Raw genomic sequence first — 114,571 nt, forward strand, 5'->3', positions numbered from 1 at the left:
GAAGCACCGTAAGGTGTGGAGGTGACTGGTACTAATAGGCCGAGGGCTTGTCCTCAGTTGCTCGCGTCCACTGTGTTGGTTCTGAAACCACGAACAATCAGACCTGTGTTGGTCACCGGGTTGGTTGTCTGTTTCATAGTGTTTCGGTGGTCATAGCGTAGGGGAAACGCCCGGTTACATTTCGAACCCGGAAGCTAAGCCTTACAGCGCCGATGGTACTGCAGGGGGGACCCTGTGGGAGAGTAGGACGCCGCCGAACTCCTTTTGGAGCTCTGGCTCTTGGGTATGCAGCCCAGGAGCCAGAGCTTTTTTGCGTTGAGGTAGGGTCGGGGAGCATCATTGGCTCGTTTCCCTCCAGGAGGCTCCCGCGTGGAGGTCCAGGAGACCCGCGTGCAGACCGACCGGGTCCTCACCATCCCGAACATCCTCAGCATGGCGCGCCTGCTCGGCGTGCCTCTCTTCCTGTGGCTCATCCTGCGGCCCGAGTTCGGCGGGCCGCAGAGCGACGGGTGGGCGCTGTTGGTGCTGGCCCTGAGCGGGGTCAGTGACTATCTGGACGGTAAGCTCGCGCGGCGCTGGAATCAGATCAGCAGCCTCGGCCGGCTCCTGGACCCTGCGGCTGACCGGCTTTATATCCTGTCCACGCTGGTGGGGCTGACCTGGCGCGAGATTCTCCCGCTCTGGTTGACTCTTGTACTTCTTGCGCGCGAAGCGGTCCTGCTGGTGATGGTGGGCGTCCTCCGCCGGCACGGCTATCCGCCGCCGCAGGTGAACTTCCTGGGCAAGGCCGCCACCTTCAACCTCATGTACGCCTTCCCCCTGCTTCTGCTGAGCGACGGAAGCGGGTGGATCGCGTCACTCGCCGCAGTTTTCGGATGGGCGTTCGCCGGATGGGGTACAACCCTGTATTGGTGGGCAGGTGTTCTCTACGTGGTGCAGGTCCGCCGCCTGGTCCGAGCGGACACCGCGGCCGATTGAACTCGCTGATGGTCCGGCCCCGGTGGCCGGATGGCCCGCGCTGGAAAAGTGCGGGACCCTGGACGGGTGAAGTCGGCTACACCGTCGTCTCTTAGAGGAGGACGCTTCCGACATGAAGGCCGTCGTGATGGCTGGAGGCGAAGGCACGCGCCTTCGTCCCATGACCTCGAGCATGCCCAAGCCGCTCCTGCCGGTGGCCAACCGGCCGATCATGGAGCACGTTCTGCGGCTGCTCAAAAGGCATGGGCTCAACGAGACCGTCGTCACCGTCCAGTTCCTGGCCTCGCTGGTCAAGAACTACTTCGGTGACGGCGAGGAACTCGGCATGGAGCTCACCTATGCCAACGAGGAGAAGCCACTCGGTACCGCCGGAAGCGTCAAGAACGCCGAGGAGGCATTGAAGGACGATGCCTTCCTCGTCATTTCCGGCGATGCCCTGACCGACTTCGACCTCACCGACCTGATCAATTTCCACAAGGAAAAGGGTTCGCTCGTCACCGTGTGTCTGACGCGGGTGCCCAATCCGCTGGAATTCGGCATCACCATCGTCGACGAAGAGGGCAAGGTCGAACGCTTCCTGGAGAAGCCGACCTGGGGGCAGGTCTTCTCGGACACCGTGAACACCGGCATCTACGTGATGGAGCCCGAGGTCTTCGACTACGTGGAACCCGATGTGCCCGTGGACTGGTCCGGTGACGTCTTCCCGCAGCTGATGAAGGAAGGCAAGCCCGTCTACGGCTATGTCGCGGAGGGCTACTGGGAGGACGTCGGCACCCACGAAAGCTATGTCAAGGCGCAGGCCGACGTTCTCGAGCGCAAGGTGGACGTCGACATCGACGGCTTCGAGATCTCTCCCGGCGTCTGGGTGGCCGAGGGCGCGGAGGTGCACCCCGACGCGGTCCTGCGGGGGCCCCTCTACATCGGCGACTACGCGAAGGTGGAGACCGGCGCCGAGATTCGTGAACACTCGGTCGTCGGATCCAACGTCGTCGTGAAGAGCGGTGCCTTCCTGCACAAGGCCGTCGTGGCCGACAACGTGTACGTCGGGCCGCACAGCAATCTGCGGGGCTGCGTGGTCGGCAAGAACACCGACATCATGCGCGCCGCGCGGATCGAGGACGGCGCGGTCATCGGAGACGAGTGCCTGGTCGGTGAAGAATCGATCATTCAGGGGAATGTCCGGGTCTATCCGTTCAAGACCATCGAGGCCGGTGCCTTCGTCAACACGTCGGTCATCTGGGAGTCCAGGGGACAGGCGCACCTCTTCGGCGCCCGCGGGGTCTCCGGCATCCTGAACGTGGAGATCACCCCGGAGCTGGCCGTGCGGCTGGCCGGCGCCTACGCGACCACGCTCAAGAAGGGCTCCACCGTCACCACGGCCCGCGACCACTCCCGAGGTGCCAGGGCGCTCAAGCGGGCGGTGATCTCCGCGCTGCAGGCCAGCGCCATCGACGTACGAGACCTGGAGAACGTACCGCTGCCCGTGGCGCGGCAGCAGACCGCGCGGGGCAGTGCCGGCGGGATCATGATCCGCACCACCCTCGGTGTGCCTGACTCCGTGGACATCATGTTCTTCGACGGACAGGGCGCGGACCTGTCGCAGGGCAGCCAGCGCAAGCTGGACCGGGTGTTCGCGCGGCAGGAGTACCGGCGGGCGTTCCCCGGCGAGATCGGTGACCTGCACTTCCCGTCCAGCGTGTACGACTCTTACACCGGGTCGCTGCTGCGCAACGTCGACATCACCGGGATCGCGGACTCCGGTCTCAAGGTGGTCGTCGACGCTTCCAACGGCAGCGCCGGGCTGGTGCTGCCCAGCCTGCTCGGAAAGCTGGGGGTCGACTCGCTGACCATCAACCCGGGGCTCGACGAGGCCAGGCCGACCGAGACCGCCGACATGCGCCGGTCGGGCCTGGTGCGCCTCGGGGAGATAGTGGCCTCCTCGCGGGCGGCGTTCGGTGTGCGGTTCGACCCGGTCGGTGAGCGGCTGTCGCTCGTCGACGAGAAGGGCCGGATCATCGAGGACGACCGGGCGCTGCTGGTGATGCTGGACCTGATCGCGGCCGAGCGGCGCAGCGGGCGGGTCGCCCTGCCGGTGACGACCACCAGGATCGCCGAGCAGGTCGCCGCCTACCACGGCACGCAGGTCGAGTGGACGACGACCTCTCCCGACGACCTGACGAGGGTCGGCGGGGAGGAGGGCGCGATCTTCGGCGGTGACGGAAAGGGCGGCTTCATCGTCCCGGAGTTCAGCAGCGTCTACGACGGCACGGCGGCCTTCGTGCGGCTGATCGGGCTGGTCGCGCGGACCCAGCTCACACTGAGCCAGATCGACGCGCGGATTCCGCGGGCGCACGTCCTCAAACGCGACCTGGCCACTCCGTGGGCGGTCAAGGGTCTGGTGATGCGGCGCGTGGTCGAGGCGGCCGGGGACCGGTCCGTGGACACCACGGACGGGGTGCGCGTCGTCGAGACCGACGGCCGCTGGGTGATGGTCCTGCCGGACCCCGCGGAAGCCGTCACCCACCTGTGGGCGGAGGGCCCGGACGACGCCTCCGCGCAGGCGCTGCTCGACGAGTGGTCCGCGGTGGTTGACAGCGCGGGCCGGTAGGAGGCGCGCACGCGCGCGTGCCGGACAAGTGTCCCCAAGGGGGCCTGTCCGGCACGCCGGTGGGGCCGTTCGGAGGTAGTGGCGGCGGCGTGCGACGATGTGCGGCATGCCGCAGCAACCCCCCGTTCGGAGCACATTCACGCGGCCTGCCCGTCCGGACGCGTCCATGTCATTGCTGACCAACGTCATGGACCACAGCCTCGACGAGGGATACGCCGAGGCGGCCGCCAGGAAGAAGGCCGACGGCGGCGGCGGTCTGCCCAAGACCCTCAGGGCCAAGCTCGGACTCGCGGCGGGCCTCGTGCTGGCCGCCCTGGTCGTGACGGTCGGCGCCGCCCAGGCACGGGTCGCCGCTCCCGTCGTCGCCAAGGAGCGCGAGGAACTGGTCGACCGCATAGAAGAGGAGACCTCGGCGGCCGACGAACTGGAGAAGAACGTCGACGCACTGCGGGACGACGTCGGCGCGCGTCAGCGTGAGGCGCTGGAGAAGAGCGGCGACACCGACCGGTCCGACCTGGTGGGCATCCTGTCGGGCGCGGCCGAGGTACACGGGCCCGGTGTGAAGCTCGTGGTGGACGACGCGAAGGACGCCGGCTCGGGCGGCGACGGGCAGGCGCGCGGCACCTCGGACTTCTCCGACACGGGCCGGGTGCGGGACCGGGACATGCAGCGCGTGGTCAACGGGCTGTGGGAGTCGGGTGCCGAGGCGGTCTCCGTCAACGGGCAGCGGCTGACGGCACTGTCGGCGATCAGGGCCGCAGGAGACGCGATACTGGTCGACAACAGGCCGCTGGTGCCGCCGTACACGGTGCTCGCGGTGGGGGACGGCGAGCGGCTGAGCCGCACCTTCCAGGACAGTGCCGACGGGCTGTACCTGCACGCCCTCCAGGAGAACTACGGCATCCGGACCGCCCTCTCCGTCGCTGAGGACCTCGAGCTGCCGGCCGCACCGAGTGTGATCGTACGCACAGCACAACCGATAACCGAGAAGGGCACATCGTGATCGCCGTACTGGGCCTCGTCGTGGGAGTCGTGGCCGGACTGTTGGTCCGGCCCGAGGTGCCGGCGGCCGTCGAGCCGTATCTGCCGATCGCCGTCGTGGCGGCGCTGGACGCCGTCTTCGGTGGTCTGCGGGCCATGCTCGACGGCATCTTCGACGACAAGGTCTTCGTGGTGTCGTTCCTGTCGAACGTGGTCGTGGCCGCCCTGATCGTGTTCCTCGGCGACAAGCTGGGCGTCGGTGCCCAGTTGTCCACGGGTGTCGTGGTCGTCCTCGGTATCCGCATCTTCTCCAACGCGGCGGCGATCCGGCGCCACGTGTTCCGGGCGTGAGACCGATGAGCGAGCGCGAGGAGCAGCCCGCGAACCGGCTGCGCAAGGAACTGCCCGAAGAGCAGCCGCCCGGCCGGCCCCCGGTCACGGACGCCCCGGCCGGCGAGGCCCCGCAGGGTGACCAGCCGGAGCCGGTCGCGCCGACCGGCCGGGAGCGGCTCCGCAAGGGGCTGTGGCCGCCGCGTCTGACCCGGGCGCAACTCATCGTCGCCCTGCTTCTGTTCGGGCTCGGGTTCGGCCTCGCGGTCCAGGTGGCGTCGAACAGTGAGAGCGACGGCGCGCTGCGCGGTGCCCGGCAGGAGGATCTGGTGCGCATCCTCGATGAACTGGACGACCGTACCCAGCGTCTTGAAGACGAGAAGCAGGGTCTCGAGAAGCAGCGGGACGAGCTGGAGAACAGCTCCGACCAGGCCGAGGAGGCCCGGAAGCAGACACAGGAGAAGGAGCGGCAACTGGGCATCCTCGCGGGCACCGTGGCCGCGCAGGGGCCCGGGATCACGGTGACGGTCGAGGACACGAAGGGAGCGGTCGAGGCGGACATGCTGCTCGACGCGATCCAGGAACTGCGCGCGGCGGGAGCGGAGGCGATCCAGGTGAACGGTGTGCGGGTCGTCGCCGGCACCTACCTGGCGGACACCGACAAGTCCGTGAGCGTGGACGGGAACAAGATCAACGCGCCCTATCGTTTCCAGGTCATCGGCAAGCCGCAGGACCTCGAACCGGCTCTCAACATTCCTGGAGGTGTGGTGCAGACTCTGGAAAAGGAACAGGCCACCGTTACTGTTGAGCAGTCGAGCAAGATCGTCGTGGACGCCTTGCGAGCGGCGGAGCGGCCTGACTACGCTCGGTCGTCCTCCCAGTGAAGCGGCGGTGCATGAGGGGTGTCCGGCGAGGGCATGAGGTTGCGGGGGGTCGGCGCACCGATTGGGCGGTGCGTGGTGGAAACTGTCTGGCGGAGACGGACGTTGTGAAGATGTCCGGGTCGGCCAGTACGGTCAGTCAGGGTTCGTCCTGCCCCACGGGCGGGTCTGTTTCGGTCAAGGGGAATCGCCCGTGAAGTTGTTTGCGAAGTTGTTCGGCAAGAGCGCGCGAGAGGGCAGCGACAACGCGACCGCCCGCCATCGCGCCCAGCCCGACGCAGAGGGCGCGCGCCCGATGTTCCGGGACCAGGTGGCTGGTCGCGGCGGTGACATTCCCGGTGGTCAGGGCGCGCCGTCTGTTGACCCTGCGCAGTCCGGCGGCATAGGTTTCGGCCAGCCCTCAGCCGCAGGTCCGGGCGGAGGGTTCCACCCCGATCCGTACGCGTCGAACGCCCCGGCGGGGCAGCCGCGGCAGGAGGATCCGTCCATGTCGGCCCTGGTCTGTACGAGGTGCGGCAACCGCAACGCGGAGAACAGCCGTTTCTGCTCCAACTGCGGCGCTCCGCTGCGTGCCGGTGCCGTCCCGGAGCGCGCGTCCGAGACGACCTCCACGATCTCCATCTCAGGCCTGGAGGCGTACGACGCGGAGACCACCGGTCAGACGGCGGTGCCGGCGCTCTCTCCCGAGGCGCAGGCGGCCGTCGACGCGCTGCCGCTCGGCTCCGCCCTCCTGGTCGTGCGCCGGGGCCCGAACTCGGGCAGCCGTTTCCTCCTGGACGGTGAGCTGACCACGGCCGGGCGTCATCCCCAGAGCGACATCTTCCTCGACGACGTGACGGTCTCGCGTCGCCACGTGGAGTTCCGCCGAGGTCAGGACGGTTCCTTCACGGTCGCCGACGTCGGCAGCCTCAACGGTACGTACGTCAACCGGGAGCGCATCGACCAGGTCGCCCTGTCGAACGGCGACGAGGTGCAGATCGGCAAATACCGGCTGGTGTTCTACGCGAGCCAGCGGGGCTACTGACCCGTCCCCGGGCCCGGCCCGGGGAACCACCAGGGAAGGTCCATGCTTCATACACCGAGCGGCGGTGCCGGGCATCACGGCACCGCCGCCACGGACAGTGGGCTGATGAGCATCGGCGCGGTGCTGAACGCGCTGCGTGACGAGTTCCCCGACATCACCGTCTCCAAGATCCGCTTCCTGGAGTCGGAGGGCCTCGTCGAACCGCGGCGGACCCCGGCCGGGTATCGCAAGTTCAGCGCGCACGACGTCGAGCGGCTCGGCCGGGTGCTGCGCATGCAGCGGGACCACTACCTGCCGCTCAAGGTCATCCGGGACCATCTGGACGCCATGGAGCGAGGCGAGGCCGTCTCCCTGCCGACCGTGGGCCGGCAGCAGGACGGGGAGACCGCACCGGAGCCGGCCGAGGGCCCGACGGTGACCCGGATCGGCCGGGACCAGCTGCTCGCCGCCGCCGGGATCGGAGACCGGGAGCTGGCGGAGTGGGAGTCGTACGGACTGCTCGCCCCGCTGCCCGACGGGGCCTACGACGCCGAGGCCGTGACCGTGGCGTCGCTGGTGGTCCAGCTGGGGCGGTTCGGTATCGAGCCGCGTCACCTGCGGGTGATGAAGGCGGCCGCCGACCGGGAGGCGGGTCTGGTGGACCAGGTGGTCGCCCCGCTGAAACGACACCGCAACCCCCAGACCAGGGCACACGCCGAAGCCCGTACCAAGGAGCTGGCCGGGCTGGCGGTGAAGCTGCACGCGGCGCTGGTGCAGACCGCGCTCGGCGTGCGGCTGCCCTGATCCGGACCGCCCGACGACCCGGATCGCCCACCCGATCCCGGCCCGACTACCCAAACGTCCCGGGCACGGCCTAGGGTTGGTGTGTGAACGAGCTCGATGTCGTAGGTGTCCGGGTCGAGATGCCCTCCAACCAACCGATCGTGCTGCTGCGCGAGGTGGGAGGCGACCGCTACCTTCCCATCTGGATCGGACCGGGGGAGGCGACGGCGATCGCCTTCGCCCAGCAGGGCATGGCTCCGGCGCGTCCGCTGACGCACGACCTGTTCAAGGACGTCCTGGAGGCCGTCGGCCAGGAGCTCACGGAAGTGCGCATCACCGACCTCCGGGACGGGGTCTTCTACGCCGAGCTGGTCTTCGCGAGCGGGGTCGAGGTGAGTGCCAGGCCGTCCGACGCCATAGCGCTGGCGCTGCGCACCGGGACGCCGATCTACGGCAGCGACACGGTTCTCGACGACGCAGGCATCGCCATCCCGGACGAGCAGGAGGACGAGGTGGAGAAGTTCCGCGAGTTCCTCGACCAGATCTCGCCGGAGGACTTCGGAACCAGCAACCAGTGACCGGATCGGGCCGGGACGGTGCAGGCCGGGAAGGTGCGGCGCATCGCGGGATCCGGGCCCGGGCACATTCGGCTAGCCTTTCCCCGTGGCAGGGCACGCGAAACCACTCGTAGGGTGATTATCACTCGGCGTGCCGAGTGTGGCGATCGTTGACGCACCCTTGGTGACTGCCTACCTTCGAGGAGGCAGGTCAAGGACGGAGGTCGGCGTGAGAATTAGCGGCGACGGTACGGCTGGGGGTGGCCCCGGGCACGGTCTCGGGGTGAGTGGTCCGTACCCTCCCCCGGGCTCGCGGCTCCGCACGGACGTCGGGGGGTATCCCCAGCACGGTGGCGCGACTGATCCGGCCCCGCAGCGACCGGCTGCCGTGCCGACGGGCAGAGGGGCGGCGTCCATGGCGTCGGAGCAGATCGGCTATCGCGGGCCGACGGCCTGCGCCGCCGCCGGCATCACCTATCGGCAGCTCGACTACTGGGCCCGCACGGGCCTGGTCGAACCCAGCGTGCGGCCCGCGCACGGCTCAGGTACCCAGCGTCTCTACAGCTTCCGCGACGTGGTCGTGCTGAAGATCGTCAAGCGTTTCCTCGACACCGGGGTGTCGCTGCAGAACATCCGCACCGCCGTGCAGCACCTGCGGGAACGCGGCTTCCGCGACCTGGAGCGGATGACGCTGATGAGCGACGGCGCCACGGTCCACGAGTGCACCTCGCCCGACGAGGTGCACGCCCTGCTCCAGGGCGGCCAGGGGGTCTTCGGGATCGCCGTCGGAGTCGTCTGGCGGGACGTCGAGGGCGCGCTGTCCCAGCTGCACGGAGAGCGGATCGACACGGGGGAGACCCTGATCGGCCACAATCCGGCGGACGAACTGGCGCGGCGGCGCGGCAACAGGGCGGTCTGACGCCGGTGCCCGGGACATCCGCGGGGCTCCGGCCGGACGGTGCCGCCCCGGCATTGTCAGTGGCGTAGGGCAGCATCGGAGATGTGAGAACCTCGCCCACGATCCTGCATCTCGACATGGACGCCTTCTACGCCTCGGTGGAGCAGGCGTCCAAGCCGAGCCTGCGCGGCAAGGCCGTGGTCGTGGGAGGCCTCGGGCCGCGCGGTGTGGTCGCCACCGCCTCGTACGAGGCGCGGATCTTCGGGGTGCACTCGGCGATGCCCATGAGCCAGGCCCGGCGGCTGGCTCCCAACGCGGCGTATCTGGTCCCGCGCTTCGAGCTGTACCGGTCGATCAGCGAGCAGGTGATGCGGCTGTTGCGGGAGCTGTCCCCGCTGGTGGAGCCGCTGAGCCTGGACGAGGCCTTCGTGGACCTGGAGGCGGGCGGCTCGGCCCGGGACGCGGAGTCCGCACGGCTGGCCGGGACGAAACTGCGCGCGGACATCCGCGCCGTCACCGGACTCACCGGGTCCGTGGGCCTGGCCGCCTCCAAGATGCTGGCCAAGATCGCTTCCGAGGAGGCCAAGCCCGACGGACTGGTCCTGATCCCGCCGGGTACCGAGCGGGCCATGCTGGAGCCGATGACCGTGCGGACCCTGCCCGGGGTCGGACCGGCGACGGGGGACCACCTGCGGCGGGCCGGCATCACCACGGTCGGCGAACTCGCGGAGGCGGGCGAGGACGAGCTGGTGCGGCTGCTGGGCAGGGCGCACGGCCACGCCCTCCACGCGATGGCCCTGGCCCGCGACGAGCGGCCGGTGGTGGCCGAGCGGGAGACCAAGTCCGTGTCCGTGGAGGACACCTATGACGTGGACATCCACGACCGGGTGCGCGTCGGCGTCGAGGTGGAGCGGCTGGCGGACCGTTGTGTGCGGCGGCTGCGCGGGTCCGGACTGTCCGGGCGGACCATCGTGCTCAAGGTGCGCAGGTACGACTTCGCGACGCTCACGCGTTCCGAGACCCTGCGCGGCCCCACGGACGACCCGTCGGTGGTGCGGGAGGCCGCCGCACGGCTGCTGGACTCCGTCGACACGACGGGCGGCGTGCGGCTGCTCGGCGTCGGCGTCAGCGGCCTCGCCGACTACACGCAGGAGGACCTGTTCGCGCAGGCGGCCGGCGGCCGGGACGAGGAACCGGCCGAGGAACCGGAGCCCGATCCCGTCGCCGAGCCCCGTCCGGTCCCCGCCGAGCGCCGGTGGCCGTCCGGACACGACGTCCGGCACGCGCGGTACGGGCACGGCTGGGTGCAGGGCAGCGGCCTCGGTCGGGTCACCGTGCGGTTCGAGACGCCGTACTCCGGGACCGGCCGGGTGCGGACCTTCCCGATGGAAGACCCGGACCTGACCCCCGCCGACCCGCTGCCGCTGATCCCGCCCGTGCCACGAAGAGCCGGCGGGGCTGAGGCGGAGCGTCAGCCCTCGTCGTTGCCCTTGCCCGCCAGCTTGCCGAAGTCGCGGTCGGGCGGCGGGGGAGGTGCCGCCACGTCGAGCCCGTAGTGGTGGTAGAGCTGCAGCTCCTGCTCCGGCGAGAGATGCCGGCCGACACCGAAGTCGGGTGCCTCCTTGATCAGGGCCCGGTCGAAGGGCACCCGCAGCGTGCCGTCGACCAGCTCGCTCGGCTCCAGCGGGACGAAGGCGTCCCGGCTGAAGAGGCCGGTGCGTATCGCCGCCCACTCGGGGACGCCGGTGGCATCGTCGAGATACACCTCGTCCACGGTGCCGATCCTGGTGCCGTCGCGGTCGAACGCCTTGCGGCCGATCAGGTTCCGCGGATCGATGTCAGTACGCACGGGGCCCTCCACTTGATCGCACCACTGGGCCGCACTGGGATAGCACACCAGCCGCCGAATCATCCGTAAGAACTACAAAAAACCACATATGGCCGCTCGGCCACTCGAAGGTCCGGGCCGCGGCCTCGCTGGTACGCTGGCAAACGGCCGCTGACCCCGTGCGGGAGAGTCCTCCAGCCACCACCGGAGGCGCCGAAGGAGCAAATCCTCCCCGGAATCTCTCAGGCCCACGTACCGCACGGACGAGGTCACTCTGGAAAGCAGAGCGGATGTCGACGGCTTCCGCTCTCACCGACGGTGAAAGCCGGGAGCCCTCGGGCCGTCCCGGTGAAGCTCTCAGGTCGAGATGACAGAGGGGGAGGCCGTCAGGGTACCCGCGCCGTGGTGCCCCTCGAAGGTCGTCAGACCAGGAGGCCTCCGCAATGACCGCCCATCGCACCCCGCTCACCGAACTCGAACAGGCAGCGCCGTTCGAACAGCGCCACATCGGCCCCGACCACGAGGCCCGGGCCAAGATGCTCGCGCAGGTCGGTTACGGTTCGCTCGACGAGCTGACGGCCGCCGCGGTGCCGGACGTGATCAAGAACGCCGGCGCGCTGGACCTGCCGGGCGCCCGCTCCGAGGCGGAGGTGCTGGCCGAGCTGCGTTCCCTGGCCGACCGCAACCAGGTCCTCGACTCCATGATCGGCCTCGGCTACTACGGCACCTTCACCCCGCCGGTCATCCTGCGCAACGTCATGGAGAACCCCTCCTGGTACACGGCCTACACGCCCTACCAGCCGGAGATCTCCCAGGGCCGCCTGGAGGCGCTGCTCAACTTCCAGACCATGGTCGCCGAGCTGACCGGCCTGCCCACCTCCGGTGCCTCGCTGCTCGACGAGGGCACCGCCGCCGCCGAGGCGATGGCCCTGTCCCGGCGCATGGGCAAGAACAAGAAGGGCCTGTTCCTGGTCGATGCGGACGCCCTTCCGCAGACCGTCGCCGTGATACGGACGCGTGCCGAGCCGACCGGCGTCGAGGTCGTCGTCGCCGACCTGAGCGAGGGCATCCCGGCCGAGGTCGCCGCACGCGAGATCAACGGCGTCCTGATCCAGTACCCGGGCGCCTCCGGTGCCGTCCGCGACATCAGGCCGGTGATCGACCGGGCGCACGAGCTCGGCGCGCTCGTCACCGTCTCCGCCGATCTGCTCGCGCTCACCCTGCTCACCTCGCCCGGCGAACTGGGCGCGGACATCGCCGTCGGCACCACCCAGCGCTTCGGCGTGCCGATGGGCTTCGGCGGGCCGCACGCCGGCTACATGGCCGTGCACGAGAAGTTCGCACGCAGCCTGCCGGGCCGCCTGGTCGGCGTCTCCGTGGACGCCGACGGCAACAAGGCCTACCGCCTCGCGCTGCAGACCCGCGAGCAGCACATCCGCCGCGAGAAGGCCACCAGTAACATCTGCACCGCCCAGGTGCTGCTCGCCGTCATGGCCGGCATGTACGCCGTGTACCACGGCCCCGAGGGGCTGCGGGCCATCGCCCGCCGCACCCACCGGTACGCGTCGGTCATCGCGGCCGGCCTCGCCGCCGGCGGTGTCGAGGTCGTGCACGGCGCCTACTTCGACACCGTCACCGCGCGGGTGCCGGGCCGGGCCGCCGAGGTGGTGCACGCCGCCCGCGAGAACGGGATCAACCTGCGGCTCGTCGACGCCGACCACGTGTCGTTCGCCTGCGACGAGACCACGACGCGCGCCCAGGCGGGCGGCGTGTGGAACGCCTTCGGCGTCGAGGGCGACGTCGAGGCGCTGGACGCCGCCACCGCGGAGACGCTGCCGGAGGCGCTGCTGCGCACCGACGACTTCCTGACCCACCCCGTCTTCCACCAGCACCGCTCCGAGACCGCGATGCTGCGCTACCTGCGCCGGCTCGCCGACCGCGACTACGCGCTGGACCGCGGCATGATCCCGCTGGGCTCCTGCACCATGAAGCTCAACGCGACCACCGAGATGGAACCGGTCACCTGGCCCGAGTTCGGCGCCCTGCACCCCTTCGCGCCCGCCGAGCAGGCGCAGGGCTACCTGACCCTCATCCGCGAGCTGGAGGAGCGGCTCGCCGAGGTCACGGGGTACGACAAGGTCTCGCTCCAGCCCAACGCCGGGTCGCAGGGCGAGTTCGCCGGGCTGCTCGCCGTACGCGGCTACCACCGGGCCAACGGCGACGACCAGCGCACCGTCTGCCTCATCCCGTCCTCCGCGCACGGCACCAACGCCGCCAGCGCCGTGATGGCCGGCATGAAGGTCGTCGTCGTCAAGACCGCCGAGGACGGCGAGATCGACGTCGAGGACCTGCGGGCCAGGATCGAGCAGCACCGCGACGAGCTGGCCGTGCTGATGATCACGTACCCGTCCACGCACGGTGTCTTCGAGGAGCACGTCGCCGACATCTGCGCCCGGGTGCACGACGCGGGCGGCCAGGTCTACGTGGACGGCGCCAATCTCAACGCCCTGGTCGGCCTCGCCAAGCCCGGCCGCTTCGGCGGCGACGTCTCCCACCTGAACCTGCACAAGACCTTCTGCATCCCGCACGGCGGCGGCGGTCCCGGCGTCGGCCCCGTGGGCGTGCGGTCGCACCTGGCGCCCTACCTGCCCAACCACCCGCTGCAGCCCGCCGCGGGCCCGCAGACCGGCGTCGGACCCATCTCGGCGGCTCCCTGGGGCTCGGCCGGCATCCTGCCGATCTCGTGGTCGTACGTCCGGCTGATGGGCGGCGAAGGACTCAAGCGCGCCACGCAGGTGGCGGTGCTGTCCGCCAACTACATCGCCAAGCGCCTGGAGCCGCACTTCCCGGTGCTGTACACCGGGCCGGGCGGTCTGGTCGCGCACGAGTGCATCATCGACCTGCGCCCGCTGACCAAGGCGACCGGCGTCAGCGTCGACGACGTCGCCAAGCGGCTGATCGACTACGGCTTCCACGCGCCGACGATGTCCTTCCCGGTGGCCGGCACGCTGATGATCGAGCCGACCGAGTCGGAGGACCTCGCCGAGCTGGACCGGTTCTGCGAGGCGATGATCGGGATCCGCGCGGAGATCGAGAAGGTCGGCTCCGGTGCCTGGCCCGCCGACGACAACCCGCTGCGCGGCGCCCCGCACACCGCGGGGGCCCTGGCCGGCGACTGGGACCACGCGTACACCCGCGAGGAGGCCGTCTTCCCGGCCGGGGTGTCCGCCGCCGACAAGTACTGGCCGCCGGTGCGCCGCATCGACCAGGCCTACGGCGACCGGAACCTCGTCTGCTCCTGCCCACCGCTGGACGCGTACGAGGACTGACTTCCGCGAGCGCCTCCGCGACGGAGTGGCTCCGCCCTCGCCCGTCCCCCGGGCCGGGGCGGAGCCGCTCGGCGTCTCAGGGGGTGGCCAGCGAGACCTCCGTCGACTTGATCAGGGCGACGACCGGAACGCCGGGGGACAGGCCCAGTTCGTCGGCCGACTGCCGGGTGACGACGGCGGTCAGTTCGGCGTCGTCGACGGCGACCGACACGGAGGCCATCGCGCCGCCCGCGGTCACGGCGGTGACCGAGCCCGGCAGCCGGTTGCGCACGGACAGGCCCTCGACGGGGCCGGTGGCCAGGGCGACCTGGGTCGACTTCACCAGCGCCCGGACGGCGGACCCGGCGGCGAGGGACAGGTCGTCGGCGGCCTCCCGGGTGATCGCCGCGATCAGGTGCCGGCCGCCCGCGAGGCGGACCCCGACCGTCGCCATGGCCTCTCCCGGAGTGACGGCGGTGACGATGCCGGGGAGCTGGTTGCGGATGCTCAGGCTCATGGGGGCACCGTAGTCCGACCAGGGTGCGATGCCCGGTATGCGGATGTGTACGGGGCGGCCGGGTTCGCACGCATCCCCCGAACGAGGCATTGGGTATAACGCGATATAGCGTTAGTCTGGGCGTGGTCGGGGCGCATGCAGAGCGCCTTGGGGAATCGGGGTGGAGCGATGTCGGTACAGCCCGCACACGGTGGTGAGTCGCTCGTGATCCGTGCCTCGCACGCGGACCGGGACCGGGTCGTGGACGTGCTCGGCGCGGCGGCCGGTGACGGACGGCTGACCGCCGGGGAGCTGGACGAGCGGGTCGGGGCCGCGCTCTCGGCGCGCACGCTGGGGGAACTGGTCGCCCTGACCGCCGACCTGCCGGCCGAGGCCGCGGTGCGGACACCCGAGGCCAAGGACGTCGTCCGGATCGAACAGCAGGGGGCGTCCACGCGGCGGGGCGAGGGATGGGTCGTACCGCGGCGGATGGAGATCCGGTCGGCCTGGGGCGAGGTGACGCTCGACCTCGCCCGTGCCGTGATCACCCACGGCACCCTCCATATCGACCTAGACCTGCACGCCGGGTCGCTCAAGCTCCTGACCCGGCCCGGCATCGTGGTGGACACCGACTCGCTGACGGCGAGCTTCGCCGAGGTGAAGGCCCCGCGGACGGTCGACACAGGGGTGCCCGTGACGCTGCGGGTCGAGATAGCGGGCACGATCAGCTACGGGAAGATCGTGGTGCGTGCGCCGCGCCGGAGGTTCGGGCGGAAGGGGTAGGCGCCGACGGCTCCCGCCCAGGAAGTCGCGTGGCCTCGTACCCGCGCGGCCTCGTACCCACCTGGTCCCGTACCGCGTGGCCGTCTCGTACCGCGTGGCCGTCTCGTACCGCGTGGTTTCGTACCCGTGTGGGCTTGTACCGCGGAAGCCGTGAGGACTCGTAAGAGATCCGTCAAAGGCGTACAGACCGCCGTATGAGAGGCGTCAACGGCGGTCCTTTTCGGTCGCACAGGAGCTTTCCTCGAAGCGTCCTAGTTGCAACCGAACTCACTCCAGGAGCTCACGATGGCCGATCTGGCCTTCGTCGTCACCACGGTCGCGGTCTTCGCGCTGGTGGCTCTCGTCGCCAAGGGGGTGACGAAGCTGTGACCGCCGAGAACATCGTCGGCCTGATCGTGGCCGTCGCCCTGCTGGGCTACCTCGTACTCGCCCTGATCTTCCCGGAGAGGTTCTGAGCGCCGACATGGGTCCCACAACCGCCGGCGTGCTCCAGGCGCTGGCCCTCATCGGTGCCCTTGCGGTCGCGCACGTCCCGCTGGGCAACCACATGGCCCGGGTCTACTCCTCCGACCGGCACTGGCGTGTGGAGAAGTGGATCTACAAGGGCATCGGTGCCGACCCCGACACACAGATGCGCTGGACCGCGTACCTGCGCGGTGTGCTCGCCTTCTCCGTCGCCGGGGTCCTCTTCCTCTACCTGCTCCAGCGCCTCCAGGGTGTCCTGCCGGGCTCGCTCGGCTTCGACGCGGTGGCGCCCGCGCAGGCCTTCAACACCGCCGCCTCCTTCGTGGCCAACACCAACTGGCAGTCGTACTCCGGCGAACAGACGATGGGCCACGTCGTGCAGACCGCGGGTCTGGCGGTGCAGAACTTCGTCTCCGCGGCGGTCGGCATGGCGGTCGCCGTGGCCCTCGTGCGCGGTTTCGCCCGCACCCGCGGCGGCGAGCTGGGCAACTTCTGGTCGGACCTGGTGCGCGGAGTCACGCGCGTGCTGGTGCCGCTGGCCGTCGTCGGCGCGCTCGTGCTGGTCGCCTGCGGGGTCGTGCAGAACTTCTCCGGCATCCACGAGGTCGGCCAGTTCATGGGCGGCTCGCAGCAGTGGAACGGCGGGGCCGTCGCCTCGCAGGAGGTCATCAAGGAGCTGGGCACCAACGGCGGCGGCTACTTCAACGCCAACAGCGCCCACCCCTTCGAGAACCCGACGGCCTTCACGAACCTCTTCGAGGTCTTCCTGATCCTGCTGATCCCGGTCGCCCTCACCAGGACCTTCGGTGTCATGGCCGGCTCGGTGCGCCAGGGGTACGCGATCCTCGCGGCCATGGCCACGATCTGGGTCGGCTTCGTCGCCCTGATGATGTGGACCGAGCTTGCCCACCACGGCCCGGCGCTGCAGGCGGCCGGCGGGGCGATGGAGGGCAAGGAGCTGCGGTTCGGGATCGGCGGCTCGTCGCTCTTCGCAGTGAGTACGACGCTCACCTCCACCGGCGCCGTCGACTCCTTCCACTCCTCGTACACCGGACTGGGCGGCGGGATCGCCCTGCTGGGCATGATGCTCGGGGAGATCGCACCGGGCGGGGTCGGCTCCGGGCTCTACGGCATGCTGATCATGGCGGTCGTCGCGGTCTTCATCGCGGGGCTCATGGTCGGCCGTACACCGGAGTACCTCGGCAAGAAGATCGGCCCCCGCGAGATCAAGCTCGCGGCCGTCTACATCCTGATCACGCCGGCGCTGGTCCTGGTCTTCACCGCGCTGTCCCTGGCCCTGCCGACTCCGCCGCACTCGATGCTCAACCCCGGCGCGCACGGCTTCTCCGAGGTCCTGTACGCCTTCACCTCCGCCGCGAACAACAACGGCTCCGCCTTCGCCGGGCTGAACGCGAACACCGACTGGTTCAACACCACGACCGGGCTCGCGATGCTGCTCGGACGGTTCCTGCCGATGGTGTTCGTCCTGGCCCTGGCCGGATCGCTGGCCGGGCAGCGGCCGGTGCCGGTCACCGCGGGCACCCTGCGCACCGAGAAGCCGATGTTCACCGGCCTGCTCGTGGGCGCCATCCTGATCATCGTCGGTCTCACCTACTTCCCGGCGCTGGCCCTGGGCCCGCTGGCGGAAGGGCTGGCGTGATGACCGCCCGTACCCGGAAACACGAGGACGACATGTCCGACTCCCTGCCCGACTCCGAGCCCGCCGTCAAGGACCCGGCGTCCCCCGCCGCCGTGGCCACCGCCGACGCCACGGAGCGACGGGCGCCGCACGACGGCTCGCCCACCGGCCGCCCGTCCGGCGGCGGCCGCGTCGGCGGCGGCCTCTTCGAACCCGCGCGGCTGCTCGCCGCGCTGCCCGAGGCGTTCCGCAAACTCGACCCGCGGGTGATGGTCACATCACCGGTGATGTTCGTGGTGTGGGCCGGCTCGGTGCTGACCACCGCCTGCTCCTTCACCGACCCGGGGGACTGGTTCGGCTGGACCATCAGCGCCTGGCTCTGGCTGACCGTCGTCTTCGCCAACCTCGCGGAGGCCGTCGCCGAGGGCCGCGGCAAGGCGCAGGCCGACACCCTGCGCCGGGCGAAGACGGATGCCGTCGCCCGCCGGGCCGACGGCTCCACCGTCCCCGGCGCGGAACTGGCGGTGGGCGACCTGGTGGTGTGCGAGGCCGGCGACGTCGTCCCCGGCGACGGCGACGTCGTCGAGGGCGTCGCCTCGGTCGACGAGTCCGCGATCACCGGCGAGTCGGCGCCCGTCATCCGTGAGTCGGGCGGCGACCGCAGCGCCGTGACCGGCGGGACGAAGGTCCTCTCCGACCGCATCGTCGTCCGGATCACCACGAAGCCGGGCGAGACCTTCATCGACCGGATGATCGGTCTCGTCGAGGGCGCGGCCCGGCAGAAGACGCCGAACGAGGTCGCGCTGAACATCCTGCTGGCCTCGCTGACGATCGTCTTCCTGCTGGCCTGCGCCACGCTGACGCCGTTCGCCGAGCACGCGGGCACCCGGCTGTCCCTGGTCGTGCTGGTCGCGCTGCTGGTCTGCCTCATCCCCACCACGATCGGTGCCCTGCTCTCCGCGATCGGCATCGCCGGCATGGACCGCCTGGTGCAGCGCAACGTGCTGGCCATGTCGGGCCGTGCGGTCGAGGCCTCCGGCGACGTCTCCACCCTGCTCCTCGACAAGACCGGCACCATCACGCTCGGCAACCGGCAGGCGGCGGCGTTCGTGCCGGTGCGCGGCACGACCGAGGCCGAGCTGGCGGACGCCGCACAGCTGTCCTCGCTGGCCGACGAGACGCCCGAGGGCCGCTCGGTCGTCGTGCTCGCCAAGGAGCGGTACGGACTGCGCGAACGGCACCGGGGCGAGCTGACCGGTGCCGAGTGGGTCTCCTTCACCGCCCAGACACGGATGTCCGGCGTGGACGTCCAGGGGCGACGGATCCGCAAGGGCGCGGCCGGCGCGGTGACCGCGTGGGTGCGCGAGCACGGCGGCGAGGTCGCGGAGGACACGGAGCGGCTGGCCGACGGCATCTCCGAGGAGGGCGGCACACCGCTGCTCGTCGCCGTGGAGGACGCGGAGGGGGCGCGGGTCCTCGGGGTCGTCCATCTCAAGGACGTCGTGAAGCAGGGCATGCGGCAGCGGTTCGAGGAACTGCGGCGGATGGGCATCAGGACCGTCATGATCACCGGCGACAACCCGCTGACGGCCAAGGCGATCGCCGACGAGGCGGGCGTCGACGACTTCCTCGCCGAAGCCACGCCCGAGGACAAGATGGCGCTCATCAAGCGGGAGCAGGCCGGCGGCAAGCTCGTCGCGATGACCGGCGACGGCACCAACGACGCCCCGGCGCTCGCGCAGGCCGACGTCGGGGTGGCCATGAACACCGGTACGTCGGCCGCCAAGGAGGCCGGCAACATGGTCGACCTCGACTCCGACCCGACCAAGCTGATCGAGATCGTCGAGATCGGCAAGCAGCTGCTGATCACACGCGGGGCGCTCACGACGTTCTCCATAGCCAACGACGTCGCCAAGTACTTCGCGATCATCCCGGCGCTGTTCGCGGCGGTGTACCCGGGCCTCGACAAGCTCAACATCATGCGCCTGTCCTCGCCGGACTCGGCCATCCTGTCCGCGGTCGTCTTCAACGCGCTGATCATCGTCGTGCTGGTGCCCCTCGCCCTGCGCGGAGTGCGCTACCGGCCGGTGAGTGCGGACCGCATGCTGCGCCGCAATCTCGCGGTCTACGGCCTGGGCGGGCTGATCGTCCCCTTCCTCGGCATCAAGGCCGTCGACCTGCTCCTGTCCCTCGTTCCCGGAATCGGCTGACCGTCATGAAGAACTCGGTATCGAACACGGCGCGGTTGCTCGCCGCCGGTCTGCGGGCCCTCCTGGTGCTCACCCTGGTCACCGGCGTGGCCTACCCCCTGGTGGTGACGGGGGCCGCCCAGGCCCTCTTCCCCGGCAAGGCGGACGGCTCCCAGGTCTCGGCGGACGGCCGGGTAGTGGGCTCCTCGCTGATCGGACAGTCGTACAACCTGCCGCTCAAGGCGGGCCAGGAGACTCCCGAACCGGATCTGAAGTGGTTCCAGGGGCGGCCGGCCAACGGACTGGGGGAGAACACCCTCAACACCCAGTACCGGCTGATCGTCTCCGGTGCCACCAACCTGGCCGCCGACAACCCGGAGCTGGTCGGGCAGGTGAAGGCTGCCCAGGCCGCCGTCATCAGGGACAACTCCGTGCCCGGCAGCCCCGTCCGGCGGGAGGACGTCCCCGCCGACGCGGTGACCTCCTCCGGCTCGGGACTCGACCCGCACATCTCCCCGGAGTATGCCCGGTTGCAGGTGGGCCGGGTCGCCCACGAGAACGGCCTGAGCGTCGTGCGGGTGCGGGAGCTCGTCGACCGGCACACCGAGGGCCGGACGCTCGGCTTCATCGGTGAGCCGGCGGTGAACGTCCTCGAGCTGAACATCGCCCTCAAGCAGCTCCTGGCGAAGAGCTGAGAAGCACTGGGAGGAGCTGAGAGGAGGCTGGAGTGGCTGAGCGGTGCCCCGCCCCGTCTCGGGGACCGGCCGGCCACGGACCGTGACCGGGTCCGGACACGGGGCGGGGCCGGTTCGCAGCCGCGGCTGCGAACCGGCCCCAGGGCGCTCGGGCGAGCGGTCCCGCTCCGCCCGGCGGGTGATCAGGCGGCCGTGATCAGACCCGCGCCGACGGGGCGGTGCGGGGCGATGACCTGACCGTCCGGCAGAAGCTCACCGGTGTCCTCGAAGAGGACGACGCCGTTGCACAGCAGGCTCCAGCCCTGCTCCGGGTGGTGCGCCGCGAGGCGGGCGGATTCCCGGTCGGCGGAGTCGGCTGACGGACACGGTGGCTGGTGCTGGCACATGGGTGGGGTCTCTCGGTCTGTGATGACGGATGAGGTCGTTGTCCTGCTCGTGGCTGTCCCGCGGCGTGAAGCGTCGTTCATGGCCGCCCCCCGTTGTCTCAGTCGGTCCGAACCCAGTGTTGCCCCACGGGCGTCGATCCGCAGGTATTTCGCAGCACCGCTTCTCACAGGTTGATGACGCCTCACCCGCGCGGACGGTTCAGTCCAACTGCACTGTCATTTCGGATGGTTCGGCATGGCCGGATGGGGCTAGTCCGCGCGGGTGGGTGAGCGGGAGGGTCAGGCGGGTGAGCCCATCAGCCGGGTCGGCGCCACCCGGTGGGTGAGCACCGGCAGCAGGTCGGCGACCCGGTGCGGCCGGTGGGCGGCGATGCCCGGCGGTGCCGGCGCCAGCGGCACCAGCAGGTCGGTGGGCCCGGGGTGGCCACAGGCGGCGTCCGCGGAGCGGTCCCCGTGCAGCCACAGGGTGAGCATGTACAGCTCCGGCACGGACAGCAGGCGCGGCTGGTACGTCTGCGGAACGGACTCGGCCTGCCGCAGCGCGTGCCCCGTGGAGGCGACGTAGGGGCCCTCGAAGAAGTGCGAGAAGGCCCAGCCGTCGGGGGTCAGCATGGTCTCGGCCGCGGCCACCGCCCGGTCGCCGCAGTGGATCAGGAACCGCCACCCGGTCAGCCGTGTGACCGCGACGCCCTCCGCGGTGATCCGGTCCAGAACGTGGACCGGCAGGGGGAGTTCGGGGGTGAGGGGGCCCTGGGCGCCGAGCAGGGCGGGAGTCCGCGCCTCGCGTACCGCGGTGGGCGAGGAGAGGGCGGTGAGGACGGAGCGCAGGGCGGCCGCGGGGGCCGGGGGCACACGCAGGGGCATGATGGGTCGCCTCTCATTCGAAGGCACGGTGGCGCGAGGGCGGAGCGGGGCGGACGACGCTGTCAGCTCACAGGGCTGGGAAGGCAGGGGACGGGCCCGGGAACCGAGAAGGGGGTGAGATCTGCCGCGCGTCAGCTCGACGGCAGGATCCTTCGACCGCGGGCGCCGGTCTTCTGCCTTGTCCGCGGAGTTTATACGACATGTGTTCAGACTGTGTTTCGGCTAGCCGATTCCGGTTACCGTTACAAGGCCGCATTCGGTCGTCGATATGCGGGAATCCTCCGGATTTCGGACCGAGTGTGCGGCGGTGACCTCGGGGAATGTTCACCGCGCGGTCGGCCCATTGTCGTCGGCGTTTTTCACGAGTTGCCGCAGCGTGAAAACCGCGTTCCCGTCATGCCCGGCGAATGTGCCACCGGTCACATCGGCACAGCGTAGTGGGTGCCGGGCCCGCGTGGGGACGTTATCGATCGCTTCGGCTGGGCATCATCCACCCTGACCGGTCGCCGGCGGCCGGATCTCCGCATCGACGCTCCGAGAAGGGACTCTTCCATGGGGGAGAAGGTCGTGGCAGGTCAGTTCGACCTGTCCGATCGCCAGCGCTACCGCGAGAAGCTCCAGCGGTGCCTGACCGGCCTGGAGCGTCTCCTGGCGGAGAAGCGGTTCGACCGCCCGAAGAACCTGATGGGTCTGGAGATCGAGTTGAATCTCGTCGGTGTCGACGGGATGCCGAAAATGTTGAATGCGCAAGTCCTCGAACGGATCGCGAGCCGCGACTTCCAAACAGAACTCGCCATGTTCAACCTGGAAGTCAACATAGCTCCCCACCGGCTGGGCGGCCGGGTATTCGACCGGCTCTCCGAGGAGATCCGTACGTCTCTGGCATATGCGGACCGCAAGGCGGGAGAGGTCGAGGCGGGAATCGCGATGATCGGCATTCTGCCGACTCTCGACCGTGACGACCTGGTCTCCTCCAACCTTTCCGCCGTCGACCGCTACGCCTTGCTCAACGACCAGATCGTCGCCGCCCGGGGCGAGGACTTCACCCTCGACATCGAGGGTGTCGAGCGTCTGACCTGCACCTCGAAGTCCATCGCCCCCGAGGCCGCCTGCACTTCGGTGCAACTGCACCTCCAGGTCACCCCGGACCGCTTCGCCGACGTGTGGAACGCGGCCCAGGCCGTCACCGCCGCCCAGATCGCCGTCGGCGCCAACGCGCCCTTCCTCTTCGGCCGCGAGCTGTGGCGCGAGTCGCGTCCCCCGCTGTTCCAGCAGTCCACCGACACCCGCCCGCCCGAACTCCAGGCGCAGGGAGTGCGGCCGCGCACCTGGTTCGGGGAACGCTGGGTGACCTCCGCCTACGACCTCTTCGAGGAGAACCGGCGCTACTTCCCGGCGCTGCTGCCGATCTGCGACGACGAGGACCCGCTGGAGGTCCTCGACGCGGGCGGCGTGCCCACCCTCGCCGAACTCGTGCTGCACAACGGCACCGTCTACCGCTGGAACCGCCCCGTCTACGACATCGCCGACGGTGTCCCGCACCTGAGGGTGGAGAACCGGGTCCTGCCCGCGGGACCCACCGTCACCGACGTCATCGCCAACGCCGCCTTCTACTACGGCGTCGTACGCGCACTGGCCGACGAGCCCCGGCCGGTGTGGACGCGGCTGCCGTTCGAGGCCGCCGCCGCCAACTTCGAAGCGGCGTGCCGCCACGGGATCGACGCCCGCTTCGAGTGGCCCCGGCGCGGCCGGCTCGGTGGCACCACCGAGGTCGACGCCGCCGTGCTCGTACGCGACGAACTGCTGCCGCTCGCCGAGGCGGGCCTCGACGCGTGGGGCGTGGAGCCCGCCGACCGGGACCTGTACCTCGGTGTGATCGAGGAGCGGTGCCGGCGCCGGGTCAACGGCGCGTCCTGGCAGGCGGCCACGTTCCACCGGGCGCTGGAGGCCGGCCTGTCCCGCGAGGAGGCGCTGGCGGCGACGACCCGGCGCTACGTCGAGCTGATGCGCGACGGGGACCCCGTGCACCGGTGGCCGGTGGGCCTGCCGGAGCCGGTACCGCTGAGCTGACCGGCCGCCCGGACCGCCCCCGCCGCGCGCCGCCCCGTGCCCATCGGGCAAGCTGTGACGTCCCGGCTGGAGGCAGGTGCGCATGGCGGAGGCAGGTCCGGTGGACGACGCGACGGACGGCGCGGTTTCGCGCGAACCGGCCGGCGGGCAGCCGGCGGACGGCAAGGGGCCCGCGCGGCGGATCCTGCGGGACGAGACGCTGCTGGTCCTGGCGCTCTCGCTCGGTGCGAGCGGGGTGTCCGCCCTCATCAGCTTCGTCGGCTCGGTCACCCGCCCGGGCGGACTCAAGGACCAGGCGGCCACCCTCAACGCCTCCGCGGCACCCGGCAGGCCCTGGCTCGACCTCGCCTGGCAGCTCTTCGGCATCACCACGGCGCTCGTCCCGGTCGCGCTCGTGGCGCACTTCCTGCTGCGCGAGGGGCACGGCCTGCGCACCCTCGGCTTCGACCGCACCCGTCCATGGCCGGACCTGGGGCGCGGCGCCGCCGTCGCCGCCGTCATCGGCAGCACCGGCATCGCCTTCTACCTGGCCGCCCGCGGCCTCGGCTTCAACCTCACCGTGGTGCCCGAGGCGCTGCCCGAGGTGTGGTGGAAGTACCCCGTCCTCATCCTCTCGGCGGTACAGAACTCCGTCCTGGAGGAAGTGATCGTCGTCGGTTACCTGCTGCGCCGGCTCGACCAGCTCGGCTGGGGCACCGGCGCGTCGCTGGCGGCCAGTTCGGTGCTGCGCGGGTCGTACCACCTCTACCAGGGCATCGGCGGCTTCGTCGGCAACATGGTGATGGGCGTCGTGTTCGTGTACCTGTACCGCCGCTGGGGCCGGGTGGGCCCGCTGGTGGTGGCGCACTCGCTGCTCGACATCGGGGCTTTCGTCGGTTACGCGCTGCTGGCCGGGAAAGTGGACTGGCTGCCGACGGCCTGACGGCGACGCGGGGCGGGCCGCCGGCAACCATGGGGTGCCGGGCGCGGGTCAGGCCAGCAGCTCGCCCTCGATCACCGTCACCGCGTGCCCGTTCAGCAGCGTGCGCGCGCCGCGCAGTTCCGTGCGGACCCGGCCGGAGCGCGGCGAGACCTGGAGCCCGGTGAGGTTCGCCCGGCCGAGGCGCTGGGACCAGAAGGGCGCGAGCGCGGTGTGCGCGCTGCCGGTGACCGGGTCCTCGTCGATACCGACGTTCGGGAAGAAGCAGCGGGAGACGTAGTCGTAGCCCCGGGCGGGGTCCGCCGCACGGGCGGTGGCGATGATGCCGCGCGCGGAGTGGGCCGCCAGCGCCTTGTGGTCCGGCGTCAGCCCCCGCACGGTCTCCTCGTCGGCGACCTCCACCAGCAGGTCCCCGACGCTCTCACCGGTGTCGAACACGGACCGCGGTTCCGCGCCCAGCGCCTCGGCGGCCCCCGCCGGAGCCTCGACCCGGGCCAGGGGTGCGGTCGGGAAGTCCAGGGTGACCGAGCCGTCGTCCTCGGGCGTCGCGGCCAGCACGCCGCTGCGGGTGGCGAACCGCACCGGGCCCTCGTGGGCGCCGGTGGAGTGCAGGACGTGCGCCGTCGCGAGGGTGGCGTGGCCGCACATCGCGACCTCGGTGACCGGCGTGAACCAGCGCAGCGCCCAGTCGGCCTCGCCGCCCGGGGGCAGGCGGTGGGCGAACGCGGTCTCGGCGTGGTTGACCTCCAGGGCGACGCGCTGGAGGCGGTCGTCGTCCCAGAAGGCGTCCAGGAGCAGCACTCCCGCGGGGTTGCCGGCGAACGGACGGTCGGTGAAGGCGTCGACGATTCGGATACGCATGCCCAGACGCTAACGGCTGTGCGAGGCCCCGGGCCAAGGCCGGTCGCCCGTCGCCGGACCGTCCGTCCTCCTTTGTCCGGGCGCGATCGCCGTCTCGGGCGGTCCTCGGGCGGTCCTCGGGCGGTCCGGTTTCCGGTTCCGAGGAAGAAGGGGCCTTGGCATTCAACCGATTCCGATATATCGTTGAGGCATCGCGTTAGAGTCGCGTTAGATCAACGACTGAATGGAGTGATGACGATGCGTACCCACGGATACGAGCACGGCCACGGTGGACACGGCCGCGGAGAGGGCGGCCCCTTCGGTCGCGGCGGCTTCGACGGCCGGCGTGCGGCCTTCGGTCCCTTCGGGCCGGGCGGCCCCGGTGGGGGGTCCGGCGGTCCCTTCGGGCCCGGTTTCGGCCACGGCGGGCCCTGGGGCGGCCGGGGGCGCGGCGGCCCCAGGGGGAGGGCGCGGCGCGGCGACGTACGGGCGTCGATCCTGGCCCTCCTCAAGGACCGGCCGATGCACGGCTACGAGATGATCCAGGAGATCGCCGAGCGCAGTGGCGGCGCCTGGAAGCCCAGCCCCGGTTCGGTGTACCCCACCCTCCAGCTGCTGGAGGACGAGGGGCTGATCATCAGTGAGAGCGAGGGCGGCAAGAAGCTCTTCGCGCTCACCGAGGAAGGCCGCACCGCGGCCGGTGAGGGCCCGGAAGCACCCTGGGAGGAGGCGTCCAAGGGCGTCGACTGGGAGGCGCTGAACGACATCCGGCAGGCCGGTTTCGGGCTGATGGAGGCGTTCGGCCAGGTCTGGAAGACCGGCAGCAAGGAGCAGCGCGAGAAGGCGCTCGCCGTCATCGGCGACGCCCGCAAGAAGCTGTACCTGATCCTCGCCGACGAGGACTGAGCGCCTTACGGCGTGCCGAAAGTGAGGCCCTCCGCGGAGTGATCCGCGGGGGGCTCTCCCCGCGCCCGGCCGGCCCCTCCCGCCGATGCCTCCTTCCGGCCTCTCCCGCCGACGCCGCCGGGCCTTCCGGCCCGCCCCGGACCGGGGCCCCTACCCGCCCGTCCGTGCGCGGCAAGGGGGGTGCGCACCTTTCGGGGCCATACGGCTTGATCTCATCCGTAAGGAGGAGATTCCAGCCGGACGGGTCCACTCTGTGTGGGATGCCGAAATGCTTCCCGTCGGGGATGACTTGATTTCGTGGGACTGATGGGCTGGGAGATGTGCAACCCCGTATCCCCCGGCAGTCCGCCGGTGAGCAAGACGACCGGCGCCCGGACGGCGCCGACCTCGACGACCGGTTCGACGCGGAACTGGCCGCGGCGGTCTCCGGTGCCCGCCGCAGGGCGGTGCGGGACGGCGACCGGCAGATCGACACCGCCCACCTGCTCCACTCCCTCCTCGAGTCCGACGCCGAGGTCAGGGCCGTCCTTGGGGACGGGGCCCGGATCGCCCGGCTGCTCGGCTACCTCGTGCAGCGCAGCATCGGCTACGGCCTGCGCTGGCAGAGTGCCGTCGAGGACTCCGGGGCGGTACCCGTGGTGACCGGTGCCACCGGTTTCTCGCCACTGGCCGCGGCGGCGACCGAGGAGGCCAGGGCCCGCGCCGTGCGACGCGGGGCGGCCCGCGCCTGCGGTGTCGACCTGCTCGCCGCCCTCGTCGCGGATCCGCAGGCGCGCGCCGTAGAGGTGCTGGCCCGTGCCGCCGTCGAGCCGGACGCCGTGCTCGCCCGCGTGGAGCAGCACTTCGAACCCGCGCCCTGAGCCGGAGCCGCCCGCGCGCCGCGGCCCGCCACGCGCGGAACGTCCAGTCGGTGAGACAGGTGTCATGAGGGGTGACGGTCATGTCGACCCCTGCCATCATGCGACCGTGGATACCTCTGACAGCACCCGGGGCAGCCGTGGCAAGGGTGCCGGGCTCGGCCTGGCGCTCGCGTCCGCGATCGCCTTCGGCGGTTCGGGAGTCGCGGCCAAGCCCTTGATCGAGGCGGGACTCGACCCGCTCCACGTGGTCTGGCTGCGGGTGGCCGGCGCCGCCCTGGTGATGCTGCCGCTCGCCGTGCGCCACCGGGCGCTGATCCGACGCCGCCCAGGGCTGGTCGCCGGGTACGGACTGCTCGCCGTCGCCGGCGTGCAGGCCTGCTACTTCGCCGCGATCTCCCGCATCCCCGTCGGCGTCGCGCTGCTCGTCGAGTACCTGGCCCCGGCCCTGGTGCTCGGCTGGGTACGGTTCGTGCAGCGGCGGCCGGTGACCCGGGCCGCGGCGCTCGGGGTGGTCCTCGCGGTCGGCGGCCTGGCCTGCGTGGTCGAGGTGTGGGCCGGACTGGGCTTCGACGCCCTCGGACTGCTGCTGGCCCTCGGCGCCGCCTGCTGCCAGGTCGGCTACTTCGTCCTGTCCGACCAGGGCAGCGACGCGGGCGACGAGAGTCCCGACCCGCTCGGCGTCATCGCCTACGGCCTGCTCGTGGGAGCGGCCGTGCTCACCGCCGTGGCCCGCCCCTGGTCCATGGACTGGTCCGTCCTCGCGGGCACCGCACCCATGGACGGCACACCCGTGGCCGCCGCCCTGCTGCTGGCCTGGATCGTGCTCGTCGCCACGGTGCTCGCCTACGTCACCGGCATCGTCGCCGTGCGCCGTCTGTCTCCCCAGGTCGCCGGGGTCGTGGCGTGCCTCGAGGCGGTCATCGCGACCGTGCTGGCCTGGGTGCTGCTCGGCGAGCACCTCTCCGCCCCGCAGATCGGCGGCGGCCTCGTGGTCCTGCTGGGCGCCTTCATCGCGCAGTCGTCCGCTCCCGCGAAGGGCAGCGCGGGCCCCGTGGCGGGCGGAGGCCCCGAAAGGGAGTTGTCCGGCCGCGGAACGGCGGCCTAAGGTGCGGATCATGCATGCCGACGCACTCGTCCTCCCGCCTCCGGCCGCCTGAGGCGGGCCCCTGACCAGTGCCCCGCACGGGGCACCAGCCCGGCGTGTCGTCGCCGGGCCGGACAGTGCCGCCCGCAGACGCAGTCCGCGCGCCCCCGGCCTTTCCGGGGCCGCTCCGAACTCCCGCGCCCCGTGCGCGTCTGCGGAGAGAAATCGTGCCGAATGCCGTCAACGGCCTGCCCGTCGGGCGTGGCCTCCTCTATCTGATCGTCGCCGGTGTCGCCTGGGGCACCGCCGGAGCCGCCGCCTCGCTGGTCTACCGGACCAGCGACATGGGGCCCGTCGCCCTGTCCTTCTGGCGCTGCGCCGCCGGGCTGGTCCTGCTGCTCGCCGCCCGTCCCCTGCGCATGCGAACCGGGGCCCGCGCGGCCGCGGACGACCGACCTGACGGCACAGCCCGCCGCCAGGAGTACCGCCGGCCCGACAGTCGCCAGGAGTACCGCCGGCCTCTCGCCCGCACGGCATGGCGGTCCCTCGTCACCGGCCTGGGTCTCGCGGTCTTCCAGACCGCCTACTTCGCCGCGGTGCAGTCCACCGGACTCGCCGTGGCCACCGTCGTCACCCTCGGCGCCGGGCCGGTGCTGATCGCGCTCGGCGCGCGTCTGGCCCTGGACGAACACCTGGGCGCGGGCGGCGTCGCGGCAGTGGCCGGGGCGCTCGCCGGGCTGGCGGTGCTCGTCCTCGGCGGGGGCGGCACGACCGTCCGCCCGGCGGGTGTGCTCCTCGCCCTGCTGTCCGCCGCCGGGTACTCGGTGATGACGCTGCTCACCCGCTGGTGGGGGCGGGACGGCGGGGCGGACGCCGCCGGCACGTCCGTGGGCGCCTTCGCCGTCACCAGCCTGTGCCTGCTGCCGCTCGCCCTGGCGGAGGGGCTGGTGCCGCACACCGCCGAACCGGTCCGGCTGCTGTGGCTCCTCGCGTACGTCGCCGCCGTCCCGACCGCGCTGGCCTACGGGCTCTACTTCGCCGGGGCGGCCGTCGTCCGGTCCGCCACCGTCTCCGTGATCATGCTCCTGGAGCCGGTCAGCGCGGCGGCGCTCGCCGTCCTGCTGCTCGGGGAGCACCTCACGGCGGCGACCCTGGCCGGCACCCTGCTGATGCTCGGCTCGGTCGCGGGGCTCGCGGTGGCCGAGACCCGGCAGGCGCGGACCCGGTCCGCGCCCGCCTGACCGCCGGGCCCCGTGGTGTCACCGTGCCGACAGATAGCCGGGCACGGTGACACCGGGGGCCAGCGCCGGGTCGGCGACCGGAGCGGCGTACCCCTTGCGCAGCGGCAGGAGGCCGGCCCAGTGGGGGAGGGCGAGATCCTCGGGCTCGTCGTTGACACCGCCGGTGCGGAGCTTGGCGGACACCTCGTCGAGGTCGAGGCGGATCACGGCGGTGGCGGCCAGCTCCTTCTTGCTGGCCGGCCGGGAGTCCCGGGAGCGGCCGGGCACCACCTGGTCGACCAGGGCGTCCAGGGCGGTGCGGCGCTCCTCGGGGTCCGTCACGTCGTACGCGGTGCCGTGCACCACCACCGACCGGTAGTTGATGGAGTGGTGGAAGGCCGAGCGGGCCAGCACCAGCGCGTCCACATGGGTCACCGTCAGACAAACCGGCAGCCCCGGGTCGCCCGCGCCGGTCATCCGCAGCGGGCGGGAACCCGTCGAGCCGTGCACGTACAGCCGCTCACCCGCCCGGGCGTAGAGCGTGGGCAGCACCACCGGGGCACCGTCGCGGACGAAGCCGAGGTGGCAGACGTAGCCCTCGTCGAGTATCGCGTGCACCAGTTCCCTGTCGTACGAGGCCCGGTCGGGGGCGCGGGTGGGGACCGTGCGGCCGGTGGGCCGGTAGTCGGCGGCGGACGGCGACGGCGCGCGGGTGGTCCGCGACGGTGTCTGCGCGGTCCCCGACGGCTGCTGCGTGTCCTGCGACGGCGAGTGCGGAGTCTGTGGCGGCTGTGTGGTGTCCCGGGCGGCGTCCCGCATGGCGTTCTCCATTGCACTAGTGCATAATCTTCTTTGTGCTAGGAGAATATCGGATCACAGGGCGGGGCGCAGCGGAGATTTCCGCGAGCGTCGAGCGTGCGGTGGGGGCGGGGGAGCTGGAGCCGGGGCAGTCCCTGCCGCCCATGCGGGAGTTGGCGCAGCAGCTCGGGGTCAACGCGAACACCGTCGCCGCCGCCTACCGCACCCTGCGGGAGCGCGGGGTCATCGAGACGGCCGGGCGCCGGGGCAGCCGGGTACGTGCGAAGCCGGCCACCACGGGGCGCGAGTACATCCGCGTGGAGGTGCCCGAAGGAGTGCGCGACCTGTCCGACGGCAACCCCGACGCGGCCCTGCTGCCCGCCTTGGGACCGGTGTTCGCCGCGGCCGCCGAGCAGGGAGACCGGGACCCGGTTCTCTACGGGCACGCGCCCGTCGACCCCGGCCTCGCGCGCGTCGCGCGGGCCGAACTGGACGCCGACGGCGTGCCGGACGGGCCCGTGGCCGTCGCGTCGGGATCGCTGGACGCCATGGAACGGGTGCTCGCGGCCCACCTCAAGCCCGGTGACACCGTCGCCGTGGAGGACCCGGGCTGGGGCAGCCTCCTCGACCTCGTCCCCGCGCTGGGCCTGCGCACGGTCGCCGTCGGCGTCGACGACGAGGGCCCGCTCCCCGGTGACGTGCGCCGGGTGCTCGAGTCCGGCGCCCGTGCCCTGGTCGTCACGGACCGGGCGCAGAACCCGACGGGGGCGGCGCTGAGCGCCACGCGCGCGCGTGCCCTGCGGTCGGTGCTGCGGGACCACCCCGCGACCCTGCTCATCGAGGACGATCACGGCCACCGCATCGTGGACCTCCCGCTGCACCCCCTCGCCGGTACGACGCACAGCTGGACGCTGGTCCGCTCGGCCGCCAAGGCCTGCGGCCCCGACCTGCGGCTCGCCGTCCTCACGGGCGACCCCGTCACGCTCGACCGGGTGCGCGGACGGCAGCGGCTGGGCCCCGGCTGGGTCAGCCACGTCACCCAGCGGGCCGTGGCCCGGCTGTGGTCGGGCGACACGGTGGACGCGCGCACCGCGGCCGCGGTGTACGGGCGCCGCCGCAACGGCCTCCTCGGTGCCCTCGCCGCACGCGGGATCACCGCACACGGACGCAGCGGCCTGAACGTGTGGATCCCGGTGCCCGACGAGACCGGGGCCGTCGCCCGGCTGCTGCACGCCGGCTGGGCCGTCGCCCCCGGCGCCCGCTTCCGCGTCGGCGCCCCGCCGGGCATCCGGATCACCGTCTCGACGCTGGCGGACGACGACGTCGAGGCCCTGGCGGAGACGGTCGCCGCGGCGGTGGGACCGGGCTCGGGACCGCCGGGGAGCCACGTCTGAGGCGCGGGGTGCGGCGCCCCGGAGCCGGCCGCCGTACGCGACCGGTACAACGAGCCGATGCAGCTGCCCGACGGTCTGGCAGGGCGCCGCTCCGGACGGCCCCGGCCGGCACCGGCTCGCCGGCCGCCCGGCACCGGCTCGCGGGCCGGGCGGGCCGAACCTGCCTACGACGGGCCCAGCTTGCGGAAGTCCCAGGAGACGACCTTCTCCGGCGTCAGCCGCAGCCAGGCGTGGCGGCCGTCGTGCGGCATCTCCTGAAGGCCGAAGTTCTTGCGGGCGAACAGCGTTTCCGGGAGGTCGAGTTCGGCGCACAGTTCACCGGTGCGCGGGGCCTCGCCGACGAACTCCACCCGCCCGGACAGCTCCGCGCCCCGCAACTCGTCGTACTCCTCGCCGGTGTCGACCACGACCGCCACCCGCGGGTCGCGCCGCAGGTCCGTCCAGCGCCGGCTGCGCATCACGGAGTACAGCCACATCGAGGAACCGTCCCAGACGAACCACAGGGTGCTGACGTGCGGCATCCCGTCGGCCGAGACCGTGGCGACCCGGCAGGTGCGCTGGGCGGTGAGGAACCCCTCCAGCTCGCCGGGCGTCATCATGATCCGCCGGCCCCGGCGCTGCGTCACGGTCATCCGGCGAGCTGGATCGAGTCCCCGCTGACCGTGATCTGCACGGCGGGCAGCGGCTCGGGCGCGGGACCGCCCTGCACGCTGCCGTCGGTGATGGAGAAGTTGCTGTTGTGACAGGGGCAGTTGATGACCCCGTCGGCCACCTTCTGCACCGCGCAGCCCTGATGGGTGCAGGTCGCGGAGAAGGCCTTGAAGTCGCCCGCCGTGGGCTGGGTGACGACCACCTTCTGGTCGGGGAAGACCTTGCCGCCGCCCTCCGGGATGTCGGCGGTCGCCGCGAGCGCGACCCCGGCCCCGGCGTTCTCGCCGCCGCCCGAACCGCCGCCGCCCGCCTCCTCGGGCGCGGAGGCCGAGGGGGCGGTGCCGGTGTCGCCGGACGTGTCCTCGTCCGAGCCTCCGCAGGCGGCCAGCACGGCGGTGAGCCCTGCCGCTCCGGCGGCCGTCACGACGGTACGGCGGGCCGGTCCCGCGGGGCGGTGAAACGATGCGCTGGTCATGCTGGGGTTCCCTTCCGGGGTGGATGCGTGGTGATCTGCCGAGAGGTACGGCCCCGTGGCACATGCTGTTCAGACCGTGTGGCGATGCTGTCGCGCCGACGGTCGGGCGGGCGTAAAACACGGCTGTCGATTCGCTGTCGCCCGGCCTTCTCCCACGCCTGCCCGGCCTCTCCCGCGCCGGTCCGGCCTCTCCCGCGCCGGTCCGGCTCTCCCACTCCGGCCTCGGGCTCCCCGCGGCGGATCGGCGGCCGCCGCGGGGAGCAGGGCGCGCCGCTACCAGCCCTTGAGCGGGCCGCCGTTGATGGCGACCCGGCGGCCGTAGCGGGTGCGCGGGTAGTAGTCGTAGGTGGCGTGGTGCTGGACGCAGCGGTTGTCCCAGAAGACCAGCGTGCCCGGTGTCCAGCGGACCCGGCAGGTGAGCAGCGGGCGCTGCGTCACGAGGGCGAAGAGCATCTGGAGCAGGGCGTCGCTCTCCGGCTCGGAGAGCTGGGGGATCCTGGAGACGTAGGCCTGGTTGACGTACAGGATCGGGCGGTCCGTCTCGGGGTGCCGCACCACCACCGGGTGCTCGTTCACGGGGATCTCGTAGTTCGGCGGCACGCTGTAGCCGCGGAAGCTCTGCGCCCCGTCGTGAATGGCCGTCAGGCCGTCCAGGAGACCGCGCATCGTGGGCGACAGCATCTCGTAGGCCAGGTGCATGTTGGCGAACAGCGTGTCGCCCCCGCTGCCGCCCTCCGGCGTCTCGGTGATGTAGAGCATCGAGCCGAGTGACGGTTCGAGGTCCGCCGTGCCGTCGGCGTGCCAGGCGTTGCCGGCGACGTTGCCCGCGGCCGCGCTGGTCTTGATCTCCAGCACCACGGGGTCGCCCTCGGGCGGCGGAGGATTGACCGGCCGCAGCTCACCGAAGTGGCCGGCGAAACGCTTGTGTTCCTCCGTGGTGATCTCCTGGTCGCGGAAGACCAGGACGTGGTGGTCGAGGAACGCCGTCCTGATCTCGGCCAGCACGGCCTCGTCGAGCCGGGAGAGGTCCGCGCCGGTGACCTCGGCACCGGTGACGGGTGTCAGGGGCGCCACGGAGATGTGTTCGTAGGCCCTGGGCGGCCTGGTGGTGACGGCTTCCAGCGCGGCGAGTTCGTAGGCTTCCATCGCGTTCTCCTCGGTGGTGGGGCGGGGTACGGGACTCGGGAGTACGGCGCCGTCAGCGGGCGGTCGGTCCGTCGGCCGTGTCCCCGGCGACGGTCGTGCCGATGACCTGCGCCACGGCCGCGGCATGCGGAGGGCGGACGACGCCGTAGTGCGTCGTGGCCAGGACCTGCGGGCCCGTCGAGTCCGGCAGGTCCGGCAGGTGGGGACGCCAGTGGGCCAGCTGTTTCCGGGGGGTGCCGAGCTGCGGCAGGCCCTCGACGGGATCCCGCGCGAGCCACAGCCGGGTGGGCGTCGTCGTGATCCGCGGCAGCCGGTGACCGGCCATGCTGAGCAGGTTGGCCCGGCAGCAGCGCGTCAGACGGTCCGCGTACGTCTCCGCCTGCTCCCCGGGCCCGGCCTCCTCGCCGCCCATCCCCAGCTCGGCGGCGAAGACCGTCTTCAACTGCCGCTCGTCGTACTCCTGGAAGACCGTGCCGCTGCCGGGCGGCGGCGGGTCGAGCAGGTGCAGCGAGCGGGCCGGACGGCCCGCCGACTCCGCCTCGGCCGCCATGCCCGCGGCCACCCAGGCCCCGAACGACCAGCCGGCCAGGTGCCACCGCCACGCGGCGTCCGGGAAGCGGGCCCGCAGCGCATCGAGGTAGCGGTGGGCCCTCTCGGTGATCGTCCACCCCGGGAGTTCCCGGCTCCGCAGTCCCGGGTCGGCGATCAGGGCCACGGTCACCCGCGGGTCCAGCGCGGCGGCCAGGAAGCGGTAGGCCTGGATGTCCCCGCCGACCGGATGCACCAGGCACACCACGTCACTGCCGGTCCCTTCCTGCCAGACCTGCAGCGTGACTTCGTGTGCGTCGAACGGCCGGTCCGCCTTCCCCCGGGCCTCCTCCAGCCGCTCCACGATCTCCTCGAGGCTGACCCGGTGGCTCAGGGAACCGAGGTCGAGCTCGACGCCGAAGGTCCGGTCGACCGTCTCGATCACGCTGAGGAGGGTCAGGGAGTCGGCTCCCAGGTCGTACAGCGACGCGTCCGGGTCGAGCCGGTCGACCTCCAGCCAGGCGCACAACTGCTTCGCCAGCAGCTCCCGCGTCGAGTCCTCCTCCGGAGCGCCGTCTGCGGTGTCTGCGGCGTCGGCGTCGGCGGCGGATGCGTGGGCCGAGGCTCCGGGCGGACGGGCGGCCGGGGCACCGGGGGCGGCGTAGAAGACGCGTGACGCCTCCGGGTCCGTCGTGGAGACCAGCAGGTGCGGCAGACCGAGCCCGACGGCGCGTGCGAAGACCCGCTGCCCCTCCTCGACGGTGAGGCCCACGGCGAGGTGCGCCTGGTGCCGCGCGTCGCCGCGCAGTGCCCGCACCGCCATGCCGGTCTCCCGCCACACGTCCCAGGCCAGCGTGAGGCGGGCGGTCGTGCCCCCGCCCGGCCGGTCGTGCCGGGCGAAGGCGTCGAGCAGCGCGTTGGCGGCCGCGTAGTCGAACTGGCCCACGCCGCCCAGGTGCGCGGACACGGACGAGCAGTAGACGGCGAGGGCCGGCCGGTGCTCCTCGACCAGCCGCTCCACGAGCAGTGCCCCGCGCAGCTTCGGCGCGAGGGCCTGCCGCATGCCCACGGCGTCGCGCCGCGCCACCAGCTCGCCCGCCGCAGTGCCCGCCGCGTGCACCACGGAGGCCAGCGCCCCGGTGCGGGAGGCGATGCGTCCGGCGACGGAGGCGGTCGGCTCGGCCGCCAGGTCGGCCTCGATCAGCTCCACGCGTTCCGCCCAGCGGGCAAGGGCATCGGGAAGCCGGGGGTGGCGGGAGAGCAGCAGGACCCGGCCGGGGGTGTGTGCCAGCAGCCACGCCGCGATGCCCGTGCCCAGGCCGCCGGTGCCGCCCAGGACCAGGTGGTCGCCCTCCTCCGCGGACAGCGCCGGGGCGGCGGTGTCCGGGGCGGCGGCGACCGGCAGGAGCACCTGCTCCCACCAGTACCCCTGTCGCAGCGCCAGCTGCCGGGGCAGGACCGCGGTCTCCGGCTCGGCGAGCAGGGCGGCCAGCTGGGGCGCCCAGGTGTCCGCGTCGGGGGCGGTGGCGGGGGCGGAAGCGGTGGCGGTGCCGGTCTTGGTTTCGCTCCCGGTCCCGGTCTCGGTCTCGGTCTTGGTTTCGGTTTGGGTCTTGGTTTCGGTTTCGGTTTGGGTTTCGGTCCCGGGAAGGTCCACCCAGTGGCCCTGCGGGGCGCCCTCCTGAGGTCCGACCTCGGTGACGCCGGCCAGCAGCGCGGCTTCCGGACGGCCGACCTCGCCGTGGACCGGTCTGGACCCGCGCGACAGCCACCAGGGCCGCAGCAGGGCCCCGTGCGGACTGCCGGACACCGCCTGCAGCAGCGCCGCCGGCGTGTCCAGACAGGCCCAGCCGGCCCGGTCGAGCGTCGCGGCGCGTACGGCCCCTTCCAGCGAGAGCGGCAGCATGTGCACCCAGTCGATGCCCGGGGGCCCGTCCTCGGCAACGGCGTCGATGACGTACCGCAGGTGGGCCCGGTCGGCGGGGTCGGCCTCGAAGCGGTCGGCTCCCGTCCGGGCGAGCGAGTCCGACGCCCGCACCCACACCACCCGGCGGCCGCCCACGGCGAAGGCGTCCACCAGGGCCGCGTCGGCCGGGCCGTCGGCGACGACGACGAGGGGGCGGGCGCACTCTCCGCGGGGAACGGTGGCGGCCCGGCGCAGGCGCACCCACTGCGGCTGGTGCAGCCACTCCGCCTCGGGCAGGCGCTCCGGAACCGGCGCCGCCGTCGCGGGCGCCGCGGACCGTTCCGTCGTGGAGTTCGCGGCGGCCACCCGCTCGAAGTCGAAGTCCGCGAGGTCGAACGACGGCGGCGGAAAGTCCCACGGCGCCTGGGCGGCACCCTTCGGCCACGCCACCGTGCGTCCCGCCAGCCATGCGGCGGCCAGCTCCGACGCCGACCGGACCTGTGCCGCCGAGACCGGGCTCCCCGGAGCCATGGCCCCTGCTACCGCCATGGCTGCTGTCGCCGCCACCTCCGCGATCTCCGCCACCTCCGCATCCGCATCCGCATCCGCGGCAGTCGGCCCGGTTGCGTCCGCGGCCGCCGTGCGGAGCCAGGCGACGGCGCTCCGGGGGGTGGGGCAGACGGACGCGATCCGCAGGCGCTCCTGCGGTCTGCCCGCCTGCAGATGGCGCAGCACCTGGCCGTAGGCGTCGGGCCTGCGCTCCAGGTAGTCGGCGATCCGCGCGGCGTCCGACCGCAGCCGGGACGCCCCGGCCGCGGAGAGCACGACGAGCGGCACGGCGCCGTGGTCCGCGGCGCTCCCCGCCCCCGCCCTCGTCGGCGGAGCCGCCTCCAATACCAGGTGGGCGTTGGTGCCACCGATGCCGAAGCTGCTCACGGCGGCCACCCGTTCCCGCCCCGCGGGCCAGGGAAGCGCCTCGGCCGGGACGTAGAACGGTGCCGCGTCGGGCCCGATCTCCGGATTGAGGGCGCGGAACCCGCGGGTGGGCGGTATGACACCGTGGTGGACGGAGAGCACGGCCCGTATCAGACCCACCGCTCCGGCCGCCGCACCCAGGTGCCCGATCTGGCTCTTGACCGAACTGAGCGCGCAGTGGTCCGGCTCCGTCGTACCGAGAGCCTGGCGCAGGGCCTCCGCCTCGACCGGATCGCCGAGACGCGTGCCCGTGCCGTGCGCCTCCACGTAGGCGACGTCCGAGCCGGGGCGGCCGCTGCGGCGCAGGGCGGTACGGACGGCAGCGCGCTGACCGGGGAGCGAGGGGGCGCTGTAACCGAGCTTGGCCGACCCGTCGTTGTTCACCGCGGACCCGGTGATCACCGCGTACACGGTGTCCCCGTCCTCCCGCGCCCGGCTCAGCGTCTTGAGGACGAGTACGCCGACGCCACTGCCCCCGATCGTGCCGTCGGCGTCGTCGCTGAACGGCCGGCAGTGCCCGTCGGCGGAGAAGATGTGCTGCGGGCGGTACCGGTAGCCCCGGGACAGCGAGGTGTCGACGAGGACGCCGCCCGCCAGCATCACGTCGGCGTCGCCCTGACGCAGCAGGCCCGCCGCGAGGTGCACGGCCACGAGGGAACTCGAGCACGCGGTCTGGGTGGTGAACGCCGGGCCGGTCAGCCCGAGGTGGTAGGCCGCCTTGGTGGCGAGGAAGTCCTTGTCGTGGTGCAGGGCGAGCTGGAACTCGTCGGGGAGCAGCGCGGGGTCGGCCTCGCGCAGCATGGCCTGGAAGTAGGTGTTCTCGCCCGCGCCGGCCACCAGCCCGACGCGCACGGCTCCGGTGTCGGCGAGCCCGGCGTGGGCGAGCGCCTCGACGCAGCCCATCAGGAGGTGCCGCTGCTGGGGGTCCATCAGCCGCGCCTCCCGGCGGCTGATGCCGAAGCGGTCCGGGTCGAACGCCAGCAGTCCGTCCATCTGGCTCCTGGCGCCGACGACGCCCTCGGGTGCGTCGAAGTACTCGATGCCGCTCCCTCCCGCGGCGATCAGCTCCCAGAAGGCGGCCAGGTCGGGGGCGCCCGGCGCCCGTACCGCCATCCCGACGACGGCGATCCCCTCGGTGCCGGCGCCGCTGCCCGTATCCGCTTCCGCGCCCGCGTGCGCACCGGAAGCCGCACCCGGTTCCGCACCCAGGCCCGCCCGCGTACCGGCGGCCGTACGGGCTCCGGTGCCCGGCGCCGCCTCCCGCGGCTGCGGCGGCTCACCGTCCGGCGGTGACTGACGACTGTCGAGGAACCGCGCCAGTCGCCGCACGGTCACATGCTCGAAGAGGTCGGCGACGGTGAGGGGCAGCCCGAGGACGGTCGTGCAGTGCAGGTGGAAGCGCATCAGGTCGAGACTGGACGCCCCCGCCTCGAAGTACGTCTCGTCGGACCCGATGGCCGAGCCCGTCGCCTCCTCGAAGGCGGCGGCGAGCGCGGCCTCCCGCCCGGACGTCGGCCCGGCGGCAACGTGGTGGGCGGCCGGCAGTTCCCGCGACGGTGCGCGCAACGCGGCCTCCCGGTCCAGCTTGCCGCTCGGCGTGCGCGGCAGGCCGGCGAGCAGCCGGAAGCGGCCGACGCGCACGTGCGCGGGCAGCAGCCCGGCCAGGTGTTCCCGCAGGCCGGCCGCGGAGGGCGTGGGCTCCCGGCACGTCAGGCACGCCACCAGCTCCGCACCGTCGACGGCCACGACGGCCCCGACGACGCCGGGGTGGCGCAGCAGGGCCGCCTCCACCTGCCCCAGCTCGAGACGGTGGCCGCTGAGTTTGATCTGGTCGTCGGCCCGCCCCAGGAAGTGCAGCAGGCCGTCGGCGTCGAACCGGGCACGGTCGCCGCTGCGGTAGAACAGGCCCTGCCCGGGCAGCTCGGTGAACCGCTCCTCGTTCAGACGCCCGTCGCCCAGGTAGCAGGGCGCGTCCACCACCCCGCCGAGGAGCAGCTCGCCCGGACAACCGGGGGGCACGGGCTGTCCGGCCTCGTCGACGACGTGCAGCACCGCGTTCGCGACGGGGCCGCCGATGGCGGGCCGGTCCGGCCAGCGCGAGGGGTCGCCGTCGAGGCACAGACTGCTGACGACATGGGTCTCGGTCGGCCCGTACTGGTTGAACAGCCGGGAGCCGGGCATGCCGGCGAACCAGCGGCGCACGGCGTCGGTGCAGACCAGCTGCTCTCCGGCGGTCACCACCTCGCGGAGCCGGGACGGGTGGCGGCCGAGGTGCACGGCGTGCTCGGCGAGCATCTGCAGCGCGACGAACGGCAGGTGGATGCGCTCGATGCCGGCGGCGTCCAACTGGTCGAGCAGCGCCGGAACGTCCTGGCGCCAGCCGGGCCGTACGAGATGCAGGCAGCCTCCCGCGCACAGGGTGCCGAAGATCTCCTGGAAGGACACGTCGAAGGACAGCATGGAGAACTGCTGGGTCGCCGCCGCTCCGCCCGGCCCTCCCGACGCCTCCTGCCACTGCAGCAGGTTGCACAGGGTGCGGTCGTACACCCGCACCCCCTTGGGGACGCCCGTCGACCCCGAGGTGAACAGGGTGTACAGGGGCCGCCCGCCCCGGTGGGCGGGCAGGGGCGGGGCCGCCGCCTCGGACAGGGTCACGGTGCGGCGCGGAAGGCCCCCGGGGTCGACCGCGTCGAAGGCGGACTGGTCCCCGGGCGGGAGCAGTACGCACAGCGGGTCCGTCTGCTCCAGGATCTGCCGCAGCAGCACGGGCGGGTACGACGGGTCCAGCGGTACGGCGGTCAGGTTCAGCCGGGCCAGGGCCAGCAGTGCCACCACGTGCTCGGCGGACGGTTCGAGGAACAGGGCCACATGGCATGGCCCTTCGCCGTCCGGCACCGGAGCCGCCGTGAGCAGGTCGGCGGCGAGCGCCGCCGCCCAGGCGTCCAGCGTCCGGTAGTCGACCGGCCCCTGAGCGGTCATCAGGGCCGGGGCCGACGGGGTCCTCGCGACCTGCCGGGCGAACCCCTCAGCCACCGTCTCCCAGGCCAGGTCGCGCGACTCGCCGCGCCCGGGCTCGGGCAGCGACCGCCGGTAGCCGGCGACCAGGTCGGCCACGGTGCCTGCCGCGTTGCCGGCCGCTGTCCCGGACGGCTCCTCGGTGAGGGCGTCCACCCCCTGGCGGAACAGGTCGGCCACCGCGGCGGCCCGCGCCGGGGTGAAGTGGTCCTCCGCGTACTCCCATTGGCAGAGCAGGCCGTCCGGCCGTTCGAGCACCGAGAGCGTCATGGGGCACTTGGCCTCGGCGGGCACCGGCCACCACGGGGACGTCTCGCAGTCCGGCAGCGTCAGCGTCTCGAAGTCGGTGTTCTCCAGCACGAAGAGGAAGTCGAACGGAGAACCCGCCCCGAGCTGCGGACTCCGTGCCTGCACGACGTCGGCCAGCGCGACGTCCTGCCGCTCCAGCACCTCCTGCGTGTCGCGGCCCAGGCGCAGCAACTGCTCACGCAACTGCTGTCCCGGTGACACGTCCAGGGGAAGCAGGACGGTGTTGGCGAACATGCCGACGCTGTGCTCGAACTCCCGCACCGGACGGCCCGCGACCGGTGCCGCGACCCGGGGCCGGGTGCTGCCGGTCACCCCGTACAACGCCCAGGCGTAGACGGCGAGCAGCACCTGGAAGCGGGTCAGCCCCGCGGCGCCGCAGAGCCGGTCGAGGGCTGCGCGGCGGACCACGTCCAGTTGTGTGTGCAGCAGCGCCGCACCGGGGCGGGCCTCCGGGGTGAGGGCCTGCTGCGGCATCGCCTGCTCGGGCGCGGCGTGCTCGGCGTAGTGGGCCAGCAGCCCGGTGCGCAGGGCGTCGTAGGCCGGGTCGGCCCGCCACTGCTCCTGCCAGACGGCGAAGTCGAGCGGGGTGGGCGCGGGGGCGGCGCGTTCCGGGCCGCTGTCCGTTCCGGCGAGGGCCGCGGCGTAGCCCTCCGACAGATCGTGCAGCAGGACGTTCAGCGACCAGCCGTCGACGGCGATGTGGTGCAGGTGCAGGAGCAGTACCGAGCCGGAGCCCGACGCGGACGGGCGCAGACCCACCCGCAGCATGCGCGGCCGGGACAGGTCGAAGGGCTCCGCGAAGAACGCGTCCTGCCCGGCGCCGGACTCCGGCTCGCCGCCCGCCCCTTCGCCGGGTGAGGCGGTCGAGACGGACGAGGCGGACGAGGCGGACGAGGCGGGCGCCGCATGCGCCCCGGACGACGTGTGCCGCTCCGTCGCCCCCGTCCACGGGTCGTACGGCTCACCCACCACCTGGAGCAGCCCTCCGGGTGCCGCCTCGAACGCGGTGCGCAGGGCGGGGTGCCGGGCGACCAGCCGCGACGACGCCCGGCGCAGGGCCGCGACGTCGACGTCGCCCTCGACGGCGAACGCCAGCCGGACGTCGTAGGCCCGGGAGTGCGGGGACTGCTGCTGGAGGAGCCACAGCCGCTGCTGTTCGCTGGTCGCGGGGGCGGACCGGGCGCCTGCCGCCGGCACGGCGGGATACACGACCGCACCGGTGTCCGGCGCCGTCCGGACGGCTCGGACGGCCTCGGCCAGCGTGGCGAGGTCACTGCCGAGCACCAGGCTCTGCGGCAGGTCGCGGTTCCAGCGCCGCCGGATCTCGAAGCGCAGCCGCAACGCCTTGAGGGAGTCGCCGCCGCACGCGATCCACGTGTCGCCCGGCCGGAGGTCCGGCAGGCCAAGGACCTGGCCTGCCATCTCCAGCAGTTCGCGCTGCCAGGGATCGGTGGCCCCGGCCGCGTCGCCGTCCGGCCGCCAGGGCGGATCCGTGCGCGCCAGCAGGGCGGCCTCGTCGACCTTGCCGTTGGCGGTGCGCGGCACGGCGCCGATCCGGAACAGGTGGTGCGGCCGCATGTAGACGGGCAGGCCGGCGGCCAGGTGACGGTCGACGTCCTCCCAGGCCAGCTCGGGGTCCACGACGAGGTAGGCCAGCAGTTCGTTCGGCCCGTCGGCCCCGACCCGGCGGGAGCACACGTGGGCCTGGCGCACGGCCGGGTGGGCGAGGATCCGCTGTTCCAGCTCGCCGGGTTCCACGCGGAAGCCACGGACCTTCACCTGGCGGTCGGCGCGCCCGACGTACTCGATGTCTCCGCGGGCGTCACGGCGTACCAGGTCACCGGTGCGGTAGTGGACGACGGGCGGCCCGTCCGGCCGGGGCAGGGGCACGAACCGGCGTGCGCTCTCCTCGGGCAGGTTGCGGTAACCGGCGGCGACACCGGCGCCGGACAGCAGGAGCTCGGCCACCTCGCCGGGGGCGGCGGCGCGGGTGGTCCCCGGCACCACCAGGGCCGTGCCGGTCTCGGGCAGTGCCCGCCCGATCGGCACCACGGGCGTGTCGGCGTCCCGCGCGACGGGGTGGCACAGCGCGAAGGTGGAGCACTCGGTCGGCCCGTAGACGTTGTACAACCGCGTGCGGCTGCCGGCGTTGTGGCGGTACCAGGAGCGGACCGCCCGGGCGTTGAGCTGCTCCCCGCCGACCAGCAGCTGCCCGAGGCCCGCGAAGCAGTCGGGCACCGTCCCGACGACGGCGTGGAACAGGGCCGCGGTCACGAACGCGGTGTCGACGCGCTCGCGCAGCAGGACCTCCGCCAGCCGTTCCGGCGACTGGACGTCGTCGTCGGCCAGGACGACGCAGCAGCCGCCGGTCAGCAGCGGCACCCACACCTCGAAACTCAGCGCGTCGAAGGCGGGACTGGCCAGACAGGCGAAGCGTGCCGTCTCCTCCAGCCGGATGTACCCGGGATGCGCCAGCCGCAGGACGCCGGAGTCGCGCACCTCGACGCCCTTGGGCCGGCCGGTGGTTCCCGAGGTGTAGAAGAGGAAGGAGACCGGTGGAGCGGTGTCGGGCGGCAGCGGCCGGTCAGCGGAGTCCCGGCCGGACCGCAGCAGTTCGTCCACCGGCACGGCCGCGGTCCGGGGCGGAGGATCCGTCGGCGCGTCACCGGCGTGCACGAACACCGCGGCGCCGGAGTCCCGCAGGACGTGGTCCCTGCGCTCCGCGGGGCTCTGCAGGTCCAGGGGGACGACGCGGGCGCCGAGACGGAGCACGCCCAGCATCACGCAGACGAGCCGCCAGCCGCGGGGCAGACCCACGGCGACGGCGTCGCCCGGGCCCACCCGCAGGGCCCGCAGCCCCGCGGCGGCGTGCGTGGCCTCGGCCTCCAGCGTGCGGTAGTCGAGCGTCCGGTCGCCGTCGCGCACGGCCGGGGCGTGCGGGGTCCGCCCGGCCTGCTCGTGCACGGCGCGGGCCAGGGACGTGGAAAGGGCAGGTGTGCGCATCATGCCTCTGGTGCCGTGGTTCATGCGGACCGGCCGTCGAGCCGGGCGAGTTCGCCGGTGATCAGTCCGGCGATACGGGGCACCCGCTCGCCCTCCAGCACGTCCCAGTGGCCGCCCGCCACCCGCTCGACCACGAGGCCGGACAGGGCCCGCTCCCGCCAGAAGCAGCGCTGCCTCTCCTCCGTGGCGGCGGCCTCGGCGGGACTCCGGGCCTCCGCGTCGGCCTGAACGAGCAGCAACGGAGCGGTCGTCGGCCGGGGAGTGTGGTCGCGGGCCGCGGCCCGGTTGTGGTTGTAGATCCGGAAGTACCGGTCGATCTGGCTGTCGTCGATCCCGGGGTACATGCCGTTGAAGCGGACGAGTCTGGCGCGGAAGTCGTCCGCGCCCACCGGCGCGAACGCGGCCCGCTCGGCCGGGTCGTCCGTGCCGTGGGTGTCGAGGAGCAGCACGGCGAACCGGTCGTGCCCCGCCTCGGCCAGCCGGCGTCCCATCTCGTGGGCGACCAGGCCGCCGTAGGAGAGTCCGCACAGCACCAGTGCCTCACCCGGTTCGGGGTCGAGGAGCGTCAGGTAGTGCTCCGCCATGGCCTCCACGGACGCCAGCGGTTCCTCCCCGGGGTTGAGCCCCACGGCCTGGACGCCCTGGACACCGATCCCGTCGGGCAGGGCCGTGGCCAGCGGCAGGTAGCAGAAGGCCGTGCCGCCCGCGGGGTGGACGCACACCACCCGCCCCTTGCCGCGGCCCGGGCGGAACTCGATCAGCGAGTCGTCGCCCTTCGCCGGCACCCCTTCCCGGACGCGTGCCGCCAGGCGTTCGATCGTGGGATGTTCCAGCACCTCCCGGATGGGCAGGTCGTGGCCGAACTCCTCACGTATCAGGTGTGCGACCTTGATGGCGGACAGGGACGTGCCGCCGACCGCGAAGAAGTCGTCGGTGATGCCGATGCCGGGATGCACCAGCACCTGCCGCCAGATCCGGTACAGCGCCATCTCGACGCGGTCGCGGGGCGCCCGGGTGTTGACCTGGGCGGCGGGCAGTGCCGAGCGGGCCTGCGCCAGCAGGGCCCGGCGGTCCAGCTTGCCGCTGCGGTTGAGGGGAAGCCGCTCGAACTCGGCGAACAGCGCGGGAATCATGTAGTCCGGCAGCCGCTCCGACAGGGCGGCGCGCCACTCGTGCGGCAGCAGGGGCGGACCGTCCGCGCGGGCCACGCCCGCCACCAGGCGGGTCTCGCCCGCCTCGTCGCGGTCGGCGAGCACCGCGGCCTCGGTGACACCGGGGACCTCCCGCAGGGCCGCCGCGACCTCCCCGGGCTCGATGCGGAAGCCGCGAAGCTTGACCTGGTCGTCGACGCGGCCGACGAACTCGTAGTTCCCGTCGGGGAGCAGCCGGGCCAGGTCCCCGGTGCGGTAGACCCGCCCGCCGGGGACGAAGGGGTCCGGCAGGAAGCGCTCGCCGGTCAGGTCGGGCCGGTTGAGGTACCCCCGGGCCACGCCGGCTCCGCCGATGTACACCTCGCCGGCGACGCCGGGCGGCACCGGGCGGCCCTCCTGGTCCAGCAGGTGGACGAGGGTGTTGCGGACCGGGCGGCCGATCGGGCAGCGGCGGCCGAGGGCCTGCGGCTCGTTGTGGGTGATGCTGTAGACGGTGGTCTCCGTCGGCCCGTAGACGTAGCAGATCCGCAGGCCGGGCAGGATCTCCCGCATCCGGTGCAGCGCCGTCTCCGGCAGCGGCTCCGCCCCGGTCGCCAGCTGACGCAGCGCCAGACCGCGCAGCCTGGTCCCGGGGTCCTCGTCGATCCACGTGATGTACGACGCCGGCAGCCAGGCGTGCACGATCTCGTACGTGCGCATCCAGCCGAGCAGCGCCTCGGGGTCGCCGCGCAGTTCCTCGGGCACCAGGTGCAGCACGGCACCGGTGGTGAGCGGGAGGAAGAGCTCGTGCACGGACGCGTCGAAACCGATGCTCGCCCACGCGGAGGAGGCCTCGCCGGGTGTCGCGCCGTACTGGTCCAGCCAGTTGCCGATCAGGTTGACAACGTTGCCGTGGCCGACGGCCACGCCCTTGGGCCGCCCCGTCGAGCCGGAGGTGTAGATGACGTAGGCGAGGTGGGAGGGCCCGGTCGCCACGCCCGGGGAGTCGTCGCGCTCGCCCTCGGCCTCCACCTGCCGAAGCGGCAGCCAGGGCCCGGGCGGGTCCCCGAGGTCGCTGAGGACCAGGGCCGGCGTCGCCTCCTCGACGATCGTCCGCAGCCGGCCGGCCGGCTGGCCCGGGTCCAGCGGCAGGTAGGCCGCCCCCGCCTTCAGGATGCCCCAGATGCCCACCAGCAGTTCCGCCGTGCGGCCGCAGTGCAGCCCCACGACCTCCTGCGGGCGCACGCCCCGGGCGAGCAGCGAGTGCGCGAGCCGGTTGGCGCGCCGGTCGAGCGCGGCGTAGTCGAGCCGGGTCTCCCCGGCGACCACGGCGGGAGCGTCCGGCCGCCTGCGGACCTGCTCTTCGAAGAGTTCGACCAGGCCGGCGGCCGGCGCGGCGGTGACCGGTCCGCGACCCTTCGCGAGCAGCTCACCCTGTTCCCGCTCGTCGAGCAGGACGAGGTCCGCGACCCTGCGCCCGGGATCCTCCGCCAACTGCCGCAGCACCCGCGTCAGGTAGCGCACGTGCCGCTCGACCGTGTCCCGGTCGAACAGGGCCCGCGAGTAGTCCAGGTACCCGACGAGGCCGCCGTCCTCCTCGTGGAGGTACAGGGTGTAGTCGAACTTCGCGGGCGCGAAGTCGATCGACAGCGGCTCGACCTGGGTGCCGGCCAGGTCGAGGAAGTCCTTGCGCGAGGTGCCCCAGGTCAGCATCGTCTGGAAGAGCGGGCCGTGGGCGAGGCTGCGCCGCGGGTTCACCGCCTCGACCACGTGCGCGAAGGGCAGGTCCTGGTGCCGCAGCACGCTCCGCAGGGAGGTGCGGACGTGCCGCAGGGCCTCGGCGCCCGTCGGGTCCGAGGACAGGTCGACCCGGTGGGCCAGGGAGTTGACGAAGAAGCCGATCTGCCCGGCGGCCGCGGACCCGCGCCGCCCCTCCACCGGTATGCCCACGACACTGTCCGTCTCCCCGGTGAGCCGGGACAGCAGGATGTGCCAGCCGGCGAGGACGGCCGCGAAGAGCGTGCACCTCTCCGCGCGGGCCGTGACCCGCAGGGCGGCCGTGAGGTCGGTGTCGAGCCGCACGTGGAGGCGGTCGCCCTCGTGGCTCTGGCGCGGCGGACGAGGCCGGTCCGCGGGGAGCGCGAGCAGGGGCGGGGCACCGGCCAGGTACTCCTCCCAGAAGGCGGCCTGTGCGGCGGCCTCGGGGCCGGTCACCCACTCGCGCTGGCGGCGGCAGTGGGCGGCGAACTGCTCCGGCAGGGGCGGCAGCGGCTGCTCCTCGCCGCGCAGCAGGGCCCCGTAGAGCGTGCTCACCTCCTGCATCATGATCTGCCCCGACCTGCCGTCGGAGACGGAGTGGTGCAGGGTCAGCAGGAGAGCGTGGTCGGAGGGGGAGAGGGCGATCAGCCGCCCCCTGGACAGCGGGCCGCGGCACAGGTCGAAGGGGGTCTCGCACTCCTCGCGCTGGTGGACGGCGAGCTGCGCCTCCGCGTCGGGCACGCCGGCCAGGTCCTCGACCCGCAGGGCGAAACCGGCCTCCGGGGGGCCGACGTCCTGACGGACCTCGCCGTCCACGTCGACGAACCGGGTGCGCAGCGTCTCGTGGCGCGCGACAACGATGTCCAGGGCCCGGCCGAGAAGCACGCGGTCCAGCGGCCCCCGGATGCGGAACGCCATCGGCTCGTTGTAGGCCGCGCCGGCGCCGGCCGTCTGCGCCAGGGTCCACAGCCGCTGCTGTCCGAAGGACAGCGGGGGACGCGGGGGAGGGGAGGAGTGGTCCCGTAAGTCGGACGAGGGGGCGTGAGGGGTGTGTGTCGCCGTCAAGTGTGGCCCTTCTCCCGTGCTGGAAAGGTTGCCAGGGGTGTGACCGTGCGAACTCCGTGACGCCTGCCTGTCGGTGGGGCAAGCGGAGCCAATCATTCGGTTGAAGTGATGACCATGTCAACGGCCTCAGGCGGGTATTCGCGGTCCGCCGGGTGCGCGCAGGGCGACATCTGACGGCAATTCGCCACCGAGCCGGGCACGGCTGCCATGCATCACCCTCGGTTACAATGCTCACTTCATGCCCGCGGCCGGAGGCAAGGGGCGAACGGCCGTCGTCGGTCTGTCGGCCGGGACACGGGGAAGCCGTATGCTGGTGCGAATTCCACGCGTTCTTCCCTGGGCCGTGGCGGGCGGTTCCGGTACGTCGCGCACCTGCGCGACCGATCCCGCCGCACGGCTGAGGAAAAGCGAACCGTGCGGCACGGCTGAAGAAACGGGTGACCCGGGAAGTGCTGAAAGAGGTCCTCGCGACCCGCTACATCACGCCGTTGCGCGAAGGCGGCTCGCTCCCGGGGCTCGTCGAGGCCGACGACCTCGGAAGCTACGTCCTGAAGTTCACCGGCGCGGGCCAGGGGCGCAAGACGCTCGTCGCCGAAGTGGTCTGCGGTGAACTCGCCCGGCGGCTCGGCTTCAGGGTGCCGCGCCTGGTGACGGTGGGCCTCGATCCGGTGCTGGGCCTCGGCGAACCCGACCCCGAGGTGCAGGACCTGCTCAAGTCCAGCGGCGGCACCAACCTGGGCATGGAGTTCCTCTCCGGGGCCCTCGGCTTCGACCCGCTGGCCTTCGACGTGCGTCCCGAGGAGGCCGGACGGATCGTGTGGTTCGACGCGCTCGTGAACAACGTCGACCGGTCCTGGCGCAACCCCAACCTGCTGAGGTGGCGCGGCGAGACCTGGCTCATCGACCACGGCGCCACCATGATCTGGCACCACAACTGGCCCGGCGCCGAAACCTCCGCCGCCCGCCCCTACGACGCCGCCGACCACGCCCTCGCCCGCTTCGCGCCGGACGTCCGCGCGGCCGCCGCGGCGCTCGCGCCCCTGGTCACCGAGGAACTCCTCGCCGAGGTCACCGCCGAGATCCCCGAGGTCTGGCTGCGGGACGAGCCCGGGTTCGCGACGCCCGACGACCTCCGGCGGGCCTACGCCCGGCCCCTGCTCGCCCGGGCCGCCACGATCCACGAACGCGTCGCAGCAGGCACGGAGGGGACACGGTGAGCGAGCCGGGCACGGAGGGGGGACGGGTGGGCGAGCGCCACGTCTTCGAGTATGCGCTGGTGCGCGTCGTGCCGCGTGTCGAGCGCGGGGAGTGCGTCAACGCGGGGGTGCTCGTGTACTGCCGCGCCAAGTCCTACGTCGGGGCGCTCACCCACCTCGACGAGACCAGGCTGCTGGCGCTCGACCCGCACGCGGACCTGCCCGGGGTGCGGGCGGCGCTGCGGGCCGTGGATGGTGTGTGCGCCGGCGGCGACGCGGCCGGCCAGGCGGCCGGGGACGATCCCGGCCGCCGGTTCCGCTGGCTGGTCGCGCCCCGTTCCACGATCGTCCAGCCGGGCCCCGTCCACACCGGCCTCACCGCCGATCCGGCGGCCGAGACGGAACGCCTCCTCGGCCTGCTGGTGCGGTAGGACGCGGGAAGGTTCGCCGCCGGCGCTCCCACCGCCGTTCGCAGCGTCGTTTGCGCCGTGTTCGCGTCGATCGGGTCCCCAGCCGGGTGTGCCGGCGGTCTCCCGGTCGCGGTGTCAGGCGTTCCGGCGCCGCCGCAGCAGCGCGTACCCCGCGGCCAGCGCGGCGCTCGCCACGCAGCCGAGCCCGATCGCGATGTCCTGGCCGCTCGGACCGGAGGACGAGGCGCCGCCGAGTCCGCCCTGGGTGCCGAGAGTCGGTACGGCGGTGGGGGAGGCGGTCGGCGCCGAGGTGGCCGGGGCGGGCGTGGTGGCCGCCGGGGCAGGTGCGGTCGGGGTCGGGCGCGGCTTGGAGGTCGCGGAGATCGTCGGGTCCGAGGCCCAGTGCAGCGATGCCCCGGCGACGGCGCCTTCGTGCGCCTCCCGGCCCTGCCCGAGCCCGACCTGCCCGGGCCTTCCCTGGTCCGGGCGGACCAGGCCGATGCCGCTCCCGTCGATGCCGCCCCCGTCGGGACGACCGTCACCGAGGACGCCCTCGCCGGCCTGGCCCGGGCCGAACCCGTCCTGGCCGAACTCGTCTTGGCCGAACTCGTCTTGGCCGAATCCGTCCTGGCCCGGCCCGCCCTGCTCGATCCCCCCTTGGCCGAATCCGTCCTGGCCCGCCCCCTCCTGGCCGAGCGGATCCTCTTCGTACCGGCCCTGGTCCGCTCCGCCCGCGTCGGGCAGACCCTCGTCGGCGGAATCCTGCGGGAGGGCGTCCGGAGACAGTGGCTCCGAGCCGCCCGGATCGGCGTCGAGGCCGGGCCGGGCCGCCTCCTGGTGGACGGGGCTCCGGGCCTCCAGGCCCTCGGCGTGTGCGGTGTCGGTCAGCGGCACGAGCGCGGCGATCGCGACGGCTATGCCTGCTGCACCGGTGTGACGGCGCATGGACGCCTCCTTTCCGGTCACGAATGGGTCGCGTCTCGACGCTAGGGTCCCGGCGGCCCGGCGGCCCGCAGCGCTGGGCCGATCGGGCGAGCGGCCCGGGGAGCCGCGCCCGGCGGCCAGGTAATGGATCACACCCGCCCGGTGTCCCGTTGACACCGGGTGCCAGGGCTTCTAGCGTCACGTCTGCGGAAGGTACTAAGCGGTCGCTCACCCGAGGGTGCACGCTCCGCACGGGCCGCACACCAGCACGGGCCGCATCCCCAGGACGAGGAGAAGCATCGATGTCCACCACTGAGCAGCGGGTCGCCGTCGTCACCGGAGCCGCGCGCGGCATCGGCGCCGCCACCGCCGTACGCCTGGCCGCCGAGGGACGCGCCGTCGCCGTCATCGATCTCGACGAGGCCGCCTGCAAGGACACCGTGGAGAAGATCACCGCGGCCGGCGGCCGGGCGATCGCGGTCGGCTGCGACGTCTCCGACGAGGCGCAGGTCGAGGCGGCCGTCGCCCGGATCACCGAGGAACTGGGAGCGCCGACGGTCCTCGTGAACAACGCGGGCGTGCTGCGCGACAACCTGCTGTTCAAGATGAGCGTCTCCGACTGGGACACCGTCATGAACGTGCACCTGCGCGGTGCCTTCCTGATGTCGAAGGCCTGTCAGAAGCACATGGTGGACGCCGGCTTCGGCCGCATCGTCAACCTTTCCTCGTCCTCCGCGCTCGGCAACCGCGGCCAGGTCAACTACTCCGCCGCCAAGGCCGGTCTCCAGGGCTTCACCAAGACCCTCGCCAAGGAGCTGGGCAAGTTCGGCGTGACCGCCAACGCCGTCGCCCCCGGCTTCATCGCCACCGACATGACCGCCGCCACCGCCGAGCGCGTCGGCATGGGCTTCGAGGACTTCAAGGCCGCCGCCGCCACCCAGATCCCGGTCGCCCGGGTCGGCGAGGCCGCCGACGTCGCCAACGCCATCGCCTTCTTCACCGGCGAGGCCGCCGGCTTCGTCTCCGGCCAGGTGCTGTACGTCGCCGGCGGACCGCTCGACTAGGAAGACCGGGACAATGACTGCTGTGGAACTCTCCGGCAAGGTCGCGCTCGTCACCGGCGCCAGCCGCGGCATCGGCTACGGCGTCGCCGAGGCACTGGTCGCACGCGGCGACCGGGTCTGCATCACCGGCCGCAACGAGGACGCCCTGAAGGAGGCCGTCGACCGGCTCGGCGCCGACCGGGTCATCGGCGTCGCCGGCAAGGCCCACGACGAGGCCCACCAGGCCGTCGCCGTCGAGCGCGTGATGGAGGCCTTCGGCCGCGTCGACTTCCTGGTCAACAACGCCGGGACCAACCCGGTGTTCGGGCCGATCGCCGACATGGACCTGAACGTCGCGCGCAAGGTCTTCGAGACCAACGTGCTCTCGGCGCTCGGCTTCGCCCAGCGCACCTGGCACGCCTGGCAGAAGGACAACGGCGGCGCGATCGTCAACATCGCCTCGGTCGCCGGCCTCTCGCCCTCGCCCTTCATCGCCGCGTACGGCGTCAGCAAGGCCGCGCTGATCAACCTCACCGTGCAACTGGCGCACGAGTTCGCGCCCGCGGTGCGGGTCAACGCGATCGCCCCGGCGGTCGTGAAGACCAAGTTCGCCGCCGCGCTGTACGAGGGCCGCGAGGAGGAGGCCGCCTCGGGCTACCCGCTCGGCCGGCTCGGCGTGCCCTCCGACATCGGGGGCGCCGCGTCCTTCCTCACCTCGGAGCAGTCCGGCTGGGTGACCGGCCAGACGCTGGTCGTCGACGGAGGCGTCTTCCTCAACGCCGGCGTGGGCTGAATCCGCCCCCGGGCGACCCACCGGGAAGGCCCTCCGACACGGGCGCCGTGAGCCTCGGACGGCGCCCGTGTCCGTGCTCCGGAGCCCCGCGCACGTTGACGACCAGTCAGCCCAGAATGATCAAACGCCCTGCTCGGAAGGGGCTTCGGGCGACCGTGCGGCAGGGCGAGCAGTACGTGGCCGCCGGCGCGGAGACATCGGACGCGGAAGGGGCCGTGGACCCGTCGACGATCATGATGACGCGGCAGCTCAGCCGGAAGACCAGCTGGTGGGCGGCGATTGTCAGTGGGCGCCGGTAGGTTCTCCGGGAGTGGAAGCGACCGCACAGCGTAAGGAAGTTGACGTGACCGACATCGCCATGCTGCCCGAGTCCTGGCGCGAGGTGCTGGGCGGCGAACTGCAGGAGCCCTACTTCAAGGAGCTGATGGAGTTCGTCGAGGAGGAGCGGGCGAACGGCCCCGTCTACCCGCCCCGCGAGGAGGTCTTCGCCGCGCTGGAGGCCACGCCGTACGACCGGGTGAAGGTGCTGGTCCTCGGACAGGACCCGTACCACGGCGAGGGCCAGGGCCACGGGCTGTGCTTCTCGGTCCGGCCGGGAGTGAGGATCCCGCCGTCCCTGCGCAACATCTACAAGGAGATGCACGCGGAGCTGGGCACCCCCGTCCCGGACAACGGCTACCTGATGCCCTGGGCCGAGCAGGGCGTCCTTCTGCTCAACGCGGTGCTCACCGTCCGCGCGGGCGAGGCGAACTCGCACAAGTCCCGCGGCTGGGAGCTGTTCACCGACGCCGTGATCCGCGCGGTGGTCCGCCGCGACGACCCGGCGGTGTTCGTGCTCTGGGGGAACTACGCGCAGAAGAAGCTGCCCCTGATCGACGAGAGCAGGCACAAGGTGGTCAAGGGCGCCCACCCCTCACCGCTGTCGGCGAAGAAGTTCTTCGGCTCCCGCCCGTTCACGCAGATCAACGAGGCGATCGCGGAGCAGGGCCATGCCCCGGTCGACTGGACCGTCCCGAACCGGGGCTGACCCCGGCGCGTGGCCCGGTCCGTGCGGGCGTCCGGCCCATGCGGGTCCGCGCGGACGCCGGTCCGCGCGTCGTCCGGCCGGCGGGCGTCCCGTCCGCGCGTCGACCGCTCCGCCTGACCGGGAACGCGAGTGCCTGCGGTTAGCGTCGTCGTCGGGACAGCCGACGAGGGCACGGAGGGCGCCGTGGCGCAGGGACAGGAGCAGACGGCGCCGGACGCCGTGCTGACGCGGATCGGTCAGGTCGCCATGCTGTACCACGCCGGGGACCGCGAGGAGGCCCGCGACCGCTTCCTCCGCCTGTGGGCGGAGATCGGCGAGCACGGCGACGCCCTGCACCGCTGCACACTGGCCCACTACCTGGCCGACACCCAGGACGACCCCGCGGAAGAACTGGCCTGGGACCTGCGGGCGTTGTCGGCCGCCGAGGAGCTGACCGGGGAGGGGCCCGACGCCGCCGCAGCAGCACGGCACGAGGGCAGACTCGCCGCACGCGCCCTGACCCCTTCGCTCCACCTCGACCTGGCCGCGGACTACCACCGCCTCGGCCGGCGCGAGGCCGCCCGCGTCCACCTGGGGCGTGCCCGGACAGCGGCCGAACACCTCGCCGCGGACCGTTACGGCGAGGGCGTCCGGGCCGCGATCGACCGGCTGGGGCGCCGCCTGGACGACGCCCGGCACGGCCCGGACGGGCCCGACCGCCCGGACGGCCCCGGCCGGCCACCGCGACAGCGGCCGTAGCCCGGCCCGTCCCCGCCGGGCTGTGCGCCGGGGACGCGCGGCGGGGCGGTGCGCCGGTCGTCAGGGCCCGTACGCCTGCTCGCAGATGCGGGCCTCGGGGCTGCCCGGGCGCCAGCCCCCGTACCGCTTGCCGAGGGAGCACACGTCCGCGTTCTTTCCCGCGTCCTTCCCGGACGAGCCGGGGAGCGCGGGGGCCTGCGGACGGGACGGCGCCGGGCGGCCGGTGTGCTCCGGTGCCGCCGGCCGCGCGGACGGGGGCTGCTGCCCGGGGTGCGAGGGCGCGGCCGGCGCGTCGTGCGGGGCCGCGGGCGCCGGGCGTTTCGTTCGGCGCGGTTCGCCGGTGCCGCCCTCCGAGGACGGAGAGGGACCGATCATCTCCAGCGCCTCACGGGCCGGGGCCTGTACGACCCGTGGCGCGGCCGGGCCCTCCGGGCGCGGCGCCGACGAGCGGACGCCCGCGCCCGGCTGATCGGCCGTGGCCGGGCCGCGGACCGTCGTACAGCCGGCCAGGGCCGTGACAGCCACGGTCACCAGAAGTGTTGCGGTGGTCGTCGTTCGATGCACCCGCGCCACTCTGCTGGTTCCGGTCCGGTCCACGGCACCGGACGAGCACAGGTTGCCCCGCACGGGTGATCTCAGACCCCGTACGGAGGCCCGTGGGCGGCCGGAGGTGACGTCACTCGCCGGTGGCTCCGTCCAGACGCTCGCGGATCAGGTCGGCGTGCCCGTTGTGCCGCGCGTACTCCTCGATCATGTGCGTGTGGATCCAGCGCAGCGTGTAGCGCTCACCGGTGCGCAGGTGCCTGCCCCGGGTCGGTTCGTCCAGGGGGACCCCCGCCGCGTTGCGCCTGGCCGCCGCGATCTCGGCCTGCCAGGTCGCGTGGGCCTCCTGCCAGGTGTCGGACGCGGTGAGCCGGAACTCTCCGTCCGGATCCTCGTCGCTGTAGTGGAGGGGGGCCGCGTCCTCGGCCGCGAGCACCCTGCGGTACCAGCTGCGCTCCACGTCCGCCATGTGCCGCACCAGGCCCAGCAGCGACAGGTTCGACGGCGCGACGGCAGCCGTCCTCAACTGCTCGTCGGTCAGGCCCTCGCACTTCCACGCGAGGGTCCTGCGGTGGTACTCGAGCCAGCCCTCCAGCATGGCGCGTTCGTCGAGGTCGGGTGCGGGTTCGCGGCGCTCGGTCGTCATACCGTCATCTTGACCCGCTACGGCACTCCCCACCAGCGGTTTTCAGTACGGCACCGCACCCCGGCCCCTGCCGGCGGGGCGTCCGGCGCGGCTCCCGTATGCTTCCCGGCGGACCAGGTCGGCGAGCAGCTGAGGAGCACACCCCGTGAAGGTCGGCTGCATCGGACTCGGCGACATCGCGCAGAAGGCCTACCTGCCGGTGCTCGCCGCCCTCCCCGGGCTCGAACTGCACCTGCAGACCCGTACCCCCGCCACCCTCACGCGCGTCGCCGACAAGCTGCGCGTCCCGTCCGCGCAGCGCCACGCGGACCTCGACGCGCTCCTCGCCCAGGACCTCGACGCCGCCTTCGTGCACGCACCGACGTCCGTCCACCCCGAGATCGTGACCAGGCTGCTCGAAGCGGGCGTTCCCACGTACGTCGACAAGCCGCTCGCCTACGAACTCGCCGACTCCGAGCGCCTGGTCGCCCTCGCCGACGAGCGGCGCACCAGCCTCGCCGTCGGCTTCAACCGGCGCCACGCCCCGGGTTACGCACAGTGCGTCGAACATCCGCGCGAGCTGATCCTCATGCAGAAGAACCGCGTCGGGCTGCCCGAGGAACCGCGCACCATGATCCTCGACGACTTCATCCACGTCGTCGACACGCTGCGCTTCCTGGTGCCCGGCCCGGTCGACGACGTGACCGTGCGCGCCCGGGCCGAGAAGGGGCTGCTCCACCACGTCGTCCTCCAGCTCGCCGGGGACGGCTTCACGGCGCTCGGCGTCATGAACCGGCTCAGCGGTTCGGCCGAGGAGATCCTGGAGGTGTCCGGCCAGGACACCAAGCGCCAGGTGGTCAACCTCGCCGAGGTGATCGACCACAAGGGCCAGCCCACCCTGCGGCGGCGCGGCGACTGGGTCCCGGTGGCCCGCCAGCGCGGCATCGAACAGGCGGTGCTCACCTTCCTCGACGCGGTGCGCGCGGGCAGGGTGCTCAGTGCCGGGGACGCGCTGCGGACCCATGAGCTGTGCGAGCGGGTGGTACGGGAGGTGCAGGCGGGTTCCGCCTGAGCCGGACCGTGCGGACGCCCTCCGCGGCGGCCCAGCCCGCCAGGACCAGCAGGGACGCGTGCACGGCCCAGTCGCCGTGGCGGACGTACGGGGTGCTGCCGTGCGTGAGGGGGACCTCGTACACCCGCGAGGTGCTCGCGCCGGTGCCGAGCCAGGAGCCGATCCGGGTGCCGTTCGCGTCGTAGACGGCGGAGACGCCGGTCAGCGTGGCGTGCACCATCGGCCGGCCGGTCTCGGCGGCACGCAGGGCGGCGAGCGAGGCGTGCTGCTCGGGCGCCCAGGTGTGCTGGAAGGTCGAGGTCGACGACTGGGCGAGCAGGACCTCGGCGCCGTCGGCGGCGAGCCGGCGGCTCATGTCGGGAAAGGCGCTCTCGAAGCACACCATCGGCCCGATCCGCAGCCCGTCCCCGACGTCCATCACCACCTGCCCGGTGCCCCGCCTGCGGTCCTCGCCCGCCGCCTTGCCGACGGAGGTGGCCCAGCCGAGCAGGGAGCGGGCCGGCACGTACTCCCCGAAGGGGACCAGCCGCATCTTGTCGTACCGGTCGCCGGTCGGGCCGTCGGGTCCGACCAGCACCGAACTCTTGTAGATGCCGGGTTTGTCGGAGCGCCGTGCGTCCACGTTGACCAGGATGTCCGCGCCGATGTCCCGGGACAGCGCCGCCAGCCGCCGGGCCAGGTCGGGCCGCTCGTCCAGGTCGAAGCCGACGCTGCTCTCGCCCCAGACGATCAGGTCGAGGTCCCGGTCGGCGAGCCGGCGGGTCAGCCGTTCCTCGCGGTCGAAGCGGCGGTCGGCGCTGTCCGCCCCGGAGACGACCCCGGGCTGCACCACGGCGATCGCGGCCCGTTCGTCGGCGTCGGGGCGCGGTGACCAGACCCAGGCGGCGGAGGTCGCCGCGGCCGTGGCGACGAGCCCGGCCAGGGCCGGCACCCTCGCCCGGCGCACCGCGACGAGGACGGCGACGGCGACGTTGACCGCCACCACCAGGAAGCTGAGCAGCCAGATTCCGCCCACCGAGGCCAGCCGCAGCGCGGGCGCCACCTGCCACTGGCTGGCACCGAGCATCCCCCACGGACCGCCGAGTCCCTGCCAGGACCGGACCAGTTCCGCCAGCAGCCAGCCCGACGGCAGCACCACGAGGGCCGCGGCGACCCGGCCGGCGGACGGCGCCCCGCCCAGCAGCCGGTGCACCAGCAGACCCCAGGGGACCCAGAGCACGCCGAGCAGCGCGGCGATGACGAACGTGAACACGTGCAGGTTGGGCAGCAGCCAGTGGTGCATGGCCAGTACGAACCCGAACCCGCCGCACCAGCCGTCGTACGCCGCCCGCCTGCCGTCCGGCGCGGTACGGAGCAGCAGGATCCAGGGCACCAGCGCCGCGTAGGCCCACCACCACAGGGCCGGGCCGGGGAACGCGAGCACCGGCAGCGCGCCGGCGAGCACGGCCGCGGCCGAACGCCGCCACGGGGAGGCGAGCCAGTGGTCGAGCGTCTTCATGGGCGCCTCCCTACCCCCTGATGCCTTCAGTGTGCGCTCGCGACGAGGGCGAATTCAGTTGATCACACCGAAGCCGGTGCGGCGCGGGGCTGTGCGGCACGCGACGACTCCTCTAGGGTGATCGATGATCGATCAAATGGACCGGGGCTCCGAAGTCAGTGCGACGTCCGAAGGACAGGACACGTCCGAAGTCGGGACACGTCACGAAGACAGTGCGCACGCGGGCGCTCCGAAGATTCTCGTGGAGGCACTCATGACGCGACCCGTCACGGTGGTGACCGGTGGCAGCCGGGGGATCGGTGCGGCGACCTGCCTGCGTCTCGCGGCGGACGGTCACGACGTCGTCGTGGGCTACGCGCGCGACTCCGCGGCCGCCGAGTCGGTCGTCGCCGGGGTGCGCGAGGCGGGTGGACGCGGTGTCGCGGTACGGGCGGACACGTCGGTGGAGGCCGACGTCGACCGGCTCTTCGACGTGGCCGGGGAGCGGCTCGGACCCGTGACGGGACTGGTGAACAACGCGGCCGTGACCGGCCCGCTCGGCCGCCTCGCCGACAGCGACACCGCGGACCTGCGCCGGGTCCTCGACGTCAACCTGCTGGGCGTGCTGCTGTGCGCCCGGCGCGCCGCGCGGCTGATGACCGCACGGGGGAGCGGGGTCATCGTCAACGTGTCGTCGGGCGCCGCCACCCTCGGCAGTCCCGGGGAGTACGTCCACTACGCGGCGACCAAGGCCGGTGTCGACGCGCTGACACTGGGGCTGGCCAAGGAGCTCGGCCCGGACGGGATCCGGGTCAACGCCGTCGCTCCCGGGGTGATCGACACCGAGATGCACGCCGCGGCGGGCGACGCCGACCGGGCGCGGCGGATGGGGGCGGCGGTCCCGATGGGACGGGCGGGACGGGCCGAGGAGATCGCCGCCGCGGTCTCCTGGCTGATGTCGCCCGACGCGTCGTACACGACGGGAACGGTGCTCCGGGTGGCGGGCGGGCGCTGACGCCTGCGGGGCGGGCGTGGACGGCTGAGGTGGTCGGGCCGAGGCCGGCGGGGGGCGTGGACGCCTGCGGGATGGGGCTGAAGTCGTCGGGGCCGGCGCTGACGACTGCGAGGCGGGCCGAAGCCGGCGCGGGCGAGACGTGGCCGTCCCGGGCACGGGAGCGCTCAGGCCGCCTCGATGACCTCGCCGCGGATCGCGGTCGCCCACTCGACCACCAGCAACTCGTACTCCTGACGCTCCTGCGCGGACAGGGTCCCGCCCGCGCGCCGCCACAGCGCACGGATCTGATCGTTCAGTTCCGCGGCGGACCGCACGGAACCACGGGTCGCGTAATCGGGGGACATACGGACAAGCCTAGGGGCTCGAACTGACACTGCGCTACCGGACGGCTACCCGACCGGCCACGGTCAGCCGGACGACTCCGCGGCGTGCGGGCTGAGCGCACCCGCTGTGACCAGGGCGATGATGACGATGCCGAGCGCGATGCGATACCAGACGAATGGCATGAAGCTCCTGGTGGAGATGAACTTCATGAACCACGCGATGACCGCGTATCCGGTACCGAACGCGATGACCGTGGCGAAGAGCGTCGGCCCCCAGGAGACGTGGTCGCTCTCCATCGCGTCCTTCAGCTCGAACGCACCCGAGGCGAGCACCGCGGGGATGGCGAGCAGGAACGAGTACCGTGCGGCGGCCTCGCGCCGGTAGCCCATGAAGAGGCCGCCACTGATCGTCGCCCCGGAGCGGGAGACGCCGGGGATGAGGGCCGCCGCCTGGCACAGGCCGTAGATCAGGCCGTCCCGAACCCCCAGGTTCTCCAGTTCCTTGCGCTGCTGGGGCGCACGGTGCCGGCCGCCCTTCTCGTCCCGGGCGGCCATCCGGTCGGCGACGCCGATGATCACGCCGACGACGATCAGCATCGTCGCGGTGATCCGCAGGTCGCGGAAGGGGCCCTCGATCTGGTCCTTCAGCGTCAGCCCGAGCACGCCGATCGGGATCGAGCCGACGATCACCAGCCAGCCCATGCGGGCGTCCGGATCGTGCCGCATCGACTTGTCGGTCAGCGACCGCGTCCACGCCGCGAGGATCCGGCCGATGTCCTTGCGGAAGTAGATGAGCACCGCGGCCTCGGTGCCGATCTGGGTGATCGCCGTGAAGGCCGCGCCGGGGTCGTGCCAGCCGGAGAAGGCAGCGGTCAGGCGCAGGTGCGCGCTGGACGACACGGGAAGGAACTCGGTCAGCCCCTGGACGAGTCCGAGGACGAGGGATTCAAACCAAGACATGAGGTTACGGAGTCCAAAGGGCGATCGAGAAACGGTCGACGGACACGCCGAACCGCCGTGTGCGGTGATCGGGATCAGGCATGCCGAGGGGCAGCGTAGCGCCCCCGAATGAAGTCCAGGCCACAGGGGTGAGCGGCCCCGGCGCCGTCGGGCCGGTGCCCGCGCCGCCCCGGACCCCGTCAGTTTCCGCGCAGCCGGTGCCGCTTGCGCCAGGCCACCACCGCACCCGCGAGCCCCGGCAGGGCGATGCAGGCCAGCGCGATCAGGAAGGCGGGAGACGTCGGGGTCGAGGCGCGGGCGCCCGCGACGACGTAGGCGGCCGTGTTGGGGATCGAGCCGAGCCCCGTCGCCACCAGGAAGGGCAGCAGCCCCATGCGGGAGACGGCCGCGCAGTAGTTGGCCGCGGCGAACGGCACCCCGGGGAACAGCCGTACCGCCAGCATCGACCGGAAACCGTGCCGGCTCAGCTGCCCGTCCGCGGCCTTCAGCCACCGTCCGCGCAGCAGCGGGCGCAGCGCCTCCTGGCCCAGTGCCCGGCCGAGACAGAAGGAGATCCCCGCCCCGAGCACCGTCCCGGCCAAGGCGGCGGCCAGTCCCAGCTGCGAGCCGAAGAGCGCGCCGGCGGCCAGGTTCAGCAGCGGGCGCGGCACGAACGCGACCGTGCACACCCCGTAGGCCACCGCGTAGGCGATCGCCGCCGCGGCCCCGCCGAGCTGCGGCGGCCAGCCGTTGGTCAGCAGGTCCTGCGGCTGGAACAGGAGAACGGCCGTCGCCGCCGAGGCCAGCAGCGCGACGAGCAGGGAGAGCCGGGACCACGGCGAGAGCAGCACTCTCGTCGCGCGGGCGGCGAAGCCGGCCGGTGCGACCGGTCCGGCCGCGGCGGCGACGGCGAGTTCTGCGGCTGCGGTCCGGGGAGTGACCGTGGCGGTGCCCCCAGAGCGGGTGGTGGCATCGAGCATCCGGTGACACTAACCGACAAATATGTGTGATCGCCGTATGGTGCGTCGCATGAGCGTCACAGGCGAGGGAATTCCGGACGACGTGCCGCCCAGCACCCTGGCCGACACGGTGCTGCACCGCCTTCCCGCCGCCTACGCCGCGGCGGCCGACCCCGAGCGGGCCGCGCAGAACCGGGCGTACATGAGGGACGTGGCCCCCTTCCTGGGCCTGACCTCGCCCGTCCGCCGCGCGCTGTACCGCACGGTCCTGGAGGGCCTGCCCCGTCCCGACGAGGCGGACTGCACGGCGGTGGCGCTCCGCTGCTGGCGCCTGCCCGAGCGCGAGTACCACTACTTCGCCGTGGACTTCCTGCGGCGCAATGTGACGCACTGCTCCTCCGGCCTCCTCCCCGTGGTCCGGCACCTGCTCACCGCGGTGTCCTGGTGGGACACCGTCGATCTGCTCGCCGCACACGTCGTCGGGGGCCTGGTCGCGGCGGACCGCGGCCTCACGGCCGACATGGACGCCTGGATCGAGGACGAGGGCCGCTGGCTGGTCCGCGCGGCGCTGCTCCACCAACTGCGCTACAGGGAACGCACCGACACCGGCCGCCTCTTCGGCTACTGCGCGCGCCGGCCGGGCCACGGCGACTTCTTCGTCCGCAAGGCCGTCGGCTGGTGCCTGCGCGAGTACGCCAAGACCGACCCGGACGCCGTACGGGCCTTCGTGGCCGGGCACCGGACGCGCCTCGCGCCGCTGTCCGTGCGGGAGGCGCTGCGGAACATCGGACCGTAGTAGCGGAACATCGGACCGACCGCAGTACCGGAACGCCGTCGCTTTCCAACTGCCTCTCCCTCAAAAACCATTCGACGTGCGACGAAGCGTCGGCAAGGATCGACGCCATGTTCCGGTACGCCTTCCACCTCGCAGCATCCGCGGTCGCGGATGCCCCGAAGGCTGCCGTCACCCACGTCACCGCCGCAGTCGACGGCGCCCGAAGCTGACCCTCCCCGGATCGTCCGGCGGACCCCGCAGGGGGAGGGTCGGCCGGCCCCAGGGGTCCCCACCACCGCCACGAGGCTTCGAGGTACCGCCATGTCCAAGACGGCGTACGTCCGCACCAAACCGCATCTGAACATCGGCACGATGGGCCATGTCGACCACGGCAAGACCACCCTGACCGCCGCCGTCACCAAGGTCCTCGCCCAGCGCGGGGCCGGCACGTTCGTGCCGTTCGACCGCATCGACCGCGCCCCGGAGGAGGCGGCGCGCGGCATCACCATCAACATCGCGCACGTCGAGTACGAGACCGACACCCGCCACTACGCCCACGTGGACATGCCGGGCCACGCCGACTACGTCAAGAACATGGTCACCGGCGCCGCCCAGCTCGACGGCGCGATCCTGGTCGTCTCCGCGCTCGACGGGATCATGCCGCAGACCGCCGAACACGTGCTGCTCGCCCGGCAGGTGGGCGTCGACCACATCGTGGTCGCGCTCAACAAGGCCGACGCGGGTGACCCGGAGCTGACCGACCTCGTGGAGCTGGAGGTCCGCGAGCTGCTCACCGCGCACGGCTACGGCGGTGACGCCGTGCCCGTCGTACGGGTCTCCGGGCTGAAGGCCCTGGCCGGCGACCCGAAGTGGACGGCCTCCGTGGAGGCGCTGCTCGACGCCGTGGACACGTACGTGCCCGTGCCCGAGCGGTACCTGGACGCGCCGTTCCTGCTGCCGGTCGAGAACGTGCTGACCATCACCGGCCGCGGCACCGTCGTCACCGGCGCCGTCGAGCGCGGCACCGTCCGCGTCGGCGACCGCGTCGAGGTGCTCGGTGCGTCGGCCGAGACGGTCGTCACCGGTCTGGAGACCTTCGGCAAGCCGATGGAGGAGGCGCAGGCCGGGGACAACGTGGCCCTGCTGCTGCGCGGGGTCGCCCGCGACACGGTGCGGCGCGGGCACGTGGTCGCCGCACCCGGCAGTGTCGTGCCGGGGCGTCGCTTCACGGCGCGGGTGTATGTGCTGTCGGCGGGCGAGGGCGGCCGCTCGACGCCGCTCACCACGGGTTACCGGCCGCAGTTCTACATCAGGACCGCGGACGTCGTCGGCGATGTGGACCTCGGGGAGACGGCCGTCGCCAGGCCCGGGGACACCGTCACGATGACCGTGGAACTGGGCCGGGACGTGCCGCTGGAGACCGGGCTCGGGTTCGCCGTCCGCGAGGGCGGCCGCACCGTGGCGGCGGGAACCGTGACCGCCGTCGGCTGAGGCCGGTTCCGGGCACGGGGCTCACGGCGCAAGGGCTGACCGTGGGGTGGTTCACGCCGGGCGTTCGGTGCGAAGGGCCGGCACGAGGGGCTGGGCACGGGGGGCGCCCGGCGCGGAGGGCCGGCGCGAGCGGCTGGGCGCGAGGTGCCTGGCGCGAAGGGCCGTTCCGCGAAGGGCCGGTGCGGGAAGGGCCGTTCCCGCGAAGGGCCGGTGTGGGATGGGCCGGTGCGCGAAGGGCGCCGCACGGGGTGCTTGGCACAATGGGCGGGTGAACGAAGCCGTACCCGTCAGCCGCGTCACCGACCACGGCACCGCCAGGCTGATGCCCGATGTCGACCGGCCGCGGGCCTGGCTGCTCACGGTCGACGGTGCCCCGCAGTCCTACGTCGACCTGGACGAGCCGGCGCACCTGGAGTTCGAGTACACGCGCCGGCTCGGCCACGTCCTGGACACGGTCGCCGAGCCGGGGCGTGCCCTCGACGTGGTGCACCTCGGCGGCGGCGCGTTCACCCTGCCCCGGTACGTGGCCGCCACCCGGCCCGGCTCACGGCAGGACGTCGTGGAGGCCGACGGGGGGCTCCTCGCGCTGGTCGCCGAGTACCTGCCGCTGCCCGGGGGCGCGGACGTCACCGCACACGCCGCCGACGCCCGTGCCTGGCTGGAGGACGTCCCCGCGGACTCGGCCGACGTGGTCGTCGCCGACGTCTTCGGGGGCTCGCGGGTGCCCGCGCACCTGGCCTGCGTCGGCTACGCCCGCGAGGCGGCACGGGTGCTGCGCGCCGACGGCGTGTACGCGGCCAACCTCGCCGACGGGGCGCCGTTCGCCTTCCTGCGCGCCCAACTGGCCGGGTTCGCCACGGTCTTCGAGGAACTCGCGCTGATCGCCGAACCGGGAGTGCTGCGCGGCCGCCGCTTCGGCAACGCCGTCCTCGTGGCCGCGCACCGCCCCCTGGACACGGCGGCCCTGGCCCGGCGCACCGCCGCCGACGCCTTCCCGGCCCGGGTCGAACACGGGCGGGCCCTGCGGGACTTCACCGGCGAGGCGCGTCCGGTGCGCGACGAGGACGCGGCACCGTCGCCGGAGCCTCCCGCCGGGGCGTTCGGCATCGGCTGAGCGGTGCGCGCGGGGCCGGCTACGACCCGGTCGGCGGTTCCTCGGTGAGGCGTACGGTGCTGAGGATCTTCTGCATCGTCTCCTGCGGAACCTCCTCGTCGACGCCCTTGGCGCCGTACAGGTTCCACGTCACGAAGTCACCCGCGCCGTTCTTGAACGCGAAGGTCATCGCCTTGCCCTCGGTGTCGCACTTCCCCTTCTTCTTCGCGCCCTCCGAGTGCGCCTCGATGACGCTGCCCTTGATGCCCGACGCGGTCGTGTACGCCTTCGGCTTGCCGTACTTCACGGCCTTCTTGTCGGGCTCGGTGTAACCGCCGAAGATCCACCACGGCACCCGCGTCTCGGCCGCCTGGTCGGTGTCCTTGGCGCCGCTCTCGCCGCGGGTGCCCGCGGTGGCGAGCGCGGTGGTCTCCTTGCGGCCGTCCTTGTTCTCGTCGGTCGTGCACCACTCGGACTTCAGGTAGGCCGGAGCGGTGACCGAGGTGCGGTCGGTCTTGCCGTCCTCTTCTTCCCACTCGAAGCCGACGCTGGTGCCGGGGCTGTCGAGCTCCCAGTCCGCGGGCACGTCGAAGATGGTGCCGAAGCGCGGGTTGGCAACGACCTTCCAGCCGTCGACGGTGGCCTTCTCCTCCTCGCCGCCCCGCGGGTTGTCGTCGCCGGACGCGCTCGGGTCCGCGGACGGGGCGTCGGACTGCTCGGCGGACGCACTGGCGGACGGCTTCTTGTCCTTGCCGTCGTCCGCCTGGTCGTCCTTGTCGCCCCCGAGCACCAGGAAGCCGGTGACACCGGCGGCCACGACCACGGCGAGCGACGCGACGATCGCGATCACCTTCGTCCGGTTGCCGCCGCCACCGCCGCCGCCACCCGTCACCGGCTGCGGCACGGTGGCCGGCTGCGGCGTGCTCCACTGCTGCTGGCCGTACGCGCCGGGCTGCTGCTGGTAGCCGGGCTGCTGGTACGGATTCGGCTGCTGCTGGTACCCCGGCTGCTGGTACGGATTGTCCTGCGGGTTCTGCTCGCCCCCGGGCGGCTGCTGTCCTGGCCACATGAGCAGTCACCCTAACGTCGCCCAGGACACGATTCGGTCACCGGGCATCGTCAGGGACGTACCGAACCCGGGAACGGAGCCGGTGCCGGGAACGCTTCGCGCGGCGGTCTTCCCGTGGCCTGGCCCCCGGCAGCTACTCGCGGGTAACCTTCGGGCATGAGCGCAGACCAGATGTCGATCGGCGAGTTGCTCGCCGCCACGGTGCCGATGGTGCGGACCCTGAACCTCGAGTACCTGGAGACCACACCGGAGAAGGCCGTCCTCGCCCTCCCGGACCAGAGCGAGTACCGCAACCACGTAGGCGGGCCGCACGCCGGAGCCATGTTCACGCTGGGCGAGTCGGCCAGCGGCGCGATCGTGCTGGCCGCCTTCGGGGACCAGCTCTCACGCGCGGTGCCGCTGCCGGTCACCGCCGAGATCGCCTTCAAGAAGATCGCCCTCGGCCCGGTCACCGCGACCGCGACCCTCGGCCGCCCCGCCGCCGAGGTCGTCGCCGAACTGGATGCCGGCAGCCGCCCCGAGTTCCCCGTGAGCGTCGCCATCCGGCGCGAGGACGGCGCGGTCACCGGTGAGATGACCGTCATATGGACCCTGCGCCCCAACGGCTGAGCCCCGCCGACCCGGTACCCTTCCCGGTGCGCCTTGATCGCGGCGCACCGGGAACACGTACGTGAAGCGGAGGGTGGGCGTTGCACGTCCAGGAGTGGCTCGACACGGTGCCCGCGGCAGCCGTCTACGCCGTCGTCGCACTGGTCATCGGTCTGGAGAGCCTGGGTATCCCCTTGCCCGGCGAGATCGTGCTGGTGTCGGCGGCCCTGCTGTCGTCGCAGCACGGCGGCATCGACCCGCTGGTCCTCGGCGCCTGCGCCAGCGCGGGCGCGGTGATCGGCGACTCCATCGGGTACGCCATCGGCCGCAAGGGAGGCCGGCCCCTGCTGGCCTGGCTGGGGAAGAAGTTCCCCAAGCACTTCAGCGAGGGGCACATCGCCACCGCCGAGCGGTCCTTCCAGAAGTGGGGCATGTGGGCCGTGTTCTTCGGCCGCTTCGTCGCCCTGCTGCGGATCTTCGCCGGCCCGCTCGCCGGTGTGCTGCGGATGCCGTACTGGAAGTTCCTGATCGCCAACGTCCTCGGCGGCATCGTGTGGGCCGGCGGCACCACCGCCGTCATCTACTACGTCGGCGTCGTCGCCGAGTCCTGGCTCAAGCGCTTCTCGTGGCTGGGCCTGGTCCTGGCGGTCGTGATCGGCGTGGCCTCCATGCTGATCGTCAAGCGCAAGGCGGGCAAGGCGCAGGCGCAGGCTCAGTCCGAGCCCGTCACCGCCGGGGAGTGAGGGCGCCCGCAAGGGGCACGGGGCTGTGCTGACCTGCGGCTGCGCCGCGTGGGCGCGACCAGCCACCACCGTTGCGGGGCCGGCCCGCGGTGCGCGGTTCCCGCGGTTCACTCGCGGAGCTGTGCGTGCTCCCCGGCCAGCGTCGCGTACATCGTGCCGTTGAGCGTGATGCCCTCGCGCTCCTCCTGCGTCAGCTCCCGCTTCACCTTCGCCGGGACCCCCGCGACCAGCGACCCGGGCGGCACCCGCATCCCCTGCGGAACCAGCGCCTGGGCCGCGACCAGCGAACCCGCGCCGATCACCGCGCCGTTGAGGACGGTGGCGCCCATGCCGATCAGGCAGTCGTCCTCCACGGTCGCCCCGTGCACCACGGCGTTGTGCCCGATCGAGACCCGCTCGCCGACGGTCACGGGGAAGCCGGGGTCGGCGTGGAGCGTGCAGTTGTCCTGGACGTTGCTGCTCGCGCCGACGGAGATCCGCTCGACGTCGCCGCGCAGCACCGCGCCGTACCAGACGCTCGCCCCCGCGTGCAGTGTCACGTCCCCGACGACCGAGGAGGTCGGCGCCACGAAGGCCTCCGCGTCGACCTTCGGCTCCTTGCCGCCGATGCCCCTGATCAGCGCCCTCTGCGTCATCATCGCCTCCTGCTCGGTGTTGTACGGCACCGTACGCCACCCGGTGGGGTGAAGATCACAGCACAGTGCGGCCATGGCCGCGGCGGCCGCGGACTACCGTGAGCGGGTGCCCAAGCGCAAGAACACGTTCTCGTCCTGGCGGAGCCGCCTCGCGCAGCGGGCCGTCCACGCGGGCTGGGCCTGGGTGCAGCGCACCGGCTCCGTCACCGCCGCACACCCGGGACGCTTCCGCTTCGGCGCCCTCGGCACGGGAACCCGGCTCGCCTTCCCGCTCGGCACGGTCTTCGGCGAACCGTGGATCCACGTCGGCGCCCACTGCATCGTCGGAGAGCAGGTCACGCTGACCGCGGGGCTCATGCCCGACCTCGACCTCGGCCCCGACCCGATCCTGCGCATCGGGGACGGCGTCGTCCTCGGCCGCGGCAGCCACGTCATCGCGGACACCACCGTCACCATCGGCAGCGACTGCTACTTCGGCCCCTACGTCTACATCACCTCCACCAACCACTCCTACGACGACCCGCACCAGCCCATCGGCAAGCAGTGGCCGCGGATGGACCCGGTGGAGATCGGCCCCGGCTGCTGGGTCGGCACCGGCGCGGTGGTCCTGCCGGGCGCGCGGATCGGGCGGAACGTGGTCGTGGCCGCCGGCGCCGTCGTCCGGGGCGCGGTCCCCGACCACTCGGTGGTGGCGGGCGCCCCCGCCCGCGTCGTACGCCGCTGGACGCCCGCCGGGGGCTGGCAGCCGCCGCTGCGCACCCCGGCCCCCGTGCCGATCCCCGACGGGGTCACGCCGGGAGAGTTGCGGCAGCTGTCGAAGCTGGACGAGGAGACGGTGGCCCGCCTCGCCGAACTGGACGACGACCCGGAGCGCGGGCCGGGAACGGCGGGGCGGCTCGCGGAGCCCGCCGCGGAGGGCTGAACGGGCGAGCCGGCCGGGGAACCGGCGCTCACCGTCCACGGGACGGCCCACCGCGTCCCCACGGGCGCGCACGCGTCCGTCGGGTCCGCCAGCCCCGCACACGTACGGCTACGAGGGCGACGAACCAAGGGGGATGATCACGGCGGTGTCGGTGCCGCCCGTCCGCCGAGACGACCGTCCCGCACGGCCGCGGCAGTTGTTAGCGTGCGGCCATGCACGCACCCATCGGGAACTTCGACAGTGCCACGCCCGCTCCGGACTGCCTCGACGAGCTGACCCGCCCGGTCGCCGACGCCGTACGCCACTGGAGCGGCGCCGTGCCCGCGGAGCAGATCCTGTACGTCGACACCGAGCCGGAGTGGGCCGACACCGCCACCTTCGTCGAGCACTACGGCCGTCAGCTGCTCGAACAGTCCGCCAACTGCGTGGTGGTCACCGGCAAGCGGGGCGGCGGCACGACACTCGCCGCGTGTGTGGTGCTCTCCACCACCCGGGTCGACGTCAACGGCGTCGTGCGCCGCCACCTCGGGGCGCGCAAGGCCTCCTTCGCCCCGATGGACACGGCCACCGGCGAGACCGGCATGGAGTACGGCGGCATCACTCCCGTCGGCCTGCCCGCCGGCTGGCCCCTGCTCGTGGACTCGGCCGTCGTCGACCTGCCGTACGTCCTGGTCGGCAGCGGACGCCGGCGCGGCAAGCTGCTGGTGCCGGGCAAGGCCTTCGCGGAACTGCCCGGCGCGGCGGTCCTGGAAGGGCTCGGCACGGCCTGAGCGGAGGGCCGCGCGGGGCCCACGGGAACGGCCGGCCGCGACGGCCCCCGGTGCCTCCACGTCCGGTGTCTCCGCCTCAGTCTCCATCTCCGTCTCCGCCGTCGCTGTCGCTGTCGCGACGATGGTGGGCAGGTTCCCGCGTGGCGTGAGCGGACGCCGTGGAGAAGGCCCCCCGCCGGTCGGCTCAGCCCAGCCGCGGGATCTCGATCGCCGGGCAGCGGTCCATGACCATCTCCAGGCCCGCAGCCCGGGTCCGCCGGTAGGCGGCCTCGTCGACGACACCCAGCTGGAACCAGACGGCCCGGGCACCCTTCGCGACCGCCTCGTCGGCGACCGGCCCGGCCAGGTCGCTGTTGACGAAGACGTCGACGACGTCCACGTCGAAGGGGACGTCCGCGAGGGACGCGTACCCCGGTTCGCCGTGCACGGTCTCCGCCTTGGGGTGCACGGGCACGACGCGCTTGCCGAAGCGCTGCAGCACCTCGGCGACGCCGTACGCCGCGCGCTGACGGTTGGACGACAGGCCCACCACGGCCCAGGTGTCGCCCAGTTCGGTGAGGATCCTGCGGACGGTGGCCTCGTCGCCGTACACCGGCGGCCTCCTCGGACTCGTGGGCGACCCTGTGCCGCGCCTCTCGACGGCCACAACGGGCGGCGGCCCGCCGCAATTCCCCGTGCGGAAGCGCGGCGGATCTCCCGGGTGGACAGAGCGGACAGAAAGGCGTCCCCGCGCGCGCAGGAGCAACCAGGCGGGGCTCCGCGCGGGGACGGCGAGTCCCTCGCGCGGAGATCGCGAGCGCGCCCCGGTGCGCCCCGGGCCGGGGCCGCCTACGCTCACCCCGTGCTGCGCATCATGGACGCCCGGACCGGACGACAGACCCCCGCCGCCCCCTCCCGGCGGGCGCCGACCCGGGTCGAGGCGCACGCGCCGGTGGCCGACGCGACCGCCCTGCGCGTGCTCCTGGTGACGGATCTCCTGGTCCGCGCCCTGGAACTCGACGGCACGCCCGCGTGGGCGTCGCTGACCGGCGCGCCCGACCCGGAACGGCTCCGCGCGCAGGCGGCGGCGCTCGGCGTGCGGCCCTTCGAGGACGGCGCCGCCGGTTCCGGCCCGGGCACCGTCCGTACGGTCCACGTCCTGGGCGAGGGCGGCACCGCCCCGGACGGCGCAATCGTCGCCGTGGCCGCCGTAGCCGCCGTGCACCCGGACGGGCCCGGCCGCGAGGACCCCGACGCCCTGCGGCTCGCCCTGCTGGAACGGCACCACCACGCGCGCGTGGAGCTGGACGAGGCCGTCCTGGCCACCGCACGGAACACCCTCGCGCACTGGCGCACGGCCGTCGCCCGGTGGGCCCGGCAGCCGTCGCGCCCCGTCCCGGCCGACGTCCGCGAGCGGCTGCGCGCCGCCCGGGAGGACGACCTGGACGCCCCCGCGGTCCTGCGGATCCTGCGCGGGGTGGAGAGCGATCCGGAGCTGCCCGACGGAGCCCGCTTCGAGACCTGCGCCTACGCCGACCGGTTCCTCGGGCTCCAGCTGACCCGGGACGTCGGAGCCCCCGAGTAGCAGCGACCGGCCCGGCGCCGTGCCCGGCCGCCCTGACCGGCTCGACCGGCCCGAGCGGTCTGCCGGCCGTCCCCGACGACCGTGCCGAGGGGGCGGCCGGGCCGACCGCATAGGCTGGCCGGATGCAGGACGAGTACCGCACGGTCGCCCGCGCGGGTGTGCACGAGACCGAGATCAACCGCTCCCGCTTCCTGTGCGCCCTCGCCCCGGCCGCCACCGAGGAGGAGGCCCAGGCGTTCGTCGCGGGCGTACGCAAGGAACACGCGGACGCCTCCCACAACTGCTGGGCGTACGTCATCGGCGCCGACGCCGCGGTCCAGCGGGCGAGCGACGACGGCGAGCCCGGCGGCACCGCCGGAGTGCCGATGCTCCAGATGCTGCTGCGCCGGGACATGCGGTACGTCGTCGCCGTCGTCACCCGCTACTACGGCGGCGTCAAGCTCGGTGCGGGCGGGCTCATCCGTGCCTACGGGGGTGCGGTCGGCGAGGCGCTGGACGACCTGGGCACGCTCACCCGGCGCCGGTTCCGGCTGGCCACGGTGACCGTCGACCACCAGCGGGCGGGCAAGCTGCAGAACGACCTGCGCGCGACGGGGCGCGCGGTGCGCGACGTGCGCTACGCCGAGGACGTCACCCTCGAGGTCGGTCTGCCGGAGGCCGACGTCGCCGCCTTCCGGACCTGGCTCGCGGACGCCACGGCGGGATCGGCCGGGTTCGAGCTGGGCGGCGAGGCGTACGGCGACGCATGACATAACGGTCATAACCTTCTCGATTGCTCTCATCACCCCCATCACCCTCATCACCCCCTTCGTCCCCACCGCTCCAATCGCCCCGCGGGGAACGGGTGTCGAGGGCGAAACGGGAGTAACCGCACGGACTGTCACAGCCTCCCGTTAGTCTCGGGGATCATGCGACTGCTGCACACTTCCGACTGGCACCTCGGCCGGGCGTTCCACCGGGTGAACATGCTCGGCGCCCAGGCCGGGTTCATCGATCACCTCGTCGACACCGTGCGTGAGCACCGAGTCGACGCCGTGGTCGTGTCGGGAGACGTGTACGACCGGGCGGTGCCGCCGCTCGCGGCCGTCGAGCTGTTCGACGGTGCCCTGCACCGCCTCGCCGGTCTCGGCGTGCCCACGGTGATGATCTCCGGGAACCACGACTCGGCCCGCCGCCTCGGGGTCGGCGCCGGGCTCATCGACCGCGCCGGCATCCACCTGCGCACCGACCCGGCCGGATGCGGCACGCCGGTGCTGCTGGCGGACGCGTACGGAGACGTCGCCTTCTACGGGCTGCCGTATCTGGAACCGGCCCTGGTGAAGGCGGAGTTCGGGGTGGACAGGGCGGGTCACGAGGCCGTGCTCGCCGCCGCCATGGACCGGGTCAGGGCCGACCTGGCCGGCCGCCCGCGCGGCACCCGCTCCGTCGTCCTCGCGCACGCCTTCGTCACCGGCGGCGAGCAGAGCGACAGCGAGCGGGACATCACCGTCGGCGGGGTCGCCGCCGTACCCTCCGGGGTCTTCGACGGCGTCGACTACGTGGCGCTCGGACACCTGCACGGCTGCCAGACCCTCACCGGGCGCGTCCGCTACTCCGGCTCCCCGCTGCCGTACTCCTTCTCCGAGCACCGGCACCGCAAGAGCATGTGGCTCGTCGACCTGGACGCGGAGGGCGGCGTCGCCGCCGAGCGCGTCGACTGCCCGGTGCCCAGGGCGCTGGCCCGGCTGCGCGGCACCCTGGAGGAGTTGCTGGCCGACCCCGCACTGACCGAGCACGAGGACGCGTGGGTCGAGGCGACGCTCACCGACCCGGTCCGGCCGGACGACCCCATGGCCCGGCTCACCGAACGCTTCCCGCACACGCTCAGCCTCGTCTTCGACCCCGAACGCGCCCCCGGCGAAGCGGGCGTGTCCTACGCCCGGCGGCTCGCCGACCGCAGTGACCAGCAGATCGCGGAGGACTTCGTGACACACGTGCGCGGCGCGGGGCCCGACGCGAGCGAACAGGGCGTGCTGCGGGAGGCCTTCGACGCCGTACGCGCGGACGACACCCTGCGGGAGGTGGCCCGGTGAGGCTGCACCGGCTGGACATCACCGCCTTCGGGCCCTTCGGCGCGACCCAGGGCGTCGACTTCGACGACCTGTCCGCCGCCGGGCTCTTCCTGCTGCACGGCCCCACCGGCGCCGGGAAGACCTCCGTCCTGGACGCCGTCTGCTACGCGCTGTACGGCTCCGTGCCGGGCGCCCGGCAGAGCGGCGGCCAGGGCATGACCCTGCGCAGCGACCACGCGGCCGCCGGCACCCGCACCGAGGTCCGACTCGAACTCACCGTCGCCGGACGGAAGCTGGAGGTCACCCGGCAACCGCCCCGGGAGCGGCCCAAGCTCCGCGGCAGCGGCACCACCGTCGACAAGGCACAGACCTGGCTGCGGGAGTACGACGCGGTCGCCGGGGTCTGGAAGGACCTCAGCCGGTCCCACCAGGAGATCGGCGAGGAGATCACCCAGCTGCTCGGCATGAGCCGCGAGCAGTTCTGCCAGGTCGTGCTGTTGCCCCAGGGCGACTTCGCACGGTTCCTGCGCGCCGACGCCGAGGCCCGCGGCAAGCTTCTCGGCAGGCTCTTCGACACCCGGCGCTTCGCCGAGGTCGAGAAGCGCCTCGCCGAGCGGCGCCGGACGACCGAGGCCCGGGTGCGCGAGGGCGACGCCGCTCTCCTGGCCGACGCCCACCGGATGCAGCAGGCCGCGGGTGACGCCATGGAGCTGCCGGAGCTGGCACCGGGCGAGCCGGGCCTGGCCGAGGCCGTCCTCGGCGCCGCCGCCGTCGCCCGCAGCACCGCCCGCGAGCTGCTGACCGTGGCCGACTGCCGGCTCACCGCGCGGGAGTCGGCCCAGGCCGCCGCCGACCGCGACCTCGCCGACGCCCGGGAACTGGAGCGGCTGCAGCGGCGGTTCGCCCAGGCGCGGGAGCGGGCGGCACGACTGGCGGAGGGCGACGACGCCCACCGCGCGGCACAGCGGCGCATGGAGCGGGCCCGCAAGGCCGAGGCGGTGGCGCCGGCCCTGGACCTGCGGGACGCGGCCGACGCCGAACACGAACGGGCCTCGGCGGCCCGGGCACGCGCGCGTGCCAGGCTGCCGCAGGACCTCGCCGACGCCGGTGCCGCGGGGCTCGCCGCGGCCGCCCGCCGCGCCGCCGAGGAACTGGGCGGCCTGGAGTCGGCCCGCCGGGCCGAACACCGCCTCGCCGAACTGGTCGGGGAACAGGCCCGGCTCGACCGTCAGGAGCGCGCCGACGACGACGTCCTGCAGGAGGCGGAGGCCTGGCTCGCCGACTGGGAGGCCCACCGCAGCGGACTCCAGGACCGGGTCGAGGCGGCCCGGCAGGCGACGGCACGGGTCGACCAGCTCGGTGCACAACGCGACCCGGCTCGCCGGCAGCTCGACGCCGCAGGACGGCGCGACCGGCTTGCCGCCGCGGCCGACGAGGCACAGCGGCAGGCGCTCGCCGCGGCCGAACACGCCGTCGAGACCCGCGCCCACTGGCTCGACCTCAAGGAACAGCGTCTGCACGGCATCGCCGCGGAACTCGCCGCGAACCTCGCCGACGGCGTGCCGTGCGCGGTCTGCGGCGCCACCGAACACCCCGCCCCCGCCCGCAGAAGCGCCGGACACGTCGACCGCGAGGCCGAGGAACGCGCCCTCACCGACCACCAGGCCGCCGAGGAGGGGCGCGCACGGGCCGAACGGCGCTTCGGCTCCGTACGGGAGGAACTCGCCGCCGCCACGGCCGAGGCGGGGGACACGCCCGCCGCCCGGCTGGCCGAGGAGGCCGAGGAGCTGGAGCAGCAGTACACGCGCGCGCGGACGGACGCCTCCGGGCTGCACGCCGCGCAGGAGGAGCTGCGCCGCGCGGAGCACGAGCACGAACAGCGCGTGTCCGCCCAGCAGCAGGCCGCCGTCCGCAGCGCCTCCCGGGTCGCCGGACGGGAGCGGCTGGAGCACGAACGGGCGGTACTGGAGGACGAGCTGACCCGGGCCCGGGGCACCGCCGGGAGCGTGGGCGCGCGGGCCGCGCAGCTGGAGCGCCGGGCCGCGCTGCTGACGGAGGCCGCCGACGCCGTCCGCGTCGCCGAGGACGCGGCGGTGCGACTCAAGGACGCCGACGCCCGGCTCGCCGACGCCGCCTTCCGGGCCGGTTTCGACACCCCGAGCGAGGCAGCCGCCGCGCTGCTCGACGCCGCCGCCCACCGCGAGCTGCAGCACCGGCTCGACGCCCGGGACACGGAGGAGGCCGCCGTCCGGGCGCTCCTCGCCGAGAGCGACGCCGCCGCGGCGGCCCGGCGGCCGCCCGCAGACGTCGCCGCGGCCGAGGGCACCGCCGCCGACGCCGGGCGGCGGCTGCGGGAAGCCTCCTCGGCACGCGACGCGGCGGCGCTGCGCTGCGCCGAGCTGGACCGGCTGTCCGGGCAGGCCGCCGACGCCGTGCGCCGGCTCGCCCCACTGCGCACGGAGCACACCCGCGTGGCCCGGCTCGCGGCGCTCGCCGCGGGTACCTCGGCGGACAACGAGCGCCGGATGCGCCTGGAGTCGTACGTCCTGGCGGCCCGTCTGGAACAGGTCGCCGCGGCGGCCACCGCACGTCTGCTGCGCATGTCCTCCGGCCGCTACACCCTGGTCCACTCCGACGACCGCACCGGACGCGGCCGCAGCGGCCTCGGCCTGCACGTCGTCGACGCCTGGACCGGCCGCGAGCGCGACACGGCCACGCTGTCGGGCGGCGAGACCTTCTTCGCCTCACTGGCCCTCGCGCTCGGCCTCGCCGACGTCGTCACCGACGAGGCGGGCGGCGTCCGTCTGGACACCCTCTTCATCGACGAGGGCTTCGGCAGCCTCGACGACCAGACCCTCGACGAGGTCCTCGACGTCCTCGACGCCCTGCGCGAGCGGGACCGCAGCGTCGGCATCGTCAGCCACGTCGCCGACCTGCGGCGCCGCATCCACGCCCAGCTGGAGGTCGTGAAGGGGCGGTCGGGATCGACCCTGCGGCAACGGGGCGCCGGCTGACCGTGATTCCGGCGCACTGCCGCTCAACTCCTGCTCCCGGCCGGGCAGATGGTGACGTACCGGCGGGAAAGCGGGCGGGGAAAAGGGCCTGTTGAGCGGCGTGTAGGTTCTCCCGCATGGTGCGATACGCGGAGCCGGGCGCGGTGGAGTGGGTGGAGTCGGGCGGCGGGCCGCTCATAGCGGTACCGGAAACGGTCCTGCCCTTCTGGGCGGGCGCCGACGGCGAGGAGACGGACTCCGACTACGACCGGGCCTGCGAGGTCGACGGCTACGTCGGACTCCTCCCCGTGGGGGACTCCACCGCCCTCGTACTCGGCGACGAACCCGCCTCCACCGCCTACCTGCCCGACCACGCGGCCTTCGTCCGCTGGTGCGCCGCCGACTCCGAGGACGAGGTGCTGTCCGGCATCCGGGCCGCCCTCGACGCGGCCGAGTGGGAGCCGGAGGTCTCCTGGCAGGTGCCGGGGCCGGTCCTGCTGTTCGACGCCGCCTGGCCCGGGGCCGCCTCGGACCGCACCGACCACGTACGGGTCGCCCTCGACCCCGGCCGGTACGCGGTGCGCGCGAGCGAGGTGCGCCCGGGCCCGGAGACCTGGCTCGGCCTCGTACAGCTGCGGCGGCTGACCGACGGCTGAGGCGCTCGCCGACCGATGCCCCCCGCGGCGCCCGTCGACCGATGACCGCCGCGGCGCCCGCCGACCGATGACCGCCGCGGCGCCCGCCGACCGCCCGCCCGGGCAGCCGACGCGCCGGCACACGGGCGCCGGCCGGCGGTCCCTGCCGGGTGGGTGAGAGGGCCGGTGGCCGGCGGCCGTCCGGCTCCGCTGCTGCGCGGTGGCGCGGTGGCGCGGCGACCTGTCGGTTGCCGGGCGGTGCGGCGGCCCTGTTGGTTGGTGGTGCGGCGGTGCGTCGGGCGGTGCGGCGGCCCTGTCGGCCGGTGGTGCGGCGGTCCGTCGGCGGTGAGCGGATATCCGGGTGCGTGGGGTCCCGTGCGGGCCCATCATGGGTGCCCATGCCCCGACTTCCGCACCCCGCCCCCGAAGCACTGCGCCGCGACCCGCTGCCCCTGCGAGGCCGCACCGCACTGGTCACCGGAGCCAGCAGACGTGGCGGCATCGGCCACGCCGTGGCCAGGCGGCTCGCCGCGTACGGAGCGAGCGTCTACCTGCACCACCACGTGCCGCACGACGCCGCCATGCCCTGGGGCGCCGACCGGCCCGAGGACGTGGCCGCCTCCGTGCGCGCGGCGCTCGGCGACCCGGACGCCGCCGTGCACGAGGGCCCCGGCGACCTCACCCGCCCCGGCGCCCCCGCAGAACTCGTCGCCACCGCCGCCGAATCACTCGGCGGGCGGCTGGACGTCCTGGTCGCCAACCACGCGCTCAGCGGCCGCGACGGCACCCTCGACACGATCGACGCCGCCATGCTCGACGCGCACTGGCAGGTCGACACCCGCTCCGTCCTGCTGCTGGTCCAGGCCTACGCCCGCCTGCGCGCCGCCCTGCCGCCCCGCACGCCCGGCGGACGCGTCGTGCTGATGACCTCCGGACAGGACATCGCCGGCGGCATGCCCGGCGAGATCGCCTACGCCCTCCAGAAGGGTGCGCTGGCCTCCGTCACACGCTCCCTGTCGACGACCCTGGCCGAGCACGCCGTCACCGTGAACGCGGTCAACCCCGGCCCCGTGGACACCGACTACCTGACCGGCGAGGACTACGAGGCCGTCGCCGCGCGCTTCCCCGCCGGGCGGTGGGGCATGCCCGACGAGCCGGCCCGCCTCATCGCGTGGCTCGCCACGGACGAGGCGGACTGGGTCACCGGTCAGGTCGTCGACTCGGAGGGCGGCTTCAGACGGTGAGCGGCGGAGCGCGCGGGCGTCAGAGCCGCGACAGCTCGTCCACCAGGTCGTCCAGGCCCAGCGAGCCCTGCGAGAGGGCCGCCATGTGCCAGGCCTTCGGGTCGAAGGCGTCGCCGTGCCGCTCGCGGGCCCGCTCCCGGCCGAGCAGCCACGCCCGCTCACCGAGCTTGTAGCCGATCGCCTGGCCCGGGATCGTCAGGTACCGGGTCAGCTCGCTCTCCACGAAGTCCGCCGGACGGCTGCTGTGCGCGCCGAAGAACTCCTGCGCCAGCTTCGGCGTCCAGCGCTCGCCGGGGTGGAAGGGGGAGTCCGCCGGGATCTCCAGCTCCAGGTGCATGCCGATGTCCACGATGACCCGGGCGGCCCGCATCATCTGCGCGTCCAGGTAGCCGAGGCGCTGCTCCGCGTCCGTGAGGTAGCCCAGCTCGTCCATCAGCCGCTCCGCGTACAGCGCCCAGCCCTCGGCGTTGGCGCTGACCATGCCCACCGACGCCTGGTAGCGCGAGAGGTCCTCCGCGACGTGCGTCCACTGGGCGAGCTGCAGGTGGTGGCCCGGGACGCCCTCGTGGTACCAGGTGGAGACCAGGTCGTACACCGGGAACCGGGTCTGCCCCATGGTCGGCAGCCAGGTGCGGCCGGGACGGGAGAAGTCCTCCGACGGCGACGTGTAGTACGGCGCCGCCGCGCTGCCGGGCGGGGCGATGCGCGACTCCACCCTGCGTACCCGCTCGGCGAGTTCGAAGTGCGTACCGTCCAGCTGGTCGATCGCCTGGTCCATGAGGCCCTGGAGCCAGTCGCGGACCTCGTCGACGCCCTCGATGTGCCTGCCGTGCTCGTCCAGGTGCGCCAGCGCCACCCACGGCGTCTCGGCGCCGGGCAGGATCTTCTCGGCCTCCGCCCTCATCTCGGCCAGCAGGCGATGGTACTCGGACCAGCCGTAGGCGTACGCCTCGTCCAGGTCCAGGTCCGTGCCGTTGTAGTAGCGCGACCAGCGGGCGTAGCGCTCCCGGCCCACCGTCTCCGGGGCGCCCTCGATCGCCGGGGCGTACACGTCGCGCATCCAGTCCCGCAGCTCGACCACGGCGGCGGTCGCACCCCGCGCGGCCTCGTCCAGCTCCGTGCGCAGCGCCTCGGGCCCGTCGGCGGCGAAGTCCTCGAACCAGCCGCGCCCCTCGCCGGTGTCCGCCCACTCGCCGAGCTGCTCGACGAAGGTGGCGGTGGGCCGCGGCGCCGCGTACAGCTCGCGCTCCAGACCCAGCGACAGGGACTCCCGGTAGCCCGCGAACGCCGCCGGCACCGCCCGCAGCCGCTCGGCGACCCGGGACCAGTCCTCGTCGGTCTGCGTCGGAGTGAGCGTGAAGACCTCGCGCACCGAATGCGCGGCCGTGCCCATGTTGCCGACCGAGCGCAGGCCCTCGTCCGCCTCGTGCACCGCCAGCTCGGCCGTCAGACGCTCACGCAGCAGCCGCGCGCACCGCCGCTCCACGTCGCTGTCCCCGCCGGGCCGGCGCTCCGCCTCGTCCAGACGGCCGAGGGTGGTCCTGGCCAGCTCCGCGAGGGCCTCCTGCCCGGCGGGCGAGAAGTCGGGCAGTCGGCTGGAACTCCCGGCGACACCGAGGTAGGTACCGGTGACCGGGTCGAGGGCGATGAGTTCGTCGACGTAGGCGTCGGCGACCTCGCGGGGCAGCGGGCTCTTGGTCTCTGACATGCGGACATCCTCATACGGATACCGGTGCCGCGTCAGCCCGCCCGTCCCGCCCCGACGGCGCGGGCGGCCGGATTTCGCTCAGGGCGTGGCCGCGGGCCCGGCCGCCCGTGAGATCTGTCGTCCCGTCTGCTGTCCCGTCTGCTGTGCGGTCTCGGGCGCGGCAGGCGGCATCAGCGGGCCGCACTCCCACTGCTGGAAGATCAGCCGGGTCTCGACCCTGGCCACCTCCCGCCGGGAGGTGAACCCGTCCAGGACCAGCCGCTGCAGGTCCGCCATGTCCGCGACCGCGACATGCACGAGATAGTCGTCCGGCCCCGTGAGATGGAAGACGGTGCGCGACTCGGGCAGCGCCCGGATACGCTCCACGAACGGCCCGACCAGCTCGCGCCGGTGCGGGCGCACCTGCACCGACAGCAGCGCCTGGAGACCGCGCCCCAGCTTCGCCGGGTCCAGCTCGAGCCGGTGGCCGAGCACCACGCCGGCCCGCCGCAGCCGTGCCACCCGGTCCAGACACGTCGACGGCGCCACGCCCACCCGGGCGGCGAGATCGCGGTAGGTGGTCCGGGCGTCGTTCTGCAGCAGCCGCAGCAGATGGAGGTCCACCGGATCCAGTACGACGGAGTCGGCCATCCGCCGAACGTAGCACGGTCCCACGCCGGGCCGGCCCGGCCGGTGTTCACCCTTCGACCCATGGATTCCGCGCGCACGCACACCTCACCGTCCGCCGACGCCGGCACCCCCGCGACCCACCGCAGGGCCCTGGCCACCGAGGCCGTGCACGCCGGCCGCGACGACCTCGTCGGCCGGGGACTGCACGCCCCGCCCATCGACCTGTCCACCACCTATCCGTCGTACGACAGCCGCGGCGAGGCCGCCCGCATCGACGCGTTCGCCGCCACCGGCGCCGAACCCGAGGGCCCGCCGGTCTACGGCCGGCTCGGCAACCCCACCGTCGCCCGCTTCGAGACGGCACTGGCCCGGCTGGAGGGGACCGGAGCGGCGGTCGCCTTCGCGAGCGGCATGGCCGCGCTGAGCGCCGTCCTGCTGGTCCGCGGCTCGATGGGACTGCGGCACGTCGTCGCCGTACGGCCCCTGTACGGCTGCAGCGACCATCTGCTGACCGCCGGGCTGCTCGGGTCCGAGGTCACCTGGACCGATCCGGCGGGGGTCGCGGACGCGCTGCGTCCGGACACCGGCCTGGTCCTCGTGGAGTCGCCGGCCAACCCGACGCTGGCCGAGACCGACCTGCGGGCCGTCGCCCACGCCTGCGGAACGGTGCCGCTGCTCGTGGACAACACCTTCGCCACACCCGTCCTCCAGCGCCCCGCCGAACACGGTGCCCGTCTGGTGCTGCACAGCGCCACCAAGTACCTCGGCGGGCACGGGGACGTACTGGCCGGGGTGGTCGCCTGCGACGAGGAGTTCGCGGGGCGGCTGCGACAGGTCCGCTTCGCCACCGGCGGTGTGCTGCACCCGCTGGCCGGTTACCTCCTGCTGCGAGGGCTGTCCACCCTGCCCGTGCGCGTACGGGCCGCCTCCGCGGGCGCCGCCGAACTGGCCGCGCGGCTGGCCGACGACCCGCGCGTGGGCCGCGTCCACTATCCGCGCATCGGCGGCGCCATGGTCTCCTTCGAGGTCCACGGCGACCCGCACGACGTCGTCCGCCGCGTCCGCCTGATCACCCCGGCCGTGAGCCTCGGCAGCGTCGACACGCTCATCCAGCACCCGGCGTCCATCAGCCACCGCATCGTGGACGCCGACGACCGGCGGGGCGCGGGGGTCGGCGACCGGCTGCTGCGGCTCTCGGTCGGCCTGGAGGACGTCGACGACCTGTGGGCCGACCTCGACGGGGCCCTGGGGAAGCGCGGGAACGTCGCCGCACCCGGGCGGGAGACGCTGTCGCGCACCGAGTGACCACCGGCCCGTCGAAGAGCCCGTCGGAGAGCCCCGCCGCGGAGCCCCGCGACAGAGTTCCGGCGCGGAGCCCGGTCAGTCCGTGCCGACCCGTTCCGCGTGCGGCAGGGGGACGGCGGCCGGGGCAGCCGGTTCCAGGCGTGCCGTGACGACCAGGGTCCCCTCCTCGATCTGGTAGTCGAGGGGGAGGCCCAGGCCGCGCATCGCCGCGACCATGCCGGTGTTGGAGGCCCGGGTGACCGCGTACACGTGCTCGCACCCCGTCTCCGCCGCCATCGCGACGAGCCGGCCGAGGAGTTCGGCGCCGACACCCCGGCGCTGCCACGCGTCTTCGACGAGCAGCGCGACCTCGGTCTCGTCCCCGTCCCACAGCAGATGACCAAGGCCGACGATCCGCCCGGAGGCGGTCTGTACCGCGAGGGTGCGGCCGAAGCGCGGGCTGAGCAGGTGGTTCAGATAGCGGTCGGCGTCCCCGACCGGTCCGTGGTAGCGCATCCCGAGCGTCCGCGCCGAGCACCGCTCGTGCATCGCCTTCGCCGCCTCGACGTCACGCGTGTCGGCCCGGCGGACCGTGATGGCCCGGCCCTCGGACAGGGTCAGCACGTCCCCGCCGCGCGGGAGCCGCGGCCCGAGCCGCGCGTCCAGCTCGACCAGCGCCCGGGCCCGCGCGAACTCGGCCGGGGTGAACGGCAGATACGGCCGTTCCACGCTGATCACCCCGCCCTCCGGGGCGCGCAGACGCAACACCGTGTCCTCCAGCGCACCCTGCGGCGGCACGTCGTCCGCGGCCGGCCCGGCGGTGGTGGCGGGCAGCGAGCGGATGGTGCAGCGCCCCAGCAACTGGCGCAGTGCGAGCGGGAGTTCCGCCGCGTCCAGGGCCGTGCGGGCGGCCAGGCCCAGCAGCCGGGTCGGCGCGTCCACCAGGTCGTGGGCGTCCGCGCGCTCGGTCCAGGTGTGCGTGCCGCCCGCCGCCGTCACCAGCTCCGCCAGCCCGGACCCGGTCAGCTCGGCCGGGGCGCGGAGGAGGAACTCGTCGACCGTGCCCTCGGCCAGCGGGTGCGTCTGCAGGCTCAGGATGTCGATCCGCCGGTCGGCGAGGGCCGCGCACAACACCGCCAGCGAGCCCGGGGCGTCGCGCACCGTCGTCCGCATCCGCCACAACGCGCTCGCCCCGGCGTCCGGCGTGGCGTCCGGCTCGGCGCCCACCAGGCCCGGGCCGCCGTTCGCGCCGGTCGAACCGGTCGGGCCGGTGGCGTCGGCCGGGACGCTCCTTGCCCCTGTCCCCGGCGGCGTCGTCGTCGCGCCCCCGGCCCTGTGCCGGCCCCACGGCCGGGCCCGGCGCCCGGTGGCCGGTGGCCGGGCGCCGGTATCGTCCGGCGGCGGCGCCTGCCCGTGGCGCCGTGACCACCGGCTGCGGAAACCCGCCGCGGCGATCAGCGCGGCCAACGAGGCCGCCGGCACCGCGAGTACGGCGGAGCCGTGCGCGAAGAGGTGCGTCACGCCGTCCGTCACATCAGACATGTCTCGACTCATGCAACCACTGTGAAGGAACGGTGTTGCCTGATCACGAACGCTCTGTGACCGGTGGGTAAAGTCGGCTTCCGGGGCATTTCGCCGGAGTTCGCGCGCGCCGCCCGGGTACCGGCCGCGCTCCCGGGCCGCGCACCGGGGGATGACGCCGGCGCGCGGCACTTCCGACAGGCTACGACAGACCGGCGGGCTACTGGCCGACCCGGCCCGGCCGCAGCGCCTTCGTGAACAGGACCGTGCCGTCCTGCTCGCGCAGCCGCACCGTCATCTCCGCGCTGTCGCCGTCGATGTCGACCTCGCCGAAGAACTGGTAACCGTCGGCGGGCGAGACGTTCGACGCGGTGGGCGCCTTCACGAAGACGCGTTCCGGACCGAACGTGCCGTCCAGGTCGCTCGCCGGGAAGGCACCCGAGTTGAGCGGCCCGGAGACGAACTCCCAGAACGGCTCGAAGTCGGTGAACGCGGCCCGCGAGGGCTGGTAGTGCTGGGCGGAGGTGTGGTGCACGTCGGCCGTCAGCCACACCGTGCCGGTGATCCGCCGGTGCTTGACGAAACGCAGCAGCTCGGCGATCTGCAGCTCGCGGCCCAGCGGCGCGCCGGGGTCGCCCTGGGCGATCGCCTCGATGTTCGGCGCGCCCTCGGTGGCGTCGGGCACGACCAGGCCGATCGGCATGTCGGCGGCGATCACTTTCCACACCGCACGCGAGCGGGCCAGCTCCCGCTTCAGCCACTCCAGTTGCTCGCGGCCCAGGATGCCCTGCGGATCCACGCGCTGCTCACCGGGGGAGTTGGCGTTGCGGTACGTCCGCATGTCCAGCACGAACACGTCGAGCAGCGGGCCCTGCCGCAGCACCCGGTGCACGCGTCCCTCGCGCGCGCCGGGACGCAGGGTCGAGATCGGGAAGTACTCGCTGAACGCCCGACGGGCGCGCCCGGCCAGCACGTCCACGCTCTTCTCGGTGTAGCGGTCGTCGGTCTCCGCGATCACCTGGCCCGGGTACCAGTTGTTGCGCACCTCGTGGTCGTCCCACTGGACGACCGACGGGACCGTGGCGTTGAAGCGCCGCAGGTTCTCGTCGAGCAGGTTGTAGCGGAAGTTGCCGCGGAACTCGGCGAGCGTCTCGGCGACCTTGGACTTCTCCTCGGTCGTGACGTTGCGCCAGGTACGGCCGCCGGGCAGGGCAGCCGTCTCCGGGATGGGGCCGTCGGCGTAGATGTTGTCGCCGCTGCACAGGAAGAAGTCCGGGTCCAGGGCGCCCATGGCGTCGTAGATGCGGTAGCCGCCGAGGTCGGGGTTGATGCCCCAGCCCTGGCCCGCGAGATCGCCGGACCACACGAAGCGCACCCCGTCGCGCCGGCGGACCGGCACGGTGCGGAAGGTGCCGGTCACCGGCTCACCGGTGCGGCGCGGGTCGTCGGGGTCGGCGAGGAGCACGCGGTAGTGGATCTGCTCGCCCGGTGGCAGCCCCCGCAGCCGGGTGGTGCCCGTGAAGTCGGTGTCGCGGCCGAGCAGCGGGCCGTACAGGCGGTGGGGGTGGCGGAACGACTCCGTGGCGGAGGTCTCGACGATCATCCGGGCCGGCCGGTCGGAGCGCACCCACACCAGACCGGAGTGGGAGGTCACGTCCCCCGTCTGCACGCCCCAGCCCGCCGCGGGCCGCCCGGAACGGGCGAAGGCGGGGGCCGCTCCGAGCGTGGCGGGCAGGGCGAGCGCCGCCGACGCGGCGAGCGAGCCGCGCAGTACGCTGCGGCGGCCGGGCAACGGACGGTGTGACATGGACACGCCTCCAGGAACGGGATCCGGCCGGGGTGGGGCCGGTGGGCAGGGTCAGACCTACTGGCCCGGCGCGGCGCCCACGGAAACTCCGCATGAACAACCGGCCGCCCCACCCCGGGCCGCGCCCCGGGCCCCGCTCCCGTCCCGAGCCGCCCCCAGAGCATCACGTCTGTCCAATCACCCCCGCTTTACGAGGGGTTGCAGCCGCCGCCGCGTAAACGGGAGTGACAGACCACAGCGAGGGGCGGGCCGAGGTCGCGCCCCGGAATCGTTCGCGCAATCCAGGAGCGCCCGTGGACGCCAAGAACCGATTCGAGACGAAGGTCACCTTCGCTCTCTCCCGACTCGAATGGCTGGGCTTTCTCGCCGTATCGCTCGTGCTCGCGTTCCAGCACCTGACGGACATCCGCTGGGGCGTCTTCGTGCTGCTGTTCACGGTGATCGACCTCGTCGGGTACGTTCCCGGCGCGATCGCCCACCGGCGCAGTCCGGACGGACGGGTACCGCGTGGGTACTACGTGGCCTACAACACGATGCACAGCCTGGTCACGGCGGGTGTGATCGCCGGGGCCTGGGCGCTGTTCGTCCGGCCGGAATGGGCCCTGCTGGCCCTGCCGATCCATCTCATGGGCGACCGCGCCCTGTTCGGCAACTCCCTGAAACCCTTCGGTGTCGCCTTCGAACCGGAAACCGTGCGGGCATTCCGCACCTTCGAGCGGCAGTACCGGACCGGGACGCCTTCCGGAACCTCCGGGGAAAACGGTTCGGCGCCGACTTCCGTGGAGGACGCCGATGCCGTCCGTGCTTGACACGCTCGCCGCGCACAGCGACAACCCGAGTTCCTTTCTCGCCCTCAACAGCGGCAACACCTACTTCCAGCACGACCGCTTCGAGGGGGCCTGCGCCTACCGCACCTCCGGCCGCTACGTCCTGCAGTTCGGCGGCCCCTTCACGGCTCCCGAGCACCGCGCGCGGCTGCTGGACGCCTTCACGGCCCACACCGGACGCCGTCTGGTCGCCGTACAACTGCAACGAGCGGACGCCGAGCTGTACGCGGCGCACGGGTTCACCGTCAACCAGATCGGGGCCTCGTACGCCGTCGACCTCGGCCGCTTCACGCTGCGGGGCTCGCCCTTCGTCCGCCTGCGCAACAAGATCTCGCGTGCCAGGCGGGCCGGACTGGAGGTCACCGAGGTCCTCGACGGCGACGACTGCACCGAACTCGACCGCATCGACCAGCGCTGGCTGCGGGAGAAGGGCCGGCACGTCAAGGAGCTGCGGTTCCTCGTCGGCCAGCGCACCGGGGAACTCCAGCGCCACCGGCGCCTGTTCGTCGGCCGGATCGACGGCGAGGCGGTCGGTTACATCAACTACTCCCCGGTCTACGGCAGCCGCCCCGGCATGCTGCACGACCTCAGCCGCCGCCGCCCCGACGCGCCGCCCGGCGTGATGGAGGCGCTCAACGCCACCGCCATGGAACGGCTGACCGCCGACGGCGCCGGGTGGCTGCACTTCGGCTTCACCCCGTTCACCGGCCTCGACCCGGACCACGAACTTCCCGGCGCCAGCCGCATGTTCACCCGGTTCGCGCGGCTCCTCGCCCAGCACGGCGACGCCGTCTACCCGGCGGCCTCGCAGCTCGAGTACAAGCAGAAGTGGGCCCCGCACGCCGTCCTCCCGGAGTACATCGCGTTCCGCGGCAGGCCCCGTCCCGGCGCCGTCTGGCAGCTGCTGCGCGCCACCAACGCCCTGTGAGCCACGGCGCATCCGCGTCCCCACCCCGTACCGCCACCTCGTCCAGGAGGACCGCACGCCCATGAGATTCCTCGAGCGCGAACGCACCACCCTCGCCAAGCTGCTGCCCGACCTGGACCCCGCCCTGCGCGAACTCCCGCTGATGGAACTGGAACGGCCGGGCAGCCCCGGCATCCGGCACTTCCGCGACAGCGGCGGCCCGGGACTGCTCGTCCCGGAGTCCCACCAGGGACGCGGCGCCACCGCACTGGACGCACTGCGGGTGCAGCGGGCCATCGGCAGCCGGTCGCCGTCCCTCGCCGTGGCCACGACGATGCACCACTTCTCCATGGCCACCCTGGTCGGCCTCGGCGGCCTCGGCGACGGCCTGGAGTGGATGCTGATCGAGGGCGTGGCGTCGAGCAACCGCATCATCGCCTCCGGCTTCGCCGAGGGCCGCAGCGGCGCCGGCATCCTGGACCCGTCGATGACCGCCACCGCCACCGCGGAGGGCATCAGGATCAACGGCGTCAAACGGCCGTGCAGCCTGGCCCACTCCATGGACGTGCTCACCGCGGGCGTCGTGATCCCGCGCGAGGACGGGAAGGGCGACGAACTCGCCGTCGCCCTCGTCCCGGCCGACAGCGAGGGCCTGAGCGTCAGCGGCTTCTGGTCCAGCACGTTCCTGGCCGGGGCGGAGAGCGAGCAGGTCACGCTCACCGACGTCCTCGTCCCGCCCGAACTCGTCCTGCGCACCGCCACCACGTCCGGCGAGCGGCTCGACGAACTCCAGACCGCCGGTCTGATCTGGTTCCAGGCGCTGATGACCGCGAGCTACCTCGGCGCCGCGTCCGCCCTGGTGGAGCGGGTACTGCTGAACGACCGCATCCCCGAGCACGAGCGGGTGCGTCTCTACACCGAGACCGAGGCCGCCATGGCCACCGCCGAGGGCGTCGCCCGCCGCGTCGACGCCGGAGACCTCGACGAGTCGGCCCTCGCCCAGGCGCTCTGCGTGCGCTACGGCGTCCAGGACGCCCTCGCCCGGATCGTGCCGCGCGCGGTCGAACTGCTCGGCGGGCTCAACTTCATGGCGTCCGACGAGGTGGGCCACCTCGCGGCCTGCGCCAACGGCCTGTCCCTGCACCCGCCGTCGCGCTCCCGGATGACCGCCCCGCTCTCCGCGTACCTGGCCGACGGCCCGCTCGCCGTCGCCTGAGCGCTCGCGACTCCGCTCCGTCCTCCGTCTCCGCCCTTCCGCCCTCCGTCTCCGCCCTGCCACCCCACCGGTCACCGGTGACCGAGATCCGTTGGGAGACCACACCCATGCAGTCGGACAACCCGCGTCTCACCGTTCTGCCCGCCGGCCGCACCGGGCCGCGCGACCGCCCCACCCTGCTGCTCACCGGCGGCTCGGGGGTGCTCGGGCGGGCCCTCATCGACGAACTCGCCACCGAGTTCGACCTGTTGTGCCTGCGCCGCAACACGCCGCTGCGCGACCCGCGGGTGCGCGAGCTCCAGGGCGACCTCGTCGCCCCGCGGCTCGGGCTGAGCCCCCGGGCCTGGCACGAACTGGCCCTGCAGGTGGACGTGGTGCTGCACTCCGCCGCCGAGACCAACTGGCGCACGCCGCCGGAGGACATCACCCGCACCAACCTGCGCGGCGCCGACACCGTACTCGACCTGGCTGCCCGGGCCGATGCCCCGCTGTACCTGATGAGCACCGCGTTCGTGGCCAACACCCCCTCCGACGAGGACCGTCGCCGCTTTCCCGGGGCCGCCGCCTACCTCGACTCCAAGAGCCGGGCCGAACAGCAGATGCGCGACGCCGGGGTGCCGGGTGCCATCGTGCGGCCCTCCGTCGTCATGGGCGACTCCGCGACCGGACGGATCGCCGGCCAGCAGGGCCTGACCAAGACGATCGGTTCGATGGTCCTGGGCCAGGTGCCGGTCCTGCCCGGAGCACCCGACGCCCGGATCGACATGGTGCCCCAGGACTACGTGGCACGGGCCGTCGGCGACCTGGTCCGGGGCCGGGTCGGCAGCGGCGAGTACTGGCTGACGGCGGGCAAGGAGGCCATCGAACTGCGGGAGTTCGCCGACGTCTGCGCCGACGTCGCCGTACGCCACGGCCTGCCCCGCCCGCAGCGGCCCCGGCTCATCCCCGTCGAGGCCGTGCACCGGCTGCTGCTGCCCATGCTGGAGGGCACCGCGCTGCCCGCCGCGGTCCGGCGCCGCCTGGAGCACTACGCGGAGCTGCTGCTGGTGTTCCAGCGGGAACTGCCCTTCGACACCTCCCTCGGCACACCCGACTGCGGCACCCGGCTGACCCGCACCGACATCCGCGCCGCGCTGGTGCGCAACGCGGAGAGCTGGGCCGAGGAACGCTCGGGCCTGCTCGCCCGGCACCGGGCCGCCGCCGCCACGCCGACCGAGGTGGCGTCGTGACCCTGTCGCCGCCTTCCCCGCCTTCCCCGCCTTCCCCGCCTTCCCCGTCCGGCCCGTCCGCACCGTCCACCGAGTCCGCACCGCCGGCCACGCAAGCCGACCGGGGCGCCGCGCCGGATGACGTCGCCGTGACTGGCGGTGTCGGCGCAGCCGTCGGGGCGGGCGCGGTGTCCTCCGGGGCTGCCGCGTCCGACGGTGCCCTCGCGCCCGATCGGGGCGCCGCAGCCGTCGGGGCCGCCGGCCCCGGTCGCGGCGCCTCGGCCCACCCGGCCGCCGCGACCGCGCCGACCGGTGGCGCCGCAGCGCCCGACCAGGCCCCCACCGCCGAGGATGCCGCCACCCCCGGCCGGGCCACCGCGCCCCACCGGGCCGCCGCCCCCGACCGGGCCGCCGGGCAGGACCGCGGCCGGGACCTCCCGCCCGGGCGCAGCCGGGGCGGCCCGCCCGACGGCGGCCGGGGTGCCTCAGCCGACCGGCCCGACATCGTCGACCTCTACTTGAAGCACATCGGCTCCGGTCGCGCCGTCATGGGCCGGGTGATGGGCGGCATGGCCGAGGTGCGCTCCGAGGGCACCTGGATCCAAGCCGACGACGGCCGCCGCTTCCTGGACTTCGGCGGCTACGGCGTGTTCATCCTGGGCCACCGCCACCCGGCCGTCGTCGAGGCCGTGCACCGGCAGATCGACACCCACCCGCTGGCCAGCCGCGTCTTCCTGGAACCCGTCGCGGCCCGCGCCGCGCAGGCCCTGGCCGCCCACACCCCGCCCGGCGTCGACTACGTCCACTTCGTCAACTCCGGCGCCGAGGCCACCGAGGCCGCCCTCAAACTCGCCCGCGCCCACGGACGCACCTCGGTGATCACCACCCGCCGCGGCTTCCACGGCAAGACGCTCGGCGCGCTCAGCGTCACCGCCAACGCCACCTACCAGACACCCTTCCAGCCCCTGCTCCCGGACGTCACCCAGGTCGCCTACGACGACCCGGCCGACCTCGAACAGGCGCTGGCCGCCCGCCGCGACCGGGCCTGCGTCATCGTCGAACCCGTCCAGGGAGAGGGCGGCGTCCGCATCCCCCGCCCCGGCTACCTCCGCCAGGTGCGCGCGCTGTGCCGGGCGTACGGCGCCCTGATGGTCGTCGACGAGATCCAGACCGGCATGGGGCGCCTCGGCACCTGGTGGGGAGTGGACGCCGAGGAGGTGTCGCCGGACGTGCTGCTGGCCGGCAAGGGGCTCAGCGGCGGTGTCGTACCGATCGCCGCGATGGCCGCCACCGCCGAGGCCTACGCACCCTTCAGCCGCGACCCCTACCTGCACACCTCCACCTTCGGGGCCTCCCCGATCGCCTGCGCCGCCGCGCTGGCCACCGTACGGGCGATGGAGGAGGAGAACACCGTGGCCCGCGCCGCGGCGCTCGGGCTGCGCGTCCTGGCCGCCGTACGGGACGTGTGCGCGCCCCACAAGGGCGGCCTGGTCCGTGAGGTGCGCGGACGGGGACTGCTGATCGGCATCGAGTTCGCCGAGGAACAGGCCGTCGGCGAACTCCTGCTGGAGCTGATCGCCCGCGGGGTCCTCGTCAACCACTCCCTCAACTCCACCCGCGTCCTGCGGCTCACCCCGCCGGCCGTGGTCGAGGACACCGCGCTCGACCTGTTCCTCACCACCCTCGCCGAGGCCCTGCGCAGCACGGCCGACCGGATGTCCGGCTGAACGCCCCGTCGAAACGCCCCTTCGAAACGCTCCGTCGAAAACGCCCCTTCGAAACGCCCCTTCGAAACGCCCCTTCGAAACGTCCCTTCGAAACGTCCCTTCGGAAGGAACCGAACGCACATGCGCCACGTGGTCCTGCACGCCCTCGCCGAGGGCCTGGCACCCGCCGACGTCTACCACCGCATCAGCGACTTCGTCCGCTACCCCGAGTACAGCGACGTCTTCCGCGAGGTGCGCGTGGAGCCGCCGCTGCCCGACGGCTCCACGGTCTCGGACTGGACCGTGGAGTTCCGCGGCGGACTGATGCGCTGGCGGGAGCGCGACACCTACTCGCCGAAGACGCACTCCCTCGCCTTCGAGCAGCTCAGCGGCGACTTCCAGACCTTCGAGGGCAGTTGGCGCTGCGAGGCGCGGGGCAGCGGCACCCTCGTGGTGTTCACCGCCGCCTTCGACCTCGGCATCCCCTCGCTGGCCGAGATCCTCGACCCGGTCGCCGAGTCCACGGTGCGCACCAACATCGCCCGCGTGCTGCAGGGTCTGGCGGACGCGGAGGTGATCGATGAACACGCGGCTGCGGCTCGTGGCTGACCGCACGGCGACCGCGCCCCCGCCCGCCGAGGGGCTGTACGAGGAACCCGGTCCCGGCGCGGCCCGCTGCCTCGGCCTGTACGCCAAACTGGCCGCCGGGGTGACCGTGGTGACCGCCCGGGGCGAGGAAGGCCCGCTCGGCATGACGGTCTCCGCCGTCACCTCGCTCTCCGCCCGGCCGCCGCTGCTCCTGGCCTGTCTGCGCGACGGCTCCCGCACCCTCGCCGCCGTCCGGGCCCGCCGGACCTTCGCCGTGCACCTGCTGCGGGAGGAACAGCAGGACCTGGCGGGCCGGTTCGCCTCACCGACGACGACCGCGGCCGAGCGGTTCGCCGGCACCGAGACCCGTCAGGTCCTCGGCGTCCCCGTGCTGGCCGGGGCGCTCGCCTGGTCCGTGTGCCTCACCGAGGACGTGCGCCGCTACGGCGACCACCACCTCGTCGTCGGCCGGGTCGCGGCCGTCCATGTCGGCGCCGGGCGCCCGCTGTTGTGGCACGACCGCCGGTTCGGCGCGCTGACCGGGCCGGTGCCGGGCGCCGCCGGATGACCGGGCAGCCGGCCGGAATGCCGTACTGGGCCACGGCGGAGCTGCCGCCCCAGCCCCAACTGCAGGGCGTCGTCACGGCGGACGTGGCCGTCGTCGGGGCCGGCCTGGCCGGACTGTCGTGCGCCTACCACCTGGCGGAACGCGCCCCCGGCCTCGACATCGCCGTGGTGGACGCCGAGCGTCCCGCCGCCGGGGCCAGCGGCCGCGGCACCGGCCTGCTCGGCCCACGGGCCGGCCCCGCCCTCGACCGCGCGGTGCGCCGCTTCGGCCCCCGCACCGCGCGCCGGATGCACCGGGCGAGCGAACGGGCGGTGCGGGACGTCCTCGGCCTGTGCGCCCGGCTCGACGTGCCCTGCGGGCTGCGGACCGGCGACCAGCTGATGGCCACCCGCTCGCCCGCGGGCCTGGTGGCGCTCGCCCACCAGGCCCGCGCCTGCCGCGAACTCGGCCTGGACGTCCCGGTGCTCTCCCCGGCCGGCATCCGCGCGCGCGTCGGAGTGCCCTACCGGGCCGCGCTGCTGCACCGTCCCGCCGCCACCCTCGACCCGGCCGCCCTGACCTGCGCCCTCGCCCGGGCCTGCGCCGACAAGGGCGTACGGTTCTACGGCCGCAGCCCGCTGCTCGCGCTGCGCCCCGGCGACCTGGTCGGACCCGAACTGGTCCTGCCGCACGGCCGGCTCTACGCCGGGCAGGCGGTACTGGCCGTCAACTCCGCGGCACGGGCGCTGGAACTGCCGGTCGGCACGGTCCTTCCGCTGGAGGTGTACGCCGTCGCCACCGAGCCGCTGAGCCCCGGCGCGTACGACGCCCTGGGCGGGCGCGCGGGACACGCGGTCGTCGACGCCGTGCCGCTGGCGCCCTACTTCCGGCTGCTCCCGGACCGGGGGCTCGTCGCGGGCGGCGGCACCGCGGGGGTCCCGGCAGGGCTCTCCGCACCCCGGCTCCAGGCCCTGCGCGAGCGCGCCTGGGCCCGCCTGGAGGGGTGGCTGCGTGCTCTCCACCCCGATCTCGCGCGCATCCGGGTCACCCACCGGTGGTCCGGCCGGATCGGCATGACCGGCGACGACCTGCCGGTGGTCGGTCCGGTCCACGGCTTCCCCGACGTCTGGTTCATCGGCGGCTGCTGCGGACACGGCCTGGCCCTGTCGGTGGCCCACGGCGCCCATGTGGCCGCGGCCCTGCTGGGCGAGCCGGAACCCGGCGAACCACTGCCGTGGCACCGCTCCCGGGCCCCGCGCCTGCCGGTGGACGGCCCCGGCAGGGTCCTCGTGCGCGGATACGTGGACACGCTCGGGCGTGTCGCGCGGCATGCGTGCTGATCGGCAACGCTCGGCACAGTAGCCATGGTTTCGCCACCCACAGCCACGGCCCCGCTACGGGTAGTCATTGTCCTGTCACCGACTGCGATGGTCCCCCGACCGCCGGTCCCGCCGTCGAGCGGACCGACGGGACGGGCGGACCGACAGAGAGGCCCTCGATGCACGCCCCCCACCTCGGCACCGACGGCACACCGCCGGCGTCGGTGCCCATGGGTACCGCCGACCTCGCCTACCAGCTGGCCATGCGCGGCGAACCGCTGCCGGCCGGATTCCTGTTCGCGTTCTCCGGCATCGCGCCCACGCTCGCGTCCGTACGCGCCCGGGTCGCCGAACGCGCCCACCGCATCCCGGCGTTGCGCTACCGGATCGACCGGGAGAGCCGCGCCTTCTCCCGGGTCGAGCGGATCGACGTGGCGCGGCACGTGCACGAGGCGCGGCTGCCCGGCGACGACGACGGCACGGGAGCCGGACGGCTGATGCTGGCCCGTCCGACCGGCGGCGACGACAGGCCGCCCTGGGACGTGTGGCTCGTGCACGGCCCCGGCGGCGAGTACAGCCTGTGCTACCGCACCGACCACACCTTCCAGGACGGTGTCGGAGCCGCACACACCGCCCGGGCCCTGCTCGACGACGACCCCGCGGGCGGACCACCGGCCTACCACGGCGGCCGCCCCGCCCTGCGCGGCCTCGCGAGCGCCGTCGGCGGTGTCGCGGCCTCCTTCCGCGGCAGCGACAAGCCCGGCTTCGACGTACCGGTCAGCGGCCGGACCGGCATCTGCCAGACCGTCGTCCCGGTCGCCCGGCTGCGGGCCGTGGGCCGGGCGCACGGCGCCACCGTCAACGACGTGTTCCTCGCCGCGCTCGCCCACGCGGTGGGCACCTGGCACCGCAAGAACACCGGCTCGGCCCACCCGCCGCTGCCGGTCGCCGTCCCGATGTCGGTACGTGCCCCCGGTGAGGAGTGTGCGCCCGGCAACCGGATCGTCGTCGCCCGCGTCCTGCTGCCCTGCGACGCGCCGTCGTCCCGGCACGCGCTGAGCCGGGTGGTCGCCCGTACCGACGGCATGCGCACCGGCCGGCTGCGCGAGTCCCTGCGGCCGATGCTGACGGCCGGTCCGCGCGGGGTCGGCGCCCGGGTCGGCACCCGGCTGGTCAACGGCCGGTCCGTGGCGGGGCCGGTGAGCAGCGTCAACTTCGGCAACGCCCTCGTCCACCAGGGCGACGCCGCGCGCCGGGCCGTCGTCTGGTCCGGGCTCGGCGCCGGGATCCGCTGCCTGGTCACGCTGACGAGCCAGCACGACACGGCCTGCCTCGCGGTGATCCACGACGAGGCGCTGACCACCGCCGACGAACTGCCGGACCTGTGGCTCGCGGCGCTGCTGGAGCTGGAACAGCCGTAACAGCCGTAACGGCCCTCAGCGGCCGCAACGGCACGGCAGGACCCCCGGACGCGGCGTCCGGGGGCCCTGCACGTCGTACGGCGCGCGTGCTCAGTGGGGCGACTCCGCCAGGGCTGCCGTCGTCAGGAACACGCACTTGGCCGCCGCCTCGGACACCAGCGGCAGGTACGGCGCGAGCCGCTGGACGACGTACGGCAGCGTGAACAGGTCCGCGACCCGCGCGTCCCAGCCGTGCTCCGCCCACCAGCCCTCCGGGTCGGCGAGCTGCCAGTGCCAGGAGATCCCGGTGGCCGACAGCGCCTCCAGGAACGGCGCCACGAACGCGGACGACGCCGCCTCGGCGTTCACGCACTCGGCGCCGAAGGTGCTGCCGGGCGCGGAGAGTTCCGTGACCGTGCCGACGACGGACTCCACCGTGCGGGGCCGGAGGTGGTACAGGTGCGTCTCGCACAGCCACGCGGTGGGCCGGCGCGGATCCAGCCCCGCCGCGAGCAACTGCTCGCGCCACGCGCCGGCCGGATCGGCGCCCACGCTGCTGCGCCGTCCGCAGGTGGGCGCCGCCCAGCCGAGCACGTGCTCCTTGAAGGTCAGCAGCGCCGGGTCCTCGACCTCGAAGACATGCGTGCCGGTGGGCCAGTCGAGGCGGAAGGCGCGCGTGTCGAGACCGGCGCCGAGCAGTACCACCTGACGGCAGCCCGAGCGGGCCGCGGCCACCAGGTGCTCGTCGTAGAAGCGGGTGCGCACCACGGCCCAGTCCGGCAGCAGCCGCTGGAGCGGGCCGTCGCCCGGAGGGCCCGGGGCGAAGCCGGCCGCGCTCAGGAAGTCGGCGGCCCACGGATCGCGGACGTACGGCGCGGCGCGGGCGTACTCCCGGGCGTGGGCGGCCGCGGTCCACAGGGCGACGCGGGAGAGCCCGTCCGGCAGAGGGGATCCCGGCGCGGGCGGGGACTCGGGCGGTGTGGTGTCCGGCATGGGAAACCTCCGTGTCGAGGAAGTCGAGGAAGTCGAGGAAGTCGGCGAGCGTCGAGGGGAGTCACGGGAGCCTGGCGGTGCGGCCCGTCGGCGACGGGCGGGTGGGCCCGGAGCGGCGGACGGAACGCGACCGTTCGGTCGGGGGAGCGGCGGCTGTGCGCGGCCGTTCGGTCAGGGGGAGCGGCGGCGGCCGAGCAGCACCGCCAGCGCGCCCAGGGCCAGCAGCCCGCCGGAGGGCCGGGTGGGACGCTGGCCGCCCATCGAGGGGGGTGTCCGCGGCTCGTGGATGTTCAGCGCGAACTGGCGGTTGGCGATGTCCGACAGCACCCCGCGGGCCTGCTCGGGGCTGGTGACGGCGGCCAGCAGCAGCTCCATGGAGTTGCGGGCGAACTGGTTGCGGCCGAGGAACTCACGGCCCAGCGCGAAGAGGATCTTCGGCACCTCGCCCTGGAACACCTCGGGCAGGGTGATCTCGGGCGCCAGGCAGCGCACCGAGCCGTCCAGGTTCGCGAACGACTTGCCGAGCAGCGAGACCGCGGGCGGCGAACCGATGCCCCGCTTGGTCGCCTTGGCCAGCACCGTGGTGAGCGAGACGCCGAAGTTCATGTCCTCCAGGGACAGATGGGAGACCTTCGGCACGAAGGCGGCCATGTCGGCGGCGAACGCGGGCATGTTGGCCCACGGCGTCAGCCGCCCCATCTCCGCCCAGTGCTGGGCCAGTCCGGCACCGTCGTTCTGGGCCAGCGTCATGAACAGCGGCAGCAGCTGCAGGCTGGTGCGCCGGTCCAGACGGCCCACCATGCCCCAGTCGATCAGCGTCGCGGGCCCGCCGGGCGCGGCGAAGACGTTGCCCGCGTGCGGATCGGCGTGGAAGAAGCGGTGCACGAAGTACCCGTGGTACATGAAGCGCAGCAGGTCCTTGCCGATCTCGATCCGCTCGTCGTCGGTGAAGTGGGCGCGGTCGATGTGCCGCACCGACTTCCCGCCGGCCAGGGACTGGACGAGGACCCGGGGACTGGCGTGCAGGACCCGGGGCACCTCCAGCGAGCGGAAGGACCTGATGTGGCCGCGGGCCTCGTCCATGTTGCGGGCCTCGCCGTTGAAGTCCAGCTCCGGCTCCATCGCGTCGAAGACGGATCCGAGCATCGCCTCGATGTCGATGACCTCGTTGAACCGGGGCGCCACGCGGGCCACGATCTTCGACGCCCGGCGCATCAGGGCCATGTCGGCGAGCACGCCCTCGCGGATGCCGGGCCGCTGGATCTTCACCACGGCCGGACGTCCGCCGGGCAGCGTCACCCGGTAGACCTGGGCGAGGGACGCCGCCCCGAGCGGGGCGACGGTCTCGACGTCGTCGAAGCGCAGCTTCCAGTCCGGTCCGAGGTCCCGCGCCAGCACCGGCTCGAACACCGAGAACGGCTGGACGTCCACCTGGTCGTGCAGGTTCTGCAACTCCTCGCGGATCGACGGCGGGACCATGTCGGGGCGGGTGGAGAGGATCTGCCCCAGCTTCACGTAGAAGGGACCGAGGCTCTCCAGTGCCTGGCGCACCGCCCGGGCCCGGCGCTGCTCCGCCCCGGCGCCGGACCCGGCGGAGGAGTCGGTGTCCTCCGCCGGGGAGCGCGTGTCCCGTCGCGCGCGTCTGCGCAGGCGTGTCGCCTGCCCGACCTCGTCGGCGACGAGGCTGCCCAGGACCTTGACCACGAGACGCAGCCGGTCGCCGACGACAGACGTCATCGTGAGTGATCCTCCTCGGTCAGGGATCCGGATGCCGGACGGCGGCCGGCGCGTTCGACCGCGCAGTCCGCGCAGTCCGCGCAGTCCGGGCGGCCGGCGCAGGCCGGACGGGACGGTGGCACGGACGGTCAGGTCGACGACGAGGACTGTCCGCCCTGGGACTGTCCGCCGCCTTGCTGCTGCCCCGTCAGGCCCTGGAGCGCCGCGAGGCCCTGCTGCCCGGCCTGGGCCGGGAGGTTGGTGAGGTTCTGCAGGCCCTGGAGCGCCTCGATGAGCTTGGGCAGCACCTGGAGCAGCTGGGTGAGCTGGGTGGGCAGCGACATCAGGTCGCCCACCCCGCCCGCCGCGTGCCCGAGGCCGCCGGCGAGCTGGCCCAGTCCGCCGAGCGCACCGGCCGCGCCGCCGAACGCGGCGAGCGGGTTGGCGGCGCCGCCCAGCGCCGCGAGCGGGTTCCCGGCCCCGCCCAGCGCGGCCAGCGGGTTGGCCGCGCCCGCGACCGCGGCGAGCGGGTTGGCGCCCGCGCCCCCGGTGAGCGCGGCCAGCGGGTTCTGCGCCATACCCGCGATGTTGCCCAACTGGCCCGCGGCGCCCGGGCCCAGCGCCGCCAGCGGGTTGCCCGCGAGGGCCGCCAGCGGATTGGCCGCGCCCGCCAGCGCGGTCGCGGGGTTGACGGCGCCGGCCAGCGCGCCCAGCGCGTTCGCGGGCAGCCCGGCCAGAGCGTCGACGGGATTGCCGGAGCCGGAGGAGCCGGGCTTGTCCGGACGGTTGAGCATCTCGTCGAAGGCGGTCTTCCCACTGTCGGCCATATCGCCGACAAGGTCCTTGAAGATGTCCTGGATGTTTTTGTTGTTGGACATGGGTGGGGTCCCTTTCCGTTTCTTTTCCGTGCGGAGACTGAATGCGGGACGATGCTGTCCGAAATGGCTGCTGAATTACTTGAGGCAGCCTTCGAGGGCCTTGGTGCACGCGTTCTTGAGCCGTGCTCGGCCACGGGTGAAAGCGGCTTCGGCCGCCTTGACGGAGATGTTGTGCATGCGGGCGAATTCCGCTGTGGAAATTCCCTTGGCGCGGGCGAGTATGACCTCCTGTTCCCGCCCCCGCAGGTGTTGTACCTGACCCAGCAGCCATCTGCCGAAGTCCTCGTCGCAGACGTCCTCCTCGGTGGTGCCGAAGGCGTCCAGGGGAGCCGCGCGCTGCAGAAGTCTGCTGCGCCGGTCCATCTCGCGGTAGAAGTCGATGCAGAGGCGGAGCGCCACGGACGTCAGAAAGGCACCGAGCCGGTTCCTGTCCAACGTGGTGTGGGCGGCTGCGCGGGCCATGGTCTCCTGGACGCAGTCCTCGGCGTCCTGGAGACTCGGCAGTCTTCGCCGAACCAACCGCATGAGGCGGTCCTGATGCTGGAAGATGTCTTCCCAGGAGCATTCAGCGGGCGATTGGCAGGTGGAATGTCGCACCATTGTGGATTGCAGCCCGTTGTCTCTCGGATTGAGCAGGGAGAACCGCGGTCGACTTTCTAGTCGTCGGCCATGTGGTTTTCCTACCCGAGGCCTCGGAGCGGCAAACCGGAATGTGTGCCTCCACGGGTCGGCAGGAATGATTCTGCCCCGTCATTTCCGCGGCGCCGGACGGCGGGCCCAGTCGCGGTTCCAGTTGAACCACATGTCCCGCACGGTCTGGTGCACCTGGAGCCTGCCGGCGCGCAGTTCCGTGGTGTACGCCTCGACGGCCTCCCGGCCCACCATCCGCGCTCCGCCGGTGAAGTAGGTCCCGCGGACGTGCCGCGGCGAGCGGTACCTGCCCCACAGCAGGATCTTCATCAGCGGCCACAGCGTGAACACCCCGGAGGGGCAGCGGTCCTCCGGGTCGAGGGTGCCCCACACCGCCGGGCACAGTTCGCTCTCGCGCAGCAGTTCGTAGATGCGGTCGATCGTCCGCTCCTTCGTCGACTCGCCCGCCCGGTAGGCGAGCACCGCGTCCCTGGACTGGTCGAAAAGCCGTTCCACCCACGGGTTGTCGACGCCCTGCAGCCCCCGGTAGGGCGGGAGTTCCAGCCGGTCGAAGCACGCGGGGTCGTGGGTCTTCTCGTACGCCACGGCGGCCTGGTTCTGGGCGTTGGTGCCGTACAGCGTGGTGATGGTCCACACCCGGTTCCAGGCGTTCCACAGGTCGAAGTCGTCGAACGAGATGTAGCTGCAGGACACCAGGTCGTCGTAGAACCGGAACATGCGCTTGGTCCAGTGGTCCAGGTAGGCGAACCGGGAGGTGTCGAAGTCGTCCTGGCGCACGGCGTCGATCAGCCGGTGGCCCAGCGCATTGAGCGCCATCACCGTGACCGCCAGTCCGCTGGAGAAGAGCGGATCGATGAAGTCGCTGGCGTGCGGCAGCAGGCACCAGCGGTCGCCGACCACCTTCTGCGAGGCGAACTGGGTGCGGTCGGTGGACACGTACGGCCGCACGGCCCGCGCCCGCTCGAACTGCCGTGCCACACTGGGGAACCGGCGGATGTGCTGCCAGAACTCGTCCTCCGCCGAGACGTCGTCCGGGCGCGGGTAGTGGTCGAGGTCGAGGTTGAGCCCGACGCTGCACAGCTCGCTCGTGCTCGTCGACTGGTTGTCGAAGGGGATGACCCACAGCCACCCGCCGCGGAACATGTGGTGCAGCGTGCCCTGGCTGAACGGGCTGGGCATGCGGTGCTGTTCGCGCGGGGGCGCCACGGTGTCGAAGGGGCGCACGTCCACCATGTGCGTGAAGACCGTGCGCGAGCGGGTGCGGTACGGCGGTTCCTGCCGGAGCCCGAGCCGCTCGGGCAGCACCGCCCGCATCCCGCCGGCGTCGACCACGTACGAGGCCCGGAAGCTGCCCCGGTCGCGGGTGACGAGGGTCGCGCCGTCCTCCTCGAACTTCACGTCGTCGACCATGGTGTGGGTGTGGGCGGTGACGCCGTAGGACACGGCGACGTGGAACATGTAGGCGTCCACGTCCTGCCGGAAGTAGTGCGAGTCGGGGCCGAGCGGCGGACCCCAGGTGGGGTACTGCGTGCACTCGTCGGCCCGGGTCGGCTCGTCCTCCCGGTGGTAGACGAAGCTGAAGTTCCGCTTGACCCCGCAGTTCGACGACACGTGACGGCGCAGCGCCCCGTTGGTGGCCAGGTGCTCGATCTCCGGAACGCCGTAGCGGCGGGCGAGCACCCGCAGGCCGAACGTGGTCTCGGGGACGGTGGACTCTCCGATGGCGAAGCGGGGGTGACCGCTGCCCTCGAGCAGCAGGACGCGTACACCGTGGCGCGCCAGAATGGCCCCCAGCATCGTCCCGCCGATGCCGCCACCGACGACGGCGACATCGAAAACACGCGGGTCCTCTTGCATGTCTGCGGTTCCTTTCGCGACGGGAAGTGCGAACTGCCCGGTTCCGGGGCTCATCGGCGGGCGGCCGGGGGAGCGGGCAGCACCCGGCGCAGCCCGCAGGCCGCCACCCGGGCGGAGAAGGAGACGGCGAACCAGGGAGTGGGCGCCAGGTCGGACAGCCGGCGCCGGTCGCCCGGCACGAGCCGCTCGCCGCGCCCGGTGACGTCGAGCCACGCGCCGAAGTGCAGGAGCCGCACTTCGGGCCCGGCGTCGCGCGGGGGAAACGGCCGCATGTGCTCGCGCACCGCGCGGGTCAGCGCCGCTCGCCGCGCCTCGCCCACCTGGTGGGCGGCGAGGAAGCGGTCGAGCAACTCCGCGGACCTGGCGGGGAATCCGCCGCGACCGATCCGCGTCCGGCCCACCAGCCCGGCGTCGTGGAACGTCGCCGCGGCCAGCAGTCCGACCCGGTCGTACGCGGTCCCGCCGGCCCGCGCACAGGCGTCGGCCAGCAGGAACGTACGCAGGGAGTGCACCGCCACCGGAGGCGGCAGCCGGCGCATTCGCGTGAGCGCCGCACCCGCCAGCGGGTGGTCGAGCAGCTCCGCCAGGGCGGGACGCCCCAGCAGCGGCTGCCAGGTCCCGGGCAGCTCCTGGGGCGGTACGGCGGGCCAACTCGCGCCGCCGTCACCGGACTCGGGCTCCTCGGACCCTGTGGCCATGACGATGTCCCCCTCTCGCTGCGAGCCGCGCCGGCCGCCTGCTTCCGGCAGCCCGGCGTCTCATGTGTCCTTACGCTCGGACGCTGTCACACCCCCCACGCACAACGTCCGGACTCCGCCCGCGCGTTGGCGCGCGGACTACGGCGCACGATCCGCCGAACGCGCTCGGGGCGTGCTTCACCAGGCGCCCCGTTCGGCGGAGTTGCGGCGGACGGGGCACCGGGCAGGCTGGCCTCCGTGATCGCCTTGCTGAACGTGCACGAACGCCCGCTGCCCGCCCCGCCCGAGCGCGTGGGTGCCCTGATCGACTCGCTCGGCGGGGAGGACGACCGTCTGTGGCCCCCCGGCTGGCCGGAGTTGCGTTTCGAGGGACCGCTCGCGGTCGGCGTGCCCGGCAGGCATGGACCGGTCTGCTACGTGGTCAGCCACTACGTGCCGGGGCGTTGGGTCCGGTTCCGCTTCACCGGGCCCGAAGGATTCGACGGCTTCCACGAATTCAGCGTCGAAGGCCTGGGTGCGGGACGCAGCGTACTGCGCCACACGCTGGTCGTCCGTCCTTACGGCTGGCGCTGGCTGGCCTGGCCCGTCGCCGTCCGGCCGCTGCACGACGCGGTGTTCGGGCACGTCCTGGAGTGTGCCGAGCGGGCCCTCGCGGGGCGGGCCGCCCGTCCCGTCCGGTACGGCTGGTACGTACGGGTGCTCCGGGGCGTCACGGCCCGACGAGCCGCACGACGCATTCGAAAGGACGGACCCCAATGACCCGATGGAGGTAAATCTTTCCCTCGGGAGAGGGATCGTTGCGCGTTTCGACGGACGCAAGACTGAGGAGTCCGACCCAGCCCGTCGGCCACCCCGACCGGCTGTCCCCAACGACAGGGAGATCGTCGTGAGCAGCCTCAGCCCCCGCATCCCGGGGCTCAACTCCGAGGACGTCACCACGGACCTCACCGAAGCCCCGCACCGGCTGGCCGGCCTCGCACAGGCCGTCGGCGCCCAGGTCATCACCACCGTCGACGTACAGGCGGGGGAGGACGACTGGAACGTCCCCGCGACCGAGGAGCATCCGCGCCCCGTGGTGCTCGTGCACGGCACCTTCGGCAACCGCGGCTACACCTGGACCTCGGCCGTCCCGCTGCTGCGGCAGCACGGACACCGGGTCTTCCGCGTCGACTACGGCCAGCACGGCAACCCGGTGATCTTCGGCCTCGGCGACATCAAGCACTCCGCGCGGCAGCTCGCCGACTTCGTCGACGAGGTGCTGCGGCGCACCGGCGCCCAGCAGGTCGACCTCGTCGGCTTCTCACAGGGCGGCATGCTGCCGCGCTACTACCTGAACGCGCTGGGCGGCGGTCCCAAGGTCCACAACTTCGTGGGCATCGCCCCCAGCAACCACGGCGTCACCGCACAGGGCCTGCTGAACCTCGCGCGTCAGATCCCCGGAGCGGTCGAACTCCTCGAACAGGGCGCGGTCGGGGAGGTGGTGCCGGCCTGGCCGCAGCTCCAGCACGATCACCCCTTCCAGCGCGAACTCGCCGACCTGGGCGAGACCACGGAGGGCGTCCGGCACACCGTCATCGCCACCCGCTACGACGACGTGGTCACCCCGTACACGTCCTGCGCCCTCGAACCGGCCGAGGGCCACCACGTCAACAACATCGTGCTGCAGGACATCGACCCCGAGGACCACACGCCGCACGCGAGCATGCCCTACAACCCGACCGTGCTGAAGGAGGTGCTCGCGGCGCTCGCCTCCTGAGCGCGGCTGCCGTCCAGGAGCACACGGGCCACCAGGGCCGGATCGTCGTTCATGGGCACGTGACCGCAGCCGGGCAGCCGCACCAGGCGGGCCTCCGGGACGGTGCGCTTGGCGCGTATCCCCTGCCGGGGCAGCAGCAGCCGGTCCCGGCTGCCCCACGCCACGGTCACCGGGATCCCCGGGACGTCGTGGGTGAAGAGCACGCTCCGTCCGGCCCGCAGCGTCTCGGCGAACCCCTCCGCGCGTGCCAGGGCCAGGGTCTCGGCGACCACGGCCTCGGGGGAACGGCGACCGGGGTGCGCGTAGATCGTGCTGGTCAGCGCGGTGCGGCCGAGCGCCGTACGGGACAGCCGCTCGACCAGGGGCAGTGGCAGACCCCGGGCGGTGCGGCGCATTCCGGTCAGGACGCCGAAGGCGTAGCGCCGCTCCGCCTGCGTCCAGAAGCCGGCCGGGGAGAGCGCGGTCACCGACCGCACCAGCCCGGTCCGGCCGAGCTCCAGGGCCAGCAGGCCGCCCAGTGAGTTGCCCGCCACGTGCGGCCGGTCCAGGCCCAGTCCGGCGCAGAACGCGCCGAGCACGGCACTGGTCGTCCCGAGGTCGTGCGGGAGACCGGGCGGCAGTGCGGCGGACTCACCGAAACCCGGCAGGTCCACGGCGATCACCTCGCGTTCGGTGGCGAGGATGTCCACCACCGGGTCCCAGGCCTGCCGGTGGTGGCCTATGCCGTGCAGCAGGAGCAGCGGCTCGCCGGTGCCCACGCGCGCGTAGGCGAGCGTGAGGTCGTGCGGACCGTGCTCGGTGGGGGCCGTGAAGGAGAGCGTCGCGGACATGGGGCTCCTTGTCGGGTGCGCGGACGGGTGCGCGGACGGGTGCGCGCGTCGCCGGCAACGCGGAGCACGCGGACGGAGACGGCATCGCGTAGACAGACTGTCAGCAAGAGCTACCGACGGGTAGCCCCCGGCGCCGGTTGTGTGCGACATCGCCGCGACACCGCCTGGACACCGGCACACGCGTCCGCTGGGATGGAACGGTGACCACCGACATCGCGGCCGACGTCTTCGAGGAGCACCGCCCCGTCCTGCTCGGGGTCGCCTACCGCATGCTGGGCCGCCTGGCCGACGCGGAGGACGTGGTCCAGGAGGCGTGGCTGCGCTGGTCCGGCGCCGACCGGTCCGCCGTCCGCGCACCCCGCGGCTACCTGGTGCGCGTCACCACCCGCCTCGCCGTCGACCGGCTGCGCCAGATCAGGGCGCGCGGCGAGACGTACGTCGGCCCGTGGCTGCCCGAACCCTGCGTCACCCACTTCGGGGACGCCGTGCCCGACACCGCCGAACAGGCCGTCCTCGCCGACTCGGTGTCGCTCGCGGTCCTCGTCGTCCTGGAGTCGCTGTCGCCGCTGGAGCGGGCGGTGTTCGTGCTCAGGGAGGCCTTCGGCTACCCGTACGCGGAGATCGCCGCGATGCTGGAGCGCGGCGAGCCCGCGGTGCGCCAGCTCGCCGGACGCGCCCGCAGGCACGTCGACGAGCGACGGCCCCGCTACGACGTCGACCCGGCACAGCGCCGCGACCTCACCGAACGCTTCCTCGCCGCCGCGGCCGGGGGAGACCTCGACGCCCTGATGGAGCTCCTCGCGCCGGACGTCCGGCTGGTGGGCGACAGCGGCGGCAAGTCCAAGGCGCCGCTGCGCGAGCTGGAGGGCGCCGACAAGGTGGCCCGCTTCCTGCGGGGTGCCGCACGGAAGGGCGTCCCGGACCTCACTCACCGCTTCCTGGAACTCAACGGCGGTCCCGCCCTGCTCTTCCTGGCGGGCGGCAGGCCCGACTCCGTCTTCCAGCTCGACGTGTCCGAAGGGCGCGTCCAGGCGGTGTACATCGTCCGCAACCCCGACAAGCTGCTCTCCCTGGCCGCCTGGGCCTGACCGCGGGCGCCGCCCTCCGCACCCCCTTCCGCGTCCCTTCGAACCCCTCCGTAGTCCCTCCTTGTACGGACCCGGTCCCGTCCCGTGACGGTGGTCCGGGGCCGTGCCGTCACGGGATTGGTCTTGACCAAGGGTCCGAGCCGTTTTATGGTCGCAGAGAACTGCAACAACCTTTAATAAACAAGGGCGTCAAAACGCCGCCGGACCACGGCGATTGCGGAGGACAGGGTGGGGACCACGCAGCTGGAATCGGTGCCGGAACCGAAGTACTGGCACCTCAGGACCGTTCTCAGCGAGGCCCTGGACTCGGAGTTCTCGGTGGGCGAGATCCTGCCCAACGAGCGCGACCTCGCCGCCCGCTTCGGCGTCGCCCGCGCGACCCTCCGCCAGGCCCTGGAGCAGCTCGAACTGGAGGGCAGGCTGCAGCGCCGCCGGGGCGTGGGCACGACCGTCGCCCCGCCGCGCGTCGGCGTGGCCGTCGGCAGCGGACAGCAGGTCTGGCCGGGAGCGGACGACGAGGCCTGGGAAGCGGCCGGCTGCGACCTCGCCGCCCCGCCCGCGGCCGTCGCCGACGCCCTCGGCACGGGCCGCGACGAGCCCGTCCACACCGTCCGCCGCTCGCGCGTGACCCACGGCCAGCCCGTCGCCGCGGAACTGCTGTACGTACCGCCGGCCTCGGTGCCCGGCCTCCCCGCCATCGACGCCCCGGCCGGCCCCGCACGCGCGCGTGCCGTGCTGCGCGAGCTCCAGCGCGGCGCCCTGGAGCGGCGGGAGAACGCCGTCGAGCTGGGCTCGGCCGGTACCGACGACGCCAAGGAACTCGACCGCCTCCCCGGCGCCCCCGTCCTCGTCGTCACCACCCGCTACCTCGCCGAGGGCCGCACCGCCGCGCTCTCCGTCGCCACCTACCGCGCGGACACCTGCCGGCTGACGTTCGGCGACCAGGGCGACGTCGAGATACACCACGACGGCCCCGAGACCCGCGCGTCCTGACTCGCGTGTCCTGACCCGCGCGGCCTGGCCGGCCGGCGGGCCGTGGCAGACGTGGCGGACGCCGCCGCTTCCCCGCAGAGCCCGTCCCGCCCGGGACCTGCCCCGATCGGCAATCGGCAGGCCGACCCGGGATCCGTCGTGCGAGGGCAACGCCCAGGCCCGTCCCGCTCGGGAACTGGGCAGGCCGACCCGGGACGCGTCCGCGTCAGGGCCGTGCCTGAGGTCCGTCCCGCCGGGGACTGGACAGGCCCGCCCGGGACGACTGCACAGGCCCGCCCGGGACCCGACTCGACCTGAACCGGGCTCGATCTGAACCGGGCTCAACCTGCACCCGCCCCGACCGACCGCGGGCAGGCCAGGGACGGACACACCCGCGGGTGGCGGGTCAGCGGCGTGCCGTCGCGCCCTCCACGGCGAACAGCTCCTCCTCGACGTGGTCGAGGGCGAGCCGCAGCGCCCCCGTCGCCACGGCCGCCTCGCCCAGCAACGAAAGCGCCACCCGCGGCGGACGCAGGCAGTACCGTGCCAGCTCCCGGCGCAACGGCTCCAGTACGCCGTCCAGCCCCGCCGCCCAGCCGCCCACGACGACCAGCTCCGGGTCCAGGGCCAGCACCAGCGCCGCCACATCGTGCACCAACCGCTGGATGAACCGGTCCACGGCCTCGCGGGCCCGCCGGTCACCCTCCCGGGCCTCGGCGAAGACCTTGGCCACCGCCTGCTCGTCCAGCGGGTGCAGCGGCTGGTCCGTGGTGGACAGCAGCGTCTCCGGCGTCACGTCCCGGCCCAGCAGGTGCAGCGCGCCGATCTCCCCGGCGGCCCCGCCGTACCCGCGGTGCAGCCGCCCGCCGATCAGCGCCCCCGCCCCGGGACTCAGCCCGGCCAGCACGAACACCACGTCGTCGGAGTCGGTGGCCGCGCCCTTCCAGTGCTCGGCGACCGCCGCCGCGTTCGCGTCGTTCTCCACCAGCACCGGGCACTTGAAGGAACGGCTCAGCCGCTCGCCCAGCCCCAGGCCCGTCCACCCGGGCAGCGCCGTGCCCAGCCGTACCGTGCCGCCCGCCTCGACGATCCCCGGCGTAGCCGCCCCCACGGCCCGCAGCGAACCCCGGGCGACACCGGCCCGGCGCAGCAGCTCGGCGACGGCCGTGCGCAGCCGCTCCAGCCGCTCGTCGGCCGGGGCGCTCTCCCCGACGTCCTTGGCCTGCGCGCCGATCACCCGGCCGTCCAGGTCGGACAGGAGCGCGGCGACGCGGTGCGGGCCGATCTCCAGCCCCAGCAGGTGCCCGGCCTCCGCCCGGAACCGGAACCGCCGCGCGGGCCGTCCCTGCCGCCGCGCCGTGCCCTCGTCGGCGGCCGCCTCGACCACCAGGCCCGCCTCGCACAGCCCCTCGACCACACCCTCGACGGTCGGCCGGGACAGTCCCGTCACCCTGGTGATCTCGGTCAGCGTCGCGGAGTCCGTCGCACGCAGCGCGTGCAGCACCACAGCGGAGTTGATCCTGCGCAACAGCGACGGATCCCCGCCGGTCAGGCCTGCCAAGGTCCGTCCTCCATGCTCGTGCGTGTGGGGCGGATCGTACTCGGCCCGCCCCACCCCGGCGAGTGCCGGCCGACCGGCTCCCGGACCGCCCGCAGACCCCTCACCCGGGCGCCACGAACCCCGACTCGTACGCCGTGATCACCGCCTGTGTGCGGTCCCGTGCCCCGAGCTTCGCCAGCACCGCGCTCACGTGCGACTTCACCGTCTCGGTGCCCACCACCAGCCGGGCGGCGATCTCCGCGTTCGACAGCCCGCGCGCCATCAGCCGCAGCACCTCGCCCTCCCGCTCGGTCAGCCGCGCCCGCTCCAGCTCCGCGCGGGCCGCGCGGTTGCCGCCCCCGTCGCCGTCGCCGTACTCGGCGGCCAGCCGCCGCACCGACGCCGGGAACAGCAGGGACTCGCCCTCGGCGATCAGCCGGACCGCGTGCACGATCTCCGCCGGCCGCGCCCGCTTGAGCAGGAAGCCGTCGGCACCCGCACGCAGCGCCTCGTACACGTACTCGTCGTTCTCGAACGTCGTCACCACCAGGATCCTCGGCGGGTCGGACACCGTCCGCAGCAGCGCCCGCGTCGCCTCGATCCCGTCAAGGAGCGGCATCCGGACGTCCATGGCGACCACGTCGGGACGCAACCGCCGCACCAGCGGCAAGACCGCCGCCCCGTCAGCTGCCTCCCCGGCCACCTCGATGTCCGGCTGCGCCTCCAGCACGGCCCGCAACCCCGCACGCACCAGCGGTTCGTCGTCGACGAGCAGCACTCTGACCGGCATCCGCCCAGCGTAGTTCAGCCCAGCGGCAGTTCGACGCGTACCTGCCACTCGCCGGTGCCGTCCGGTCCCGTGTGCGCCCGCCCGTGCAACAGCGCCGCCCGCTCACGTATCCCGCGCAGCCCGCTGCCGCGGCCGGCGTCGGCGGCGGCAGCGGGCAGCGGATTGCGTACCTCCAGGACGAGCGCGCCCTCCGACGCCTCGACCCGCACCCGCACCGGCACGGCGCCCGCGTGCCGCAGCACATTGGTCAACGCCTCCTGGAGGATGCGGTAGCCCTCGCGGGAGACGGGGCCAGGCAGGCCCTCCAGCGGGCCCGTGACCTCCGCGTCGACCTTGGCCCCGGAAGCGCGGGCCGACTCCAGGAGCCGGTCGGCGTCGGTGAGTGCCGGACGGGAGCTCACGGGCCGCTCCGACTCCCGCAGTACGCCCAGCACGCGCTCCAGGTCCGCCAGCGCCGCCCGGCCGGTCTCCTCGATCGCGGTCAGGGCCCGGTCGGTGAACTCGGGGCTGTTCGCCGTACGGGCCGCGCCCGCCTGGAGGACGGCAACGGTCAGCGCGTGGCCGATGGAGTCGTGCAACTCGCTCGCGATGCGGGTGCGTTCGAGCAGCTGCTCGGTGCGCTCCTCCAGGGCGTCGAGCCGTTCCGCGGCGGAGGGCCCGAGGAACGAGCGGGCCCACGACGTCGCCAGGAGACCGAGCGCCACCACCGCGCCGTAGAGGGCGAGGACGGGCAGCGGTGCGAGAAGCGACCACGCCCAGTGCGGCGCGGCGTCCTGCAGGAGAGGTATGCCGTCGGCCCGGTGGCCGAGACCGAGCCGGAACAGTCCGAAAGAGAGGATCGGCAGCCAGACGCAGGCGTACGCGGTCGCGCCGCCCAGCAGTATGCGCAGCTCCAGCCACACCACCGTACGCAGCCGGTCGCGCAGGTTCGCGGACGGTGCGACGGAGAAGGCGGGATCCTCGTGGCCGGGCGTCAGAAGCAGGCGGGCCTGCACGCCCTCGCCGGTCCGCACCGCCGGGATCAACCCGACCGGCGCCAGCACCACCGCGGGCACCCACATGCGCGTGTCGTCGATGAGCGCCCACAGGCTCGACACGAGCATCGGCACCCACAGGTGCACCAGCCGGGTGTACGTCGTCCCGCGGACCAGAGGGCGCAGAAGGCGGACCATCGCGTCATCGTGCCAGCCGCCGTCGGCGGACCGCCTCCCCCGCGCGGGGGAGCGGGTCTCCACCGGCGGGGGAGGTCCCCGTCCGCAGGAAGCGGCACGCTGCTGTCATGACCAGCATCGACGTCCGAAACCTCACCAAGGAGTACGGCACTCGACGAGCCGTCGACGACCTCACCTTCACGGTGAGCCCCGGCCGGGTCACGGGCTTCCTCGGTCCGAACGGCGCCGGCAAGTCCACCACCATGCGGCTCGTGCTCGGCCTCGACCGGCCGACCTCCGGAACCGCCACCGTCGGCGGCCGCCCCTACGGGACCCTCGCCGAGCCGCTGCGCCACGTCGGCGCCCTGCTCGACGCGGACTCGGCCCACGGTTCGCGCACCGCGCGGGACCACCTCCGTGTCCTGGCGGCGAGCAACCGCATCGCACCGCGCCGGGTCGAGGAGGTGCTGGAGGAGACGGGCATCGCGTCGGTGGCCCGCCGCCGGGTGAAGACGTACTCCATGGGCATGCGCCAACGGCTGGGCATCGCCGCCGCCCTGCTCGGCGATCCCGAGGTGGTGATGCTGGACGAGCCCTCCAACGGGCTCGACCCCGAGGGCATCGTCTGGCTCCGCGCACTGCTGCGCCGGCTCGCGGCCGAGGGCCGCACGGTGCTCGTCTCCAGCCACCTGATGAACGAGACCGCGTCCTTCGCCGACCACCTGGTGGTCCTCGGCCGGGGAAGCCTGCTCGCCGACCTGCCGATGCGGGACTTCATCGACGCGCGCGTGCGGCCACGCGTCCGGGTCCGCACCCCGGACGCCACCGCCCTGAAAGCCGCCCTCGAGCGGCACGGACACGACGCCGTGGAAGGCGACGACGGCTCCTGGAGTGTGCACCACGCGCGCGTGGACGACATCGGCCGGGCCCTCTCGGATGCCGGGGTCCCGCTGCTGGAACTGAGCTCGGACGCGGGCACCCTGGAGCAGGCCTATCTCGATCTGACGGCCACCGAGGCCGAGTTCTCCGCACCGCACCAGGAGGCCTGACCATGTACTTCGCACCCGTACTCCGCTCCGAGGCACTCAAGGTCCTCAGCCTGCGCTCGCTGTGCGCGACCCTGCTGGCCGTCCTGGCGGCCACCACGGCGTTCTCCGCGCTGGCCGGGGTCTCCGACACCTCGGACCCGGACTTCGACCCGCTGTTCATGGCCCTGTCCGGGGTCACGCCGGGCCAGATCGCGGCGATCGCGTTCGGGGCCACGGCCGTGTCGTCCGAGTACCAGGGCAACGGCATCCGGCTCTCCCTGGCCGCCGTTCCGCGGCGGGGCCGGTGGTTCGCGGCGAAGCTGGTCGCGGTCGCCGTACCGGTCTTCGCGGTGGGGCTGCTCTCCGCGTTCGCCGCCCTCGTCGCGGCCCGGGCGGGCCTCGGGGCGGCGGCGGACGGACTCGGCGTCGGCGAGCAGGCGCGCGGGGTCGTCGGCTGCGCGCTCTACCTCATGCTGATGGCCCTGCTCGCGTCCGGACTCGCCACCCTGTTCCGCAGCGGTGCGGCGACCCTGGCCACCCTGATCCCGTTCCTCCTCATCGTCTCCTTCGTCATCGGTGACGTGGCCGGCGGCGCCACCGACTTCCTGCCGGACCGGGCCGGCCAGGTCGTCCTGCACCAGACGCACGACGGACTGCTCGGCCCCTGGGGCGGACTCGCGGTGACCGCGCTGTGGACGGCGGCCGCACTCGTCGCGGGAGCCTGGCGGCTGCGCACGCGGGACGCCTGACAGCCGGAGCCGGGCTGACGCTCCGCCAATTGTCAGTGGTGGGCGGTTTACTGGGAGGCATGGACATCGCGCGGCACATCGCCCTCGTCGACGAGCTGTGCCACCGCCCCTTCCCGGCGGAGCACGACCCGCCGGACGGGGCCACCACCGGGGGCCCCGGCCACTTCACGGCGGTGCTGGAGAGCAGTCACGGTCTCCGCTCGGGCGACCCGGGCGAACGGGCGGCGACGGTCGAGCAGTACGAGAAGATCCGCGACGCCCTGTTCGAACGCCTGGCGCCGCGCTGGGGCGAGACACTCCCGTGGAACCTGCAGACGGTCCTGCTGCGGACCGAGCGGGAGGAGATACCCGAGCCCTGGGCCGACCTCAGCGCCCGCGCCCGCGTGGCCCACCTCTGGGAGGCCGGGGGCACCGGCCGCTGGGTCGCGGTGGCCGTCGCCGACCGGGACGAGGCGGACGAGGTGCAGCTGCTGGCCGTGGTCGCGCGGAACACCCCGCCGTGACCACCACCGAGCCGGTGGCCGGGCCCACAGCAGGTGGCCATTCCTGCGCCTGCGTCTCCGTCTACGCCTGCGTATCCGGCTGCATCTCCGTCTCCGACGCGACTCGCAGCCGGGCGAACTCCTCGGCCATCGTCTGCGCCGTCCAGTGCGCGTTCAGCCCACTGGGGTTGGGCAGCACCCACACCCGCGTGCCGCCGAACGTCCGCTCCTGCGGCCCCACCCGCGCATGCCGGTCGTCGAAGGCCGCCCGGTACGCGGTGACACCGACCACGGCCAGCCAACGGGGCCGCAGCCGCGCGACCTTGGAGACCAGCAGCCGCCCGCCCTCCCGGTACTCCTCGGCGGTCAGCTCGTCGGCCCGCGCGCTGGCCCGCGCCACGACGTTGGTGATCCCGAGCCCGTACGACGGCAGCTCGTCCTGCTCCGAGGGGATCAGCAGCCGCGGGGTGAACCCGGACAGGTGGAGCACCGGCCAGAACCGGTTGCCGGGCCGGGCGAAGTGGTGGCCGGTCACCGCCGTCATCAGGCCGGGATTGATGCCGCAGAACAGCACCCGGAGGCCGTCCGCGACGACGTCCGGTACGAGACGGTCGCGGGCGGCCTCCAGCTCGGCCCGGGTGAAGCGGGTCAGAGGATGGCCCCGGGGGTGTAGCCCGCAGCCGCCGGGTGCCGCTTGACGATCTCCTCGATCCGCCCGACGACGACACCGACCTGGTCGGCCGCCGCACCGGTGAAGGACAGCTTGTCGGCCATCAGCGCGTCGAGGGCGCCACGGTCCAGCGGGATCCGCTCGTCGGCGGCCAGCTTGTCGAGGAGCTCGTTGCGCTCGGCGCCCTGCTCGCGCATGGCCAGTGCGGAGGCCACGGCGTTCTCCTTGATGGCCTCGTGCGCGACCTCCCGGCCGACCCCGGCCCGCACCGCGCCCATCAGCACCTTGGTGGTGGCCAGGAACGGCAGGTAGCGGTCCAGCTCCCGGGCCACGATGGCCGGGAAGGCACCGAACTCGTCGAGCACGGTCAGGAACGTCTCCAGGAGACCGTCCAGCGCGAAGAACGCGTCGGGCAGCGCGACCCGGCGCACCACCGAGCAGGAGACGTCGCCCTCGTTCCACTGGTCGCCCGCCAGCTCGCCGGTCATCGACGCGTAACCGCGCAGGATCACCATCAGGCCGTTGACACGCTCGCACGAGCGGGTGTTCATCTTGTGCGGCATCGCGGACGAGCCGACCTGGCCCGGCTTGAACCCCTCGGTGACCAGCTCGTGCCCGGCCATCAGCCGGATCGTCTTGGCCAGCGACGACGGGGCCGCCGCGAGCTGCACCAGCGCGGTGACGGCCTCGTAGTCCAGCGAGCGCGGGTAGACCTGGCCGACCGAGGTGAACGCCTGCGAGAAGCCCAGGTGCCCGGCGATCCGCCGCTCCAGCTCGGCGAGCTTGCCGGCGTCGCCGCCGAGCAGGTCCAGCATGTCCTGGGCGGTGCCGACCGGACCCTTGATGCCGCGCAGCGGGTAGCGGCCGAGCAGCTCCTCGACCCGTCCGTACGCCGCCAGCAGCTCGTCGGCGGCGGTGGCGAACCGCTTGCCCAGCGTCGTGGCCTGCGCGGCGACGTTGTGGGAGCGACCGGCCACGACCAGCTCGGCGTACTCGCCGGCCAGCTTGCCCAGGCGGGCCAGGACGGCCACCGAGCGGTCGCGGACCAGCTCCAGCGAGAGCCGGATCTGCAGCTGCTCCACGTTCTCCGTCAGGTCGCGGGAGGTCATGCCCTTGTGGACGTGCTCGTGCCCGGCGAGGTCGTTGAACTCCTCGATCCGCGCCTTCACGTCGTGCCGCGTGACCTTCTCGCGCTCGGCGATCGAAGCCAGGTCGACCTGGTCGAGCACCCGCTCGTAGTCGGCGAGCGCGGCGTCGGGCACCTCGATGCCCAGGTCCTTCTGGGCCCGCAGCACGGCGAGCCAGAGCCGGCGCTCCAGCTTCACCTTGTGCTCGGGCGACCAGAGCGTGGCGAGCTCGGCGGAGGCGTAGCGTCCGGCGAGGACGTTCGGGATGCGGGGCTTGGCGGGAGCGGAAGTCACGTAGCCGGATTCTACTGGCGATTCGTGCAGGCCGGAGCCACGGGGTCGTTCGTCGGAAACTACGAGAGGACCCCCGTGGCTCCGGAAGACCCGCACGAGGGCCGCAGGAGGTCCGTGCAAGATCGGCGGGAGAGCCGGCCGGGGGGCCGGGGGGAGGGCCCGCGGGAGATCTGCGGGAGGGATCGCGGGAGGGCCCTGGAGGCCCGGGATCAGGGCGTGGCGTCGCCGTACGGCAGCAGCTCCGGACGCTTGGGCGGCAGCCCGTCACCGGACGACCGGCCGGTCAGCCTGCGGCCTATCCAGGGCAGCAGGTGCTGCCGGGCGAACCGGACATCGGCCGTGCGGCGCCCGATCCAGCTCGGGGGCGGCGTCGCCGGGACCGGCGCGTGCCAGTCGGGGTCCTCGGGCTCGTGACCGAGCGCCTGCCAGACGGCCTCCGCGACCCGGCGGTGCCCGTCGGCCGTCAGGTGCAGCCGGTCCACGTCCCACATCCGCGGGTCGGCCAGCGACCGCGCCCCGTACAGGTCGACGACCACGGCGCCGTGCCGGGCCGCCAGGTCGTCGATGACCGCGAACAGCGCCTCCATACGGGGCCGGAACCGGTCCAGGACCGGGCCCTGGCGGCCGGGGCTGCGCATCAGCACCAGCTGCTCGCAGCTAGGGGCCAGCCGCTCCACGGCCTGCGTCAGCAGATCACGCACCCGGGCCATGTCGCACTTGGGCCGCAGGGTGTCGTTGAGCCCGCCGACCAGCGTGATCACGTCGGCTCCCATGGCCGCCGCCACGTCGACCTGCTCGTCGACGATCTGCCCGATCAGCTTCCCGCGCACCGCGAGGTTGGCGTACCGGAAGCCCGGGGAGCGGGCCGCCATCCGCGCGGCGAGGAGGTCGGCCCAGCCGCGGTAGGAACCGTCGGGCAGCAGGTCGGACATGCCCTCGGTGAAGGAGTCGCCGACGGCGACGAGACTGGTGTGGGTGGGGTTCGTCTGCATGGCGTCAGAAATGGTAGCCCCTACACATACCCGCCGGTCGGTGGCCCTCGACGACGGCCCGCCACACTCACGGGCTCCTGCGCCGACGGGCTCCTGCGTCCACGGGCTCCTGCGCGCACGGGCCCCTACGTCCACGGGCTCCTGCGCCCACGGATCGCCCCACCCACGGACCCCTACACCCACGGGCCCTTACACCCACGGATCCCTACCCCCCCCCGGACCGCCGCAGCCGCGGACCGTCACCGGGGGAGCGGGCACCGGGTCACGCCCGCTGCCCGAACAGC

General features: G+C 73.3%; 100 protein-coding genes, 1 rRNA gene and 1 riboswitch (1 of these 102 cut by a window edge). Of the genes, 62 read left to right on the forward strand and 39 right to left on the reverse strand.

The genetic code is table 11. From position 1 onward, the window contains the following. Positions 1-142: 142 nt before the first annotated feature. From rrf to HZS56_RS02205, 11 genes are all read left to right on the forward strand, one after another. Positions 143-259: ribosomal RNA gene (rrf, locus tag HZS56_RS02155) — 5S ribosomal RNA — on the forward strand. Positions 260-369: 110 nt separating this feature from the next. Further along, positions 370-978 (forward strand): cardiolipin synthase ClsA, encoded by a 609-nt coding sequence (gene clsA, locus HZS56_RS02160; protein ID WP_216718921.1) that lies wholly within the window; start codon positions 370-372, stop codon positions 976-978. Positions 979-1,090: 112 nt separating this feature from the next. Further along, complete coding sequence (locus HZS56_RS02165; protein WP_216718922.1) at positions 1,091-3,586, forward strand: mannose-1-phosphate guanyltransferase; 2,496 nt, start codon at positions 1,091-1,093, stop codon at positions 3,584-3,586. Between the two features lie 166 nt (positions 3,587-3,752). Beyond that, positions 3,753-4,589 carry a DUF881 domain-containing protein gene (locus HZS56_RS02170; protein ID WP_216718923.1) on the forward strand — a complete coding sequence of 279 codons (837 nt, stop codon included), beginning with the start codon at positions 3,753-3,755 and terminating at the stop codon, positions 4,587-4,589. Continuing rightward, positions 4,586-4,918, forward strand: coding sequence for a small basic family protein (locus HZS56_RS02175; RefSeq protein ID WP_003977440.1), 333 nt, complete (start codon positions 4,586-4,588; stop codon positions 4,916-4,918). The genes HZS56_RS02170 and HZS56_RS02175 overlap by 4 nt, the downstream gene beginning before the upstream one ends. Positions 4,919-4,923: 5 nt before the next feature. After that, positions 4,924-5,781, forward strand: a complete 858-nt coding sequence (locus tag HZS56_RS02180; RefSeq protein WP_216718924.1) for a DUF881 domain-containing protein — start codon at positions 4,924-4,926, stop codon at positions 5,779-5,781. 61 nt (positions 5,782-5,842) lie between these two features. Further along, positions 5,843-6,802, forward strand: a complete 960-nt coding sequence (locus HZS56_RS02185) for a zinc-ribbon and FHA domain-containing protein (protein ID WP_216718925.1) — start codon at positions 5,843-5,845, stop codon at positions 6,800-6,802. 42 nt (positions 6,803-6,844) lie between these two features. Continuing rightward, positions 6,845-7,585 carry a transcriptional regulator FtsR gene (ftsR, locus tag HZS56_RS02190; RefSeq protein WP_216718926.1) on the forward strand — a complete coding sequence of 247 codons (741 nt, stop codon included), beginning with the start codon at positions 6,845-6,847 and terminating at the stop codon, positions 7,583-7,585. Between the two features lie 83 nt (positions 7,586-7,668). Further along, positions 7,669-8,142, forward strand: a complete 474-nt coding sequence (locus tag HZS56_RS02195) for a bifunctional nuclease family protein (protein WP_030189411.1) — start codon at positions 7,669-7,671, stop codon at positions 8,140-8,142. Between the two features lie 208 nt (positions 8,143-8,350). Continuing rightward, positions 8,351-9,040: a MerR family transcriptional regulator gene (locus tag HZS56_RS02200; protein ID WP_216718927.1), complete on the forward strand. Its 690-nt coding sequence runs from the start codon at positions 8,351-8,353 to the stop codon at positions 9,038-9,040. An 83-nt stretch (positions 9,041-9,123) separates the two neighbouring features. After that, positions 9,124-10,575, forward strand: a complete 1,452-nt coding sequence (locus HZS56_RS02205; protein WP_216718928.1) for a DNA polymerase IV — start codon at positions 9,124-9,126, stop codon at positions 10,573-10,575. Here the strand turns inward: HZS56_RS02205 and HZS56_RS02210 are convergent. Then, complete coding sequence (locus tag HZS56_RS02210; protein WP_216718929.1) at positions 10,491-10,868, reverse strand: PRC-barrel domain-containing protein; 378 nt, start codon at positions 10,866-10,868, stop codon at positions 10,491-10,493. The genes HZS56_RS02205 and HZS56_RS02210 overlap by 85 nt on opposite strands. Before the next feature lie 151 nt (positions 10,869-11,019). Then, a riboswitch (glycine riboswitch) is annotated at positions 11,020-11,115 on the forward strand. A 175-nt stretch (positions 11,116-11,290) separates the two neighbouring features. Between HZS56_RS02210 and gcvP the strand changes: the two genes are divergently transcribed. Continuing rightward, complete coding sequence (gene gcvP / locus HZS56_RS02215) at positions 11,291-14,176, forward strand: aminomethyl-transferring glycine dehydrogenase (RefSeq protein WP_216718930.1); 2,886 nt, start codon at positions 11,291-11,293, stop codon at positions 14,174-14,176. Positions 14,177-14,252: 76 nt separating this feature from the next. On the opposite strand, the gene HZS56_RS02220 is transcribed toward gcvP, so the two are convergent. Next, positions 14,253-14,672: a TOBE domain-containing protein gene (locus HZS56_RS02220; protein ID WP_216718931.1), complete on the reverse strand. Its 420-nt coding sequence runs from the start codon at positions 14,670-14,672 to the stop codon at positions 14,253-14,255. A 168-nt stretch (positions 14,673-14,840) separates the two neighbouring features. Between HZS56_RS02220 and HZS56_RS02225 the strand changes: the two genes are divergently transcribed. From HZS56_RS02225 to HZS56_RS02245, 5 genes are all read left to right on the forward strand, one after another. After that, the gene (locus tag HZS56_RS02225; protein ID WP_216718932.1) at positions 14,841-15,434 is read left to right on the forward strand and encodes a DUF1707 SHOCT-like domain-containing protein; all 594 of its coding nucleotides are present in this window, start codon (positions 14,841-14,843) and stop codon (positions 15,432-15,434) included. A gap of 365 nt (positions 15,435-15,799) precedes the next feature. Continuing rightward, positions 15,800-15,889 carry a K(+)-transporting ATPase subunit F gene (gene kdpF / locus HZS56_RS02230; protein ID WP_037659531.1) on the forward strand — a complete coding sequence of 30 codons (90 nt, stop codon included), beginning with the start codon at positions 15,800-15,802 and terminating at the stop codon, positions 15,887-15,889. A gap of 8 nt (positions 15,890-15,897) precedes the next feature. After that, positions 15,898-17,559, forward strand: coding sequence for a potassium-transporting ATPase subunit KdpA (kdpA, locus tag HZS56_RS02235; RefSeq protein WP_216718933.1), 1,662 nt, complete (start codon positions 15,898-15,900; stop codon positions 17,557-17,559). Next, positions 17,559-19,748 (forward strand): potassium-transporting ATPase subunit KdpB, encoded by a 2,190-nt coding sequence (gene kdpB, locus HZS56_RS02240; RefSeq protein ID WP_216718934.1) that lies wholly within the window; start codon positions 17,559-17,561, stop codon positions 19,746-19,748. The genes kdpA and kdpB overlap by 1 nt, the downstream gene beginning before the upstream one ends. A 5-nt stretch (positions 19,749-19,753) precedes the next feature. After that, positions 19,754-20,422, forward strand: coding sequence for a potassium-transporting ATPase subunit C (locus HZS56_RS02245; protein ID WP_216718935.1), 669 nt, complete (start codon positions 19,754-19,756; stop codon positions 20,420-20,422). 182 nt (positions 20,423-20,604) lie between these two features. Here HZS56_RS02245 and HZS56_RS02250 read toward each other — a convergent pair whose 3' ends face one another. Further along, positions 20,605-20,808: a DUF5999 family protein gene (locus HZS56_RS02250; protein WP_216718936.1), complete on the reverse strand. Its 204-nt coding sequence runs from the start codon at positions 20,806-20,808 to the stop codon at positions 20,605-20,607. Between the two features lie 279 nt (positions 20,809-21,087). Beyond that, positions 21,088-21,672, reverse strand: coding sequence for a hypothetical protein (locus tag HZS56_RS02255; RefSeq protein WP_216718937.1), 585 nt, complete (start codon positions 21,670-21,672; stop codon positions 21,088-21,090). 552 nt (positions 21,673-22,224) lie between these two features. On the opposite strand from HZS56_RS02255, the gene HZS56_RS02260 reads away from it, so the two are divergent. Both HZS56_RS02260 and HZS56_RS02265 read left to right on the forward strand, forming a co-directional pair. Beyond that, positions 22,225-23,742 (forward strand): glutamate-cysteine ligase family protein, encoded by a 1,518-nt coding sequence (locus HZS56_RS02260; RefSeq protein WP_216718938.1) that lies wholly within the window; start codon positions 22,225-22,227, stop codon positions 23,740-23,742. An 82-nt stretch (positions 23,743-23,824) separates the two neighbouring features. Beyond that, positions 23,825-24,664: a CPBP family intramembrane glutamic endopeptidase gene (locus HZS56_RS02265; protein ID WP_216718939.1), complete on the forward strand. Its 840-nt coding sequence runs from the start codon at positions 23,825-23,827 to the stop codon at positions 24,662-24,664. Positions 24,665-24,712: 48 nt separating this feature from the next. On the opposite strand, the gene HZS56_RS02270 is transcribed toward HZS56_RS02265, so the two are convergent. After that, the gene (locus tag HZS56_RS02270; protein WP_216718940.1) at positions 24,713-25,522 is read right to left on the reverse strand and encodes a PhzF family phenazine biosynthesis protein; all 810 of its coding nucleotides are present in this window, start codon (positions 25,520-25,522) and stop codon (positions 24,713-24,715) included. Positions 25,523-25,759: 237 nt separating this feature from the next. Between HZS56_RS02270 and HZS56_RS02275 the strand changes: the two genes are divergently transcribed. From HZS56_RS02275 to HZS56_RS02290, 4 genes are all read left to right on the forward strand, one after another. After that, positions 25,760-26,407, forward strand: coding sequence for a PadR family transcriptional regulator (locus HZS56_RS02275; RefSeq protein WP_216718941.1), 648 nt, complete (start codon positions 25,760-25,762; stop codon positions 26,405-26,407). Positions 26,408-26,727: 320 nt separating this feature from the next. Further along, complete coding sequence (locus tag HZS56_RS02280) at positions 26,728-27,267, forward strand: Clp protease N-terminal domain-containing protein (RefSeq protein WP_216718942.1); 540 nt, start codon at positions 26,728-26,730, stop codon at positions 27,265-27,267. Between the two features lie 64 nt (positions 27,268-27,331). Next, positions 27,332-28,372, forward strand: coding sequence for an EamA family transporter (locus tag HZS56_RS02285; RefSeq protein WP_216718943.1), 1,041 nt, complete (start codon positions 27,332-27,334; stop codon positions 28,370-28,372). A gap of 206 nt (positions 28,373-28,578) precedes the next feature. Then, positions 28,579-29,592: a DMT family transporter gene (locus HZS56_RS02290; RefSeq protein WP_216718944.1), complete on the forward strand. Its 1,014-nt coding sequence runs from the start codon at positions 28,579-28,581 to the stop codon at positions 29,590-29,592. 18 nt (positions 29,593-29,610) lie between these two features. Here the strand turns inward: HZS56_RS02290 and HZS56_RS02295 are convergent, their stop codons facing one another. Further along, complete coding sequence (locus tag HZS56_RS02295; RefSeq protein WP_253913603.1) at positions 29,611-30,402, reverse strand: pyridoxamine 5'-phosphate oxidase family protein; 792 nt, start codon at positions 30,400-30,402, stop codon at positions 29,611-29,613. Between the two features lie 23 nt (positions 30,403-30,425). Here HZS56_RS02295 and HZS56_RS02300 point away from each other — a divergent pair, with 23 nt between their 5' ends. Beyond that, a complete protein-coding gene (locus tag HZS56_RS02300; protein WP_216718945.1) occupies positions 30,426-31,763 on the forward strand; it encodes an aminotransferase class I/II-fold pyridoxal phosphate-dependent enzyme in 1,338 nt (445 codons plus the stop codon). Between the two features lie 164 nt (positions 31,764-31,927). Here the strand turns inward: HZS56_RS02300 and HZS56_RS02305 are convergent, their stop codons facing one another. The 5 genes from HZS56_RS02305 to HZS56_RS02325 all read right to left on the reverse strand — a co-directional run bounded on the left by HZS56_RS02305 (position 31,928) and on the right by HZS56_RS02325 (position 47,721). Then, the gene (locus HZS56_RS02305; protein WP_216718946.1) at positions 31,928-32,395 is read right to left on the reverse strand and encodes a pyridoxamine 5'-phosphate oxidase family protein; all 468 of its coding nucleotides are present in this window, start codon (positions 32,393-32,395) and stop codon (positions 31,928-31,930) included. Beyond that, positions 32,392-32,889: a Rieske (2Fe-2S) protein gene (locus HZS56_RS02310; protein ID WP_216718947.1), complete on the reverse strand. Its 498-nt coding sequence runs from the start codon at positions 32,887-32,889 to the stop codon at positions 32,392-32,394. Before HZS56_RS02310 ends, HZS56_RS02305 begins: the two co-directional genes overlap by 4 nt. Positions 32,890-33,162: 273 nt before the next feature. Continuing rightward, positions 33,163-34,035 carry a TauD/TfdA dioxygenase family protein gene (locus tag HZS56_RS02315; RefSeq protein ID WP_216718948.1) on the reverse strand — a complete coding sequence of 291 codons (873 nt, stop codon included), beginning with the start codon at positions 34,033-34,035 and terminating at the stop codon, positions 33,163-33,165. A 52-nt stretch (positions 34,036-34,087) separates the two neighbouring features. Next, positions 34,088-43,771 (reverse strand): non-ribosomal peptide synthetase, encoded by a 9,684-nt coding sequence (locus HZS56_RS02320; protein WP_253913604.1) that lies wholly within the window; start codon positions 43,769-43,771, stop codon positions 34,088-34,090. Between the two features lie 17 nt (positions 43,772-43,788). After that, positions 43,789-47,721 (reverse strand): non-ribosomal peptide synthetase, encoded by a 3,933-nt coding sequence (locus tag HZS56_RS02325; RefSeq protein ID WP_253913605.1) that lies wholly within the window; start codon positions 47,719-47,721, stop codon positions 43,789-43,791. Positions 47,722-48,170: 449 nt separating this feature from the next. On the opposite strand from HZS56_RS02325, the gene HZS56_RS02330 reads away from it, so the two are divergent. Both HZS56_RS02330 and HZS56_RS02335 read left to right on the forward strand, forming a co-directional pair. Continuing rightward, entirely contained in the window at positions 48,171-48,938 is a 768-nt protein-coding gene (locus tag HZS56_RS02330) for a HipA family kinase (protein ID WP_216719032.1), read from the forward strand. A gap of 26 nt (positions 48,939-48,964) precedes the next feature. After that, on the forward strand, positions 48,965-49,348 hold the full coding sequence (locus HZS56_RS02335) for a DUF3037 domain-containing protein (protein WP_216719031.1): 384 nt from the start codon (positions 48,965-48,967) through the stop codon (positions 49,346-49,348). 114 nt (positions 49,349-49,462) lie between these two features. Here the strand turns inward: HZS56_RS02335 and HZS56_RS02340 are convergent, their stop codons facing one another. Continuing rightward, positions 49,463-50,272 carry a hypothetical protein gene (locus HZS56_RS02340; RefSeq protein WP_216718950.1) on the reverse strand — a complete coding sequence of 270 codons (810 nt, stop codon included), beginning with the start codon at positions 50,270-50,272 and terminating at the stop codon, positions 49,463-49,465. Between the two features lie 281 nt (positions 50,273-50,553). Between HZS56_RS02340 and fabG the strand changes: the two genes are divergently transcribed. The 4 genes from fabG to HZS56_RS02360 all read left to right on the forward strand — a co-directional run bounded on the left by fabG (position 50,554) and on the right by HZS56_RS02360 (position 53,852). After that, positions 50,554-51,315, forward strand: coding sequence for a 3-oxoacyl-ACP reductase FabG (gene fabG, locus HZS56_RS02345; RefSeq protein WP_216718951.1), 762 nt, complete (start codon positions 50,554-50,556; stop codon positions 51,313-51,315). A 13-nt stretch (positions 51,316-51,328) separates the two neighbouring features. After that, positions 51,329-52,087 carry an SDR family oxidoreductase gene (locus HZS56_RS02350; protein ID WP_216718952.1) on the forward strand — a complete coding sequence of 253 codons (759 nt, stop codon included), beginning with the start codon at positions 51,329-51,331 and terminating at the stop codon, positions 52,085-52,087. Positions 52,088-52,430: 343 nt separating this feature from the next. Next, positions 52,431-53,114 carry a uracil-DNA glycosylase gene (gene ung, locus HZS56_RS02355; RefSeq protein ID WP_216718953.1) on the forward strand — a complete coding sequence of 228 codons (684 nt, stop codon included), beginning with the start codon at positions 52,431-52,433 and terminating at the stop codon, positions 53,112-53,114. A 183-nt stretch (positions 53,115-53,297) separates the two neighbouring features. Next, entirely contained in the window at positions 53,298-53,852 is a 555-nt protein-coding gene (locus HZS56_RS02360) for a hypothetical protein (protein WP_216719033.1), read from the forward strand. Between the two features lie 60 nt (positions 53,853-53,912). Here HZS56_RS02360 and HZS56_RS02365 read toward each other — a convergent pair whose 3' ends face one another. Together HZS56_RS02365 and HZS56_RS02370 are read right to left on the reverse strand one after the other, a co-directional pair. Next, positions 53,913-54,377: a hypothetical protein gene (locus tag HZS56_RS02365; RefSeq protein WP_308407961.1), complete on the reverse strand. Its 465-nt coding sequence runs from the start codon at positions 54,375-54,377 to the stop codon at positions 53,913-53,915. Positions 54,378-54,528: 151 nt separating this feature from the next. Next, entirely contained in the window at positions 54,529-55,041 is a 513-nt protein-coding gene (locus tag HZS56_RS02370) for a DinB family protein (protein WP_216718955.1), read from the reverse strand. Between the two features lie 145 nt (positions 55,042-55,186). Here HZS56_RS02370 and HZS56_RS02375 point away from each other — a divergent pair, with 145 nt between their 5' ends. After that, positions 55,187-56,092, forward strand: coding sequence for a Gfo/Idh/MocA family protein (locus HZS56_RS02375; RefSeq protein ID WP_216718956.1), 906 nt, complete (start codon positions 55,187-55,189; stop codon positions 56,090-56,092). On the opposite strand, the gene lnt is transcribed toward HZS56_RS02375, so the two are convergent. Then, entirely contained in the window at positions 56,016-57,590 is a 1,575-nt protein-coding gene (gene lnt, locus HZS56_RS02380; RefSeq protein ID WP_216718957.1) for an apolipoprotein N-acyltransferase, read from the reverse strand. The two genes, HZS56_RS02375 and lnt, sit on opposite strands and share 77 nt — an antisense overlap. Positions 57,591-57,843: 253 nt before the next feature. On the opposite strand from lnt, the gene HZS56_RS02385 reads away from it, so the two are divergent. Further along, on the forward strand, positions 57,844-58,584 hold the full coding sequence (locus HZS56_RS02385; protein ID WP_216718958.1) for an SDR family NAD(P)-dependent oxidoreductase: 741 nt from the start codon (positions 57,844-57,846) through the stop codon (positions 58,582-58,584). Positions 58,585-58,748: 164 nt separating this feature from the next. Here the strand turns inward: HZS56_RS02385 and HZS56_RS02390 are convergent, their stop codons facing one another. The 3 genes from HZS56_RS02390 to HZS56_RS02400 all read right to left on the reverse strand — a co-directional run bounded on the left by HZS56_RS02390 (position 58,749) and on the right by HZS56_RS02400 (position 60,826). Then, positions 58,749-58,928 carry a hypothetical protein gene (locus HZS56_RS02390; protein ID WP_216718959.1) on the reverse strand — a complete coding sequence of 60 codons (180 nt, stop codon included), beginning with the start codon at positions 58,926-58,928 and terminating at the stop codon, positions 58,749-58,751. 63 nt (positions 58,929-58,991) lie between these two features. Next, the gene (locus tag HZS56_RS02395; RefSeq protein WP_216718960.1) at positions 58,992-59,867 is read right to left on the reverse strand and encodes an undecaprenyl-diphosphate phosphatase; all 876 of its coding nucleotides are present in this window, start codon (positions 59,865-59,867) and stop codon (positions 58,992-58,994) included. A gap of 179 nt (positions 59,868-60,046) precedes the next feature. Further along, positions 60,047-60,826, reverse strand: coding sequence for a TVP38/TMEM64 family protein (locus HZS56_RS02400; protein ID WP_216718961.1), 780 nt, complete (start codon positions 60,824-60,826; stop codon positions 60,047-60,049). Positions 60,827-60,875: 49 nt separating this feature from the next. On the opposite strand from HZS56_RS02400, the gene HZS56_RS02405 reads away from it, so the two are divergent. The 3 genes from HZS56_RS02405 to HZS56_RS02415 all read left to right on the forward strand — a co-directional run bounded on the left by HZS56_RS02405 (position 60,876) and on the right by HZS56_RS02415 (position 64,185). Continuing rightward, positions 60,876-61,601 carry a DNA alkylation repair protein gene (locus HZS56_RS02405; RefSeq protein ID WP_216718962.1) on the forward strand — a complete coding sequence of 242 codons (726 nt, stop codon included), beginning with the start codon at positions 60,876-60,878 and terminating at the stop codon, positions 61,599-61,601. Between the two features lie 300 nt (positions 61,602-61,901). Beyond that, positions 61,902-63,071 carry an elongation factor Tu gene (tuf, locus tag HZS56_RS02410; protein ID WP_216718963.1) on the forward strand — a complete coding sequence of 390 codons (1,170 nt, stop codon included), beginning with the start codon at positions 61,902-61,904 and terminating at the stop codon, positions 63,069-63,071. Positions 63,072-63,339: 268 nt separating this feature from the next. Further along, positions 63,340-64,185: a spermidine synthase gene (locus tag HZS56_RS02415; RefSeq protein WP_216718964.1), complete on the forward strand. Its 846-nt coding sequence runs from the start codon at positions 63,340-63,342 to the stop codon at positions 64,183-64,185. Between the two features lie 19 nt (positions 64,186-64,204). On the opposite strand, the gene HZS56_RS02420 is transcribed toward HZS56_RS02415, so the two are convergent. Continuing rightward, on the reverse strand, positions 64,205-65,233 hold the full coding sequence (locus tag HZS56_RS02420; protein ID WP_216718965.1) for a DUF8017 domain-containing protein: 1,029 nt from the start codon (positions 65,231-65,233) through the stop codon (positions 64,205-64,207). Positions 65,234-65,404: 171 nt separating this feature from the next. Here HZS56_RS02420 and HZS56_RS02425 point away from each other — a divergent pair, with 171 nt between their 5' ends. Beyond that, complete coding sequence (locus tag HZS56_RS02425) at positions 65,405-65,842, forward strand: DUF4442 domain-containing protein (RefSeq protein WP_003977512.1); 438 nt, start codon at positions 65,405-65,407, stop codon at positions 65,840-65,842. An 80-nt stretch (positions 65,843-65,922) separates the two neighbouring features. Continuing rightward, positions 65,923-66,564, forward strand: a complete 642-nt coding sequence (locus HZS56_RS02430) for a DedA family protein (protein ID WP_216718966.1) — start codon at positions 65,923-65,925, stop codon at positions 66,562-66,564. A gap of 107 nt (positions 66,565-66,671) precedes the next feature. On the opposite strand, the gene HZS56_RS02435 is transcribed toward HZS56_RS02430, so the two are convergent. After that, a complete protein-coding gene (locus HZS56_RS02435) occupies positions 66,672-67,199 on the reverse strand; it encodes a gamma carbonic anhydrase family protein (protein ID WP_216719034.1) in 528 nt (175 codons plus the stop codon). Positions 67,200-67,305: 106 nt separating this feature from the next. On the opposite strand from HZS56_RS02435, the gene HZS56_RS02440 reads away from it, so the two are divergent. Together HZS56_RS02440 and HZS56_RS02445 are read left to right on the forward strand one after the other, a co-directional pair. After that, complete coding sequence (locus tag HZS56_RS02440) at positions 67,306-68,121, forward strand: acyltransferase (RefSeq protein ID WP_216719035.1); 816 nt, start codon at positions 67,306-67,308, stop codon at positions 68,119-68,121. Between the two features lie 212 nt (positions 68,122-68,333). After that, positions 68,334-68,891, forward strand: a complete 558-nt coding sequence (locus HZS56_RS02445; RefSeq protein WP_216718967.1) for a YbaK/EbsC family protein — start codon at positions 68,334-68,336, stop codon at positions 68,889-68,891. Positions 68,892-69,075: 184 nt separating this feature from the next. Here the strand turns inward: HZS56_RS02445 and HZS56_RS02450 are convergent, their stop codons facing one another. Next, positions 69,076-69,483, reverse strand: coding sequence for a CoA-binding protein (locus HZS56_RS02450; RefSeq protein ID WP_216718968.1), 408 nt, complete (start codon positions 69,481-69,483; stop codon positions 69,076-69,078). Positions 69,484-69,732: 249 nt separating this feature from the next. On the opposite strand from HZS56_RS02450, the gene HZS56_RS02455 reads away from it, so the two are divergent. The 6 genes from HZS56_RS02455 to HZS56_RS02480 all read left to right on the forward strand — a co-directional run bounded on the left by HZS56_RS02455 (position 69,733) and on the right by HZS56_RS02480 (position 77,378). Beyond that, positions 69,733-70,455 carry a hypothetical protein gene (locus HZS56_RS02455; protein ID WP_216718969.1) on the forward strand — a complete coding sequence of 241 codons (723 nt, stop codon included), beginning with the start codon at positions 69,733-69,735 and terminating at the stop codon, positions 70,453-70,455. Between the two features lie 122 nt (positions 70,456-70,577). Beyond that, positions 70,578-71,204, forward strand: a complete 627-nt coding sequence (locus tag HZS56_RS02460; protein ID WP_216718970.1) for a YigZ family protein — start codon at positions 70,578-70,580, stop codon at positions 71,202-71,204. A gap of 159 nt (positions 71,205-71,363) precedes the next feature. Then, a complete protein-coding gene (locus HZS56_RS02465; RefSeq protein ID WP_216718971.1) occupies positions 71,364-72,527 on the forward strand; it encodes an exonuclease SbcCD subunit D in 1,164 nt (387 codons plus the stop codon). Then, entirely contained in the window at positions 72,524-75,520 is a 2,997-nt protein-coding gene (locus HZS56_RS02470) for an AAA family ATPase (protein ID WP_216718972.1), read from the forward strand. Before HZS56_RS02465 ends, HZS56_RS02470 begins: the two co-directional genes overlap by 4 nt. A gap of 116 nt (positions 75,521-75,636) precedes the next feature. Then, positions 75,637-76,155 carry an immunity 21 family protein gene (locus HZS56_RS02475; RefSeq protein WP_216718973.1) on the forward strand — a complete coding sequence of 173 codons (519 nt, stop codon included), beginning with the start codon at positions 75,637-75,639 and terminating at the stop codon, positions 76,153-76,155. Positions 76,156-76,532: 377 nt separating this feature from the next. Continuing rightward, positions 76,533-77,378 carry an SDR family oxidoreductase gene (locus HZS56_RS02480; RefSeq protein ID WP_216718974.1) on the forward strand — a complete coding sequence of 282 codons (846 nt, stop codon included), beginning with the start codon at positions 76,533-76,535 and terminating at the stop codon, positions 77,376-77,378. 19 nt (positions 77,379-77,397) lie between these two features. On the opposite strand, the gene HZS56_RS02485 is transcribed toward HZS56_RS02480, so the two are convergent. After that, entirely contained in the window at positions 77,398-79,086 is a 1,689-nt protein-coding gene (locus tag HZS56_RS02485) for a DUF885 domain-containing protein (protein WP_216718975.1), read from the reverse strand. Between the two features lie 78 nt (positions 79,087-79,164). Beyond that, the gene (locus HZS56_RS02490; RefSeq protein WP_253913608.1) at positions 79,165-79,716 is read right to left on the reverse strand and encodes an Lrp/AsnC family transcriptional regulator; all 552 of its coding nucleotides are present in this window, start codon (positions 79,714-79,716) and stop codon (positions 79,165-79,167) included. A 60-nt stretch (positions 79,717-79,776) separates the two neighbouring features. On the opposite strand from HZS56_RS02490, the gene HZS56_RS02495 reads away from it, so the two are divergent. Next, entirely contained in the window at positions 79,777-81,000 is a 1,224-nt protein-coding gene (locus tag HZS56_RS02495) for a trans-sulfuration enzyme family protein (RefSeq protein ID WP_216718976.1), read from the forward strand. Positions 81,001-81,075: 75 nt separating this feature from the next. Here HZS56_RS02495 and HZS56_RS02500 read toward each other — a convergent pair whose 3' ends face one another. Both HZS56_RS02500 and HZS56_RS02505 read right to left on the reverse strand, forming a co-directional pair. Continuing rightward, positions 81,076-82,521: a GNAT family N-acetyltransferase gene (locus tag HZS56_RS02500; RefSeq protein WP_216718977.1), complete on the reverse strand. Its 1,446-nt coding sequence runs from the start codon at positions 82,519-82,521 to the stop codon at positions 81,076-81,078. Positions 82,522-82,720: 199 nt separating this feature from the next. After that, positions 82,721-84,307 (reverse strand): alkaline phosphatase D family protein, encoded by a 1,587-nt coding sequence (locus HZS56_RS02505; protein WP_216718978.1) that lies wholly within the window; start codon positions 84,305-84,307, stop codon positions 82,721-82,723. A 293-nt stretch (positions 84,308-84,600) separates the two neighbouring features. Between HZS56_RS02505 and HZS56_RS02510 the strand changes: the two genes are divergently transcribed. The 9 genes from HZS56_RS02510 to HZS56_RS02550 all read left to right on the forward strand — a co-directional run bounded on the left by HZS56_RS02510 (position 84,601) and on the right by HZS56_RS02550 (position 94,046). Continuing rightward, positions 84,601-85,116 carry a hypothetical protein gene (locus tag HZS56_RS02510; RefSeq protein WP_216718979.1) on the forward strand — a complete coding sequence of 172 codons (516 nt, stop codon included), beginning with the start codon at positions 84,601-84,603 and terminating at the stop codon, positions 85,114-85,116. Next, entirely contained in the window at positions 85,100-86,062 is a 963-nt protein-coding gene (locus HZS56_RS02515; RefSeq protein ID WP_216718980.1) for a bifunctional lysylphosphatidylglycerol flippase/synthetase MprF, read from the forward strand. Before HZS56_RS02510 ends, HZS56_RS02515 begins: the two co-directional genes overlap by 17 nt. 61 nt (positions 86,063-86,123) lie before the next feature. Further along, positions 86,124-87,257, forward strand: coding sequence for an acyl-CoA dehydrogenase family protein (locus HZS56_RS02520; protein WP_216718981.1), 1,134 nt, complete (start codon positions 86,124-86,126; stop codon positions 87,255-87,257). A gap of 107 nt (positions 87,258-87,364) precedes the next feature. Beyond that, entirely contained in the window at positions 87,365-88,486 is a 1,122-nt protein-coding gene (locus HZS56_RS02525; protein WP_216719036.1) for an SDR family oxidoreductase, read from the forward strand. 482 nt (positions 88,487-88,968) lie between these two features. After that, the gene (locus HZS56_RS02530) at positions 88,969-90,192 is read left to right on the forward strand and encodes an aspartate aminotransferase family protein (RefSeq protein ID WP_308407964.1); all 1,224 of its coding nucleotides are present in this window, start codon (positions 88,969-88,971) and stop codon (positions 90,190-90,192) included. Between the two features lie 120 nt (positions 90,193-90,312). Continuing rightward, positions 90,313-90,780 (forward strand): aromatase/cyclase, encoded by a 468-nt coding sequence (locus HZS56_RS02535; RefSeq protein ID WP_216718982.1) that lies wholly within the window; start codon positions 90,313-90,315, stop codon positions 90,778-90,780. Then, complete coding sequence (locus tag HZS56_RS02540) at positions 90,752-91,327, forward strand: flavin reductase family protein (protein ID WP_216718983.1); 576 nt, start codon at positions 90,752-90,754, stop codon at positions 91,325-91,327. Before HZS56_RS02535 ends, HZS56_RS02540 begins: the two co-directional genes overlap by 29 nt. Then, on the forward strand, positions 91,324-92,646 hold the full coding sequence (locus tag HZS56_RS02545) for an NAD(P)/FAD-dependent oxidoreductase (protein WP_216718984.1): 1,323 nt from the start codon (positions 91,324-91,326) through the stop codon (positions 92,644-92,646). The genes HZS56_RS02540 and HZS56_RS02545 overlap by 4 nt, the downstream gene beginning before the upstream one ends. Before the next feature lie 158 nt (positions 92,647-92,804). Then, positions 92,805-94,046 (forward strand): wax ester/triacylglycerol synthase domain-containing protein, encoded by a 1,242-nt coding sequence (locus HZS56_RS02550; RefSeq protein ID WP_216718985.1) that lies wholly within the window; start codon positions 92,805-92,807, stop codon positions 94,044-94,046. A gap of 90 nt (positions 94,047-94,136) precedes the next feature. On the opposite strand, the gene HZS56_RS02555 is transcribed toward HZS56_RS02550, so the two are convergent. From HZS56_RS02555 to HZS56_RS02580, 6 genes are all read right to left on the reverse strand, one after another. After that, entirely contained in the window at positions 94,137-95,018 is an 882-nt protein-coding gene (locus HZS56_RS02555; protein ID WP_216718986.1) for an SAM-dependent methyltransferase, read from the reverse strand. A 171-nt stretch (positions 95,019-95,189) separates the two neighbouring features. After that, positions 95,190-96,755, reverse strand: coding sequence for an ABC1 kinase family protein (locus tag HZS56_RS02560; protein WP_216718987.1), 1,566 nt, complete (start codon positions 96,753-96,755; stop codon positions 95,190-95,192). 128 nt (positions 96,756-96,883) lie between these two features. Continuing rightward, a complete protein-coding gene (locus HZS56_RS02565; protein ID WP_216718988.1) occupies positions 96,884-97,612 on the reverse strand; it encodes a hypothetical protein in 729 nt (242 codons plus the stop codon). 75 nt (positions 97,613-97,687) lie between these two features. Further along, the gene (locus HZS56_RS02570; RefSeq protein WP_301542969.1) at positions 97,688-98,212 is read right to left on the reverse strand and encodes an RNA polymerase sigma factor; all 525 of its coding nucleotides are present in this window, start codon (positions 98,210-98,212) and stop codon (positions 97,688-97,690) included. Positions 98,213-98,362: 150 nt separating this feature from the next. Continuing rightward, on the reverse strand, positions 98,363-100,120 hold the full coding sequence (locus HZS56_RS02575; RefSeq protein ID WP_216718989.1) for an NAD(P)/FAD-dependent oxidoreductase: 1,758 nt from the start codon (positions 100,118-100,120) through the stop codon (positions 98,363-98,365). Positions 100,121-100,170: 50 nt separating this feature from the next. After that, a complete protein-coding gene (locus tag HZS56_RS02580; RefSeq protein ID WP_216718990.1) occupies positions 100,171-100,818 on the reverse strand; it encodes an HD domain-containing protein in 648 nt (215 codons plus the stop codon). Between the two features lie 237 nt (positions 100,819-101,055). Here HZS56_RS02580 and HZS56_RS02585 point away from each other — a divergent pair, with 237 nt between their 5' ends. Both HZS56_RS02585 and HZS56_RS02590 read left to right on the forward strand, forming a co-directional pair. Next, entirely contained in the window at positions 101,056-101,577 is a 522-nt protein-coding gene (locus tag HZS56_RS02585) for an SRPBCC family protein (RefSeq protein WP_308407962.1), read from the forward strand. A 127-nt stretch (positions 101,578-101,704) separates the two neighbouring features. Beyond that, positions 101,705-102,574: an alpha/beta fold hydrolase gene (locus tag HZS56_RS02590; protein ID WP_216718991.1), complete on the forward strand. Its 870-nt coding sequence runs from the start codon at positions 101,705-101,707 to the stop codon at positions 102,572-102,574. Here HZS56_RS02590 and HZS56_RS02595 read toward each other — a convergent pair. Then, the gene (locus HZS56_RS02595; RefSeq protein WP_216718992.1) at positions 102,526-103,404 is read right to left on the reverse strand and encodes an alpha/beta fold hydrolase; all 879 of its coding nucleotides are present in this window, start codon (positions 103,402-103,404) and stop codon (positions 102,526-102,528) included. The genes HZS56_RS02590 and HZS56_RS02595 overlap by 49 nt on opposite strands. A 200-nt stretch (positions 103,405-103,604) precedes the next feature. Between HZS56_RS02595 and HZS56_RS02600 the strand changes: the two genes are divergently transcribed. Continuing rightward, complete coding sequence (locus tag HZS56_RS02600) at positions 103,605-104,492, forward strand: RNA polymerase sigma-70 factor (protein WP_216718993.1); 888 nt, start codon at positions 103,605-103,607, stop codon at positions 104,490-104,492. Positions 104,493-104,720: 228 nt separating this feature from the next. Beyond that, entirely contained in the window at positions 104,721-105,485 is a 765-nt protein-coding gene (locus HZS56_RS02605; RefSeq protein WP_216718994.1) for a GntR family transcriptional regulator, read from the forward strand. A 385-nt stretch (positions 105,486-105,870) separates the two neighbouring features. On the opposite strand, the gene HZS56_RS02610 is transcribed toward HZS56_RS02605, so the two are convergent. The 3 genes from HZS56_RS02610 to HZS56_RS02620 form a co-directional block, all read right to left on the reverse strand. After that, entirely contained in the window at positions 105,871-107,025 is a 1,155-nt protein-coding gene (locus HZS56_RS02610) for an ROK family transcriptional regulator (RefSeq protein ID WP_216718995.1), read from the reverse strand. Between the two features lie 100 nt (positions 107,026-107,125). Beyond that, a complete protein-coding gene (locus HZS56_RS02615) occupies positions 107,126-107,794 on the reverse strand; it encodes a response regulator transcription factor (protein WP_216718996.1) in 669 nt (222 codons plus the stop codon). 14 nt (positions 107,795-107,808) lie between these two features. Beyond that, positions 107,809-108,966: a sensor histidine kinase gene (locus HZS56_RS02620; protein WP_216718997.1), complete on the reverse strand. Its 1,158-nt coding sequence runs from the start codon at positions 108,964-108,966 to the stop codon at positions 107,809-107,811. 107 nt (positions 108,967-109,073) lie between these two features. Between HZS56_RS02620 and HZS56_RS02625 the strand changes: the two genes are divergently transcribed. From HZS56_RS02625 to HZS56_RS02635, 3 genes are read left to right on the forward strand one after another with little or no spacing between them, the layout of a single operon-like run. Next, positions 109,074-109,994 (forward strand): ABC transporter ATP-binding protein, encoded by a 921-nt coding sequence (locus HZS56_RS02625; protein WP_216718998.1) that lies wholly within the window; start codon positions 109,074-109,076, stop codon positions 109,992-109,994. A gap of 2 nt (positions 109,995-109,996) precedes the next feature. Next, complete coding sequence (locus tag HZS56_RS02630; protein ID WP_216718999.1) at positions 109,997-110,722, forward strand: ABC transporter permease; 726 nt, start codon at positions 109,997-109,999, stop codon at positions 110,720-110,722. 59 nt (positions 110,723-110,781) lie between these two features. After that, positions 110,782-111,225 (forward strand): hypothetical protein, encoded by a 444-nt coding sequence (locus HZS56_RS02635; protein WP_216719000.1) that lies wholly within the window; start codon positions 110,782-110,784, stop codon positions 111,223-111,225. Between the two features lie 61 nt (positions 111,226-111,286). On the opposite strand, the gene mug is transcribed toward HZS56_RS02635, so the two are convergent. The 4 genes from mug to HZS56_RS02655 form a co-directional block, all read right to left on the reverse strand. Continuing rightward, positions 111,287-111,856 (reverse strand): G/U mismatch-specific DNA glycosylase, encoded by a 570-nt coding sequence (gene mug / locus HZS56_RS02640; protein ID WP_216719040.1) that lies wholly within the window; start codon positions 111,854-111,856, stop codon positions 111,287-111,289. Beyond that, positions 111,853-113,295 carry an adenylosuccinate lyase gene (gene purB, locus HZS56_RS02645; RefSeq protein ID WP_216719001.1) on the reverse strand — a complete coding sequence of 481 codons (1,443 nt, stop codon included), beginning with the start codon at positions 113,293-113,295 and terminating at the stop codon, positions 111,853-111,855. The genes mug and purB overlap by 4 nt, the downstream gene beginning before the upstream one ends. A 209-nt stretch (positions 113,296-113,504) precedes the next feature. Then, positions 113,505-114,287 (reverse strand): SGNH/GDSL hydrolase family protein, encoded by a 783-nt coding sequence (locus HZS56_RS02650; protein WP_216719002.1) that lies wholly within the window; start codon positions 114,285-114,287, stop codon positions 113,505-113,507. Positions 114,288-114,549: 262 nt separating this feature from the next. Beyond that, on the reverse strand, positions 114,550-114,571 hold the 3' portion of the coding sequence (locus tag HZS56_RS02655) for a hemolysin family protein (RefSeq protein WP_216719003.1). The gene runs 992 nt beyond the window's last position; 22 of the gene's 1,014 nt are visible here — the last part of the coding sequence; its start codon lies off the right edge, out of view; the stop codon is at positions 114,550-114,552.

The organism is Streptomyces mayonensis (genome assembly GCF_018982965.1).
GTDB classification, from domain to species: domain Bacteria; phylum Actinomycetota; class Actinomycetes; order Streptomycetales; family Streptomycetaceae; genus Streptomyces; species Streptomyces mayonensis.

Excerpts from the sequence above, each read along its gene's own strand:
- HZS56_RS02165 (WP_216718922.1), top strand. The coding sequence starts at position 1,091 with ATGAAGGCCGTCGTGATGGCTGGAGGCGAAGGCACGCGCCTTCGTCCC.
- HZS56_RS02170 (WP_216718923.1), top strand. The coding sequence starts at position 3,753 with ATGTCATTGCTGACCAACGTCATGGACCACAGCCTCGACGAGGGATAC.
- HZS56_RS02180 (WP_216718924.1), top strand. The coding sequence starts at position 4,924 with ATGAGCGAGCGCGAGGAGCAGCCCGCGAACCGGCTGCGCAAGGAACTG.
- ftsR (WP_216718926.1), top strand. The coding sequence starts at position 6,845 with ATGCTTCATACACCGAGCGGCGGTGCCGGGCATCACGGCACCGCCGCC.
- gcvP (WP_216718930.1), top strand. The coding sequence starts at position 11,291 with ATGACCGCCCATCGCACCCCGCTCACCGAACTCGAACAGGCAGCGCCG.
- HZS56_RS02220 (WP_216718931.1), bottom strand. The coding sequence starts at position 14,672 with ATGAGCCTGAGCATCCGCAACCAGCTCCCCGGCATCGTCACCGCCGTC.
- HZS56_RS02225 (WP_216718932.1), top strand. The coding sequence starts at position 14,841 with ATGTCGGTACAGCCCGCACACGGTGGTGAGTCGCTCGTGATCCGTGCC.
- kdpA (WP_216718933.1), top strand. The coding sequence starts at position 15,898 with ATGGGTCCCACAACCGCCGGCGTGCTCCAGGCGCTGGCCCTCATCGGT.
- kdpB (WP_216718934.1), top strand. The coding sequence starts at position 17,559 with ATGACCGCCCGTACCCGGAAACACGAGGACGACATGTCCGACTCCCTG.
- HZS56_RS02245 (WP_216718935.1), top strand. The coding sequence starts at position 19,754 with ATGAAGAACTCGGTATCGAACACGGCGCGGTTGCTCGCCGCCGGTCTG.
- HZS56_RS02250 (WP_216718936.1), bottom strand. The coding sequence starts at position 20,808 with ATGTGCCAGCACCAGCCACCGTGTCCGTCAGCCGACTCCGCCGACCGG.
- HZS56_RS02255 (WP_216718937.1), bottom strand. The coding sequence starts at position 21,672 with ATGCCCCTGCGTGTGCCCCCGGCCCCCGCGGCCGCCCTGCGCTCCGTC.
- HZS56_RS02260 (WP_216718938.1), top strand. The coding sequence starts at position 22,225 with ATGGGGGAGAAGGTCGTGGCAGGTCAGTTCGACCTGTCCGATCGCCAG.
- HZS56_RS02265 (WP_216718939.1), top strand. The coding sequence starts at position 23,825 with ATGGCGGAGGCAGGTCCGGTGGACGACGCGACGGACGGCGCGGTTTCG.
- HZS56_RS02270 (WP_216718940.1), bottom strand. The coding sequence starts at position 25,522 with ATGCGTATCCGAATCGTCGACGCCTTCACCGACCGTCCGTTCGCCGGC.
- HZS56_RS02275 (WP_216718941.1), top strand. The coding sequence starts at position 25,760 with ATGCGTACCCACGGATACGAGCACGGCCACGGTGGACACGGCCGCGGA.
- HZS56_RS02285 (WP_216718943.1), top strand. The coding sequence starts at position 27,332 with ATGAGGGGTGACGGTCATGTCGACCCCTGCCATCATGCGACCGTGGAT.
- HZS56_RS02295 (WP_253913603.1), bottom strand. The coding sequence starts at position 30,402 with ATGGAGAACGCCATGCGGGACGCCGCCCGGGACACCACACAGCCGCCA.
- HZS56_RS02305 (WP_216718946.1), bottom strand. The coding sequence starts at position 32,395 with ATGACCGTGACGCAGCGCCGGGGCCGGCGGATCATGATGACGCCCGGC.
- HZS56_RS02310 (WP_216718947.1), bottom strand. The coding sequence starts at position 32,889 with ATGACCAGCGCATCGTTTCACCGCCCCGCGGGACCGGCCCGCCGTACC.
- HZS56_RS02315 (WP_216718948.1), bottom strand. The coding sequence starts at position 34,035 with ATGGAAGCCTACGAACTCGCCGCGCTGGAAGCCGTCACCACCAGGCCG.
- HZS56_RS02320 (WP_253913604.1), bottom strand. The coding sequence starts at position 43,771 with ATGATGCGCACACCTGCCCTTTCCACGTCCCTGGCCCGCGCCGTGCAC.
- HZS56_RS02340 (WP_216718950.1), bottom strand. The coding sequence starts at position 50,272 with ATGCGCCGTCACACCGGTGCAGCAGGCATAGCCGTCGCGATCGCCGCG.
- fabG (WP_216718951.1), top strand. The coding sequence starts at position 50,554 with ATGTCCACCACTGAGCAGCGGGTCGCCGTCGTCACCGGAGCCGCGCGC.
- HZS56_RS02350 (WP_216718952.1), top strand. The coding sequence starts at position 51,329 with ATGACTGCTGTGGAACTCTCCGGCAAGGTCGCGCTCGTCACCGGCGCC.
- HZS56_RS02370 (WP_216718955.1), bottom strand. The coding sequence starts at position 55,041 with ATGACGACCGAGCGCCGCGAACCCGCACCCGACCTCGACGAACGCGCC.
- lnt (WP_216718957.1), bottom strand. The coding sequence starts at position 57,590 with ATGAAGACGCTCGACCACTGGCTCGCCTCCCCGTGGCGGCGTTCGGCC.
- HZS56_RS02385 (WP_216718958.1), top strand. The coding sequence starts at position 57,844 with ATGACGCGACCCGTCACGGTGGTGACCGGTGGCAGCCGGGGGATCGGT.
- HZS56_RS02390 (WP_216718959.1), bottom strand. The coding sequence starts at position 58,928 with ATGTCCCCCGATTACGCGACCCGTGGTTCCGTGCGGTCCGCCGCGGAA.
- HZS56_RS02395 (WP_216718960.1), bottom strand. The coding sequence starts at position 59,867 with ATGTCTTGGTTTGAATCCCTCGTCCTCGGACTCGTCCAGGGGCTGACC.
- HZS56_RS02400 (WP_216718961.1), bottom strand. The coding sequence starts at position 60,826 with ATGCTCGATGCCACCACCCGCTCTGGGGGCACCGCCACGGTCACTCCC.
- HZS56_RS02405 (WP_216718962.1), top strand. The coding sequence starts at position 60,876 with ATGAGCGTCACAGGCGAGGGAATTCCGGACGACGTGCCGCCCAGCACC.
- tuf (WP_216718963.1), top strand. The coding sequence starts at position 61,902 with ATGTCCAAGACGGCGTACGTCCGCACCAAACCGCATCTGAACATCGGC.
- HZS56_RS02420 (WP_216718965.1), bottom strand. The coding sequence starts at position 65,233 with ATGTGGCCAGGACAGCAGCCGCCCGGGGGCGAGCAGAACCCGCAGGAC.
- HZS56_RS02425 (WP_003977512.1), top strand. The coding sequence starts at position 65,405 with ATGTCGATCGGCGAGTTGCTCGCCGCCACGGTGCCGATGGTGCGGACC.
- HZS56_RS02435 (WP_216719034.1), bottom strand. The coding sequence starts at position 67,199 with ATGACGCAGAGGGCGCTGATCAGGGGCATCGGCGGCAAGGAGCCGAAG.
- HZS56_RS02445 (WP_216718967.1), top strand. The coding sequence starts at position 68,334 with ATGCACGCACCCATCGGGAACTTCGACAGTGCCACGCCCGCTCCGGAC.
- HZS56_RS02460 (WP_216718970.1), top strand. The coding sequence starts at position 70,578 with ATGCAGGACGAGTACCGCACGGTCGCCCGCGCGGGTGTGCACGAGACC.
- HZS56_RS02465 (WP_216718971.1), top strand. The coding sequence starts at position 71,364 with ATGCGACTGCTGCACACTTCCGACTGGCACCTCGGCCGGGCGTTCCAC.
- HZS56_RS02475 (WP_216718973.1), top strand. The coding sequence starts at position 75,637 with ATGGTGCGATACGCGGAGCCGGGCGCGGTGGAGTGGGTGGAGTCGGGC.
- HZS56_RS02480 (WP_216718974.1), top strand. The coding sequence starts at position 76,533 with ATGCCCCGACTTCCGCACCCCGCCCCCGAAGCACTGCGCCGCGACCCG.
- HZS56_RS02485 (WP_216718975.1), bottom strand. The coding sequence starts at position 79,086 with ATGTCAGAGACCAAGAGCCCGCTGCCCCGCGAGGTCGCCGACGCCTAC.
- HZS56_RS02490 (WP_253913608.1), bottom strand. The coding sequence starts at position 79,716 with ATGGCCGACTCCGTCGTACTGGATCCGGTGGACCTCCATCTGCTGCGG.
- HZS56_RS02495 (WP_216718976.1), top strand. The coding sequence starts at position 79,777 with ATGGATTCCGCGCGCACGCACACCTCACCGTCCGCCGACGCCGGCACC.
- HZS56_RS02500 (WP_216718977.1), bottom strand. The coding sequence starts at position 82,521 with ATGTCTGATGTGACGGACGGCGTGACGCACCTCTTCGCGCACGGCTCC.
- HZS56_RS02505 (WP_216718978.1), bottom strand. The coding sequence starts at position 84,307 with ATGTCACACCGTCCGTTGCCCGGCCGCCGCAGCGTACTGCGCGGCTCG.
- HZS56_RS02515 (WP_216718980.1), top strand. The coding sequence starts at position 85,100 with ATGCCGTCCGTGCTTGACACGCTCGCCGCGCACAGCGACAACCCGAGT.
- HZS56_RS02520 (WP_216718981.1), top strand. The coding sequence starts at position 86,124 with ATGAGATTCCTCGAGCGCGAACGCACCACCCTCGCCAAGCTGCTGCCC.
- HZS56_RS02525 (WP_216719036.1), top strand. The coding sequence starts at position 87,365 with ATGCAGTCGGACAACCCGCGTCTCACCGTTCTGCCCGCCGGCCGCACC.
- HZS56_RS02535 (WP_216718982.1), top strand. The coding sequence starts at position 90,313 with ATGCGCCACGTGGTCCTGCACGCCCTCGCCGAGGGCCTGGCACCCGCC.
- HZS56_RS02540 (WP_216718983.1), top strand. The coding sequence starts at position 90,752 with ATGAACACGCGGCTGCGGCTCGTGGCTGACCGCACGGCGACCGCGCCC.
- HZS56_RS02545 (WP_216718984.1), top strand. The coding sequence starts at position 91,324 with ATGACCGGGCAGCCGGCCGGAATGCCGTACTGGGCCACGGCGGAGCTG.
- HZS56_RS02550 (WP_216718985.1), top strand. The coding sequence starts at position 92,805 with ATGCACGCCCCCCACCTCGGCACCGACGGCACACCGCCGGCGTCGGTG.
- HZS56_RS02555 (WP_216718986.1), bottom strand. The coding sequence starts at position 95,018 with ATGCCGGACACCACACCGCCCGAGTCCCCGCCCGCGCCGGGATCCCCT.
- HZS56_RS02560 (WP_216718987.1), bottom strand. The coding sequence starts at position 96,755 with ATGACGTCTGTCGTCGGCGACCGGCTGCGTCTCGTGGTCAAGGTCCTG.
- HZS56_RS02565 (WP_216718988.1), bottom strand. The coding sequence starts at position 97,612 with ATGTCCAACAACAAAAACATCCAGGACATCTTCAAGGACCTTGTCGGC.
- HZS56_RS02570 (WP_301542969.1), bottom strand. The coding sequence starts at position 98,212 with ATGGTGCGACATTCCACCTGCCAATCGCCCGCTGAATGCTCCTGGGAA.
- HZS56_RS02575 (WP_216718989.1), bottom strand. The coding sequence starts at position 100,120 with ATGCAAGAGGACCCGCGTGTTTTCGATGTCGCCGTCGTCGGTGGCGGC.
- HZS56_RS02580 (WP_216718990.1), bottom strand. The coding sequence starts at position 100,818 with ATGGCCACAGGGTCCGAGGAGCCCGAGTCCGGTGACGGCGGCGCGAGT.
- HZS56_RS02595 (WP_216718992.1), bottom strand. The coding sequence starts at position 103,404 with ATGTCCGCGACGCTCTCCTTCACGGCCCCCACCGAGCACGGTCCGCAC.
- HZS56_RS02615 (WP_216718996.1), bottom strand. The coding sequence starts at position 107,794 with ATGCCGGTCAGAGTGCTGCTCGTCGACGACGAACCGCTGGTGCGTGCG.
- HZS56_RS02620 (WP_216718997.1), bottom strand. The coding sequence starts at position 108,966 with ATGGTCCGCCTTCTGCGCCCTCTGGTCCGCGGGACGACGTACACCCGG.
- HZS56_RS02625 (WP_216718998.1), top strand. The coding sequence starts at position 109,074 with ATGACCAGCATCGACGTCCGAAACCTCACCAAGGAGTACGGCACTCGA.
- HZS56_RS02630 (WP_216718999.1), top strand. The coding sequence starts at position 109,997 with ATGTACTTCGCACCCGTACTCCGCTCCGAGGCACTCAAGGTCCTCAGC.
- HZS56_RS02635 (WP_216719000.1), top strand. The coding sequence starts at position 110,782 with ATGGACATCGCGCGGCACATCGCCCTCGTCGACGAGCTGTGCCACCGC.
- HZS56_RS02650 (WP_216719002.1), bottom strand. The coding sequence starts at position 114,287 with ATGCAGACGAACCCCACCCACACCAGTCTCGTCGCCGTCGGCGACTCC.